Here is a 115,343-nt window from a genome sequence, read left to right as displayed (position 1 = left end):
CGGCATGAAGTTTCTTTATCCAACATTTTTGTTTGCACTACTGGCAGTTGCCATTCCAATTTTGATACACTTGTTTAGCTTCAAGCGCTACAAAACCGTGTATTTTAGCAACGTCAGTTTTTTAAAGGACATCAAAAAAGAATCGAAAAAAAAATCGAGACTAAAACAATTACTCCTTCTTGCCGCACGAATTCTTACCCTAATTTTCCTGGTTTTTGCGTTTGCCCAACCGTTTATTCCTACCAACAACGATGCCCAGAAACAAAGCAAACAGTTGGTAGCCGTTTACATCGACAATTCATTTTCGATGAATGCGCTCTCGGAACAGGGACAGCTACTGGAAGTGGCGCGCAACAAAGCCCTCGAAATTTGTATGGCCTACCCTCCCGGAACAAAATTCAGGTTATTTACCAACGATTTAAATCCGAAACACCAGCATATTTTTAATAAGGAACAGTTTATTCAGCAGGTTTCAGGAATTCAGGCCAGCCCGACCGTGGTGCCGCTCTCGATTATTTACAACCGCTTTGCCAGCGAAATGGACGAAAACGAAGCTGATAAAAACCTGTACTTTATTTCCGATTTTCAGCGCAGTATTACCGACATCGATAATTTCTCGGACAACGGAATTTTCAGCTATTACCTGCCGTTGGTTCCTAACGAAGTTGCCAATCTTTATATCGATTCGTGCTGGGTGGAATATCCGGCTCACCGTTTGGGACAGGAAGAAAATATGTTCGTGCGGATTAAAAACAGCTCAAACCAGAATTACCAAAATTTGCCTTTGAAGCTGTTTCTGAACGATTCGATAAAATCGATTACCAATTTCTCCGTTGTGGCGCAAAACGAAATTATTGCCAACCTGAAATACAACAATACAAGCAGTGGATCGCAATTGGGAAAAATTGAGATTACCGATTATCCGTTTACGCACGATAACAATTGGTACATCAGCTATTTTGTTGAGCCGAAATTAAAAGCACTGGCACTTTTCACCGATGCTGCCGATTCGCAGGAAGGCCTGAATTATTTACGCGCCTTATTCAATAATGACGATTACGTGGTGCTCGACGAAATGAACCGGCAAAACCTGCAAGCCAACCGATTGAGCGACTACAACACCATATTTTTGCTGAACATTGATAATTTCTCAAGCGGCCTGTTAAACGAGCTGGAATCTGTTGTAAGCGGCGGAACTTCAGTAGTTTTGTTTCCGAAATGGATAAATGACATGAGTGCCGCTAACCGATTGCTGGGAACTTTTGGAGCCAATCGGATGGCTCGTATCGATTCCACAAAACAAGATATTTCTGCAATTGATTACGAGAATAAGTTTTATGCCGATGTTTTTAAAAAGCGGGAAGAAAATCCGGTTTTGCCACAAGTTAATGGTCACTTCCGTTTTGCTCAAACCATGCAAACCGATGAACACACACTGCTGGCATTTCAAAATGGAGACAAAGCACTTTCGCAGCTTAATTACCAGGACGGCAAAGTGTGGGTATTTGCATTTCCGTTATCGCAAAAAAACGAGTCGTTTGCCCGCGATGTGTTGTTTGTACCAACGCTTTATAATATTGTTCTGAATAGTTTACCCAAGCAGGAAATGTCATTCATTGTTGGTAAAAACAGCTATATCAACCTTCCCAGAAACCTTACTGTTGATCTAAACTCGTCCATCGAAATCGAGCATGCCGGAACAGGCGATAAATTTATTCCTGTAAAAAATATAAACGGCAGAAATATACGCCTCGAGTTTGGCGAGCAAATAACTACCGACGGTCATTACCTGATTGAAAACGACGATAACACCATTGCATCAATGGCGTTTAATTACAATCGTTTAGAATCGGATTTGCGTTATTTCCAAACCAACGAAATCAACACCCGACTGCAAACCAATCAGCTAAGCAATGCAACGGTTATTGAAGAAGTTGACCGAAATTTTTCAGAAATATTCGACGACATTCAGAATGGTCGTCAACTATGGAAATGGTGTTTATTGCTGGCATTGTTCTTTATTCTTTGCGAGGTGCTCATCGCACGTTTCTGGAAATAGGAGAAACACTCATATCAGCCCAAATAGCTGATTTTTCTCACTGCTTTTTAACACCACCACTCCCGTTGCTTTTTCGGCGCAAAAATCGTATTTCTGCATTAAAATTAAACGACACACTATGACTAAATTAAGTTCTGCAGACTACATGGCCAAAGAGGATAAATTTGGCGCCCACAATTACCATCCGCTGCCGGTTGTGCTCTCGAAAGGCGAAGGCGTATTTGTATGGGATGTTGAGGGTAAAAGGTATTTCGATTTTCTTGCGGCGTATTCGGCTGTAAACCAGGGCCACTGTCACCCAAAAATTATTGATGCACTTACCGAACAAGCAAAAACGCTGGCATTAACATCGAGAGCATTTTATAACGACGTGCTGGGAGAATGGGAAGAGTATATGACCAAATTGTTTGGTTACGATAAAATGTTGCCGATGAACTCGGGTGCCGAAGCCGATGAAACAGCGTTAAAACTAATTCGCAAGTGGGCTTATAAAGTTAAAGGAATACCAAGCAACGAAGCCAAAATTGTGGTTTGCGACGGTAATTTCCACGGGCGCACCATCACCATCATTTCCATGTCGAGCGATCCGGATGCCTACAGTCACTACGGACCTTACACCCCGGGTTTTGTGAATATTCCGTACAACGATATTGATCGACTTGAAAAAGAGTTGCAGGATCCAAATGTGGCAGGGTTCCTTGTTGAGCCTATTCAAGCAGAAGCAGGCGTTTACGTTCCGGAAGACGGCTACCTGAAAAAAGCCAGTGAGTTGTGTAAAAAATATAATGTGTTGTTTGTGGCCGACGAAATCCAAACCGGGATTGCACGCACGGGAAAAATGCTGGCTTGCGATCATGAAGATGTTCGCCCCGATATTTTGGTGTTGGGGAAAGCTGTTTCGGGCGGAATTTACCCGGTATCGTGTGTACTGGCCGACGACGAAATTATGCTGACCATAAAACCCGGTGAGCATGGCAGCACTTACGGTGGAAACCCGATTGCAGGAAAAGTTGCCATGGCTGCGCTTGATGTAATTCAGGAAGAAGGACTGATAGAAAATGCAGAGCGACTGGGCAAAATATTCCGCGAAGAAATGCGTGCAATCGATTCTCCGTTGATTGAGATAGTACGCGGCAAAGGACTGTTAAATGCAGTCGCTATAAAACCAACCAACGGAAAAACAGCCTGGGATGTTTGTTTGGCGTTAAAAGAAAACGGACTGATTGCAAAGCCAACACACGAACATATCATTCGCTTTACACCTCCTTTGGTAATTACCGAAGAGCAATTAATGGAAGCGATTGAAATCATTAAAACTACTTTGAAAAAATTTGAAGTTTGATCCATAAAATAGTGATACTCTCACTCGGAGTGAGGGTATCACTATAACTATACTTTACAAACGAATCGCAAATTTCTTCAAACGCTCGTCAATCATTTCATCCGGGATAATTGTTTTAAACGCATCGCCAACGGCATTAATGATACGCTCTTTCACAAAGTTCTTATGAATAACTATCGACACCTCACGAATAGCCGGTGGATCTTTTATTTCACGTACATTTTTGCGTTGCTCATCGCTTAACAAAGGCAAATGCAATTCGGGTATTAAAGTATAGCCACCATTTAAATCAACAATTCGTACCAGCGTATCAATACTTCCGGCTTCAAAAATATGATTGTACGGCAGTTTGGTGGTACAGAAATTAAAAACCTGGTCGCGCAAACAGTGGCCTTCTTCCAGCACCCACAATTTCTCTTGTGGCATATTTGTAGGATTCAGCGGAACATCTTTCAGCGGATGATCGGCAGCGAAGTAGGCATAAAAGCGTTCGTAAAACAGAGGGATCTCCAAAAAGTCGGGTTCATCAAGCGGAGTAGCCGCAATAAACATATCTATCCGATCTTTTTTAAGCGTATCAATAAGCGTTGCCGTATTCATCTCCGATATGGTAAGTTGCACGGTTGGACAACTTTCGCCAAACGATTTAATAAACCGAGGCACCAAATAATTGGCCAAAGTTGGAATAACACCAACATGTAACGATCCACTTAAAGAATCGGTTTCATTCCATACCAATTCACCGATTTTCCGAATCTCTTTTATCGACCGTTCAGCCTGTTCTATAATCTTTTTGCCAAGTGCAGTTGGCTCTATCGGATGTTTCGACCGATCAAAAATATCAACTTCCAGCTCGGCTTCCAGCTTTTGTATCATCGTACTTAATGTGGGTTGCGTAACCCCGCATTGTTTCGATGCAGTTACAAAATGCCTGTATTTATTCACCGCCAGAATGTATTCCAATTGTTGCAATGTCATAATATTGATTTTATCAATACAAATATACATTTTATCTGTTTGATTAATACAATCACTCGCATTATGTTTGCAACAGAAATTTAAGAGAAACACAAATAAGTTAAATATTTAAAGAAAAAAACTATGTCACAAATTGGAAAACAAGTAGTAGATTTTGAAGTACAAGCATTTGCAAACAACGATTTCAAAACAGTAAAAAAAGAAGATGTATTGGGTAAATGGTCGATCTTTTTCTTCTACCCTGCCGACTTCACCTTCGTGTGTCCTACCGAATTGGAAGACCTGGCAAACAAGTACGCAGAATTTAAAGCTACCGGTGCCGAGATTTACTCGGTGTCAACTGATACACACTTTGTTCACAAAGCATGGCACGACACTTCAGAAACGATCAAAAAAATCAACTACCCGATGTTGGCCGATCCAACAGGCGTTTTGGCCCGCGGATTTGATGTAATGATTGAAGAAGCAGGTTTGGCCGAGCGCGGAACTTTTATTGTAAATCCACAAGGCGAGATTGTTGCTTACGAAGTTGTTGCCGGAAACGTTGGTAGAAATGCAGATGAGCTGCTTCGCCGTTTGAAAGCACTGCAGTTTGTTGCTGAGCACCCATCGGAAGTTTGTCCTGCAAAATGGGAAGAAGGACAGAAAACATTAGAGCCAAGCATCGACCTTGTTGGTGTGATCTAATAAACGTCTCAAAAAAAGAAACTTAAAAAATCAGGAGCAGCATTTTAGCTGCTCCTTCAACTTACCAAAGTCATGTTACAACAAGCCATAAAAGATAAATTACAAGAAGTTTTCAGCCCGCTAAAAAACAATTACACCTTTCAGGTTGCAGTTGCAAATTCTCATCCTGACAAAGCCCAGCTAATTGGCTTGTTGGATGACGTTTCATCAACATCCAAAAAAATTGATGTTACTGTAGAAAAAGGAACAGGGCTGGAATTTACCATCTTAAAAAACGATTTACCCACTAACATTATTTTTCGTGCAATACCAAACGGACACGAATTTCCATCGTTGCTAACCGCAATTTTAAACCTCGATGGCATTGGCAAAAACCTGCCAGACGAAGCGGTTGCCAACCAGATTAAAGGATTGAAAGGCGAGATTGTATTAAAAAGTTACATTTCGCTAACCTGTACCAACTGCCCTGAAGTGGTTCAGGCACTGAATGTTTTAACGCTGATAAATCCCAATATTCGTCACGAAATTGTTGACGGACAAATAAACAAGGAAGAAGTTGAAGCGTTAGGAATACAAGCTGTTCCAACGGTTTATGTCAATGGAGAACAATTACACGTTGGACGATCATCAATTGGAGAACTGCTGTCAAAACTGGAAGATAAAGTAGGATCAGAACCTCTTACAAGCGCACCCGTTGAAAAAGAATATGATGTTGTTGTCGTTGGCGGCGGACCTGCCGGTGTATCTGCTGCGGTTTATTCAGCACGAAAAGGATTTTCAGTGGCGCTGGTTGCCGAAAAAGTTGGCGGACAGCTAAACGAAACCGTTTCAATCGAAAATATGATTTCGATACCACAAACTACCGGTACAAAACTTTCGGCCGATTTAATGAGCCACTTAAAAGATTACCCGATCGATGTTCTTGAAAACCGTCGCGTTGAAAACGTCAGCGTAAAAGACGGACTGAAAGAAGTACAAACATCGCTGAACGAAACATTTAAAACTCCTGCCCTAATAATTGCCACAGGTGCCAGCTGGAGACGTTTGGGCGTTCCCGGTGAAAATGAATATATCGGTTCAGGAGTAGCTTTCTGCACACACTGCGACGGACCATTCTATAAAGGCAAAAAAGTAGTTGTCGTGGGTGGAGGAAACTCCGGGTTGGAAGCTGCCATCGACCTCTCCTCAATTGCATCGGAAGTTACCGTGCTTGAGTTTATGGATGAGCTAAAAGGCGACCAGGTTTTGCAAGACAAACTAAAGACATTACCGAATGTAAAAATTCAAACCAGTGCGCAAACTATGGCCATCAACGGCGATGGTAACAAAGTTATCGCATTGGAATACAAAAACAGAGAAACAGAAAAAACAGAAACAATTACTACTGATGGCGTATTTGTTCAGATCGGATTGCAAGCCAACAGTAAAGTATTCTCCGAAGTGGTTGATACCAACCGAATGGGAGAAATTGAGATCGACGCTCATTGCCGCACAAAACAAGCGGGAGTTTATGCTGCCGGAGATGTTTCGGTAGTTCCTTACAAACAAATCGTTATTGCCATGGGCGAAGGATCGAAAGCTGCCCTCTCAGCCTTTGAAGACAAGATTAAAAATAAATTGGTTCAGAATTAACAACTGATAATTAACAGTTATACATTTTCGTTTTTAATTTATCCCGGCATTTTGTCGGGATTTTTTTGTTTCGGGATGCCCCGACGCTTCCGGTCGGGATTTGGCTGCTGCCGATTTTCAATTCGCTTCGCTCAACTGGATATTGGATACTGGATTCTCGATGCTAGATACTCGCAACTGGCAACTCATATCAGGTAACTCCCAACTCAACACAGGAATCACTTTTGCCTTTTTACTTTTGCCTTGATATTGGATTCTCGAAGCTAGTGGCTCGTAACTCGTAACTCGTAGCTAGCAGTTAACCGCTCGCAGCTAAAAACTATCTCAATGGCGAATCGGGTTCGTTTTTGAAAACGGCATAAAGAATCTGGTCAACCACCCATGCCCAAAGTTTGGCCACAAGTACGATCACTTTTCCATCCCAGAACGAAACGATCATTTTTCGTCGGCGGTTTTTAATGGCACGATACATAATTGATGCACAACGCTCGGCCGACATCATTTTGTTTTCGTTGCGTGGTGTTTTTCCTTGCTGACTTCCATCGGCAACCAGCGCTGTTTCACGAATTTCTGAAGCTGTAAATCCGGGTGCCACAACCAATACGTGCAATCCTGCGCGCAGGTATTCAACCCGAAGTGTATCTAAAAATCCGCGTACAGCAAACTTTGATGAAGAGTAACCTGTACGACCGGGCAAGCCAATGTAACCACCCGTTGAGATCACACCAACAACAGAACCTTTTTGTTCCAACAAATACGGCAATGCATATTTGGTGCAGTAAACGGTTCCCCAATAGTTCACGTCCATCACCCTTCGTAAAACTTCGGTTTCAACGTCTTCGAGTACCGCCCGCATCGAAATTCCCGCATTATTAATAAGAATATTGATTTTTCCGAATCGCTCGATCGCTTTATCGATCAAATGCTTGCAATCCTCTTCATTCGAGACATCAGTTTGTACCGGCAAAACTTCAACATTGGAAAGTTTTTCTTTCAGCGCCTCCAAACGCTCAATTCTACGCGCAGCCAACACCAGGTTAAAACCCTCTGCTGCATACTTTTGGGCCAATGCTTTTCCAATTCCTGACGAAGCTCCGGTAATTACAACTACTTTGTCTGTCATTTAATAATTCAATTGATAATGCTGTCTGGTTACCCAGCAAATTTGCGTCGGCAAAATACGCATTTTTCTGTTTTTATTCGGAGGATTACCGAATATTATGCAACAAATCCCCCGGAATAAACAAAAGGTATTCGGATTATAAAGTTCCAACACCGGCTTTAAACCGGTTGGAGGCACCTATTATTTGAATAGTTTTTTAAGACCGTCGCCCAGTTTATTCAACGAATTTTTCAGATCGTCTTTTGTGGCATCGGTAACCGCTTTTTGCGTAGCACTTAAATCAAGATTTACTTTTGCATCGCCAACAGGTCCTTTCAAAACAACTCCGGCCGGCAACATGGTAATCTTCTCATTTCCCGGCAATACAGCCAGTATTTTTTGAATATCGGGACCAAACATTTCGCGCTGAACGTTAAAATCCAATCGCATATCGAGCAAACTTTCGGCATTCAAACTTCCACTGATAGTTGTCTCCTGACCAATCACTTTTGTGGTAAACGGACGAAGCAACAAACTGCCATCTTCAACTGTTAAGTTTGCTGTAAAATCACCGACAGTTACGTTCCGAAGTTTTTCCTTTTTCAGAATCCCGCTCAGTTGGTTAAACAATGGCGAATCTTTAATTTCAACATTATTGGTACTGAACGATCCTTTCCCGTTTGTCGTTGCAGTAATCAGCTTCAGTTGCGGACTCAGGCGGCCTTTCATCCCCAGACTTGTGCTCAATTTTCCGGTACTATTTCCCGCACCCGGAATCAATTTCCGGAAACCGGCAACCGTATGGTACATGGTTGGAATATCGAACCTGGAAATATCAAAACCAAAATCAAATAATGGTTGATTTTGAGCGGTATTTTCGTACGATCCGTTCATCGTCATTTTTCCATCCAGCATATTCATGTCCAGTCCGTCTAGGATCAGTTTTTTATCCTCCGCCCTCACTTCTCCTTTTATCGCAGTAATCGGAATCCGGTTAAAAACAGCGCGATTTATGGTTGAACGGAATGTAATATCTATATTTTCGGGTACATCAAAAGCCAGTGTTTCCAGTTCTTGTTCTGCATCGGCTGATTCTGAACTTTGCTCAGCTTCTTCTTCCATAACCTGCAAACGAAGCAACTCGTTTAAGTTTACGTAGTTTGAATTCAACTGCAGGTTTCCTTTTAACACGCCGTCTTTCATCACGTAATTCAGGTAATTACTTACTTTTCCCGATAAACGGAAATCGCTTTCACCAACTTTCAACGTGAAATTTCCGAGGTTAATATCCTGCGGCGAAAAGTCCAATTGTCCCGAAGGAATTACCACCTGCTGAGTAAGATTGGGCGAATCGTAAACAAAGTTGTTCAACAGCACTACACCATCCGATTTTATTTTATCGTAAGCTTCTGCTTCCACATCCGAGTAACGACCGTTGGCAAATAAATTCGCATCAATTATTCCGGAGATATTTACGCTGTCCATTGGCAGTGCATCTTTTAAATGGTCAAGATTTACTTTTCCAACAAATGCGCCATCGAATAATGGATCACTCACCGGATTCGAAATCTTCAATGTCAAATCAACCGGGTTGTTTCGTATTTCGGCATGTGCTTTATTGATGTTTATTTTCAACAAATCAAGATCACCCTGCGGTTTGCCGATCAGCATTTCGGCACTGATATTTTTGATTTCCTCGGGCATTTCGGCATACTTAAAATGGCCATTATCTACTTTAACCTGCAGGTCGATTTTCGGGTAATCCTCATCGATATAATACCCGGAAACTCCTCCCGAAATTGTTGCAGAACCGGTTGTTGTAATGTCTTTTAAATATTCCTCATAATCTTTGGGTACCAGCGCCAAAAAGTTCTCGAAATCCGAGGCTTTTGTTTTTAGCTGAAGATTCAGAAATGTAGTGTCGTTGGGCACGCTGAAATCGCCGCTCAACTCAAGTGGCAAACGATTTACCAGCAACTCACTTTCGACAATCGTAAACAGCATCGACTCGAAATCAACATCGAGTAAGGTTTTCAGATCCAGCGAAGTATTCGAAACATAGGTAACTCCTTCCATCGAATAAGTAAGGTTGCTAACCACTCCCGTAATGTTCAGTTGCGTGGTATTGCCAAACATTTCGCCCGAAATATCCAGGTTGATGTCTTCCAAATCAGCACGCATATTGGCCAGTTTATCGCTGTAGATCAGGCGCGCGCCGTTCATCTCAATATTTTCCAACGCCAGTTGAAATTCTTCGGCATCGGCTGTTGTTGTACTTTTCTTTTCTGACGAACCGGAGGCCGGTGCAACATCCCAGTTTACATTGCCTGATTCAGCAACAACCAGGTTCAGCGATGGTTTTTCAAGAATAATTTCCTCGATGCTGCGGTCGGAACTAAAAAGCGAAGACAAATTCATTGTGGCTGCAAAACGCGGAACATTCAGCAACGTATCCTGCGCAAACTCCCCTTTCCCTTTTATCATCACATCCTGCAAATCGACAGTAACTTTGGGGAAATTTTTAAACAGTGAAAGTTTAAGATCGGCAAATTCAACCTCAGCATTCATTTGTTTATTGAGCGTGGTTTTTGCCGTATTTAGAATGTTTTGTTTGAAGAACACCGGAATTGCCAAAACTGCACCAATCAGCACTACAATTACGATGAGTATAATTACGATTATTCGTTTCATATTTTTCTGTTTTCTGATTCAAAAATACATCATTAGAACGTTTAAGAACGTTAGAAGTTGTTAAAAAGTTGGAAGATTAAAGACGGAAGCCCGAAGTCGGAAATTATAGCTCGCCAAGTACCATTCTTCGCAGCAATTGCAGTGCCGTTTGTCCGGAGCGCACAATATTCCGGTCGCGCTGATCGCCAACAAAAGTGAACTTTTTCACGAAAGTTTTTTCAGGCCCTGAAACAGCGATCCACACTGTTCCAACAGGCTTTTCTTCAGTGCCTCCTGTTGGTCCGGCAATTCCTGTGGTTGCCACGGCATAATCGGCATTCATCACCCGTTTTACGCCTTCAACCATTTCGCGAGCCACCTGCTCACTAACGGCACCATATTTTTCCAGGTTCTCGCGACTGACTCCCAGCAAATGCTCTTTCATTTCGTTGGAATAAGATGTAACTGAACCATTATAGTATTCAGAACTTCCGGAAACCGAAGTTATAAGATGTGAAATATAACCACCGGTGCAACTTTCGGCAACAGCCATTTTTTTGTTCTGAAGAACTAATTGCCGGCCAATCACTTCCGACATAGTTTCGGTGTTATAGCCAAAAATGGCTTCAGGAATTATTTTTTTCAGCTTATCTATTTCACCCTCCACATCGCTTTTCAACACTTCAACATCGTCTCCAATTGCAGAAAGCCGCAATCGCACCGCCATTGGATTAGGTAAATAAGCCAATTTAATATTAGTAGGCAAAGCATCTTCCCAATCAGCTATTCGTTCTGCCAGCATCGATTCTGGAACTCCCTGCGTCAACACTGTTTTATGGTAAATTGCTTTTGTTCGCCCGGTATTGCGTAGTCGCGGCAGCAGCTCAAACTCCACCAGGTATTTCATTTCAAAAGGCACACCCGGCATCGACACAAAAATGGTATCGTTCTTTTCGAACCACATTCCCGGAGCGGTTCCCATTTTGTTGGGTAAAATGGTGCAGGATTCGGGCAACATCGCCTGATCGCGGTTCAATTTATTCATATCAATCCCGCGATGTTTAAATCGCTCAACGATGGTATCAAGCGTGGGCTGATGAAAAACAAGTTTGGTATTGAAATACTCGCAAAGGGTGTGTTTGGTAATATCGTCCTTTGTCGGACCAAGTCCACCGGTAATTACCACCAAATCGGCATGTTGTTCTGCGCTTTTAATAGCTCGCATTATATGATCGTGATCGTCGTGAACCGAAGTTATCTGGTAAATTTCAATACCGTTCAGGTTAAACTGTTCGCCCATCCAGGCCGAGTTGGTATCAACAATCTGCCCAATCAGTATTTCATCGCCAATGGTAATTATTTCTGCTTTCATTTTTTCAATCTATTTTTCCGAAAAGCAAAATTAACAATATAAAAGGCAAAAGGATAAAGTAGAAAGGAAAAGTCTCAGTCTCAGTCAGCAGTTTTACAATTGCACAATTTATCAGTTTTCTACATTCGAACATAATTTCAATTACTTTTGTGCAAACAATAAAAAACACAAATGAATTCATTCAAAAATACACTCATACAGATAACCCGCAACGGAATGGGATCGGGTAATGATGAACTCGGACAATTACTGGTAAAAAACTACCTGACTTTACTTTGCGAGGAAGAAGAACTACCAAAAGTAATCACGTTTTACAACGAAGGCGTAAAACTCATTTGCACCGGCTCTGAAGCCCTTGAACCACTTAGACAACTCGCCGAAAAAGGTGTAAAACTGGTGGCTTGCAAAACTTGCCTGAATCATTTCCAGTTGTTGGACAACGTAGAAGTTGGCATTCCCGGAACCATGGTCGACATTATGCATTTCCAGAAAGTTGCGGATAAGGTTGTGAACCTTTAAGGATTGAGGGAGATTGATTTAGAAAGATTGAGGCAAGATTGATTTGGGTTGAGCGTTGAGAAACGGAATGCTTTAATGCGTAAATGCTCTACTGCTTAAATTAATCTGCCAAGCTATTTCAACCTGAAATTTGAAACTTTCCCTTCGCGTCTTAGCGCCTTTGCGAGAACTTCTTTTATTTTTCAAATGACTTTAAAAACGCCAAACGCTGCAGTAAAGTTGGGTGCGAGTAATGAAAGAACACAAAGGTTTTATGTGGTGTTAAATTACTCAGGTTATTGATCGACAGCTTTTTTAATGCCGATGCCAGCGCCTCCGGTTTATAGTTTTCGGCAGCAAAACGGTCAGCCTGGTATTCGTTTTTCCGCGAGAGGATATTCATAAAAATACCGGTAAAAAACGAAATGGGCGAATATAACACACCAAAAGCCACCATACCGATATGAAAATTAGGTTCTTCAACTCCAAGAGCGGCACTTAAAACCGGACTGTCGATAAGCAAACCAAAAACAAACAAAACAATAGCCGTTTGTACCAAACCAATCAACAATCCCTGCACCACGTGTTTCTTTTTGTTGTGACCTATTTCGTGCGCCAAAACAGCTACCAGCTCTTCGGTATTCAGATCATTTATCAAAGTATCGTAAAGTACGATTCGTTTTTTTGCTCCCAAACCGGTAAAATATGCATTGGCTTTTGTAGATCGTTTTGATCCGTCGATTACAAAAATGTTATCCAGTTTAAATCCTACTTTCTGCGCAAAAGCACTTATTGCATCGCGCAATTCGCCCTCTTCAAGCGGTGTTTGTTTATTAAACAGCGGCACAATCAGGTTGGAATAAAACATGGCCATAAAAATGGAAAACGCCGAAACTACAAGCCAGGCATAAATCCAGAACATCTCACCGGTTAACTGATAGATAAAAATAATCAGTGCCAGCAAACCACCACCGATTAGTGCGCTAACCAGCCAGCCTTTCACCTTGTCAAGAACAAATATTTTGGGTGTGGTTTTGTTAAAACCGTATTTCTCCTCAATTTTAAAAGTGTCGTAAATTTCGAAAGGGATATTTATAATATCGGAAGCAAACATGATGATTCCGAAAAAAATAAGCGCTGCAAGAATGGCATTTCCGGTAAAACTCCACGCCCAGCCATTTACCAGTGCAAAACCATAAAACAGAAACATAGCTAAAGTAATTACCATGCTAAAGCTGCTGGTTAAAATTCCGAAACGATGATTTTCGCGCTGGTAGGCCTGCTGCTTTTTGTATTTTTCTTCGTCGTAAATACCTTTCACTTCCTCGGGAATAGTGTCGCTCATGGTCGTTGTATTCAGGTACGACAGGTATTTTTCGAAGATAAAATCAACAACAAGAATTCCGATAATGATCCAGAAAAGTATTTCGTGCATAACTGCTTTGTTTCAATTTGTGAGGCACAAATATAACATAAGATTAAGGTTTTCCGTGTATCAAAAAAGCCAGGGGCGAAGAATCATCCCCCAGGGGCACGTAATAATCCCCTGTCTGTACAAGCCTCGCCCCGAGGGGCACACGATGATCCCCCGTTTTCGAAGTGCAATCCCCTTGGGGCGCAAAGCGTGCCCCTGTTTTCTCAAAACAATCACACGGGGGCGTGAAACGTGCCCCTGTTTTCGAAAGCCGCGCCCCTGGGGGCACATCATGATCCCCTTGGGGCGCAAAGCAAAAATATGGGGGCACATCTTGAGCCCCTTAGGGCATTAGCGCAAAAAACGGGGGAAATAATCCACGTAACTGTTTCCGACTGTAAACCATAACTTTCTTAAATTGATAAAATGTTTCAACTACACACAAAGTCAGAATTTCTGTTTTTTTTCCCACTTTTGCAGCGTTGCAACAAGTAAACTATGGAGAAATACATCGAACTGTTAAAAACGCTGATCGCTACGCAGTCGTTTAGTAAAGAGGAAGAAAATGCAGCCGCTGTAATGCGTGCTTTTCTCGAGAAGGAAGGTATAACATATAAAACCAAGGACAATAACACCTGGGCGTATAATAAATATTATTCGGAAGAAAAGCCAACCATTCTGCTCGACTCGCATATCGATACAGTTCGTCCGGCGAAAGGCTACACCAAAGATCCGTTTTCGCCCATTGAAGAAGGCGATGTATTATTTGGGTTGGGGAGCAACGATGCCGGTGGTCCGCTGGTTTCGCTTCTGGCAACCTTTGTGCATTTTTACGAACGCGAAGACCTCCCTTACAACCTGGTTTATGCTGCAACTGCCGAAGAAGAAATTTCGGGACGACGCGGAATGGAAATCGTAATACCTGAGATATCACCTATCGATTTTGCCATAATCGGCGAGCCCACAAAGATGGAACTAGCCATAGCCGAAAAAGGCTTGCTGGTGTTGGATTGTTATGCCCACGGAAAATCTGGTCACGCGGCACGTGAAGAAGGCGAAAATGCATTGTACAAAGCGATGGATGACATCGAAAAGCTGCGCAACTTTGAGTTCGAAAAAGTTTCAGATGTTCTCGGAAAAGTAAAACTTTCGGTTACACAAATTGAGGCCGGCACACAGCACAACGTTGTTCCCGACCTTTGTCATTTTGTGGTTGATGTGCGTACAAACGAACATTACACCAACAAAGAAGCCGCTGAAATTATCGGTCAACACATCGAATCGGAAGTTAAACCACGATCTGTTCGATTAAACTCATCGGGTATTTCGTCACATCACCCGTTTGCAAAATTGGTAAAGGAAAAAGGAATAAATACATACGGTTCTCCAACCACTTCCGACCAGGCTATTATTCCTTTTCTATCTGTTAAAATGGGTCCTGGTGATTCGGCACGATCTCACACTGCCGACGAATACATTCACAAAAGTGAAATTATCGCGGGGATTGAACGCTACATTGAATTGCTGGAAGAACTAAAGCTGTAATTAGTCTTTGCAAGAAAACGCCAAATGCTGCGTTACTCTCGGTTTGAAAACGGTCGATTACGAAAGTAAACTCCCTGATTTCCAAACCGTCGAAAGCCTTGCCTTTGACGCGTTCTTATCAAAGACAAAGAAATAGCTGAGTTTTCTGGCAAGCTCTAATTAGCCACCAATTATTCTTCTGACACGGTCGTCTAGCGCAGCCTGATCGGCTGTAAAACTCGCCAACCCCGCCAGGTTTAGTAAAGTATCGATAGCCAGTTCGCCGCTGGCAATACGCTGCGCCCAACGCTGATGATTTGGAATTTTCCCATCGTCAGCAATCAGTTTATAATCTTTTTCGCTGAGGTAGGGAAACAAATCACCACAACCTGCTTCGTGCACCCGATCGATCAGCTCGTTTTCATTTTTTGGAAGATTGGCATCCAGGCTTTTGGCCAGTTCCAGTTCTTTTTCGCTCACTTCCCATAATTTTTCAGGGAAATAGTTGGCGGCATCGTCGGTTAAATCTACCGGATAAACTTCGTTCAGCTTTGATTGAAAATTGCCATCCATGTTGATTTTTCCGTCGGCAGCCACTTTTGTAGGCATGGTGTAAACATCGGTTCCGGCCAGAGAATCGAGCTGCGAATAATTGCGCAAACTGGCTGCAATTAATTTGGTTGGGGTTGTATTGTTTTTGGTTAATTCGGTAACAATATGTTGTGTTGAGATAACTGTTCGCTCGCCTGCTCCGCTGCCGCTTCCCAGTTCGTTATCTTTTATGTAGGCTCCAATTCTACCTAAAAATACGTTGCAATAATTGGGTTTTGTAATGGCTGCCACCATTGCATTCTGCCGGGCCGAGAATTCAAGTGTAAAGTTTATTTTCACTCCCAACTCCCGAAGTTTTCGTGCGCCCAATAAACCGGTTGCTGTGTATGGAACCTTCACGATAAACTGATCGGGGCAGATGGAAAAATAGCGCAATCCATAATCAACAATGGCTTCAAAATCATACGCAGTGTTGGTATGCAGTTCAACACTTACAAAGCCACCAAACTTTTTGGCCAGCCGAATACCGTGTCGTGCATTCAAAATAAATGCAATCTCAACAATTTGTTCTTCAATTGGCAGGTCTTTTACAATTTTAACCGCCTGCTCAACAAAATCGTCGTAAATTCCTTTCTGGATTTCTTTGTTCACCAAGGTGTTATTGGTGGTTAAAGCAGTCATTTCGGCTGACCAGTTTTTTTCGGCTTCTTCCATATCGCCGGTGTCGAGCCAAAGTTCGGTGCCCGTATTTTTTAATCCCTGCCAAAAGGAATCGGAAACGGCACTTACTTTCGTTTCATTTACATCTTGTAAAACAAATTGTTTGATCTTCTCTTTTAACGTTTCATTCATAACGGTTTAGCTTTGTAATTATACCACCATTACGTTAATTTAACTTTTGGGTTATACCCGCCAAATCAATACTTACTAACTACTTTTTAACATTATGCGCATTCTTTTCCCAAAATATTCGCCGAATAAATAACTTTGTCGTCATGTTACAGGAGATCAGTATTTCAGAATATATAGAACTGGCCGAATCGGTTTCGCTCGTTGATGTTCGCTCGCCGGGCGAGTACGAAAAAGGGCACATACCGGGAGCATTTAGCATTCCGTTATTCTCTAATGATGAGCGGGCAGCTGTGGGAACGGTGTATGTTCAGCAATCAAAAGAGAAAGCCATTGAGTTGGGTTACAAATACGTTACTCCAAAGTTGGAATGGTTTATTTCAGAATCGCGAAAGTTAGCTCCGGATGGAGTAATTGCGGTGCATTGCTGGCGCGGCGGAATGCGCTCGAAGTCGTTTGCCCAACACCTTTCCGACAACGGTTTTTCGAAAGTTTATGTGATAACGGGTGGCTACAAAGCTTTCCGAAACCATGCCTTGGAATCGTTTAAAACCGAAGCACAAATTTGTATTTTGGGTGGTTATACCGGCAGCGGAAAAACACATATTTTATATGCACTGAAAGAGCTGGGCGAACAAATTATTGATTTGGAAGGACTGGCCAACCACAAAGGTTCGGCTTTCGGGCGTATTGGTGACGGCAAACAACCCACCATCGAGCAGTTTGAGAACAACCTGTTTTGGGAATGGAAAGACCTGGATTACAGCAAAAATATTTGGATTGAAGACGAAAGTCATCGTATTGGTTTGGTTAATATTCCCATGAACTTTTTTGAGAACATGCGGAGTCATCCGGTGGTTTTCCTTGATATTGCGTTGGAAGAAAGAGCGGAGTTTTTAGTTCGTGATTATTCGGATGCAGATAAAGCCATGCTGCAAGATTCCATTCTTCGAATAAAAAAACGACTGGGAGGGTTAAATACCAAAAATGCACTGGAACATCTCGAAAGAAACGAACTATACGAAGTGGCAAAAATATGCCTTTTGTATTACGACAAATATTACCTGAGGGGGCTACGCAACAGGGATCACCAGGAGGTTTTCACCCTCATGTGGGACTCCATTTCTCCCGAAGTTATTAGTAAGGCAATTATTAAATTTTATGAATCCATCAGAAATAAAAAATATAAAGCTCACCCAGTATAGCCACGGAGCAGGGTGTGGCTGCAAGATTTCGCCTAAAGTTTTAAGTACCATTTTGGAGACTAAACTTGACATGGGACTTCAACCGAATCTTTTGGTTGGTAACGACAGTCGTGACGATGCTGCCGTTCTTGATTTAGGAAACGGCACCGCAATCATCAGCACCACCGACTTTTTTATGCCCATTGTTGACGATCCGTTTACTTTTGGACGAATTGCCGCCACCAACGCCATTAGCGATGTTTTTGCCATGGGCGGAAAACCCATTTTGGCCATTGCCATTTTGGGTTGGCCAATAAATAAACTGGCTCCTGAAATTGCACGCGAAGTTGTTGAAGGCGGTCGTCAGGTTTGTAAAGAAGTAGGAATAAGTTTGGCCGGCGGTCACAGTATCGACAGTCCGGAACCAATTTTCGGGTTGGCAGTTACCGGACAGGTTGATTTGAAAAACATCAAACAAAACGACACTGCCACTAAAGGTTGCCAGTTGCTTTTGACCAAACCATTGGGCGTTGGCATTTTAACCACTGCTCAGAAAAAAGGTGTTTTGGCAAGCGAGCACGAACAAACAGCACCCGATTTAATGTGTCAGTTAAATACTCCCGGTTTTGAACTGGCAAAAATAGCTGGCGTTAAAGCCATGACCGATGTAACCGGTTTTGGATTGCTGGGTCACCTCACCGAAATGTGCGAAGGCAGTAATTTGTCGGCTCACATTGAACATGATAAAATACCTACTTTGCCAATGCTGAAACCGTACCTGGAACAGGATTGTATTCCGGGCGGTACACTACGCAACTGGGACAGTTACGGGCATCATGTTTCAATGAAAAAAGACAGCTACAAAAATATACTATGCGATCCGCAAACCAGTGGTGGTCTGTTGTTGGCAGTTGAACCGGAAGCACTTGCCGAAGTGGAAGCTTGTCTGGCAAAATTCAACATTCAGGCAACTCCATTCGGACAATTAACTGAAAAACAGGAACAACTTATTACAGTAGTGTAAATTTCTTGTAGTTGCAGTTATCAGTCACAGTATCCAGAATCCAGCATCAAGCATCAGTTTCTCGTTCAACAATTCAACAAAAGTCTCAGTAATTATGGAAAAAAATGCACATAAAACACCGGAAAAGCAACCGAACAATCCGCTTCACGGGAAAACTCTTGAGGCTATTTTAGTGTACCTCGTTAGTTACTACGGCTGGGACGAACTGGGAGATATTATCCATATCAATTCCTTCAGGAATAATCCCAGCTTAAAGTCGAGCCTGAAGTTTTTACGCAAAACGCCTTGGGCGCGCGAGAAGGTGGAAAAACTTTATGTTGAAACAGTTAAAAAAGCATAATCGTATCCCTTTTTCAACCATCATTTCTCCCCTATTTCCCTTCCGTAATCCATTCTATTGAGGTCAACAGCATGTTAACGACCTTGTTTGTTTAAACCTATTAATAGTCGTTTTGTTATATTGCCGTTATTCTACAAAAAAGAAAGACAACTATTAACTAATTAATTCAGCAAAATGAGTAAGATCGTTCAATTCGGAGAAAACGTTCAGGGTTACACCATCCCGGTTTTAAATGAAAGAGAAATTCGCGCCGCAGCAGGTATGTTATTTATGTTGATGTTTATTTCCATTCAACAGGCTACGCAAGGTAATTTTACACCCTTAAAATATGCCATTGTTGTTTTCCTCACTGACATGCTAATCCGCGTGTTGATCAATCCAAAATATGCACCAACATTGATTCTCGGACGTTGGATCGTGCGTAACCAAACACCCGAATATGTTGGAGCACGCCAGAAGAAATTTGCGTGGAAGGTTGGTATTGGGCTGGCGACTACGATGCTAGTTTTGGCAGTTATCGTAAATTCATACAGCCCTATAACAGGTATAATTTGCATGATATGTCTTGTATTTTTATTCTTCGAAGCAGTGTTTGGTATTTGTCTCGGATGTAAAATCTATCCGTTACTTTTTAAAGAAAAGGTTCAGTATTGTCCGGGTGAAGTTTGCGATATAAAATCACGCCACGATATTCAGAAAACAAACTGGTCACATTTAATTATCGTTTTAGGATTTGCGGCTTTTATCGTTCTTACCTACTTTTTATTCAACGAGCAATTTATAAAACCACCATTCGATTTGTTTGGGATAAATTCATAAAAACGGGATTTCACTTTTCCGTTCGTGTATTTTTCAGCCAATTTTACTGAAACGCGGTAATACAAGACTCTTCAGCCTTTTTTAGAGCAGGCGGGCATCAAAATAGTTCAATAAATTAGAGAGTTATGTGAACTGTGCTACAGAAAAAGCTGTTATAGATCATAATAATAGACTATTTCGTGAACGCACACGGTCAATTATATTTTATAGATTTACAAAATAACTATCTAAATAAAAATTTATGATTCTTGGATTATTAAAGGAACACGGTAAAGAAACACGTGTCGCTTTACTTCCGGAAACCGTTAAAGCTTTTACCGACCTGAAAGTTGAGGTACTAGTTGAACAGGGAGCCGGAGAAACAGCATTTGCATCCGACGCCGACTACGAAGCCGTTGGAGCAAAAACAGTTTCGCGCGACGATGTGTTTGCCAAAGCCGAAGTTCTGCTGCAAATTCAGCCACCCGCTGAAGGAGACACTGGAAGAATTAAAGATTCTCAGGTTTGGATTAGCGCTTTCAACCCGCTTTGGGATACTGCGCTGGTAAAAACTTTCCTCGACAAGGGTATCACAACGTTTAGTCTCGATCTGATTCCGCGAACAACCCGTGCACAAGCGATGGACATTTTGTCGTCGATGGCAACGGTTTCGGGCTACATGGCTGTGTTGGAGGCGGCGGCAAAACTGCCTACATTTTTCCCTATGTTTATGACAGCCGCCGGTACCATTCGTCCGGCTAATGTGCTTATTCTGGGTGCCGGTGTTGCAGGATTACAAGCCATTGCAACCTCGCGAAAACTGGGTGCACAGGTACAGGTTTTCGATGTACGCTCGGCGGTAAAAGAAGAGGTAATGAGTCTTGGCGGTAAGTTTGTTGAAGTTGAAGGCGCAACCGAAGACAAAGCTGCCGGCGGGTATGCAGTGGAACAAACCGAAGAATATAAAAAGAAACAGCAGGATAAAATCAATGAGGTGGCAGCCAAATCGAATGTGGTGATCTGTACCGCACAGATTCCGGGACGCAAAGCACCGCTACTTATTCCAAAAGAAGCTGTTGATGCCATGAAACCGGGATCGGTAATTATCGACCTGGCTGCATCGACGGGCGGAAACTGCGAACTCACCAAAAACGACGAGATTGTTGAATACAAAGGTGTTTCGATAATCGGACAATCCAACTACCCGGCACAAAAACCGGTTGATGCAAGTCGCATGTTCGGGAAAAACGTATTGAATTTCATGAAGTTGATGATTGGAGAAGAAGGCGAACTCAACCTGAATTTTGAAGACGATATTGTAAAAGGAACCTGCATTACACATGCAAAAGAGATTTACAACGAACGTGTTAAATCAGTTATCGAAACCAAATAAATGAATCAATTATGGAAAGTATATTAACTTTTTTAACCGAAAATAAAGATGCGATATTCATTATAGTGTTATCGATATTTCTTGGATTCGAGGTAATTTCCAACGTTCCATCGGTATTGCACACTCCCCTTATGTCGGGAGCCAATGCAATTAGCGGTGTAATTATTATCGGAGGAATTATCCTTGTTGGTCACGCTTCATCTACTTTCGAGTGGATACTGGGCGCAATTGCCCTGTTTATGGCTACGCTTAACGTGGCCGGAGGATTTGTTGTTACAGACCGCATGCTCGAAATGTTTAAAAAGAAGAAAAAATAACGATGAACGCTATGATTTTACTAAATACATTAATGCCGGGACAAGTTGTTCTGGAATACAGTTATCTTCTTTCAGCCATTATGTTTGTTATCGGGCTGAAACTGGAAAGTAATCCTGCCACCGCCCGAAAAGGAAATTTCTGGGCTGCCTCGGGTATGATCCTTCCGATGATCACCACCTTGCTTTTAAATAAAGATGCTGCCGGCGAAGGAATTTCTTTGGCTAATGCAGCAGCGGTAATCCTGATTATTGCAGCCGGTGCAGTTGTTGGAACCGTAATGGCCCGAAAAGTAAAAATGACGGCCATGCCCCAAATGGTATCGTTCTTTAATGCTACCGGAGGTGCGGCATCAGCGGCTGTGGCTTTAATCGAGTTCACAAAAGCTCCGAATCAGGCGCTTTTGGTAACCTTGCTCGGTTTGGTTGTAGGTAGTATTGCCTTTAGTGGTAGTATGGTTGCCTATGGTAAACTGGATGGAAAAGTGGGTGATATTTTTGCCAAATTTATGACCTACCTGAACCTGTTTTTTATGCTGTTGATTGTTGTCATCATCCTGCTGGTATTATTTGGCGGATTCGATCAAACAACCGTTTCATGCCTTGTTTACGGACTACTGGTATTAAGCATCGTTTACGGTGTTAGTTTTGTGATGCCAATTGGTGGCGCCGATATGCCGGTGGTTATTTCATTACTGAACTCGCTGACAGGTATTGCAGCTGCGATGGCAGGTTTTATCTATCAGAACGAAGCTATGATTCTTGGTGGTATACTCGTTGGAGCCGCCGGAACCATTCTTACGCTGCAAATGTGTAAAGCAATGAACCGATCTCTGATCAACGTGATAATTGGAGCATTTGGTGGCGGTGGTGCAAGCCATGCTGATGTTCAGGGAAGTATTAAGGAAATTACATTGAGTGACGCGGCTGTTTTGTTGAGCTACTCACAAAAAGTAGTAATTATTCCGGGATATGGTTTGGCCGTAGCACAGGCGCAACACATTGCTCACGAGCTTGATTCGCTGCTGGAAAGTAAAGGCGTTGAAGTAAAATACGCCATTCATCCGGTTGCCGGTCGTATGCCCGGACACATGAATGTTTTACTGGCAGAAGCAGATGTGCCTTACGAACAACTGGTAGAAATGGACGACATTAATCCGGATATGCCAAATGTTGATGTGGCAATTGTGGTTGGTGCCAACGATGTGGTAAATCCCGCCGCTTATGACGATCCGGGAAGTCCGATCTACGGTATGCCGATCATTGATGCGCACCTGGCGAAAAATATCATTATCATGAAACGTGGTATGGGTAAAGGTTATGCAGGTATCGAAAACTTCCTGTTCTTTAACGACAAAACACGCATGTTGTTTGGCGACGCCAAGAAATCGATTACGAGCCTGGTAAATGAGATTAAGAGCATGTAAGATTTACAATACGATAATTTTAAATGCCATCTCTTTTTAAGGGGTGGCATTTTTTGCTTTTGCCCCTCTCGCTTCCCGTCGCTCTTAAATCAATAAAACATTAAACCGTTTATCTAAAATTAATGAAACGCCAGCTCTTCATACTGAAATCCTATTTTCGCAGGCTCAAAATTTCAACTATTTAAACATTTAAGAATGAGTACTCAAAAAATTGGAAATCCGGCAGTTGTAGGCTTGGCCGGTTTCGGATTAACTACCCTTTTACTGCAAATTCACAACATTGGACTTTTAGGCATTGGCCCGGTGTTGTCCATGGGTTTAATTTTTGGCGGGCTGGCACAAATGATCGCCGGATTTATGGAACAAAAAGTTGGCAATAATTTCGGATTCAGTGCCTTTGTTGCTTACGGTTCGTTTTGGATTGGCCTCGGAATTATTTGGTTACTGAACCACTTTAACATTTACGCAGCATCGCACACCGATGTAGGTTGGTACCTGGTAGCCTGGGCATTATATACTTGCATTTTAATGGCAGCATCGTTTTATGTACACAAAGCAATGGCCATTACTTTTATTTTGCTCGAGATCGGTTTTATTCTCCTGGTTATCGGCCACTTCGGTAACCCAAAAATGAATGTTGTTGCCGGTTACGAGCTTATCTTCTGTGCATTGTCGGCCTGGTATATGATGGCAGCCATCATTATCAACGACCTCGCCGGAAAAACAGTTCTTCCGTTGGGTACAGCATGGGCAAAAAAAGCAAACTAGCATTTTAGCATACAAAAAGGGCTGAATCGATAATTGATTCAGCCCTTTTATCTAATAAAACCAGACCATTGGCAGCTAAACCCCTAATATTCATTATATAAAATCACTATTAATTAACTAAATTTCAGGGCAAAACACTTGATTATCTACTAAAGGAATAGTATTTTTAGCACGCAAACCATTTATTGAAAGGACGTACACATGCTTGAAGAACAAACCTTAACAAGCTATGCTCCGGCAACACGTTATACAAACGGGCAGCTTGAAAGCCAATTCAAAACAATCCTTGAAAATAAACAACTGGTGAATTTTGTGGAATCGATTTCGCAAATGGTGATTATTTTAAACAAACACCGCCAGGTAGTTTATGCCAACAACAGTTACAAGGAGTTTTGTAAACAGCTGAATCATGACCCACTAATTGGAAAACGCCCGGGAGAAACATTTAATTGCGCCAATGCATTCAAATCGGTTACAGGATGCGGAACTACCGATGCCTGTAAATCGTGTGGAGCGGTGAATGCCATTCTGGAATCGCAAAAAGGAAAACGTTCAACAAAAGAATGCCAGATACTTACCCTCGAAAATGATGCACTGGATCTTGAGGTTACAGCAAACCCATTGGATCTCGACGGAGAAAAACTAACCATATTTTCAGTAAACGACATCAGCGCCGATAAAAGAAGAAAATCGCTGGAACGCATTTTTATTCACGATATTTTAAACAGTGCAGGAGCCATATCCGGACTATCTTCCATTCTTAAAGAGGTTGATGATCCTGAACAATTAAAAGATATCGCCGAAACGATTGCAGATGCTTCGCAAAACCTGATTGAAGAAATACAGGCGCAGCGCGAATTGAGTGCAGCAGAAAGAGGTGAACTTCAATTGCAACTAAGAGAAGTTAACAGCCGTGCACTTCTTACCGACCTGCAAAGAACCTATGCAAAACATGAACTGAATACGGGCAAACCTATTCATATCAGCATGGATTCTACCGACTGCACAATTACAACCGACCTTGTTTTAATCCGACGTATTCTTGGTAATATGATCAAGAATGCCATTGAAATGAATGTTCAGCACGATACAATAACTCTTTCGTGTAAGGAAAGTGAAAATTTCATCGAACTATCTGTTCATAATAACAGCCTTGTACCCGACAAAGTAAAAGATCAGCTGTTCAAACGTTTTTATTCAACCAAAGGACAAGGACGTGGTTTGGGTACCTATTGTATGAAATTATTTGGCGAAAAACACCTGAAAGGCCAAGTTGGCTTTACCAGTTCCGAAGATGCCGGAACAACTTTTTATATTCAACTTCCTAAATAGTTATATCCAACGCATAACATAACAGTTAAGCTTTTTATCTTTGGTTGTTTTTAACGAAATGACCAAAGAAAAGCTTTATACAAAAATTATGGCGCTGATCGATGAACGGATCGAAACGGCACAAATGGCTATTGCATCGGCTAAAGAGTCGCGCGACAGCGAAACAAAAAGTAGCGTTGGCGACAAGTATGAAACCGGCCGCACATTAATGCAACAGGAAGTGGAGAAAAACCGTGTTCAGTTGCACAAAGCCGAAATGCTAAAAACCGAGTTGGAAAATATCGACGTAAAGAAAAAGTTTGATAAAGTGGAATTTGGCAGCCTGGTTTCCGACGGCATAAATCTGTATTTCATTGCAACAGCCCTTGGCAAAATTGACGTGGATGGCAAAAGCTGTTTTTGTATTTCGCTGGCCTCCCCCATTGGCAAAGCGCTGCACAACAAAAGTGTCGGCGATAAAGTAACTTTTATGGGAAGAACTATTGAAGTCGTAGAAATCGAGTAACTTTAAGCTGCTGAAACCAACAAAATATACTACCATGCAATCATCAAAACTATACTTATTAAGATCTACTTTTCTGACAGTGCTTTTTTTAATTGTATTGTTCAGTTTCGATACAAAAGCACAGGAATATGCCGTTGGTGCCGACCTTTCGTTTTTAAAAGAAGCCGAAGACAATGGTTTTGAGTTTAAAGAAAATGGCAAAGCGAAAAAAGGTATTGAAATATTCAAAGATCACGGCTACAACTGGATTCGTTTGCGACTTTTCCACACGCCCACACAACTTCCCAACAATTTGGAATATACCATTGCCACGGCGCAAATGGCAAAAGAGCATGGATTTAAATTTTTGCTCGACTACCATTATTCCGACACCTGGGCCGATCCCGGAAAACAGTTTATCCCAAAAGCGTGGGAAGGGCTTTCGCACGAAATTTTGGTTGATTCGGTTTACGAATACACCCGACAAACCATGATCGCTTTTCGCGAAGCCGGCGTTTTCCCCGACATGGTGCAGGTGGGCAACGAAATTAGTAACGGCATGCTTTGGCCCGATGGCAAACTGCCCGAAAACTGGGATAACCTTGCGGAACTGATTCAAGCCGGAATTAATGGTGTTTATGCCAGTTGTGGCAATAATCCTTGTCCGCAGATTATGATCCACATTGATAAAGGCGGCGATAAAGAATTCACCAAATACTGGTTCGACAAGCTCCTTTCATACGGAGTGGATTTTGATGTAATGGGACAATCGTATTATCCGTGGTGGCATGGATCGATTCTCGATTTACGCGAAACGTTAAACTTTATGGCACATGCCTACCAAAAAGAAGTTATTGTGGTAGAAGCCGCCTACAACTTTGCACCGGCCGAATACATCGACAAACCCGCACCATTTGCAGAGTCGCCCGAAGGACAGCGCCAGTTTCTGGAGGAAGTGAACCGCGTGGTGCTGAATGTTCCCAATGGTCTGGGAACCGGCGTTTTCTGGTGGGAACCGGCAGTGGAAAACAAAGGTTTTGGTTACCGCACCTATTTTGATGCCGATGGAAACGTGCAGCCTGTAATTGAAGTTTTCGACCGCTTTACGCGCCACTAAAATGAATAAAATACGACAGGAACATGAATTGCCACAGGCAATTGTTGAGTGGGGCTGGAAATACCATCACCTGGGAATTCCAACCAACGAGAAAATGCCTGACGAAAAATACTTAGCTCAGTTTAAGTTTTTCCATTCAGGTTTTCCAACAAGTCCTTTTGGTGTGGAATGGATGCGTTTCGAAAAAGACAGTCCGATCCATCCGCTGATTCAAAAAGTGCCCCATCTGGCATTTGAAGTGGAAGATCTTGACCATGAACTGGGCACCCGCAACTTAAAGGTTATCACTCCTCCAAATCCACCCGCAGAAGGAATAAGGGTGGCAATGATAGAACATAATGGCGCGCCAATCGAATTAATAGAATTTGAAAAAAATAAATGAACTACATTACCGATAAAGATTTTAAAAACGAGGATTTCTCAGAAAAAGGGCTGGAACAAGCCGACTACGAAAACTGTAATTTTACCGATTGTATTTTTTCCTCTGCCGACCTGAGTAGTTACAGTTTCGAAGAGTGTAATTTTGAGAACTGTGATTTTAGCAACACAAAAATTACCAACACTGCTTTTAAGAATGTGTGTTTTAAAAACTGTAAACTCATCGGGCTGCAATTTGATGAATGTAATCCCTTTTTGCTCGAATTCAGTTTTGAAGGGTGTATGCTCAATTATTCATCGTTCTACCAACTAAAAATAAAAGGTACACGCTTTACCCGCTGTACTATGCACGAAGTAGATTTTAGCGAAACAGAGCTTACAAAAGCCATATTTTCGGAATGCGATCTGGCCGGATCGATATTCAACTTCACAAACTTACAAAAGGCCGATTTGCGTAATTCCATCAACCTTTACCTCAATCCGGAGCAAAACCAGCTGGCTGGTGCCCATTTTTCGCTCGACATGCTTCCCGGACTATTAAGTAAGTACAACATTAAGGTGGATTAATTATTTTTTGTTGTTTTGCAGCATGGATCTTTTACTCTGGTTTGATTATATCGGGACATTTGTTTTTGCGATAAGCGGCACGCTGACTGCCGCCGACAAGCGCCTCGACTTTTTTGGCGCTACCGTAATTGGTTTTGTCACTGCCATTGGTGGCGGTACCATTCGCGACCTGATGCTGGGCGACACACCCGTGGCATGGATGCAAAACAACAATTATTTCTGGATGATTATTGCCGCGGTTGTGGTAACCATAATTTTCCGCCGTCATGTACTGAAACTAAAACGCACCCTTTTTCTTTTCGATACCATTGGAATTGCCACGTTTACCTTGCTGGGATTAAAAAAGGCCTTGCTCTTTAATATCGATCCGTCGATGGCGGTATTGATGGGACTGTCGTCGGCAGTTGTGGGAGGTGTTATTCGCGATATTCTGTGTAACGAAGTACCACTGATCTTTCACCGCGAGATTTATGCCACAGCCTGTATTGCCGGAGCACTGGTTTACCTTTTACTCAGCAGATTGGGCGTATCCGAAGTGATTTGCGAAACAGCAACAGTATCTTCCATTATCGCAATACGTCTACTCGCCATCCGTTTTAACATTGCCTTGCCGCGGTTGACGCATAAGGAAGAGTAGAAAGATTGATGAACCAAATAAGTAAATACAGCAATTCTGAGATTTCCTATTGCTTATTTACCAACTTCCTATTTCAAACTTGGATTAGATTGATGCAGATTAAATAAGATTGATAAGAGATTGAGTTAGTAAGTGCTTGTAGCTCCAACCTTGAAACAGATCTCTCCTCGTACCTCGTCGAGATGACAGCTGTTCTCAACTTTTGCCTTTTACCTTTTTACTTTTGACTTGTTCTCCCCTACCATTCCACCAGCGAAAGTCCAAAACCAACAACCGTTTGCCGGTGGTTATAATCGATCATACTTTCGCCATAGCCCGAAAATACCTGTGCCCGAAATCGCAGATTATCAATAATTTTTATGGAATAAGCAAATCGGATACTTCCACGGTTATTATCGCCAAAACGAAGACTATGACGAGCGGTGCAATTAACCGCATGAATTCCCTTTCCCCAGGTGAGCAATAACTCACTGCGCCCCAGGTAATTCTCAATCCCGGGATTATCGTCCTTTTCATCTGATTCTGGTAAACGCCACCACGGTTTAAATACTACCGCTGTATGTTTCCCCTCCATGGCCACCTGTGCCACAATACGGTTCCAGCTGCGCGACAGTGGATTTGCACGGCCATTGCTCTGATGATTAAAACCTAGTCCCACAAAAACGCCATCCATTCCAAATAGCCTGTACCTTACCGGAAGAATAAACATCGCTTCAGGTTCGTAATTTGTTTCGCGAAAAGGGCGCGACAAATCGGTGTTAAACACCTGCCAAAACGATGCCTGCGTATACCCCACCCAAACATCGCCTCCTTGTTCGCCTCCAAAAACATCATTTAAAACTTTTGTTTTCAAGCTCAACTGAAACATCTGCTCCGTTCTATTCAGCGGAACAGGTTCATCAATATTTCGGTCGGGATTGGCGCTGTGTGGCATACGGTTTACATTGTTCGACACTTTGGCCGCCAATACATAAACCGGTTTATAGGTGCGGATTACAAACAAATCTTTGTCATCATTTTCATGACTACCAAGATCCCAGTGATCAGCCAAAGTGTTTTCAGCCTGCCCAAAAAGTTCCTGCGCAAAAGAGTTGTGGCCCGCAAGTAACAGGCCCACAAGCAGTAGCGTTAGTGATATTTTCATTATTTGGTGTTTACTCTACGAAGATAGGCAATAACAGCATGCTTTGCCTCATCTTCCCGCTGTTTGGATAACATCTTTTAACAGTTGGAGAGAAGGTCGGATTTAGTAAATGAGTTTTTGAGTGAATGGGTTTTTGCCAGTTTATTTCGGTCGTTCCTCCTTTGCCGGGAAACTTAACTATTGCAATGGGAACAATCCATTAGGGATTTGATTTTGGCAGAAGGTAATGATCAAAGGTTACCAGGCGCATCTGCAAAAACGGATCAGAAAGATGTAACTACCATGCGCCGCATTCTGATAAGTTTAAAGTTTTGAAGGTAATTAGGAACCAATTCCACCGACCAGCTGCAGCCTTTCTACCCAAACGTAAACCAGAGAATGGCAGCAAGCAAAATCAAAAAAGAATACAGATACAGCGATCGAAGGTTGAATTTTTTAATTATAGTCAGCACCAATGTGGTTATAAGCAGTCCGAACAATCCTGCCAGCATCGGCAGCCATAAAATTTCGAAAACCACGTCGAAATTTTTAATTCCCGACAGATTGAGCTGTGTAACTACCGTCCAGTAAACGACCACTACCATCGACAAGATAAAAATAATTTTGGGCGCGTTTGACTTCTTATTTACTGCCATTTAAAAATCAATTACGATTTACACTTCCGCGACATATGCTTTCACGTTTTTATCGCTTAAATGTTACAATTATTCATTGGTCACTCGGGCCATAAAAACAGCATTGCATAAATCTGTACCTTTCGAGATTGCTTCTCCGGCAACTCGTGGCTCGCAAATACTTTTGCCTTTTTACTTTTGCCTTTTGCCTTCACATTCTTCCCATAATCCTTTTATTCCAGCCAAACAATTCTTATTTTCAACAAGCCAATTGAATTAATAAGTCAGACAAATTATGAAAACAAAATACACTCTATTTATTGCCCTCATTATCCTCTCACTAATAAGTTGTAATAACCAGAAACAACAAAACCAAACCACTCCAGTGCCGGCTGAATCAGGCGAAACATTCAATTTCGTCTCTGCCGACAAAAGCTACAATTTTGAACTTCAATACACCGAAAGCGGAATTCGGTTAAAAGATGTAGCGCACAATAAAACATATACGATGGATCGTGTTCGGACAGCAAGTGGCGAACGTTATGTCGATGACGAGGGTAATGTTTTTTGGTCGAAAGGAAAAGCTTTTACCTTTTATAAAGGCGATGAAATCATCACACAAGGACTACTCGCAGAAAATCCGGAACAATCAATATTCGGCAATTACGTTGACGACACTTATGCCATACGCCACGAGGGATACGACTGGGTAGCGGTGAGCGTAAAAGAAGGCGCCAACAATTCCATTAACGTATCGGTACGTTCGCGGGCTGACAAGAAAAAGCCAACCTGCTCGTTTGATGCACAAGCTTTTAAAACCGACGATAACACGTACGAATCGGTGAATGACGGAAAGACCATCGTTTACACTTTTTCCAACGATTCCATCACCATTTCCACGAAAAACAAGGCCGACGAAAATATGCTGTACTTCTTCTGTTCAGGAGGAGCCACTTTTGCCGGTAGCTATAAAAAAATTGATGAGCCGCTCGATGCCAGCCAAATCGACCAAACATCGTTTATCCAGATTTTAAGCTTACAGGGCGTTGGTTTTACTGTTTCGTCTATTCGAAAAAACGACATAAATACTTTCACAGTAACAACTTTTGGTCTGCCAAACGATTACAACGAAACCTTTGAAATTATCGGTTCGCGGGTAACAGGTGCAGAAGTGGAAGACCTGAATGCCGACGGATCGCCCGAATTATTTGTGTACACACAATCGGATGGCAGCGGAAGTTACGGTAAGGTGCATGCTTTTTCGGTGAATAATTTAAAGTCGATGAGTATGGTAAACTTTCCACCGGTAGCAGAAAACGCCGAACTAAACAAAGGTTATATGGGCCACGACGAATTTGCAGTGGTGGAGAACCGACTGGTGCAACGTTTCCCGATGTATAACGATGGCGACAGCAATGCCAACCCAACCGGCGGCACACGACAAATAAGTTACAAACTTACGGAAGGCGAAGCTATGCGCCAACTGAAAGTTGACAAGGTTAGTGAGTATTGAGTTAGTGAATGATAGAATTAGTGAATGAGTGATTGGGTTATTGGGTAAATGAGTCCTCGAATCCCCTCTATCTCGCGGATAGTGGCTAATGACTTTGTACTTTCTCCTTATAACTTTTGCCTTAATATTTTTATTTTATGTAAACAAATGTTATTTTTAAAACTCCTTACCCGGTCACAGAAAAGATTCGTAGCGTTGGATAGACCCCAGGAAAACGAGAAAAAAGATTGATACACATACATTAACAATAAAAACCTTCTATTAATCTTTAAACTATAACCACCATGAAACTAATATCTCTCCTGAGTGCAGTCATTTTCCTTGGAAATCTGGTGAGCCTTAATGCTGTTGGGCAATCCGTAACATTCAGTATTGATTGCAGTGGATTATCGGCTACAGTCATTGAATGTGATGAGGAACTCCCCTCTTATAGCAACCTCGAAGAATTTATTGCTGCCGGTGGTGCTTACAGTTCCACTTACGACATTGATACTTTTGGTTTTTCCGACATCAGCGATGGGAATACCTGCCCTGAAACCATTACACGCAGTTACTTCATCATCAACACAAACGGCGATACGGCAAGCTGTTCGCTTCAATATGTAATTCAGGATATCACTGCTCCCTTGTTGATTCTTCCCGATAAATATTGTAGCTGTTGCAACACCTTCCCCGTTTATTCTAGCGTTTCTGACGTTTTGGAATACCAGGCAGAGGGAAACGCAATTACTGACAACTGCTCACTGGATTCCACCATCAAAATTGCTCTTCTCAGTCAGATCACAATTGATTCAGAAGATTTAATAATTTACGAAAGAACCTACCAACTCAGCGATCGCTGCGGAAATACAGCTACCGCGGTCGAATATATTTATGTGCATCACAACACTGCGCCTAACGTTCAAAATGACTCGGCTACGACTAACATAAATACGGCAATCGACATTGTGGTTACAGCTAACGATTACGATTTAAAATCCAATCTCAATCTTGAGTCCCTCAACGTACTTACCGGACCTAGTCACGGAAATGTTTTAATTAATACGCAAACCGGTACCATTACTTACACCCCTGATGAAGATTATGTTGGGCCGGATATTTTTCGATATACGATTTGTGATGATGGTATCCCTTGTATGCCGGAATGCGCAGAGGCTATTGTTTTTATAACTGTTCAGGGAGATGTTAATACCGCGGTAGCTCTAGAAGAAATCGCAACGGGTTCAGAATTTACCATTTATCCGAATCCAAACAACGGAAGATTTAAAATCAAACTGAAGGAAACACAATCCAAAGCACAATTAAGAATTGTCGACAGTATGGGTCAGCTTATCCGTAAAATGAGTATTGAACCGTCCGAAAGTAAAATTATCGACGTCGATTTATCAGATTGTACCGCTGGCACTTATACCGTAGTTCTGACACAAAATGATCAAAGAATTAGCAAACCAATAGTAATTAAATAACCTTTTAAAGACCCACAAAATGAAAACAAACATTTCAATTTACATTTTAAGCCTTATAGTCCTGGTTACGGGAATAGTTTTAACCGTAGAAAATCCCGATTCGGGAAGAATGCAATTAATAGCCGGCGGATTAACCTTTTTAGGATTTACGCTAAATATTTTGAGTTTTCTGAAAACTTACTTCCAACGAAAGGCTGAACTCAACAAACAGTTATAACTCAAACTTTATCAAATAATGGAAATTTTAATACCCGTACTTGTAATCGCTGTTAGCGCTTTAGTGTTACGTGCAATTGGCGCCTGGATGCTACGAATAACTGATATTATCGATCTTCAGAAAGAAATTTTGCAGGAGTTGAAAAAGATCAATAATTCCGACACAAAACAATAAAACCATGACCAGAGAGGAACGCCTGAAATTCTGCAAGATTTGTGAAAATAAACAAATGAGCTTGCAAGAGGGGCTTATTTGCAACATCAGCGGCAAGGCTGCCGATTTTGAAGAAAGCTGCCCGCATTTTAGAGAAGATCCACAGGCAAAACAGGAAATAGCCGCCCGCGATAAATTCAACGCATTGGAAAGAGGTTCGGCCGGCACAGGCAAACGTTTTGCTAACTACATTATCGACTGGATTTTTATCTACATCTTCATATTAGTACTATTCTTTACACTGGGAGTTGCGTTGGAGATTGCAGCTCCGGGAATTGTCGACAGCATTATCGGCAATACCTTTTTACTTTACTTCTGGATTCTCTTGAACTACTACATGTATTTTGTAATTCTGGAAGCCACTACAGGCCGCACAATTGCTAAATTTATTACCGGTACAAAAGTGGTTACAATGGATGGCGAACAACCGAATTTTTCAACCATTTTACTGCGTTCTATTTGCCGCTTTATTCCGTTCGAAGCTTTTTCATTCCTCTTTGAATCGCAACGCGGCTGGCACGACCGCCTATCAAAAACACGTGTAATTGTTGTTAAAAAAGAAAAGAAAAAATAGCTATGAAAAGACTAAGTTTTATAACTGCAATATTTGCTATACTTGCCTTTAACTTCGGCTGCCACGATGGCCATACCGGAGAGAACTGCATCGACGAGAATCCTTATTTTGAACCTGAGCCAGTCCCCGAAGTGGGGCGCCTTAACATGTCATTTTATACAAACTCGGAAATTAATACTTATGAAGAGGTGGATAACTATACCATTGCCTATATTCAGGAAGGTAGCAAAACTGTTTTCAGGTATCAACATTCCGGATATTGGGGAATACCAGATTCCATTGGAGATTACGACACGTTACCACCACCTCCTCTTGACGGCCAATTTGAAATAGCGGTGGTTTTTGAAGTGCCTTCCGACAAAGAAGAATTTCTGATCAGTGGTAACGACCTAAAAAGAGCACATGCCATGTACGGAAGTATTTCTATGGTTTCACCCGGTTATATACCAATCACTTCGGGATGTATTAAAGGTGAAAAAATAAGTGACTCCGAGTGGCAGATCGACATTAATATTCTAACAGAAAAAGATGATGTCGTTTTCAGTAAAATGATTTCTGATCGGTTTGTAAAACGATAGACATCAAATGCTTTACAGCTTCCGCGCGAACCCATTCGCATGGCTGCTTAGATTGATTTAGTAGCTCCCCCTAACTTACGGGCATAGCAACGTTATCTTTCCCCCATCACCACAAGTAGTAGTTCCATACACATAAAATCACCATTTTATGGGATTTCACACCTCATGTCTTCAAGGTAGTTTTGCAGAGTGAACGTTTAACTACTTTATCAAAGATCATGAAGAAACTATTACTATCATTATTATTGGTTAGCGCAGGCATTTTGGCTTTCGCACAAGACAACGACAATACCCTCAATCAATACAATAACTCGGCCGATAATCTTTTAACCCAAAACAGCAAATTGCTGATTGGCGGTTACGGCGAAGTACACTACAACCAACCTTTGTCGGGCGATACTTACAACAATGGCAAACTCGATGTGCACCGCGTGGTGATGTTACTGGGGTATAACTTTAACGAAAAAACACAGTTTATCACCGAAATTGAATACGAGCATGTGAAAGAGGTTTATGTAGAGCAGGCTTTTTTGCAATACAAACTGAACAACGCGATTAATTTCAGAGGCGGGTTAATGCTGGTTCCAATGGGGATTATTAACGAATACCACGAGCCCACAACGTTTAACGGTGTTGAACGCCCACTGGTTGACAACACGATTACGCCAACCACCTGGCGCGAAATTGGTTTTGGAGTTACCGGAACTATTCTGCCGGCATCGTTAAAATACCAGGCTTACGTGATGAACGGCTTTAACGGTTACGATGGTTCGGCCAAACTAAGTGGTGCAAAAGGAATGCGCAGCGGCCGCCAAAAAGGAGCTGAGTCGTATGTTAGTGCACCAAATTTTGCGGGTAAGATCGAATATTTCGGAATCAGGGGATTGAACCTGGGCTTATCGGGCTACTTCGGAAACACACAAAGTAAACTGTACGATGGTATCGACAAAGATGATGACGCCGCAGTTGCCATGGCCGATTCGTCGGTAGTTGGCATTTCAATGCTCGGACTGGATGCCCGTTATTCAATAAGCGGAATTCAGCTGCGTGGTCAGTTGTACTATGCCAGCTTATCGAATACCGATGAGTACAATGCCTTTACTGCCACCGACGGAAGCCTGAACGATGTGGGAAGCGCTATGATCGGGTATTACGCCGAGGCTGCTTACAATGTTTTCCGCACGGTTGACACCGAGTTGCAACTGACACCATTTGTGCGCTACGAGTTTTTGAATACACACAGTTCGGTAGAAAACAATATTGTTAAAAACGCATCGTACGAGAAAACTGCCATAACAACAGGACTTACGTTGGCATTAACAAAAGGAGCGGTGGTAAAAACCGATATCCAGTTTGTTAAAAATGCTGCCACCGATACCTACGCAAAAACGTTTAGTGCCGGAATTGGCGTAATGTTTTAAACCGCAGTCTTATGAGAATCAAAGCAGGAATATTATTATTTGTCACTTTATTGAGTGCGAGTTTGGCTTTTGCCCAAAGCGATGTGGATTTTCAGCCAAAAGCATTGGTAAAGACACTTGAGAAATCGGGAATCGAAGAACTGACGGGTGTTGAAGAACTTACCCTTCCCAAAGATGCTTGTACTTCAAACGGCAAATACTTCCTGGTTACTAAAAATAACGAGAACGAATACCGGTACATTTACATTGGTCGCGTGAACAGCTGCCGGGCCGGAGGATGCTCCGCAGAGCACGAATCACCAACAACACTCGATTCGGAATACTTTGATTATTACATTTTATTCGATGCGCACAAAACCGTGCAGGCCGTTAAAGTATTTAACTACCAGGCTACTCACGGTTACGAAATTACCGCCAAAGGCTGGCTAAAACAATTCATCGGTTTTAATGGCTCCGACTCGTTGAAAGTGGATAAAAACATCGATGCCATTTCAGGTGCCACCATCTCGGTATATGCCATTACCGCTGATGTGGAAAACAAAACAGCACTGCTGAAAAAGCTACAGCTATAAATAGCAAAAGTTATACATTATATACGTTTTAAGTCCCGGTTGACATTGGTTGTCGATCGGGACTTTTTTTTACGATGTCTGCTAATAGTAAATTGTATTTCCGCACCATGTTTTAAGATCTCAATCCTCCGTCCGTCTACCGACGGACACCTCCTTTTCAAAAAGGAGGACGAATACCCCTTGGCGAAGGGGGAATAAAAGGGAGATTGGCAAATATTGCTTCAGTCGTTCCTTCTTTGCAATCGCATTTTTTGTGGTTTTAAATCGGCAGCGGACAATTACTTATTTAATCCCGGCACGAATCTTTCCTGTCCGCTACGTTTGTCCTTCTGTATTACAAGTCATGGCGAGCGTAGCGAAGCAATCTCCCCCTGCAACCGCGTGATTCCATCGCGTGCTTGTTTATTTTACCGGAAACCACCCCGTCAGCGAAAGCAGATTTATCATCCAAATTAAAATCTTATATCGCTGACACCCCTCCTGCAAGGAGGGGAAATCTGTGAAGTAATGTTCTGTTACATTAAAAATAAAATGAATTTGCGGTGCAAGTTTAGATTCAAAGCTGTGTCTAATTCTGAAAACATTGGTTTTAATTATACAAAATTGCAATTCATGAATCTACTTTACAAGCGATCAGGAAAGATGATCGGCTACATTTTTCTTGCCTTATTTTCGTTGTCGTGTGCCAAACTTCCGGTTTACCATAGCCAGGATCTTTCAGGAAAACCCTCACCTGATTTTTCAACTATTCCAACTAATCATTTCGACGAGAAAAATAATATCCGTTATGGCGTGGCGGTGAACGATACCAACTTCTTTTTTACAGCTACTCTGAGCGACCGGAACAGTTACCCGCGAATTATGCGAGGCGGGCTAAACCTGTATTTCGACCCGCAAGGCAAGAAAAGTAAAAAGTATGCACTTAAAATTGAACGGTCTACCGATCAGTTGAACCGGCAAAATTTACAAGGCAGACCAACTCAGGAGCCGGGTATGAACGGGAATATGGCCGCAGCCATAAACAGTACACTGAAAAAAGTTACATGGGATGCCAACGGCGAGGAATTTACATTTTTCCGTAGTCCGCACCTGTATGCTATCGAAGTTAATTTTACAAGCAACGAATACAACGAGCTAGTTTTGGAGTTGCAAATGCCGCTAAAAGAAATACCCGTTGCGGGAGATCGTACTTTTTCGGCAGGACTGGAAACCGGAAGTTCTGTACCTACCGTGAAAGGAAGTGGATCGATGTCAAATTATTCCGGTTCGGGAAGAGGAAGAGGCTCGGGTGGCGGAATGGGAGGAATGTCTGGCGGTGTAGGTCGTGGAGGCGGTCGTGGAGGCCAGATGAAAGGCATGCAGCAACACCCAACCGGTGCGAGCTCATCAGCTGCAATTTCTTCGTGGTTTAAGGTTGCTTTGTGATTGGAAACTATTCTCGTTGCCCTTGTTGCCTCGCGAATCCTTTCGCGTGGTTATTCATTTTATCCGGCAACCACCCCGTCAGCGAAACCATATTAATCATCCAACTTAAAATCTCATATCGCTGACACCCCTCCTGGCAGGAGGGGAAATAAAAGCGGGATTGAAAAATTACCATACCATTAGGCAACAAAAAAGGCACGAAAAACTTCGTGCCTTATATATGAATTTGATTAAAATCTATTTTTTAACCGAGTGCAAACCGCATTCTTTTCCAGAGCCTTGCTCCCACCACCAGCGTCCGGCACGGAAATCTTCGCCCGGTTGGATAGCACGTGTACATGGCTGACAACCAATGCTAACAAAACCTTTGTCGTGCAGCACATTGTAAGGTACGTTGTATTTTTTTACCCAGTCGATAGTTTCTTCCAGGCTCCACTCCATTAGCGGATTGAATTTTACGATGTCGTTTCCAGCATCGTACTCAAAGAATTTCATGTCGCTGCGGTTATCACTTTGCGAAGCACGTAATCCGGTAATCCAAATCTCGTTTCCTTTCAAGGCACGTTTTAACGGAATTACCTTGCGAATGTAACAACACTCTTTGCGGTTTTCCAACGACTCGTAAAAACTGAAGGGTCCTTTTTCATCCAACAGTTTTTCCACTTCTTCGGTTGGCGGGAAGTAGGCTTTAATCGGCTTGTTGTATTTTTCGAGCGTACTGCGATATACTTTGTAGGTTTCCGGAAATAAACGGCCTGTATCTAAAGTAACTACTTTAATCGGCAGGTCGTTCTTAAAAATTATGTCGGTAATTACCTGGTCTTCGTAACCAAAACTGGTGGTAAAAACCACTTTATCAGGATGCTGTTCAACCAGAAATTGCAGTTTTTCTACAATCGTTTTTTCTTCCAGCTGGGTGTTATACTTGTTTGTTAGTTCTTGCATTTTCATGTAATTATATTTTAACACAAAGTTCTACCTCAATAACTCATTCTCTTACAATCCTTTTGCCTTTTAACTTTTTACTTTTGCCTTGCTCTTTCCTATTCCACATACAAAACCAGCCCTTTCAGGTATTCACTTTCAGGGTGGTAAATATTCACCGGGTGATCAACCGGTTGACTCATTTGATGCAGAATTCGAACGTTACGTCCGGCAATTGCTGCTGCTGAGAAAACGGCTTCCCTGAATTTCTCTTTCGACACCACTTGCGAGCAGGAGAAAGTAAACAGGATTCCGCCCTTACGAATCTGCTCGAAAGCGCGGGTATTTATTCGTTTGTAACCTTTTAATGCCTGAGGCAAGGTTTTGCGGTGTTTTGCAAATGCAGGCGGGTCAAGGATGATCAGATCATACTTATCCTGAATTTCTTTCAGGTATTCAAAACCATCAATCACTGTCGATTTATGGCGTTTATCTCCCGGAAAATTCAGTTCCACATTTTCATCAGTCAGGTCGATCGCTTTTGCCGACGCATCAACAGAGTGCACTGATTTGGCATCTCCCTGCATGGCATAAAACGAAAAACCACCGGTGTAACAAAACATGTTCAGCACATCGCGGCCTTTTGAGTAGTCTTGCACCAGTTTACGGTTTTCGCGCTGGTCGACAAAAAATCCGGTCTTTTGTCCTTTTTCCCAGTCAACTTTAAAACGCAGGCCGTATTCTTTAACTTCAGTTTCCGATTCTGATCCAAACAAGTAGCCGTCTTCCGATTTTACATCGGCTTTAAACGGCAGTGTTTTTTCGCTTTTATTGTAAATCGCTTTTAACTTGTCGCCCATCACTTCCTGCAGGGCTTTCACCAGCTCTTCGCGAATAAGGTACATGCCAATAGAGTGCATCTGCATCACCGCTGTTCCGTTGTAGAAATCAACGATCAGGCCCGGCATTCCGTCACCTTCGGCGTGGATCAAACGAAAAACATTGGTTTCCGGATTATTGTCGAAACCCGTCATTTTGCGCAGGTTCCAGGCACTTTCTATTTTGCTTTTCCAGAAATCGTAATCCGGTTCAATTTCCTCGAACGACACAATACGAATGGCAATCGATCCCACCTGATAGTGGCCAATTCCCAAAAACTGGTCTTTGTTGGAATACACTTTTACAAGGTCGCCTTCAGCAGGCGTACCATACATTTTTTTAATGGCTCCGGAGAATACCCATGGGTGAAAACGCAGTAATGACTGGTCTTTACCCGACTTTAATACAACTTTGACAAACTCTTTTGCCATCTCTAATTTTTTGAAAAGTTCTCGAAAATTTCCAATGCAGCCCACGCGTCGGTAGCTGCATAATATTGTTGTGCTTCTGTTAACTCGCTGGCTTCCCAATTGGTAAGCTGCTGTCCTTTTGAGATGCGGAAACCACAGGCAATGGCCGTCAGTTTTTTCAGACTGAAATTCTGAATTCCCATTTCTTTAGCCTCGTCCTGTAATTCTACAAAACCACCCGGTTTAAAAGGAACAAATTCCTGTAAACCTTTAATATCGTCGCGGATAGCAACACCCGGTTTAATTACCTTTTCATTGGCCAGTAATTCCACGATTTCGCGTGGCAAACCAATGCGGTTAATGCGGAATAAAAAAGCCTTGTTTTTGGTCGACAATTGCAGCAAAGCCACTTTGTTTACCACGCCTTTTTTAAACGATGGTTTTGTCTCGGTATCAAAGCCAATTATCGTTGCTCCGTTGAGCTCTTCAATGGCATATTTTACCTTTTGCAGCGAATCGACTAAAATGATCTGGCCTTCAAAACGTTTTAAAGGCAGCTCCGTCAATTCTTCGTTTGATATTTTTTCTTTAAACATTTATTCCTCTTCTTGATCGGTTCCCCAAAATTTATCCAGCCACTCGGGATTTCCTTTTCCGGGAACCACTTCTTCATTACTACTTTCTGCCGAAAAATCGACACCACTGTAAACCAGCATGTGTACCGCACGCATAACGTTCACCAGCTGCTGCCCCCAGAACTCCTCGAAATGATATATACACTCCGAAATTGCATCGTTCATTACTTCTTCGTTACCAATGCTGTAATTCGTGATACAATCCTTCAGATCCTGGTAAATATCGAGCAGATTTTCGGAAACACTTGCACGCACAGTTTCTTCTCCAAACTGAATATTGGGATCGAAAACCTCGTAAAAACCATCGTTCTCGCCCAACAGTTGCAACCATTTCTGATGCAGCATATTGTAGTCGAGCTCGTTTACAAACTTCTCCAGTTCCTCGTCCATTACCATTTCAATCTTCTCAACAACCGAAGCTTTCAAATAGAGCAATGGCAGCAACTTTTGCAGCTTTGCAAGATTTTCTTCTGCAGTAAGATGCGAAACATTTTCGATGGTAGAACAGTACTCATTAGCCACTGTTACAAATTCAACTACGTTTTTTGAATATACGATCTGATCCATACTCACACCTAATTTCCCCAATAATAAAACTGCTGCAAAAGTAGTAAAGATTTTTAAGACAGAACAAAAGAGTTGGAAGCTCGAAGATTGAAGTCAGAAGTTGGCCGCAGACTGCTGTTGGGAACTGAGCTTTTTCGGGAAAGATTGTAAAATTGAAAAATTGCTAAACTGTAAAACTGCCGACTGAGAACTGGGACTGGATACTGCAACTTTTGTTCCCGACGCTTCGGCCGGGATTTCGTCCGGTTAAACCGTCCTCAACTTTTGCCTTTTGCCTTTTGCCTTTTGCCTTGAAACTTTTGCCTTTAAACTTACGACTCCCTCCACTCCAGCAAGTTATCAACGCGGTAGATTATTTTTTTGTTATCGACCAGCCACTTTACTATTTCGCGCATTTTTTGTTGATCGCCCTGGAGTTTGAACAAGAGATTTTCATACGTGCAAGGATCAGCCAACAATTTTTGCACCCGTTTACTAACCGTGCCAAATTCGTAATCGCTGAGTGCAAATGCCTGTTTGGCTTTACAAATATCGCAGGTGCCACAAGGCGCTGCATCGCTTTCGCCAAAATATTGAAGTAGAATCTGGCTGCGGCAAGTAGCCGAATCGGTGGCATAATGAATTACCGACTCAATTTTTTCGGTGTAGTCCTTTTTCCGCAGATCGTAATTCTCTTTCGATATTTTCAGGCGATCGATGTGCACACGCTCTTTCGTGAAGTATATAAATGGTGTTTGACTTTTCGGCACATAATCAATCACTTTCGACTGGCGCAGGTGTTTTAGGTAATTGTACACCTGATCGCGATTGAGCCCTGAACGTTTCGAAAGCAGCTCTTCATCAACCGACACATAACCGCTAAACAGACCGGTGTACGAGCGCAAAAGCAACTTTATAAAATCGTCGAGCTTGGCGTTGGCCACCTGAAATTTGTACAATTCATCGCGCGAAATCGGGAAATAGATCCGCGACGGACTGTCAACCTGCTCTGTAAATTCAAGGTATTCCTGGCGCTGCAAAATCTTCAGACTATTATAAACCATCGCCTGCTGAAACTTGTAGGCCTGCGCAAATCCCTGTAAACTAAACTCGCGCACCTGTCCTTTTCCGTGGCCCACCGCAACCTGAAAATAGTTACACAACGAATCGTAAATACGCTTTATATTATCGGTTTCAGGAAACGATGTTGAGATGTGCTTTTTCAGCTTTGTGGTATCGGCATTATTATATAATAGTACCGCTGCCGACTTTTTCCCATCGCGGCCTGCCCTACCCGCTTCCTGGTAATAGGCTTCCAGCGAATCGGGCGCATCGATATGAATTACAAAACGAACGTTGGCTTTGTCGATTCCCATTCCAAAAGCATTGGTAGCAACAATCACACGTGTTCTTCCGGTCAGCCAGTCGTCTTGCCGCGAGCTTCGCACAATATTTCCCAAACCGGCGTGGTAATAATCGGCCGAAACTCCGTTTTGCTTCAATTCATCGGCAATTTCGCGGGTGGCTTTTCGGCTGCGAACATAAACTACTCCCGCGCCTTTACTTTTTTTCAGCGTATCGAGCAGGTACCCGGTTTTATTTTCGACATGCCGCACCAGGTAACTCAGGTTTTCGCGGTGAAAAGACATTTTTAACAAATTCTTCTCTTTGAAACCCAACTTGTCCTGAATATCATCGGCCACCTTTGGCGTAGCGGTTGCGGTTAAAGCCAAAATTTTTACTTTGGGCAGCAGTTCGCGCACTTTTATAATGCCTAAATAACTGGGGCGAAAATCGTAGCCCCACTGCGAGATACAGTGCGCTTCGTCAACGGTTAACAAGTTAACTTTCATTTGCTCCAGCCGCTCCACAAAACGCTGAGAATTCAAACGTTCCGGCGATACATACAAAAACTTGTAATTGCCCCAAACAGCGTTGTCGAGCGTTAGTTTTATCTCGCGTGCCGACATTCCGCTGTGTACAGCCAGTGCTTTTATCCCTTTCCGGTTAAGGTTTTCCACCTGGTCTTTCATTAAAGCGATCAGCGGTGTAACCACCACACAAATGCCTTCATGTGCCAGCGAATACACCTGAAAGGTTATGGATTTCCCGCCGCCGGTTGGCATTAATCCAAGCGTATCGTTACCCGCTGCAACAGACTCAATAATTTCGAGCTGCAGCGGCCGGAATTCGGGGTAGCCCCAATAGCGGGTAAGTATCTGCCTGAAGTCTTCCATTAATACAAATTAAGAAATCATTTTAACCTTTAACAATTTTTATTCTTCAAAAGTAGCTACAGCCGAAATAAATCGGTTCAGGTCCACTATTTTTTTGTAGTTTTGCGCTTTAATAAAAACATTAAAATAGTTAGGCATGTCGTTTCTAGAAGACAAAATACAGTTTGAAGGTTTAACCTTCGATGATGTTCTTTTAATTCCCTCATATTCAGAATTGTTACCACGCGAAGTTGATCTATCTTCGAAATTCACGCGTAACATTGTCATTAATACTCCGATTCTGTCGGCAGCAATGGATACGGTTACCGAGAGCAAAATGGCTATTGCCATTGCCCGCGAAGGTGGTATTGGTGTAATTCACAAAAATATGGGTATAGAGGAGCAGGCGCACCAGATAACAACTGTAAAACGTGCCGAAAATGGTATGATCTACGATCCGATTACCATTACCCCGGAGAAAAAAGTGAAGGATGCACTGGATTTTATGGCCAAGTATAAAATTGGTGGTATACCGGTTGTTGATGGTCACGGACATTTGGTAGGTATTGTTACCAACCGCGACCTTCGTTTCGAGTTGAACATGAGCCGCCCTATTTCGGAAGTTATGACCAGTCAAAACCTGGTTTCAACGCTAGAATCAACCGATTTGCACAAAGCAGCCGAAATTCTTCAGCGACACAAAATTGAAAAACTTCCGGTTGTTGATAAGGAAAATAAACTGATCGGACTGGTTACCTATAAAGATATTACCAAAGCAAAAGATAAACCGCTTGCCTGTAAAGATGAAAAAGGCCGTTTGCGCGTAGCAGCCGGTGTTGGTATTGCTGGCGACACCATGGATCGTGTAGATGCACTGGTAAAAGCACAGGTTGATGCATTGGTTTTGGATACTGCACACGGACATACCAAAGGTGTGGTTGAAATGCTGAAACGCATCAAATCAAAATATCCGGAGAAAGACGTTGTTGCCGGAAACATTGCCACTGCCGAAGCAGCAAAATTGCTGGTTTCAGCCGGTGCCGATGCAGTTAAAGTTGGAATTGGTCCGGGATCGATTTGTACCACCCGTGTTATTGCCGGTGTTGGTGTACCTCAGCTTTCTGCTATTTACAATGTTTCAAAAGCTATTAAAGATTCAGGCGTTCCTGTAATTGGCGATGGTGGCATCCGCTACTCGGGAGATATTGTTAAAGGATTGGCCGCCGGTGCCGACTCAATGATGGCCGGTGGATTGTTTGCCGGTGTTGAGGAATCTCCGGGCGAAACTATTCTTTACCAGGGAAGAAAATTTAAAGCATACCGTGGAATGGGATCGGTTGAGGCCATGCAAAAAGGCTCGAAAGACCGTTATTTCCAGGATATGGAAGAAGATATTAAGAAACTGGTTCCGGAAGGAATTGCTGCACGAGTACCTTTTAAAGGATCGCTGTACGAAGTACTTTATCAACTATTGGGTGGTTTACGTGCCGGAATGGGTTACTGTGGAGCACAAAACATCAAAATTTTGCAAGAGGCTAAATTCACCCGTATTTCAAATGCAGGTGTTCAGGAAAGCCATCCGCACGATGTAAGCATTACCCGTGAAGCACCGAACTACAGCAGCCGCCAGTAAGCGCGGGCTGCTTTTGCCCGAATGGGTGTAAAACAATCGCAATTTGCTCAAACAGAGTTGTTCAAATATAAACCGATGGTGTAAAATGAACAGAATTTTCTTTTCGTTGGTTCTTTTTCTTGTCATTACGTTACAGGCTGTGGCACAACCTTCCGAGGTGTTGTTAACGATTGAGCACCACGAGGTTACCAAAGATGAATTTGAATACATTTACAACAAGAACAACAACAATCTGTATTCCGATGCCGATAGAAAAACACCCAAAGAATACCTCGATCTGTTCATTAACTTTAAGCTAAAAGTTACTGAAGCTGAGAACTTAGGAATGGATACCAGCCAGGCTTTCATTAATGAACTGGCCGGTTACCGGAAAGAGATTGCAGCGCCTTATCTTACCGATATTGAATTTAACGAGCACCAGGTAGAGGAACTTTACCGCCGCATGAAACTGGAAGTTGACGCCAGTCATATTTTGTTGCGTGTAGATGAAAATGCGTCGGCGAAAGAAGAACAGCAGGTACTCGATAAAATAACGGACATTCGAAACCAGATAATTGCCGGGAAACCTTTTGAAGATGCGGCGGTGGAATACTCGGAAGATCCTTCGGCGCAAACAAACAAAGGCCACCTGAATTATTTTTCGGCGTTTACTATGGTGGCACCTTTTGAAGATGCTGCCTTTAACACGCCTGTTGGAGAAGTTTCCGATCCGGTGCGCACCGACTTTGGTTACCACCTGATTAAGGTGCTCGATACACGCCCCAACAAAGGAGAATTACAGGTTGCCCATATCATGAAAAACGTGGCCAGGAATGCCACTCCCGAGGAAAAGGCAAAAGCAAAAACTGCCATCGACTCCATCTACCATTTACTGCTCGATGGTGCTGATTTTGCTGAAATGGCTAAAAACGAATCGCAGGACCGGCGCTCTGCCGTTCGTGGTGGCGAAATGCCCTGGTTTTCGGCTGGCAGGATCGTAAAGGAATTTTCTGATCCGGCATTTGCACTGAAAAACGATGGCGATATTTCGAAACCTGTGGAAACGCCTTTTGGCTACCACATTATCAAACGACTAAGTGCACGCCCGGTTCCTCCTTTCGAAGAAGCCCGTGCATCGATTGAAAGTCAGATAAAAAAAGATGCTACACGACTGGCATCGGGGAAAAAAGTATTTGTTGAGAAACTGAAAAAAGAATACAACTTCACGGAAAACGAAACTGCCAAAGCAAAATTAGCAGAGCTAAACATTGCGGGCAATTCTTCTTTACCTGAAGATACATTCTTCACTATCGACAATAAAAGCTATGGCGCAGACGAACTTTCCGCGTTTGTTGCACGAAAAAATATTAAAGTTGGCTCCTATCGTTCGGTATACAACGATTGGGTAAGCGATGAGATCACCAATTTGGAAGACTCAAAACTGGAAGAGAAATACCCCGAGTTCCGCTACCTGATGAACGAATACCACGACGGCATTTTGCTGTTCAATATTTCGCAGGATAAAATATGGAACTATGCAGCACAAGACACTGCGGGTTTGGAAGAATTCTACCAAAAAGACAAGGACAAACACCTATGGGGCGACCGTTTTAAAGGTCATATAATTACCTGCAAAGATGTGTCGGTTCGCGAAGAAGCTGAAAACCTTTTTGGTGCCGGCATGAATGCCGAAGAAGTACTCGCACACATAAATGCCAATGGCGAAGAACTCATTACTATTGAAACCGGTGCCTGGGAAGAAGCCCAAAATCCGATTGTGGATTATTACGTTTGGAATGGCAAAGACCCGGAAGATTTTGACAGCGCCACCACTTTTGTTCGTGGCGACAAAATTGAACCGGAACCAAAAACGCTGGATGAAGCGCGCGGCCTTTTTATATCGGATTACCAGGACCACCTGGAAGAACAGTGGATAAAGGAATTGCGCCGCAAGTACAAGGTTAAAGTGGATAAAAAACTGCTAAATTCCATCGAAGGTGTTTAAACGGCAACTCACATATGGTTTTATCGTTGCATTGGCAATTGCTCTTGCCGCATGCTCGTCGGACATTAGCGATGAGCCGGTTGCCAGTGTTGGAGAAAAAGTGCTTTACAAATCTAAGGTGGAAGAAATTCTGCCCAAAGGAATCAGCAGAGAAGACAGTATCTCGATGAGCCAGAATTACATCGACAAATGGGTTAAGCAGGAGTTGCTGATTCAAAAGGCCGATGAAAACCTGAGCGACGAGCAAAAAGACCTTCGTAACGAAATTGAAGAATATCGCAACTCTCTGATTATTTACAAATACAAAAACGAGCTGATCAGGCAACGTATGGACACTGTTGTTACCGACCAGCAGATTGAAGAATTCTACAACAGTAATCCGGCAAATTTCAACCTGAACAACAGCATTGTAAAAGCAACGTTTGTAATGATTCCGGGCGATTTGGCCGATCCTGATCTGGTAAAATCGTTGATTGCCGACACTTCGCCCGAAGGGATTGACGAACTTCGCGATTATTGCGGGCAATACGCCAAGAAAGTAAACATATCGGCCGACGAATGGATAAGTTTCCAGGTGCTGGAAAAGAACTTTCCGGAAAAAGTGGACGATCCCGAGACCTTTCTGACGCGGAACAAGCTGTATGAAATGAATGATTCAAATTATTACTATATTGTCAGCATTCATGATTTCAAGCTAAGTAACGACCTGGCTCCGATTGAATTTGTTCGGGAGAACATCAAGAATCTGATCCTGAATCAGCGCAAGATCAAGTTCTTAAAAGAAATTGAGGAAAATATTTACACAGAAGGTGTGAGACAAAAGAAATTCAGAATATATGAATAGGAAACAAATTAATGAAAATAAGATGACTAGAATTTTTGTAACAATGATGCTAATGCTTGCGGTACTTACCGGAGCAAATGCTCAGGATAAGGTTATCGACCAAATTGTAGCCGTGGTTGGTGGTAACGTTATTTTGAAATCGGACATCGAAAACATGAACATTAACCAGCAAGCGCAGGGAATTACCTCTGAAGGAGATATGAAATGCGAGATTCTGGAAGATTTTTTGATTAACAAACTACTGGTTGCCGAAGCCGAACTCGATACCTTAATATCGGTAACACCCAGCCAGGTAAACCAGCAAATGGATGCGCAGTTGCAAATGTACCTGCAACACTTTGGTACCGAAAGCGCTGTTGAAACCTACTTCAACAAACCAATTGCAAGTATTAAAGCCGACATGCAGGAAGCCATTCGCGAGCAGTTGTTGAGCCAGCAAATGCGCTCGAAAATTGTTGAGAATGTAACGGTAACTCCATCGGAAGTGCGATACAACTACCGCAACTTAAGCAACGATGAAATTCCTACTATTCCTACGCAATACGAGTATGCACAAATTACTGTTCAGCCGCAAGTTGATTTGGAAGAGGAAAACCGCGTAAAAGCAAAATTGCGTGAGATTAAAAAACGTATTGAAAACGGTTCGAGCTTTGCAGCAATGGCCGTAATTTACTCTGAAGGTCCATCGGCAAAAGATGGTGGAGTTATTAACTATTCAGGCCGTGCACAACTTGATCCCGCCTACGCTTCAGCAGCTTTTAACCTGAAAGGTGATAAAGTATCGAACGTTGTAAAAAGTGCCTTTGGTTACCATATTATTCAATTGGTAGACAAACAAGGTGGTAAAATCCAAACCCGCCATATTTTGATGAAACCAAAAATTTCGGTTGATGCAAAAGAAGAAGCTTACGATCGCCTCGACAGTTTAGCCAACCTGATTCGCACCGATGAAATTTCGTTTGAACAGGCAGCTCAAATGTTCTCGTACGATAAAAACACCCGTAACAACGGTGGTATTGCCATTAACGCCAATACGATGTCGTCGAAATTTTCGATTGAAGAGGTGGATGCCGATGTAAGTAAGATCATCACCAAAATGAACCTTAACGAGATTTCAGATCCGTTTGAAACCATTGATATGGAAAACCAGCAAGAGGTTTATAAAGTTATTAAGCTGTTGAAGAAAATTGATTCGCACAAGGCCAACTTGCAAGACGATTACCAAACGCTTGCCGAATTGTACCTGGCGAAAAAGAAAGAACAGGTTTTGGAAGAATGGATTGCCGAGCGCCAGTCGCAAACCTATATCCGTATCGACAGAACTTATGCTAACTGCAACTTTAATTTCGATAACTGGATTAAATAATAACCCACGAATTTTTGTTTATGAATTTTAAAAACGACGTTGAAGCCTTAGATGCACTTCAGGCCAAATTTAAAGACCTGAAAAAAGAAATTACAACCGTAATCTATGGCCAGGATGAAATTATAGAACAGGTATTGATATCGTTGTTTAGCCGTGGTCATGTTTTGCTGATCGGTGTTCCCGGGCTGGCGAAAACACTGCTGGTTACTACCATTGCAAAAATATTGGGGCTAAACTACAACCGTATTCAGTTTACGCCCGATTTAATGCCATCGGATATTATCGGTACAGAAATTCTTGACAACGAACGTAATTTTAAATTCATTCGCGGGCCATTGTTTGCCAATATTATTCTGGCCGACGAAATTAACCGTACGCCACCAAAAACGCAATCGGCATTGCTGGAAGCCATGCAGGAACAATCGGTTACTGCTGCCGGACAGCACTTTGAGTTGGACAAACCATTTTTTGTTTTGGCAACGCAAAACCCGATCGAGCAGGAAGGAACCTATCCCCTGCCCGAGGCGCAGCTCGACCGTTTTATGTTTTCGGTGTGGCTCGATTATCCAAAACTGGAAGACGAAATTACCATCGTAAAAAATACAACTACCATACAAAACACCGAGTTAAAACCGGTTATTTCAGGTAAAGAGATTTTGTATTATCAGGATCTGATTCGTAAAATTCCGGTCAACGACAACGTGTTGCGTTATGCAGTTACACTGGCGGCAAAAACCCGTCCGGAGAATGAAAATGCGGCAGAAATTAGTAACCAGTACTTGAAATGGGGTGCCGGACCACGTGCATCGCAGTACCTCGTATTGGGAGCGAAAACACATGCTGCTTTGCGTGGAAAATATTCGCCCGACATTGAGGATGTAAAAGCCGTTGCTCCATCAATTCTGAGGCACCGGATTATTAAAAACTACAAAGCCGAAGCTGAAAATATTTCAATCGACGAAATCATCGACAAATTGCTTTAATGCCTTTTTACCGTTTTTATAGCAGCGCCACTTTGCGCAAATTTACCCCGGCAATTTTCTTCCTGTTCCTTCTGTTTGTAGCCACAAACGGATTTTCGCAGGAAAAAAAACGTGTGGAGATTTTGCAGGCGGAGACCTTGGAACAAAGTGAGAACGTTGCCAATGCTCAACGTCTGGTTAATGACGTAATCATCCGTCATGAAGATATTTTAATGTATTGCGACAGTGCCTACACCTACGAAGGATCGAACCGCGTAGATGCTTTTGGCAACGTACACATTAACCAGGGCGACACGCTGCACTTGTATGCACGAAAAGTTTATTACGATGGCGACCGCAGTTTTGCACAGGCCATAAACAATGTAAAGCTGGTGAATACCGAAGTTACGCTTTACACCGACACGCTGGATTACGACATGAACCTCAATGTTGGTTACTACGATTGTTTCGGGAAGATTGTTGACAGCACCAACACGCTTACCAGTAAAGTTGGGCAATATTACCTCGACAATAACGAAGCACATTTTACCGACAGCGTTGTTGGCTACTCCGATAAATACACGATTAACAGCGAAGACCTGCGCTATAATACGCAAACTGAGGTGATCTTTTTTAAAGGGCCAACTACCATTCGCGATTCGGTGAATACACTTTATGCCGAAGACGGTTGGTACAACACCCAAACCGGCGAAGCTGATCTGAAAGAAATGCCACGCGTGTATAACGAAACACAACTTTTAACGGCCAAACAAATCAGCTACAACAAAGAAAATGGCGATGGCTATGCCGAAGGAAACGTTCACATTGAAGATTATGAGAACCGCACCATTATTCAGGGAAACAAGGTAATCTACAACGAAGCAAAAGAAACAGCAACGGCCACCGATTCGGCAGTTTTTATTTCGTACAACGAAACCGACAGCCTGTTCATGCATGCCGACACCTTAAAAAGTATCCCTGACACTATTGACGGCGAAAATATTGTAATGGCTTACTATGGCGTACGCTTTTTCAGAACAGATATACAGGGACTTTGCGATTCATTGATGTATTTCACTAAAGATTCGCTGGTTCAATTGCACAGCAATCCGGTTATCTGGAGCGAACAGCACCAATTGAGTGCTGAGTATATTGAAATGATTCAGCATTCCACTGCTCCCAACGAAATGCATATGATGAAAAATAGTTTCATCATTTCGAAACAGGATTCAGGGCGCTACGACCAGATTAAAGGCAAGGACATGACCGGCTACATTGTTAACGGCAAACTACGAAATATTGATGTTGACGGTAACGGGCAAACACTGTATTATGCCCGCGACAAAGAGGCTATTATAGGATTAAACAGAGCCGAAAGCAGCAATATTGGTATTCGATTTAAAGACGGAAAGATTGATGCAATTGCTTTCCAAAAACAACCCGAAGGACAGTTAAAACCGATTCTGAAACTGGAAGATAGCGAAAAAACGCTGCCCGGTTTCGAATGGAAAATAAAACTTCGTCCGCTTTCGAAAAAAGATATTTTCTGGAGACCTGAGAAGAAAGAGGTGATTGAGGAAGAGGCAACAGAAGAAGTCACTGGTCAATAGTCGCTGGGTGCTGGATACTGGATACTAGATACTGGATGCAAGGATGCTGTCATTCTGCAGCGCAGTAAAGATTTTGTAACACCGGAACATCCCTTCCCACAAAATTGCGTAGATCGTTATTCGAACTAAAGTTTCCAAATACAGTTTTGCACGAACCTGCCCGACTCAAAAAGTTGCCAGTCGCAGAACTGCAAGAGCCAAGCTTTTGTAAAAGTTTCCTTCTCGCTGATTTGCAGGAGCATTTCTTACGGAAAAAGTAAGCTCTCGCTGAGTTGCAGGAGCAAAACCTACGCGAAAGGTTGGCTCTTGCAGAATTGCGGCTGGCAATTCTGAGGAAAAAGTTGTTAGCCGCAGATCTGCTAGAACTTATATTTCAGTGCTTTACGTGTTTTTGGCATTTTATTAATGCTTCAAGGTCTTTAAGACACTTGAAGGTTTTACTAAAAACAAAAGATTCCATCTTTTTTGCAGAGATGGAATCTTTTTTTTACTGGAAACTGATTACTGCAACTGCCTACTATACCGTGCGGTCGATCAGTTCTTTTATTTTCGGAAGCACTGTTCCAAGCGTTTCATTATTGGTCATTCGGTAGTAACCCGGAAGGATTTCAAGCAGGTCTTTTATGGCTTGTTCCAAATCACCGCGCACGGCTGTCATCGAACTAATTTGTTCCATTTCGGTATTATGGTCGAGCTGTTCCTGGCGCAAAACATCAAATTCGGTTTGCGAAGTATTTAGCAAATCAACATATTCAGTCATGCCCAACAGTGCCACACGTGCAGCTTGTTTACCAGTAAGCTCTTTTAACAGGGTTTTCATTAGTGCCGACTGTTCATCGTACCCCTCGCGGTTAAGGTGCCAGCCCACTTTGGCAATTACTTTTTCCACCTCAACAGCAGCTTCCTGTTTTTCCGCATCGGGGTGCAACAGGTAGGCCTGGGTTATGTATTTTACCCCACGAAAGAGGTTATCGCGTTTCAGGTCGGCAGCCCCCAGGGCTTCGGTTTGTTGCTGTGCCACCTGCTTGGCAATGGCACTGGCCGAAGTTTCGACACATACCACCAGAGCATGTTTAAACGGATCGTAAATAACAGAAATGGTTTCGCCCAGCGGTGCAAGCAGGGCATCGAGGCTTTGTGCAAACGACAGCAATTCGGCATTCGTTAGCCCCGAGAGATTGAAAGTTAAAATCATAATTTATTGGTTTTTATATGAGTATTTGTGGGCGTGCTTTGAACAGCCCGGTTAATGTTGTTTTGTGTTTTTCAGCTAATCCAGACCTTCAAGGTTTTAAAAACCTTGAAGGTCTGGAAACTGTTAACTGAGACTGTTAGCTGAATCTTATTTCTTCACGATCAGCTTACCTGTAAGTATTTCGTCGTTGTATTTTACACGAACCTATAATGTTTGCACTCCAACCAGCGCTTATTATAGAATCCTGCCAAAAGGCATCTCCAGCTACAATTTGAGGCACTGAATATTGCTCTCCATACTCAACAGATATTGACACTCCTGTTGGAGTCTTTCGTGTACCTTGAGCCGATGCCCATGCACAAATTATTGTAAATAATATAAAAAATAATATTGATTTCATTCTTCTTCTGTTGTTAGTTCATTCATAAATGCAGTTGTTAAATTAAATATGGAAGTCTGAGCATCTTTTCCTTCTTCAGAACTTATTGAGAAGCTACCAAGCTCAACCAACATTTTAATCTTAAAATTCTGTTCCATACTATCAAGTAGTGGCTCATAATTGTTAAAATACATTATGCGGCTCATTGTGAAAGATGGTCCTTCAATCCCATAGTCTCCTCTATTCCCATTTCTTACATTTTGTTTTATAAAAAGTTCATTTAATAGTTCCATGAGTTGAGAATTGGTAGCACGTGTTAAATAGGCTTCCTGCGCCATAAAAACTTCAAGGTTATAGGTATAAAATTTATACCCCGGCCATTCAAAAGGGTATAAATTCATGGCATAACTAACCGTATCAATCGATTTATATTTGGCAATCAGGTATTCCAGTGCATCCTCGCGGTTTTCGAGCTCAACAAACCAGTCATATTTATTTCTGCACAGGTCATAGCCACTTTGTAAACCACAACACCCTGCCATTAACATATACAAACTGGGAAAGTTGTACGAACCTGCCTCAACCAGCACTTCAGTGCTCATACAAGGCCAATACTTTTGTGGTATTTTTCCGGGCACGGTGTCGTTATAATATCCTGTTGCATAAAACTCACACGAATCGAGCTCGGGTTCGGGCTCTAGCTCAATTAGAGTAGAATTGTTGTCACATGCGATCATAGAGACTATTATAAACAGTAGAAATATATTGGCTTTCATGATGTTAGTTTTTTAACAGTGTTAGAGCTTCATTACAGATATGGTCAAGCAATTCTTTATTTACTGAATTGCCTTTTTTGTTATAACTTACTACTTCAGGAAGTTCGCTCCCTAGTATAATAAAATTATCATGTCTTTTCACTTCCAGAACTCTTGATAAGATTAAACAGCTACTTGCTATTCCGTAAAAAGAATACTTTTCGAATGCTTCTGACTTTGCATTATAAACTGAAGATGATTTTTTAATTAGTAAGCCTAGGTCTTTATCATTAATACTTTTAACAATATCTTTTTGTGCCAATAATAATTCAATATATGTAAACTTAAAACTAAACACCCCTTGCTTCACTAACGTATCAAATTTATAAATATCCTCAGGATTCATTTTCTCATACTCTTTAATAAGCTCCCTTCCTGCATCTTCACGCTTTTCCAACTCTCTAAATCCATTAAAAACAGATTTTAAGAAATCATAACCTTCCTGATTATAGTCACGACTTGTAATTAATATCCACCAGGGATATTCGAGACAAGTCTTGACAAGTTCTTCAGTTGTTATTTCCAGTAAAACATCGTCTGGAATATTAAAGGCATCCAACCTTTCTTTAAAAGAATTAAGTTGTTTCCATTCTTCGGTCCCGGGGCGTACAGGATAATTCCAAGTAACTTTTTTGCTGGGCAAACGAAATCATTGGATAGTCATCAAAAACAATAAGATTATTTTCCTCATGGTGCTTAATATTAAAATTTTAGGTTTCATATTTTTTTGGAATTTAGTAGTGAGTAATAAATACAGAGTATTAAAAAAGGTTCATGAGAATTAGGAACCATAAAAGAGCGCATTAAAAAGGTCGGTTTACTGTACAAACGGTTTGTTTTGTTTTAGTTGAGCATTACGAGGTATTCATGATTGGTTTTATTAATATGTTTCTGGAATTAAGATGTTTAAAGGTAAAAAAGGGTTGCGTTAAAACATAATTTTGGGCCTATGTTTAATAACAATTAAAAGAAGTTACTGTGCGCTAGGCATTAGACATTGTTTATTCGTCATTATATCTTAGGTTCTAAAATGTTGATCATAGATATAGGATACTCTATCTCTAAAACTATTTACTTAGACTGGTAACTAAATCCTGCTCCATAAGTATCTGCATCCAGTATCCAACATTTAGCATCCAGCATCCAGCTACAGATCTCTCACTGCGTTCGAGATGACAGCAACTTTTTCCTTTCTACTTTTGCCTTTTGCCTTTTGCCTTTCTACTTTTTCCTTTTGCCTTAAACAAAAGTTACTTCAATGTTAACGGATTACAGACATTTCGGTATTATTCTTCTTTTTTTAATAAAAAAGCCCCATTTCATTTTCATTTTAAAATAATATTTTCATATTTGCAGGAAATCATAAGCAAATGACAAAAAATATCAACATTTCTATTCTTAGCCTCATTATTGGTATTCTTCTTCTAACAAGAAAGAAATGAGAATGGTGTGTTGATTAACGATATTGGATTAAAGAAGCCATTCTCACATTGAGGATGGCTTTTTTCATGATAGATACGGACTTAGCTTAAAAGAAAAATAACATAAATAGACAATAAATCATGAGCGACAGACTTTACATTTTCGACACAACTTTGAGGGACGGAGAACAGGTCCCTGGTTGCCAGTTGAACACGGTAGAAAAGATTGAAGTTGCCAAAGCATTGCAAGAATTGGGAGTTGATGTAATTGAAGCAGGATTCCCGATTTCGAGCCCAGGCGATTTTGAATCGGTAGTAGAGATTTCGAAAGCGGTTACATGGCCAACAATTACAGCCTTAACCCGCGCAGTACAAAAAGATATTGATGTTGCAGCCGAATCACTCAAGTACGCCAAAAAAGGTCGTATCCACACCGGAATCGGAACATCTGACTTTCATATTTATCACAAACTCAACTCAAATCCCGATGCTATTATCGAGCGCGGTGTTGAGGCAGTGAAATACGCAAAAAAATACGTTGAAGATGTAGAGTTTTATGCCGAAGATGCAGGTCGTACCGAAAACGAATACCTGGCCCGCGTTGTTGAGGCAGTAATTAAAGCTGGTGCAACAGTTGTTAATATTCCTGATACTACAGGTTACACCTTGCCACACGAGTTTGGTGCAAAAATCAAATACCTGATGGACAACGTGCCAAACATTCATAAAGCGATTATTTCAACGCACTGTCATAACGATTTGGGAATGGCAACTGCCAACACGGTTTCAGGAATCCTTAACGGTGCCCGTCAGGCAGAGGTTACCATCAACGGAATTGGCGAACGTGCCGGTAACACTTCGTTAGAGGAAGTAGTAATGACATTGAAAACGCATTATAAAGCACTGGGAATTGAAACCGGTGTAAACACTAAGAAAATTTTCGGAACAAGCCGTTTGGTTTCAACTTTAATGAACATGCCTGTTCAGCCGAACAAAGCAGTTGTTGGACGTAATGCATTCGCACACTCATCGGGTATTCACCAGGATGGTGTATTGAAAAACCGCGAGAACTACGAGATTATGGATCCTGTTGAAGTGGGTATCAACGAATCGGCAATTTTACTGACTGCCCGTAGTGGACGCGCCGCATTGAAACACCGTTTGGAATTGTTGGGTTTCGAATTGGATAAAGAAAAATTAGACGAGGTTTACGAAGAATTCCTGAATCTGGCTGATAAGAAAAAAGACATCCGCGACGACGATATCGCGTTGTTGGTTGGCGATGCAACTCGCAAAGAGCACCGCATTAAGCTGGAATATCTGCAAGTGGTTACCGGCAAAAGCTTAAAACCAATGGCCACCGTTATTTTGAATATTTCGGGAGAAAAATTCGATGCCACTTCTGATGGAAACGGTCCGGTTGACGCAGCTATTAAAGCGGTTAAAAAGATCATTCATCGCCAGGTAATCATTGAAGAATTCCTTGTTCAGGCGATTACCCGCGGAAGCGACGATATTGGTAAAGTACATATGCAGGTAGAATATGATAATTCGATCTACCACGGATTTGGTGCACATACCGACATTATTACTGCTTCGGTAGAGGCCTTTTTGGATGCCATTAATAAATTGCCGGCGGCAGTGTAAGAATAAATATACCTGTCATTTCGACGAGGTAGGAGGAGAAATCTGTTTCCTGTTAGTTACAGATTTCTCAGTCGTCCCTCCTTCGAAATGACACGAAGAAAAAAATATATGACAGCAAAAACATTATTTGATAAGATTTGGGATGCACACGTGGTGAAACAGGTCGAAGGTGGCCCAAATGTATTGTATATCGACCGTCACTTTATTCACGAAGTAACGAGTCCGGTTGCCTTTTTAGGATTGAAAAACCGCGGATTGAAAGTTTATCGTCCGGATCAGACCACTGCTACTCCCGACCATAACGTTCCAACTATCAACCAGCACATGTCAATTAAAGACGAGCTTTCGCGCAACCAGGTTGACATGCTGAAAAAGAACTGCGATGAAAACGGTATCGTTTATCACGGTTTAGGAACTGAAGGCCACGGGGTGGTGCACATTATTGGCCCTGAAATGGGATTAACCCAACCGGGAATGACCATCGTTTGTGGCGACAGCCACACTTCTACACACGGAGCTTTTGGCGCCATTGCTTTCGGTATTGGTACCAGCGAAGTGGAAATGGTTTTGGCCAGCCAGTGTATTATGCAGCCGAAACCAAAGAAAATGCGCATCACCGTTAACGGAACTTTAGATAAAGGTGTAACTGCAAAAGATATCGCATTGTACATCATCTCTAAAATTTCTACCAGTGGTGGTACAGGTCACTTTATCGAGTATGCAGGTTCGGCAATCACCAGCCTGTCGATGGAAGGCCGTATGACACTTTGTAACCTAAGTATTGAAAGTGGTGCCCGCGGTGGAATGATCGCTCCGGATGAAACAACTTTCAACTACGTAAAAGGTCGTCAGTTTGCACCAAAAGGTGAAGACTGGGACAAAGCCATGGAAAAATGGGCAGAGTTAAAATCGGACGAAGATGCAGTTTTCGATACTGAATACACTTTCGATGCTGCTGACATTGAGCCGATGATCACCTACGGAACAAACCCGGGAATGGGAATTGGTGTTTCGCAGACGATTCCAACATCGGAAGGCTTGTCGGGAACTGATAAAACGACTTACCAAAAATCGTTGCAATACATGGGATACAACGAAGGTGATTCTATGAAAGGCAAGCCGGTTGATTTCGTATTCCTTGGCAGCTGTACTAACGGTAGAATTGAAGACTTCCGCGAATTTGCCGCTTTTGTGAAAGGCAAGAAAAAAGCCGACAACGTAACTGCATGGTTGGTACCCGGATCAAAACAGGTACAAAACCAAATTGAAGCAGAAGGACTTGTGCCGATTTTGGAAGAGGCAGGTTTTGAATTGCGTCAGCCGGGATGTTCAGCATGTTTGGCAATGAACGATGATAAAATTCCAACCGGTAAATATTCGGTTTCAACGTCGAACAGGAACTTTGAAGGCCGCCAGGGACCAGGTGCACGCACCTTGCTGGCCAGCCCGCTTACTGCAGCAGCTGCTGCTGTATCTGGAGTAATCGCAGATCCTAGAGAAATGATGTAGATGTATTCTACCACCTCCCTCCGATTTTATCGGAGTACTCCTCCTATAGGAGAGGTGACAACTTAAAAAGTTGGCGGGGTGGTTCATCAATAATTAGTAAAGAATAAAAAAATGGCATACGATAAATTTTCAGTAATAAATACTTCGGCAGTACCACTGCCATTCGAAAATGTAGATACCGACCAGATCATTCCGGCCCGTTTCCTTAAAGCAGTGGAACGTAAAGGATTTGGCGACAACCTTTTCCGCGACTGGCGGTATGAAAACGACGGAAGTCCGAAAGCTGATTTCCCGTTAAACAACGCAAAATATTCTGGTAAAATCCTTGTAGGTGGAAAAAACTTTGGTAGCGGATCGAGCCGCGAGCACGCCGCATGGGCCATCTACGATTATGGTTTCCGTGTAGTGGTTTCAAGCTTTTTCGCCGACATCTTTAAAGGAAATGCTTTGAACAACGGCCTGTTACCGGTTGTTGTTTCACCAGAGTTCCTTGAGAAAATCTTTGCTCAGATTGAAAAAGATGCAGATTCAACTTTCGAAGTCGATCTTCCAAATCAAAAATTCACGATAACAGCTACAGGTGAATCGTCTGATTTCGAAATCAATCCATACAAAAAACATTGTTTGCAAAACGGATTGGACGATATCGACTACCTCGTTGAGATGAAGGAGCAAATAGCAGAATTTGAGGCTTAAGATAGTTAGTGAGGCTCTCACTTAAGTGAGCGCCTCACTACATTATTAAAACAGACAGACACGTCAATAGTGAGGACTTCTCTTGAAGTGAAATCCTCACTTAAGAACTAAAAAAAATGACAGGCAAAGCAGTAGAAATTTCAGGTAAGCACCTGACCATTATGGATACCACCCTTCGCGATGGGGAACAAACTTCGGGAGTTTCATTCAGCGAAAAGGAAAAACTAAGTGTGGCCAAGGTATTGCTTGAGGATGTGAAGGTAGACCGCATCGAAATTGCCTCGGCACGGGTATCAGAAGGAGAATTCAAAGGTACCCAAAAGGTAATGGAGTGGGCGGCACAAAAAGGTCACCTCGACAAAGTTGAGGTGCTTGGATTTGTTGATGGAAAAATTTCGCTGGAATGGATTGCCAAAGCCGGAGGAAAAGTGATTAACCTGCTGTGCAAGGGATCGTATAAACACGTTACCGAGCAGTTACGAAAAACGCCGGAACAACACGTTGACGATATTAAGCAGGTATTAAACTATGCCGACGAAATGGGAATTAAGGTTAACATTTACCTTGAAGACTGGTCGAATGGTATGCGCAGTTCGAAAGACTACGTGCACTTTATGATATCGAGCCTGAAAGATGAAAAAGTGGAGCGCTTTATGCTTCCCGATACGCTGGGAATCCTTGATCCGGACGAGACTTACGATTTCTGTCACGAAATGATCGAAAGCTTTCCTGACGTTGAATTCGATTTTCATGCGCACAACGATTACGACCTGGCCATTGCCAATGTTTTTCATGCAATGAAAGCCGGAATCCGATGTGTACACACCACTGTAAACGGGCTTGGTGAACGCGCCGGAAACGCTCCCCTATCGAGCGTTATTGCTACCATAAAAGATCACCTGAAAATGAAAACCCGGGTGAACGAAGCCCAGCTAAATAAAGTTTCGAAACTGGTTGAGTCATTCTCAGGAATTCGCATACCAACCAACAAACCGTTGATTGGTGAATTTGTGTTTACACAATGTAGCGGAATTCATGCAGATGGCGACAGCAAAAACAACCTGTATTTTAACGACTTATTACCGGAACGTTTTGGCCGCACGCGCCAGTACGCCTTGGGAAAAACTTCGGGTAAAGCCAATATCAAAAAGAACCTGGAAGAACTAGGTATTGAGCTGGATAAGGATTCGCTGAAAAAAGTTACGGATAAGGTTATTGAACTGGCCGACCAGAAAGAGACCATCACTAGCGACGAACTTCCATATATTGTTGCCGATGTGCTGGAAAACGAACTTTTTGAGCAACGCGTAAAAGTGGTAAATTACTCGATAAGTTACACCATGGGATTACGTCCGATGGCGAATGTCTCGCTTGAAATTGACGGAAAAATTTACGAGGAATACAGCGATGGCGACGGTCAGTACGACGCATTTGTAAAGGCTTTGCACAAAATCTACAAGCGCCTCGACAAGGTATTCCCGATGCTGGTTGATTACGTAGTGACTATTCCTCCGGGCGGAAACACCAATGCCTTGGTTGAAACGGTTATCACATGGCGCAACGATCACGAATTTAAGACCAAAGGTCTGCATCCGGATCAAAATGCTGCTGCAATTCTGGCAACAACCCGAATGTTGAACGTGATTGAAAATGAGTTCAACCCAACAAAATTGGAAGAATTAAAAAACGAAAAATAATAACGACCTCGGGCCTGCAGTTTTGTGTGTCCGAAAATTTCTAAAAAAATGAAACTGAACATTGCATTATTGCCCGGCGACGGGATCGGACCTGAAATTGTGGATCAGGCGATGAAAGCAGTGAAAGCTGTTGCTAAAAAATTTAATCACGAATTAGAATACAAGCAGGCATTAACAGGTGCTTGTGCCATCGACGCTGTTGGAGATCCTTATCCGGAAGAAACACACGAATTGTGTATGCAGTCGGATGCTGTACTTTTTGGCGCTATTGGCGATCCAAAATTCGACAACAATCCAAAAGCACCGGTTCGTCCTGAGCAGGGATTGCTGACCATGCGTAAAAAGTTAGGATTGTATGCCAACATCCGCCCGGTAGAAACTTTCGAATCCTTGTTACACAAATCTCCACTTCGCCGAGAATTGGTTGAAGGCGCTGATTTTGTGTGTATCCGCGAATTGACAGGTGGAATGTACTTTGGTGACAAAGGCCGCAAAGACGATGGAAACACGGCTTATGACACTTGTATTTACACTCGTGAAGAAGTTGAGCGTATTTTGAAATTAGGATATGAATTTGCTGCCAAACGTAACAAAAAGCTTACTGTGGTTGACAAAGCCAACGTATTGGAAAGCTCGCGTTTGTGGCGTGAAGTTGCACAGGAAATGGCTCCAAATTATCCTGAAATTCAAACAGAATACATGTTTGTGGATAATGCTGCAATGCAAATTATTCAGTGGCCTAAGAATTTTGATGTAATGGTTACTGAAAATATGTTTGGCGATATTCTTACCGACGAAGCCAGTGTAATCACCGGCTCGCTTGGGTTATTGCCATCAGCGTCGGTTGGTATCCACACTTCGGTATTCGAGCCAATTCACGGTTCGTACCCACAGGCGGCAGGTAAAAACATTGCCAACCCAATTGCTACAATTCTTTCGGCTGCAATGATGTTCGAATATGCTTTCGACCTGAAAGAAGAAGGTAAATTGATTCGCGATGCTGTTGCGGCATCAATGGCTGAAGGATTTGTTACCGAAGACATTGCTGAAGGACAAGCACAAAGTACATCGGCAGTTGGTGACTGGATCGCTGACTGGATCGAAAAGAATTAGGGATATGCGGTTTCCAACCGCATTAAAATTGGCAGTTTTAAACCGCCAAACCCAAAAGAGGCGTTCTCATAATTTGAGAACGCCTCTTTTTTGTTTTACATTTCCGGTATCCGTCAGCTTAAGCTGACGGCAAAGGATATGCAAATAATTGAAATTTATTGAAACACATTTACCCTTTGCCGTTGGTTTTAACCAACGGAATAAAAGCATGTACAAATTCCCGGCTTTAGCCATTAACCTTCTAAAAATTATACCTTTTTAAAAACTGCTTAACCTCCTCTTCCCATGTCAATTTTCTGTGATGTTCATCCTGATTTTTTATATATTCTCTCACTCTCACCAATTGTGATTGACTTACAGAAACCGCGAAATAATCATCCTGCCAATAAAATTTTACCGGCATCACATTCATTTTATTTATCCAATACGAGCTCTCTCCTTTCAGTTGTTGCATCACATCTGCGATATTCTGTTTTCTGCCAAGATTTATTAGGGCATGCACATGATCTTTATGAAGATTGATGTAATCGAGAACAATACCTTTATCACTTGCCTTTTCCCTAATATGGTTAAGAAGAATAGGTCGAAAGGTATTAGAAATGATACATTCACGATTTTTTGTTGACCAAACACAATGAAGCCAAATTGTTGTGTATGACATGTGATTGAGATTTAATATTTAGTCAAATGTACAAAATTGTTTTGGGCTAAAGCCCTGTAGATCTTCATCATGTCATCCGTCAGCTAAAGCTGACGGCAAAGGGTAGCGATCAAAAGGATCTGATTATACTGACTCGGGTTCTATCTTCTTCCAAATAATTGAAAAATCCCAGTTTAATATCTGTTTTAAAACGACCAGCAAAACTATTGAAGAAAGAACTAAAACCAGCGATTCTTTAACCGGATCAATTTCTTGCTGAAAAAACAACGAAGGAACTTGTATCGCTGATTCTTTACTGGTTACCAAAAGTGCGCCCAGCGTATTATTAACGGCATGTATTCCAATGGCCAATTCAATACCGTCATCAAGTACGGCGGTTATTCCGAATGCCACACCAAAAACAAAGTACGATGGCATCATCATCCAGAAACCGTGTTCTTTCACTTCGGGATTCATTCCATGCATTAACGCAAACAAAACCGACGGAACAAGAATAGCCAACCACACTCGTTTTGTCCATCCGGCAACACCCTGTGCCAGGTAACCACGGAAGATAAATTCTTCGGTACCCGATTGAATTGGAATTAGCAGAACTGCGACAAAAACCAAAGGAATAAAAGAAACCGGATTAAAACGAAACTCGAGTTCTTCGGGACTTATGATTAACTGAACAAACAATAAAATCAACATGATTGCCCCCCACACTGCAACACCCAGCCAAAAACGGTTTTTACGGAAAGGGCGTCCTCCGTTTATAACATCTTTTAAAGACCGCTGATGGAATGACTTTATCATTACAATAGACAAAACCAACGTTACAATAAACGGTATTACCAATAGTGCTAAGCCAAGACTGGGATTTATTCCATACGCCGATAAATCCATCAGATTTTCCGGAGTCTCCATCTGACCACCATTCATGGATATCGCTACTACCATTACAACAATGAGAGGGAGAGCACCAACTGTTTGCCCTACTCCAAAGGCCACAAGAAGTACTACTAAATATTTCCACCATTGATTTTGGCCGTCGAAAGCGCGCGTTAAATGTTTCATTTCTTTCTAATTTTTTTTTGAAGGTTTAAAGTACTAGCGAAGTTAAAACATTTTGTTAAACGGTCAAGCATAAGTTGTCTTTCTGAAATATCCATTTCAGATGAGCGGTACTTCCCTGCCATGAACAGAAAAATAAATTAAAATGGCTCCAACTATTTTATTTCTGATAAATATTTTTTTACTTTGTATTTCAAAGTACTTTTAAAATGAATGACTCAGAAAAGCTGTTAAACGAATTAAAAGACATCCGCAACATTATGGAGCGCTCAAGCCGTTTCCTTTCACTTAGCGGACTTTCAGGTATTTTGGTGGGCATTTACGCCCTAATCGGTGCCTTTTTTGCCAACCGTATCGTACATCAGTTTCCCTACGCCATACCACAGGAAAACTTAAACGAAGTACTCACCTCCATTTTTGTTATCGGTATTACGGTATTAGTACTGTCGCTTTTCACCATTTATGTTTTAACGGTTAAACAGGCCAAAAAGGAGCAAAAACCCATTTGGGGGCCGGGCTCGAAACTGCTACTGATCAATCTGCTTATTCCATTGGCAACGGGTGGAATATTAACCTCAGTACTTGCTTTGCGCGGTTACTACGGTGTTATCAGTCCGTGTTTCCTTATTTTTTACGGACTTGCTTTGGTGAATGCTGCAAAATATACACGCCCCGAAATTTTAAGTCTCGGTCTGGTGGAGATCGTTTTAGGATTACTGGCGGCAATATTTCCGGGTTACGGCCTTTATTTTTGGGCTATCGGTTTTGGCATCGTTCACATAATTTACGGATTCATGTTCTTAAATCGTGAACACAAAAATTCAGAGGCGTGAAGAATCCGATTCAAAATCTGAATAAAGCCTTTGAAAACAAAGTGAGGCTGGGCGTTATGGCGGCTTTGATGGTGAATTCGCGCTTGAGTTTTAACGAACTGAAAGACTTGCTCGAATTAACCGATGGCAATCTGGCCAGCCACATTAAAGCGTTGGAAAAGGAAAAATTCATTTCGGTGAACAAAACCTTTGTTGGCAAAAAACCCAACACTACTTACGCCGTTACCACGAGTGGCAGCAAGGCTTTTGAGCAGCATTTAAAAGCATTGGAAGATTTAATAAACAATCAAAATATACTGAATAAATAATTTTTTTACCCATTTACTTTGTAACTCAAAGTACTTTTAAAACAATTAAATCATGGAAAAACAAGAAAACATTTTAGACCGACTGGGAATCAGCTTCCACCGGACATTGTCGTTCAAACTGTTAGTAATCGGGATGCTGATCCTAATTCTGCTCATACCAAAAGTTATGATACTCGACCTGATTGGCGAGCGCCAGCTTAACTCGGTACAGGTTGTGAACGAAGTGATGAGCAAATGGTCGAACGAACAGCTCATCAGCGGCCCCGTGCTCTTTGTCCCGTTTAAAAAGAAAATCTACAACGAGGAGGAAGGCACCTATAACGAAGTAACTCGCTACGCCACTTTCCTTCCGAAAGAGTTGTCGGTTAACGGAAAACTGCTGCCCAAACAATTAAAACGCAGCATTTACAATGTTGATGTTTACGAAGCCGAACTTTCAATAACCGGGAATTTTAAGGACATCGATCTCGGAAAACTGAATATCGAATCTTCGGATATAATTTGGGACGATGCCCAGTTACAATTATCGATTAGCGACCTGAGAGGCATAAACAAAGGACTGGAACTAAGTTGGAACGACAAATCCCATACATTTTCGCCCGGCAAAGTCTCATCCCCTATCGGGCACAGCGGCGTTTCAATTCCGCTGAAAGAGCTTTCGGCCAACGATCTGAACGGAGCATTCTCGATTAAGCTGCAGTTAAAAGGCAGCCAAAATCTGATGTTTACTCCGCTGGGCGAGCAAACTACTGTTCATCTGGAATCAACATGGAACGATCCGGGTTTTACAGGCAACTATCTGCCTGCCAACAGAAATGTGAACGATAAAGGTTTTCAGGCCGATTGGAGCGTCTTGCATTTTAACCGCAACTATCCGCAACAATGGATTAGCACCATTAACACGATCAACCAAAACGACATTGAAAACTCGAAATTCGGAGTTGAAATGGTGAGTCTTGCCGATCATTACCAAAAGAACATTCGCAGTGCCAAATACGCCATCCTCATTATTATCATCACTTTTGTGGTTTTCTTTATGTTCGAAGTGCTATCGAAACAGCGTATCCACCCTTTTCAGTACATTATGGTTGGTTCGGCAATCAGCATTTTTTATTTACTGTTGCTGTCTATTTCCGAACACCTTGGTTTTAATCTGGCTTACCTGGTTGCAGCTTTAGCGGTAATTATTCTGGTGTTCTTTTACACGCGAAGTTTTATGCCAAAACTTAAAAACCAGCTGGGAACAAGTTTAGGATTGGCCGGCTGTTACCTTTTCATTTTTATACTCTTACAGCTCGAGTCGTTTGCACTACTTACCGGTAGTATCGGATTATTCGTACTTCTGGCTGCTTTAATGTATTCAACCCGAAAAGTTAACTGGTATAAAGAATAGTTTGAATACCTCCTTCTGAATAGTTCGGGAGGAGGTATTTACAACAAATATCATAAAAAACTTCAGGATGAAATAGCCCGCCTTTGTCTACTTTTAGTTGCTTCCGGTTATCTTTGCAAAAAAATTGCACAATGAGCGACACGAAATATTTTCCTCAATTAAAAGATATAACCACCGCAAAGCACAACCTCTGCGAAATTGTATTGCACACACCGCTTCAGAAGAACCTGAATTTATCGGAAGAATTCGAAGCCAATGTATTTTTAAAACGCGAAGATTTGCAGATCGTTCGTTCCTACAAAATTCGTGGTGCCTACAATAAAATAGCACAACTTTCGGATGCCGAGCGCGAAAAAGGAGTGGTTTGTGCCAGTGCAGGAAACCACGCGCAGGGCGTTGCTTACTCGTGTCGCCTTTTGGGAATTGAAGGCAAAATTTACATGCCCACCACAACACCAAAGCAAAAAATCAAGCAGGTAAAAATGTTTGGAAAAACGCACGTTGAGGTTATTATTACCGGTGATACTTACGATGATGCTCACCGTGCTGCGTTGGAAGATTGTCAAAAAACCGGCATGTCTTTTATTCATCCGTTCGACGATCCGCAAATTATTGAAGGACAAGCAACGGTTGGTCTGGAGATTTTACAGGACTCGACCGAAACGATCGACTATTTGTTTGTGCCTATCGGAGGTGGTGGTTTGGCGGCCGGAGTTGGAGCCTGCATTAAACAGATAAGCCCGAACACAAAAATTGTTGGTGTAGAACCTGCGGGTGCGCCATCGATGCAAAAGTCGCTGGAAGCTGATCATGTAATTAAACTGGAGAAAATAGATAAATTTGTTGATGGCGCTGCTGTTCAACGTGTTGGCGATACTACTTTCGAGATTTGCAAAAAAGTGGTTGACGAATACCAATCGGTTCCTGAAGGAAAGATTTGTACTAAAATTCTGGAACTCTACAACCGCGATGCCATTGTTATTGAGCCGGCCGGAGCATTATCGATTGCGGCACTCGATTTTTACCGCGAAGAAATTAAAGGAAAAAATGTAGTTTGTATTGTTAGCGGAAGTAATAACGACATCACCCGCACTGAAGAAATAAAAGAGCGCTCGTTACTTTACGAAGGGCTGAAACATTACTTTATAGTTCGTTTCCCGCAACGTGCAGGTGCTTTGCGCACATTCGTTGATGTGGTGCTTGGCCCCACCGACGACGTTACGCATTTTGAATACTCGAAAAAAACGAATCGAGAAAAAGGTCCGGCTGTGATCGGAATCGAAGTTCAAAATCCGGAAGATTTTCATGGCCTTGTAAAACGCATGGACGAAAATGGGTTCATTTACGAGTACCTGAATGAGAAAGCCGATCTCTTTCAGTTTTTGATCTGATTACTGCTCAAACAAATCAATAGAATAAAAAAAGAGCTTGTCTCAAAAGTGGTAAAGAACGTCATTCTGAATTCATTTCAGAATCTGTTAAAATTGATTTTATCAACTCGAAGATCCTGAATCAAGTTCAGGATGACGTAACAAAAACTTTTTGGACAAACTCTTATCCTATATTACAGCCTGATTATTCTTCTTCAGGAGAAAGGTATTTGTAAACGATGCCGGCTAAAATTGCTCCAATTATCGGGGCTACCCAAAACAGCCACAACTGTCCGATCAACTCTCCGTTACCCGTAAAAAGTGCCTGACTGGTGCTACGCGCCGGATTTACCGAGGTATTGGTAACCGGAATACTTATAAGGTGAATCAACGTTAAACACAAACCAATGGCAACACCTGCCAGATATTTTGGAGCTTTTGAGTGTGTCGCTCCCAAAATAACGATCAAAAAGAAAAAAGTCATCACCACTTCGCAAACCAGGGCTGCTACCAATCCATAATCTCCGGGCGAGTAGGCACCATAACCGTTGGAAGCAAAAGTTCCGATATCGGCGCCGGGTTTACCTGTTGCAATAATGTACAGCACTGCGGCGCCAGCAATACCACCCAATACCTGCGCTACAATATAGGGAATAAGCTCTTTGGCATCGAAACGTCCACCAATCCATAATCCCACCGAAACTGCAGGATTTAAATGGCAACCGGAAATATGCCCGATTGCATAAACCATGGTTAAAACGGTTAAACCAAAGGCCAGGGCCACACCGGCAAAACCAATTCCCAACTCCGGGAAAGCGGCTGCAAGCACAGCACTTCCACAACCTCCGAGAACCAACCACATGGTTCCGAAAAATTCAGCAACTAATTTTTTCATACGTTAATTTTTAATTTGGAAATTCATTTAGATTTAAATGCCAAACAGTAAAAAACAAGATCTAACCATTTAGCTTAGAAAAGTTAGGGCAATTGAAAGAAAAAAGCAAATATTTAAAAGACAGCTCCCCAATAACCGACGGTGTCAAAAACCTGATCTTTTTCAGTTTTTGATTTGATCAATTTCTACAAAACAGCATAAATGCTGGCATTTTTACATTTCTGTCGAGGCTAGTCGTCAGTTTTGTTTGCTACATCGGGGAAAAAGAATAAATTAGCGACTCCTAATTTAAACCTGCATCAAAATAAAAAACCATCACGAAAAGCGAAATCGGTTCTTTGCAGAAAGATTTGGTTTTTCAATCCAATAAAAGGCAATAAAAAGGGTATGAAGATTCTGAAAATAAAATTACACTGGCAAATTCTAATCGCACTGGTACTGGCTGTTTTGTTTGGTTATTTTGCACCAAACGCAACCGATTATACCTCGTGGATGGGCGATATTTTTCTTCGCGCACTAAAAATGGTGATCATTCCGCTTATCCTGAGTTCCATCATCAGCGGAGTTACCAGCATGGGTGAAGGCAGCAACCTCGGAAGGCTGGGTTTTAAAACATTGCTTTATTACCTGGGAACAAGTACGCTGGCTATTTTAACCGGATTACTTATCGTTAACCTGGTAAAACCCGGTGTTGGTGTTGAGCTTGGTTTTACCCAATCGGTTGAGGGTCTGGCTGAAAAAGCAGGATCGGTGAAAGATATTCTTTATCGCCTTATTCCGGATAATATTGTTGATGCCATGGCACAGGGAACCATTTTGTCGGTGATCTTTTTTGCTATCATTTTCGGCTACTTTATTACCAAGGTTGACGAACCTTATAAAAACTCTTTAAAAACATTTTTCGACGCCATTTTTGAGGTGATGATGAAAGTAACCTTGTTTATCATCAAATTTACGCCGCTGGGAATTTTTGGTATCGTTGCCGGAGAAGTAGCGCGCAATTCAGAACAACTGGCCAACATTGCCGGAAGCCTTGCAATTTACAGCTTGTGTGTAATTGTTGGTCTTTTAATTCATGCACTCATTATTCTACCATTGATTGTACGTTTTGTCGGGAAAGCAAAACCATACGCACACTTAAAAAATATGGCCACTCCCCTGCTTACCGCATTTTCAACATCATCGTCGAGTGCAACGCTGCCATTAACCATGGAAGCGCTGGAGCACAACAGCGGTGTATCGAATAAAATTACAAGTTTTACCCTGCCTTTGGGAGCTACCATAAATATGGATGGAACTGCACTTTACGAATGTATGGCTGCTATGTTTATAGCTCAGGCGTATGGCGTTGATTTGTCGTTTACCCAGCAAGTATTTGTTGTGGTTACGGCATTGCTGGCATCAATTGGTGCTGCCGGAATACCAATGGCCGGACTGGTTATGATTACCGTTGTTCTGACTGCCGTAGGGTTGCCACTCGAAGGAATTGGGCTTATTCTAGCTGTTGACCGGATTCTGGACATGTTGCGCACCGCCGTAAATGTGTGGAGCGACAGTTGCGGAGCTGTTACAGTTGCCCGTTCGGAAAACGAAGCAACCAGTGTAGGCATTTAAGGCACTACATTCTATAGCTATAACTATTTGAACAATCAAACGCTTTTCTGAACAACTAAAGACAGGTGGTTTCTAAATTATAGAAAACACTATTAATTAGTTAGATTTCTGCCTGCCGGCGGCTTTCATCTTTGCCTTGAAGCAAAGACGAAACAGAAAATTCAAGACTGCTTTTGGTCTTCACCCTCCGTTTTCCTAAAACCCAAATTCGGACGGGTGATCTCCTCGATTCCTCGGAGCTTCCCGCTCTCATTAAGGTTTTATTTCAACTACGGGCAAAGACCAAAAGAGGCCGGTCCACTAATGCAACCTCAGCGACATCGAAGCTTGGCCTCGGCCAGTGAACCGGAAAACAAGCGGTGGCAGCGTAAAAAATTACTGATGTTTGAGGAGGTACGACAGCCTGTCCCGATCGTAGCATCGGGAAGTTTCAGGAATTTTAGCCGGTATCGCGTAGCTTTTCCGAGTGAAGTGGGCGCAGCCTTGGGTTTTCTGTCTACTGTTTGGGCTAAGCCAAAGAGTAGATTCCGCCTGAAAAGGCAAAAATTACGTTTCTTCTGCCAGATTACTGTACTCCTGCGTAATTTTCACAATAGCATGATATTCTTAATAGATCTGTGAACGACACAAGATCATCTGCAAAAAGCACCTTTCAATCTGCTAAATTCGGATTCTTTTCCAATAGCCAAGCTAGACGAATTTATTGGCTTATTGGCAGAAAATCAATGGATTATTCAAATAAATGGCTTACCATTGTAGTGTAAATGCATTTAACATTACAATGAAAATCTTTAAGTACCGGGTTCTAAACCACATACTATTTTGGATATTTATATTTACGTTTTACACCATTCCGTACCTGTTGTCGTATGGTTTTGTAATCGAAGCGTTTATAAATATCATCTACATTCCCATCGACATTATCGGCGTTTACATTGTTATCGAATACCTCATTCCGCGTTTTGTCTTTAAAAAGCGGCAATTTGGCATTTTCATTCTTGGCACCGCGGTAATAATTGCCCTGAATATTGCCATTTCAAACTACATAAAACTGAACATCCAACCCCTGCTGGGATTTTGGGTAGTACGCCGACCGTTTAGCGCCGAAATGTTTTCAGCCTTGCTGAATAACTTCATGATTATTGGTACAGCCACTGCCTTTAAGCTGTTTAGCTATTCTTACAATATTCAGTTAACACAATCGGAACTCGAGCGAAAGACTGTTCAGTCGGAACTGGGCATTCTTCGCTCGCAGGTAAATCCCCATTTTCTCTTTAATGTGTTGAATAATATCGATGCGCTAATTTATGAGGACAAAGAAAAGGCCTCGAATGCCATTGTGCTGTTGTCGAAAATTATGCGCTACATGCTGCAGGAATCAACGCACGAAATGGTAAAGCTGGATAAGGAACTCAGTTATATTCAAGACTACCTGGAATTGGCGAAACTGAGTTTTGCCGATCCCAAATTTCTTGAATTTGAACAAAAAGGAGCACCAAATTCGCAGTTTGTGCCACCACTTTTGTTTATTCCAATTATCGAAAACGCGGTAAAACATTGCAATAAACAATCGGAGTCGCCGGGTGTAAAAATCAACTTTTCTATTGATTCGGATTGTATTGAATTGCGCACATCGAACTTTGTAAAACGCAACAATTTTAAACTGCCCGACAGTGGCACCGGAACGGGACTTAAAAATGTTGAAAAGCGCCTAAAACTACTTTATGGCAGCAATTTTACTTTTGATATTAAAAAGGATATGGATAAATTTGATGTGCACGTAAGAGTGCCGGTTTAACGAATAAGAAAGCGGAATTATGAAAATGAATTGCATAGCTGTCGACGACGAACTTTTGGCCCTAAAAAAGATTGAACGTTTTGCCGAAAAAATTGATTACCTCAATCTTTTGGGTACTTTCGATAATGCTTTGTCCACCTTTTCATTTCTGCGCGAAAACAAAGTCGACCTCATTTTCCTCGATATCCAAATGGATGAATTTACCGGCATCCAGCTGCTGGAAACCTTAAAAGATCCGCCCTACGTAATTTTAACCACTGCTTTTGATGAATATGCACTGAAAGCTTACGAACTTGATGTGGTAGATTATGTTTTAAAACCCATTTCATTTGAGCGTTTTGTAAAGGCCACCGAAAAGGTTTACGCCCGCTTTTTAAAAGACCAGAATAACCAGTCTCCAGCGCCAACACAGCATGTGGTTGAAAATAACGATAACCCGGAATACACCTTCATAAAATCGGGGAATAAAACGGTAAAAGTTTATTTCGATAGGATATTATACATTGAAGGACAACGCGATTACCTTCAAATTCACACTGAAGACAGCCGGATTATGACGCTCCTTAATTTCAAAAAAATGCAGGAAATACTTGATGATCAGAAATTTATTCGCGTTCATAAATCGTACATTATTTCAATCGATAAGATCGACTACATTGAAAACAATACCATTAAAATAAAAGACAAACTTATTCCGGTTAGCAGCACCTACAAAATTGCTTTCCAAAACCTGCTTCAGAAAAAGAATTTTCTGTAATCAGCGCTACCAATTTCAGGTCTTTTTAACAAAATTTCACGCACAGGCTTTTCCTATTTTTATATTTTTGCACCTGTTTTTTAGAGTTTAAACCAGGTTAAAAACCCAGTAAAAATGAAGCGAGTAATCCAGATTTTTATTTTGTTTTTTGTTGTGACAACGCTAACAAACTGTAAAAAAGCAAACAACGACATTCTGTACGACAAAAAGTACATCGACGAGATTAAACAGGTTCGAGAAGAACTCTCATTTTACATGAGAACGAACTTTATTCCGGGGGCGCAAATCGCGATTTCCAAAAACGGTAAACTTATTTATTCCGAGGGCATTGGCCTTGCATCGAAAGATCTTAATGTAAAAACCACCCGCGATACAAAGTTCCGCATCGGGTCGTTATCCGAATTGTACACCACGCTTATTTACCTAAAAATGGTGGAAGACGGCACGCTCATCCCCGACTCAACAATTCAGCATTACCTGCCCGATTTTCCGGAGAAAAGACTTCCTGTAACAGTCGAAAATCTAAAAGATCACACTTCCGGCATTCGTGAATTAAGCAACCGCGAAAGAGAATGGGAGGCAATAAATATAACGCTTCAGAAAGGTTTGGAAACTTTTCAGGATGATGAATTGATGGCACCTCCGGGAGCCATGCAAAAAGAAAGTCGTTTAAATTTTAACCTGCTTGGTGCCGTTATGGAAAAAGCATCGGGGAAAAATTTCAGAGAACTGCTTGAAGAGTATGTAACCGACACGTTACATTTTGAAAATACCTGCCCAGATAATGTTTATGGAACGATTGAAGGACGCACTAATTTTTACGACCACAATATTATTTCGCAGGTGGTTAACGCCTTATCAATCGATTTGCGCTGGCGGGCTCCATCCGACGGGCTTTTATCAACTGCCGAAGATTTGGTAAAACTCACCGATATTTACATGAATTCGGATTACCTGAGCGACAGCACACGGGCACATATTTTTGATCCTGTTTTGCTGGCTAACGATTATAAGTCGCAAATTGCCAACGGATGGCTCATTATGCACGACCGCAGGGGAAATGAGTTCTATGGACGCGATGGTTTTGTGCGCGGAGGTAGTTCCTCGATACTTATTTATCCGGAAGAAGAGTTGGTTATTGCGCTTACATCGAACCTTACGCAGGATCGGCCCAACAATACGATCTTTAAACTGGCCGACATTTTCCTGCCAAAACCGGAGGAAAGCGAGGAATAGAATTTTCTTTTCGGAACCACGATACACGGGGTTTTTATAAAAAGTTTTATTTTAGATATTCAAAACAAGACTTTTTATGGAAACCCTTATTTTTTTGGGAGTAATTATTGGCCTTGCTGCCGGAATCGCCGGAACGATTTATTTTTACAAAAACCGGAGCGAAAAACACCTGCACGACCAATCGGTTATTTTGCTTGAACAAATCAAACAGGTTTGCAAACTAATTACCGTTGAAGGAGAATTCTCGGAACTGTATACGCATCGCGACGAAAAACAGCTGTTCTTCAAACTCTTTCAAACCGAAAAAAGAGCTTTACTGATTGTTAAAGCGAAAGTGATGATCGGTTTCGACCTCACCAAAATAAACATCGATATAAACCCACATAAAAAGCGTGTTGAATTGTCGCGATTTCCCGAACCGGAAATACTCAGTATCGACAGCGACCTGGAATATTACGACATTCAAAAGGGCATTATCAACAAATTAAAAGAATCGGATTTGACCAACATGAATAAACGATCGAAAGAATTTATTCGTGAAAAAGTGGAGCAAAGTCACCTGGTGCAAATTGCAAAAGACCAGGCTAACGATACCGTTGCGCTCGTCCAGCAATTAATTGAATCGGTGGGTTGGGAATTTGAAGCAGAGCACCGTAAAATAAGTGCTACCAAAGTGAAGCAACTATTGAAAGATTAATTGAAGTACTGCGCAAAATATTCCGGCAATTCATCGAGTTCCCTAATCTCAATCTCTTTATAAAAAACCTCAGCGGCTTCGCTTTGTATCTGTATTTTTCCTTTATCCAGTGGCAAAGTCTCACCATCTTTAATGTAGCGCGAGTTACGCAAAACCATTACCACCTCGCCATTTACCACGTGTATGCTGTTCCCATCATAACAAATTAGTTCCAACGTATTCCACTCGCCCGGCGCTTTTTCATAATTTCCACTTCGCAGGCAAAATCCCGGAATCTCCTCATCCTGCCCCATCGGTAAAAACGGCTGACTGGCATCGGCAACCGGATTCATAATATATTCGGGAAGATATGCCCGAATATCGATGGCCGATGTAATTTGGCTCCAGTAATCACCCAGGTGGCCTTCCATTACCTGAAATTCCTGCGACAACATCCACGTGCGCCAATATTCAGCTCCATATGGCCCGATGGAGTGATACAAAATACCCGAGTCTTTCAACAGGTTTTTACGCGGATCAAACTTTTTGTCGCCCCATTTCATTTTCAGCCGCAAGTGATAATTGGAATATTCTTTCTTTGATATCAGGCAACCATAAATCTCGCCGCTAATTTTTAAAACATCTTCGCTGTCATCATTAACAACCGTAAAAACATTATACCCCTCTTTATTTAATCCGATCGGTTCGATTAAATTGCCATTTGCGTCTTTCGGCTGATCGCCATTATAACCCAACTGGTGTTTATAACTCAAATAACGGTCCCACTTCGAGAGGTCTTTATCCATTAACGATTCCCACTCATTCGATGTCGTGCAAGCCGAAAAAATAGCAGTAACAAAAAGCAGCGTAAAAAAATATTTCATACTATTAAAATTGTTTGTTTTCAAGGTATAGTATAGAACTCACGATGAATTTTAATTTTGCTTTTGGGTGAATCTTAGCAAATTAAAATTCATGCTCGTTTCATGATCGTTGTTAGTATTTTTTTCAAAGCTAATTAAAAGTAAACATAAATCACTGATAAAAGTATGTTTTCCTCTCTTATTATCCGTTCACACATTGCCTTTACAACAATGAATTCCAACCTTTTAGCACCGTGTATTAACCCAGCTTTAACAAGTATCAAGTATTCATAAGAAGGGTGTTGCGGAACATAAAAAAGGCAGTACTTTTGCGGCGTCAAAAAAACAAAGGCAACATGGGCTACACAAGTAACACACTGATTATTAGAAGAAATTTGCTGAAACAAATGGTTAAACTATTTGCAGAAGGAAAACTGGTTGAAGAGATCGACCGAATTCCTATTCAAATGGTACCAAAACGTCAGGAAGCACAGAATCGCTGCTGTATTCATAAAGAGCGCGCGGTAATAAAGTACAAGCTGTTCCCGCTTCTTGGCTATACTGTTGACGACGAAAAAGATGAATTGACTCCCCTTAGTTCCTATGCCGCAAATGCCCAAAACCGCACACAGGTTAAAAAGGAAATTATGACCGTGGTTGACGAGGCCTGTACAAGTTGTGTAAAAGCGCAGTACGTGGTTAGTAACCTTTGCCGTGGCTGTGTGGCGCGTCCGTGTATGATGAACTGCCCGAAAGATGCCATTAGCATGGTAAATGGTCAGGCACAAATTAACACCGAAAAATGTATCAACTGCGGAATTTGCCAAAAGCAGTGTCAGTACCATGCCATTATCCACGTGCCAATCCCATGCGAGGCTGCCTGTCCGGTTGGAGCTATTTCGAAAGACGAATACGGTGTTGAACGTATCGACGACGATAAATGTATCTACTGCGGAAAATGTATGGTAGCTTGTCCGTTCGGTAGTATTTTCGAAGTTAGCCAGCTTGTCGATATTCTGATGTGTATCCGAAAAGAAGAGCACACTACAGCAATTTTTGCTCCGGCCATTCATGGTCAGTTTAACCTGTCGACCGGGCAAATTGAAAACCTGTTGAAAGAAATTGGTTTCAACGAAGTTGTAGAAGTTGCCGACGGAGCTCGCAAAACAGTGGAACATGAATCAGCAGAATTTCTTGAGCGCCTTGATGAAGGTGCACCATTTATGACCACCAGCTGTTGCCCAAGTTATGTTGAAACCGTTGAAAAACACGTAAAAGGATTAAAACCTTTTGTATCAGATACGCCATCGCCAATGATGTATGCTGCCGATATTGCCCGCGAGAAAAATCCGGGTACAAAAGTAGTTTTCATTGGGCCATGTATTGGTAAACGTAAAGAAGCCAGACGTAACGAGAAGGTTGATCATGTAATGTCATTCGAAGAATTGAATGCGCTGATTGTTGGTTTGGATATCGATTTAGGCGGAATTCCTGACAACGAAAACCGACACAATAAAAAGACCGTGGACCGTGCTTTTGCACTTTCAGGAGGTGTAACAGCAGCCGTAAAAGCCGAGCGCCCTGAGGCAAACATTAAAGAGCTGGTGATTAACGGTGTTGACAAAAAAGCGGTTGGAATGATGAAAGCTTATGCCCGCGGAAAAGCGCCGGCAAACTTTATCGAGTTTATGGTTTGCGAAGGTGGTTGTATTAACGGTCCTGCGTCGTTGGGAGAAATGGCCGGTAACCGCAAACTGTTTAATAGTAACCTAAAATAGCTGTCATTTCGATCCGAAGGTTGACAGAGAGAAATCTGCCGTCAATTGAAACAGATTTCTCAGTCGTTCCTCCTTCGAAATGACAAAAAATAGGAAAACATGGATCAACATTTTCAAGATATTATTTTACAATCAACCGGCGCTGAACGCCTCCACCAAATTGAAGTTATTCAGAGTTTGTGGAGCGGTTACGGCGAAATCGTACGTTTTGGGCTGGAAGGTTGCGAACTTGAAAGTGTGGTAGTAAAACATGTAAACCTGCCCGAAGGCGGATCACATCCCCGAGGTTGGAACACCGATCTCTCGCATCAGCGGAAACTAAAATCGTACAAGGTGGAAACGGAGTGGTACAAATCGTTCAATAAAAATTGTGACGATAATTGTAAAACACCACAATGTTACGCGCTCGAAACAAAGGGCAGCGAAGTTTTAATGGTTTTTGAAGACCTCGACAGCACCGGATTCGCCCAACGTTTAAGTTCTTCTGTTAACTGGGACAATATTAAAGCTTGTTTGCATTGGCTGGCCAATTTTCATGCAACATTTATGGGAACTAAACCACAAGGTTTATGGGAAACCGGAACCTACTGGCACCTTGAAACCCGCCCCGAAGAACTGGAAGCAATGGATGACCTACCATTAAAAAATGCGGCAAAAACAATTGACGAAAAACTGAGTGCAAGTCCTTTTCAAACGCTCGTGCATGGCGATGCCAAACTGGCCAACTTCTGCTTTTCAAACGATGGAAAAAGCGTTGCAGCTGTCGATTTCCAATACGTTGGCGGCGGTTGCGGAATGAAAGACCTGGCCTATTTTATTGGCAGTTGCATGAGCGAAAACGACTGCGAAAAATACGAGGGCAAGTTGCTCGATATGTATTTTTCTCATTTGCGGGAAGCGCTTAAAAAGAAAAACTCTTCTATTGATGGGGATGCGCTTGAAGCCGACTGGCGTAATTTGTACCATATTGCCTGGGCCGATTTTCATCGCTTTTTAAAAGGCTGGCATCCGGGGCACTGGAAAATCAACTCGTACAGCGAACGTGTTTCGCGCGAAGTCATTGAAAAACTTTCAAAGTAAGTTTTGTGTTTGCTTTGTGTAACTTTAGGGCACATTTTAAGAAGCAAACATTATTACAATCTATGCAATTAACAAGCACCGACTTAAAAACACTTTGTGAAACGGCCATTGAAGCTGCAAAAAAAGCAGGTTCTTTAATCAGCGAATTTTCTACAAAAGATGTAGCTGTAAACAATAAAGAAGCAGCCGACAGTCTGGCCTCGCAAGTGGTTACCGAAGTGGATGTAAAAGCGCAAAACACTATTCTGGAAGTACTTGCTTCCTCCATATCAAAATACGACCTGGCTTTGCTTACTGAAGAAAGCGTTGACGATAAAAGTCGTTTCGAGAAAGACTATTTCTGGTGTATCGACCCGATGGACGGAACACTGGCATTTACTGAAAAAACGCCTGGTTATGCCGTATCTATTGCGCTGGTTTCAAAATCGGGAGAGCCGGTTATTGGCGTTGTTTTCGATCCGCTTACCCAGAATTTGTATTATGCAGTAAAAGGTCAGGGAGCTTTTAAAAACCACAAAAGCTGGCAACCTGATCTGGAACTGAAAGGCAAAAGAACCTTTACGCTGCACATGGACCGCACTTTTCTGAGATATGAACCTTTCGATGAATTTATTTTCGCACTCGAAGAGAAGTTACAGGAGCTAAATTTCAAGGAATTGAAAATTCAAAAAAAAGCCGGTGCAGTTTTAAATGCCATCTGGACACTCGATCAGGCGCCGGGTTGTTATTTTAAACTTCCGAAACCAACACCCGGCGGAGGAAGCCTTTGGGATTTTGCCGCAACCGCATGTATTTTTAACGAAATTGGCGCCCCGGCAACAAGTTTCGAAGGTACTCCCCTCGACCTAAACCGAAGTGATTCGACCTTTATGAATCACCGTGGAGTTTTGTATGCCGGCAACAAAGAAATTGCAGATACAATCCGTTCTATTGTTAAAGCAATAAATTAGTCAGCAACTCTCAAAGTCTACTGTATTCAGCAATTTTGGCAAAGAAAAAGGCAACCAAAAAATTGACTGCCTTTCTCCTTTTATAAGTTATTTTCTATCGAGAATCAACTTCTTCACCACCGTCCGGTCGTTACTTTTTATAATTACCAGGTACATGCCGCTCACGTGTTCATCTAAACTAAAGTTTACACGATCGGTGGACAGGTATTGTTCTCTGAAGATTTCCTGCCCGTTAATGGTGTGTACCCTAATTTCCACATCGCCCAAATTTGGAGATTCAATATCCACTGTAACTTCCCCTTTCGTTGGATTTGGATACATGTTAATATTAAAATCAGCCAATTCCGTTTCGTTGGCTCCAACACCAAGTTCGCTGCATATCATAAACGTATCGGTTGCTGTGCCGAATGAATTCGTCAATGCCACCACAATATCTACACATCCGGTGTCGGCCGCTGTTGGATTACACTGAATAATATAAGAGGTGTCGTTTGGAGTAACGGTTAGCCATAATGGGTATTCATTACCATCAGCCTGGTAGATGTAGAAAGCTTCAAAGTATCCATCAATACAAGCATCAAAAATAGCTCCGTTCTCCAGGCTGAGTTCAACGCTTTGGTCAGTGAATGAAACATAGAAAGTCGTATCAGCTATCGGATTTACCGGAGTTGGTGAGCATCCAGGATCGGTTACGCAAATATTAAAGGTATCGGAACCAATACCATAAGCATTTCCAACCTGAACAACAACGCTAATGCAACCGGTGTCCTGAACCGAAGCGATTCCATTCAGAATGTAGGCTGTGTCGGTCTTGGTAAGTGTGATCCATTCCGGAAGTATTCGCCCATCCTCAAGCAGAACAGTCATACAAGAGAAATTTTGATGCTCACACGAAGCAAACAGATAATCGTCGAACAGGCTTAACTCAATATTCAGCGTATCAAATTCTGCTTCTATCTCGTAATTCGGAACCGGGCGAGCAAGGTAAGGTGGGCAATGAGGATTGTATCCGTCAACGCAGATTGCAAAAGTATCTGACACCGTGCCAAGCTGATTAATCGCCTCAACAATAAAATTGTGGCAGCCGAGGTCCCTAAGCGTTGGATTTAATTCAAGTTCTATTGTTCTCTCGTTTTCAGTTTTAGTAATCCAGGTAGGCAGGCTTTCACTTCCCGCAACATATATGTTCAAATCATCAATCTCACCATTTTCGCAAACGTCAAACATTTCCTTAGGATTTATAAGCAGGGTGTCTGTTGTGTCGTTTGCATAAATCACGGTGTCGGCAATCGGACTAATCAGGGTCGGAGCACAGTAGCCATTTGGTACGATCACCAGTTCCAGTATATCTACCGAATCGCAGCCCGCGGCATTGGTGAGTAACTGGCTATAAGTTCCCGATTCGGTATAGGTATTGCCATCGGTCCATGTGTAACTTTCCACAGCCGCAACTTCAGTGGTATTTTGTGTTGCTTTCAGTATAGTTAAATCAAGTATGATCACTGAATCGCAACCGCCAGCACTCATTAATGTAAAGCTGTATACCCCTGATTCGTCGTAAGTTTCGCCATTGATCCAATCCAGACTTTCGCAGGCTGTCATTTGAATAACTTCCTCTGAAGTACTACTTACTACCACATTGTAAAGAACAGTTCCCGTGCAGTTCGCATCTGTTTGGATGCTTTCGTAATAACTGCCACTTTGTGTTATTGTTTGTCCGTTAATGGTAACTAGTTCATCGCAAACAGTGGTGTCAATTACTGTTGTATCCTGTTCTAACATTACCAGGTCGATAGTTATTATGCTGTCGCAACCGGCATTGTTAAAAATCGTTACGGTGTAATTGCCTGTTTCCGTCAACTCACTTCCGTCTGGTGCCAAATAGCTGTCGCAAGCCGCAACAAACAGTCCTGAATAAGTTGCTTTGTTGATGATTAAGTCAAGCATTACAATCGAGTCGCAACCCATCGCACTAATCAAGGTATCGCTGTAAATTCCGGTTTCAGTGTAGGTCATTCCATTTGTCCAGGTGTAACTTTCACAAGCTTCTTCAGATAGATGCGTATAAACCGGATGTAATACCGTTACATTGTACTGAATTCTGCAGTCGCATAGCGATGTTTCGCTGTAACCTTCTTCGTATGTACCCGATTCGTAGATCAGGCGTCCTAAACCGGTAATAAAACTATCACAGACTGTGGTGTCGATTGCGGTCATTCCTTCATTCAGTACTGTTAGGTGAAGCGTGGTTACTTTGTCGCAACCTCCGACGCCCGTTTGGGTAATCACATAGGTGCCACTCTGCGTATAGGTGTTGCCGTCCGGTCCCCTGTAGGCTCCACATGAAGTACGGTATTCAGTAACATTGTAGGCTTCTTCGATGATCAAATTCAATATGCAGATCGAATCGCAACCCGATGCTGTTGCCTGCCTAAAAGAATAGGTTCCGCTCTGTGTGTAAGTATTACCGTCAATCCAGGTATAACTGTTGCAAGCTGTTACGTTTTCTGTAGTCGTAACCTCATCAGTAATAACAAGGTTAAGAACGTCTAAGTGGTCGCAGCCGGCAGCATTGGTACTGCGTTGCGTGTAAATACCTGTTTTGTCGTAGGTATTTCCATCCGTCCAGGTATAACTGCCACAAGTTGTAATTTCCAGTAAAGAGTTGGTACTTTTGTTGATTGTCAGTTCAAGTGTTGCAATTGAATCACAGCCTATTGTATTGGTCAGTGTTTCAACGTAGGTACCACTCAGATATATACGTTTTCCGAGCCAATCGTAATAATCGCAGCTGGTAACTGTTTCGGTTGTCCGGTCTAAATGAACCGGAGTTGATATTGTTGCACTGGCAGTTACAACATCTCCTTGTGGAGACAGGCTGTTAACCGTTGCAGTGTTGGTAACAAGCCCCGCGTCGAAATCTGTCATTGTTACCTGGTATTGAACTCGAATTGTATCACTTTCATTAGGTGCTAAATCATTCATTGCCTGTGTTAATCCGATTAGTGGATCATCCAGGCTTAAGTTGCTAAGTGTTAAATTTCCGGAGTTCGTGACAATTAATTGATAGTTTATAACATCGCAATCTACCACAGCTGTTTTCGCCAGGAATATTTCTGGATTCAGCACTGCCGGTGTCATCAGCGAATCAGAATCTGTAATTGTTTTATTCTGAGGATCAGAGCCAATAGCTGTTGCAACATTAAGCAATTCTCCATAATCTAGATCATTCTGAACGATGGTGTAGCTCGTACTGAATTGTAATGTTTGAGCAACTCTTAATGTATCAATAAATTCACTCAAGCCTGTCAATGGGTCGTTCAGCTGAATGTTGTTCAATGTTTCGTTACCCGTATTCTTGACAGAGATATTATAAGTGATTACATCACCAGCTGCATTAAAATCGGTCTTGTCTGCAGTTTTGGTAACATCAATAAACGGTTTTAGAACAGCTGACAGCCTTACCGTATCTGCATCGTTCACCTGCAAGCCGTCAGGGCTTGAAGCCTGAGTAGACGCAATGTTGGTCAGCGAACCATTATCAATATCCGACTGCTTAATAAAATAAGCCGTATTGGTAACATTTTGAGCTCCAGGGGCGAGGACAGGTAGTAGTTTGTTTGTTCCGGTAAGCGGATCATTTATCTGTACCGTATTTAAACTCACATTACCTGTGTTACGAACCGTCAGCGAATAATTTATAAGGTCGCCGGCAGTATCGTAATTAGTTCTGTTGGCCACTTTTTCTATTTCAATGGCCGGCTGACTAATTGCAGTAAGTGTAACGCGTGCCAGATCGCTTAAGCCCAGTTTTCGTGGAGAAATACATAGAACCAGAGCTGTATTCACCAAAGTTCCGGCGTCAAGATCTTTTTGAACTATGGAATAAGAAGTGGTGTATTGTGTAGATTCGCCTGCAGCTAATGTGTCAATTGTATGCACAAAACCTGTCAACGGATCACTTACTCGTACGTTGGTTAATCTTACATTCCCTGTATTTTGCAAACCTATCGTAAAGTTAACTACATCGCCAACCATTGAATAATCCGTATGATCAGCTGTTTTTGTAAGCTCTATCGCAGGTTGCTGATCGGCGAGAATAACACAGCTTGCAGAATTAGGAATTGACGCTCCGATTGGATTTTCAGCAGTTACTTCGGCTTCATTCATAATCGACCCGTTGTCAAGATCAGCCTGGGTAATTGTGTAGTTTGCAATAATAGTTTCAATACCACCCGGAGCGATTGTGGCAAAGGTTTGTGTTGTTCCGGTAAGCGTGTCAGTTATCACAACGTTGTTCAACGTTACATTACCTGCATTTTCTATTTCAATGGTATAGGTGATTATTTCTCCTACTGAAGAATACGTTGATGTTCCGGCGGTTTTGGATATGCTAACACCTGCAGCACGCACGGCTGTTGAAATTGCCTCGTCGCGGCTTTCCAATGTTCTGCCAGAAGGAACTGTTGCTGAAACTACTGCCGAATTAATCACCTGACCGCTATCGATATCAGCTTGTGTTACGTTGTAGCTAGAGGTAAATGTTGTTACCTCATTCGGAGCCATTGTACCCAAATCCCAGTTCTGACCGGTTAATGAATCAGTAAGTTCAACATTCGAAAGCGTCAGGTTGCCAATGTTAGTAACCTGTATTTCGTAATTCAAAACATCGCCGGGTTGACTATACAATGGATCGCTGGTGGTTTTTATTACTTCAATACCACCTTTACCATAAATAGCTACCAACGCCTGATCTTCTTCTCTGATTGTGAGTCCAATCGGTGTTAATGCCGAAACCTCGGCAACATTCCGGATTATAAGACCGTCAATATCCTGCTGGGTAGTGGTGTACACAACTGTCTCTGTCCAGGTTTCACCAGGAATCAGATTGACTCTCAGTTTGCCAAACGGAACTTTTGAATCATTTAGCTTAAGATCAGTTAGTGTTGTATTTCCGGTATTTGTAACCGTGAAGGTGTAGGTAATCGGATCTCCTGCCTGAACAATGAGCGTTGGGCTGGCTGTTTTTTCAAAATCAAGTGCCGGTGCTTGCAAAGCGATCACCGTATTTATATCATTTGCCCTAACATTTTTCCCTTTAGGATCGATTCCTGTTACCGAAGCAGTATTTTGAATCAACCCGGCATCCAAATCAGATTGGGTAGCAGTATAAGTTGCCGTCTCTGTTTTTGTCTGGCGAGGAAGAAGACTTCCAATATTTATGTTTGTTCCGGTAAGCGGATCAACAATGGTTACATCATTTAAAGTTACATTACCGGCATTGCTCACTTCAATCGTGTAGGTAATAACGTCACCAACTGCATCAAAACTTGATACATCAGAAGTTTTATTCAGCGAAATTGCTGCGAACTGGTTTGCTGAAAGAGTCAGTGAATCCAGATCATTTACACTCGCATTCTGAGGTGTAAGTGCCGTTACAGCAGCCTCGTTATACAATGATCCGGCATCCATATCCAATTGCTTGATTGAATACAGCCCGTGATAAGTTTGAATATCACCTGGAGCCATTATCCCGATGTTTTGAACTGTCCCGGTTAGTGTATCTGTCAGCACAACATCGTGGAGTGTTACATTTCCTGTGTTGCTGACTTCAAGCGTATAATCAATCACTTCGCCATCGGTATTGTAAGTTGATTTATCAGCTGTTTTAACAACTTCGATACCCGGATTTTGAACAGCATAAACAGTGTATGAATCGTTATCTGACAATGTTCCTGATGGATTATATATTTCGTTGCCATCGATTGTTGCTGTGTTAATCACAGAATCATTGTCAATGTCGGCCTGAGTGATGGCATAATTAGCAGAAACACTCTGGCTTGTGCCCGGCGCTAAAGTTGCTATTGTCTGGTTTGTTCCGGTCAGAGGATCTGTTACCGTAATATTTTCCAGTGTAACATTACCTGTATTTTTAACTTCCAGATTGTAGCGAATTACTTCACCTACTTTTGAATACGTATTGGCAGTTGCAGTTTTATTCAATTCGAATGCAGCATTTCGCGCGGCAGTTGAAGTGGCTTCATCTACCGACTCTACATATCTTCCCAATGGAGTTGCCTCATTAGCTGTCGCTTTCCCTTGATTTAATACGGTGCCTCTGTCGATGTCATCCTGAACCACATTGTAAACCGACAGGAATTGCTGCGATGCGCCCGGTGCCAGCGTATCAATTGTCCAGGTCTCGTTGGTTAATGAATCACTAACAAGTACATCTGCGAGGGTGATATTTCCGATGTTGGTAACTTCAACCGTATACCGCAAACGGTCTCCCGGTGCCGAATAAATTGTATCGCTTGTAGTTTTTACTACCTCTATTGCTCCTTTGTCTTTTACGGCTACCAGCGCATGATCTTTATCCGTAATCGTTGAATTGGGGCCTTCTGCAGAAACATAAGCCGTATTCGCAATTAGTAATCCATCTAAGTCTTCCTGAGTAACGTCGTAATCCAGAGAAGTGGTCCAGACTCCTCCTGGCGTAATCACAGGGAAGTCAAGATCAACCGGAATTCTCGGATCAGTTAAATTCACGTCTCTTAAAGTAACATTACCAGAATTGCTAATTACAAAAGTATATTTAATAATGTCACCAACATTTTCAACCAGTTGAGGTGAGGCGGTTTTATCTATTTTTATTGATGGGGCCTGCAACGCAATCACCGTTAAAGAATCAGTTGATTGCAATGTGCTCAAATCCGGTGCTGTTGCTTGCGCATTGGCAACATTTGTTACGGAGCCTGAATCGAGGTCGGCCTGAGTAATAAAATAAGACGCATCAATTGTTTTTATTTCTGCCGGAGCAACACTGGCGAAAGTCTGGTTTACTCCGGTTAGCGGATCACTCACCTGAACATTCGAAAGCGTAACATTACCTGTATTTTCAAGAGCCAATTTATAGTCAATTTTGTTGCCAATGGTAGTGTAATTACTCTGAACGGCAGATTTGGTCAGCTTCATTAACGGTTTTTGGATGGCGTTAATGGTCAGCTGATCTTTTGTTTCCACTTTATTCAATCCTGGAACGGAACCATAAACAGTTGCTTCATTCTCGATGTATCCATTATCCAAATCCGACTGTTTTACGGTATAGGAAACCAGAATATCCTGAACATCCAGCGGAGCCAAAGCCCCCAGGTTTACAGAAGTTGCAGTTAACGGATCTTCAACCTGAACAGCGGTTAAAGTCACGTTTCCGGTATTTTGAACACGCAGATTGTAGTTGATTATCTCACCAACCACAGAGAAACTGCTTTTGTCGGCAGTTTTAGCTATACTAAGTGATGGATTTTGTTCTGCAACAACAGTTTCTTCTGCTATATCATAAACGTTAACTTTCTTTGGCGAAACTCCCGTTGCTATGGCTGCATTGATAACTTCCCCGGCATCAATATCCGTTTGAGTTATGGCATAATCCCCCGTGAAAACGCTTGAATCTCCCGGCGCCAGGCTTACAAGTGTCTGATCCAATGCAATTAAAGCATCTACAACTTCAACATCGGTTAAGGTTACGTTTCCGGTATTTTTTACGGTTATGGAATAAGTTATAACATCGGCAACAGAGTTGTAAGTGGTATCGCTCGCCGTTTTTGTGATACTTACCGATGGAGATTGTAAAGCCGTGACTTTTTCGGTATCCTGATTTTCGATACTCGAACTTTTCGGATTAGTGGCATCTATTATAGCAGTATTGTAAAGTACTCCACCGTCAATATCAGCCTGGGTGATGGTATAGCTGGTGTTTATCGTCTGAATGTCGCCCGGAGCCATCGTTCCGATTGGCTGTATCAGGCCGGTTAATGTATCTGTCACCACAACATTACTTAAGGTAACATTTCCGACATTACTAACGGTAATCGTGTAATTTATGACATCGCCAACAGACTCGTATGTTTTTGTTTTTGCTTTTTTGCTGATTTCAATTGCACTGCTAGTAACAGCTTTCGAAATGGCTTCATCCATAGCTGTAACCGGATCTCCCAAAGTGGTATTTCCGGTGGCGGAAGCCACATTCCGGATTGTTCCATTATCAATGTCGGCCTGCGTTGCCTCGTAAGCCACTTCGTATATGATATAAGAAAATGGATCCATATTACCGATGTTCCAGGTCTCTGAAGTCAGCGAATCAGTAAGGACTACATTTTCTAATGTTACATTCCCAATATTGAAAATACCCAGTGCGAATTTCACGGAATCGCCCGGCGCGCTATATTGTTTGGTATCCGTAACTTTTATTACTTCTAATGCGCCAACACCATCAATAGTAATATAGGCATCGTCGCTATCACTTACTGTAGTTCCTTCAGGTGTATTTGCCGATACAGTGGCGGTATTCTTTATAACCTTGCTATCGACATCGGACTGGGTAAGTGCGTATTGCACCGAGTCAGCCCAAACCTCTCCCGGAAGTAATTGTGCGATATTTTCCGAATACGGAATCCGAGGATCATCCAACTGGATATTTGTGAGCGTAACGTTTCCGGTGTTATTTACTTCAAATTTATACTCGGCAATATCGCCGGCCAAAAAGAATACGGTTGAATCAACCGATTTGGACAGTTCAATACCCGGAGCCTGAAGTGCAAACACTTTAACCTGATCGCCGGCCTCAACACTTGTTCCGCTGGCGTCGCCGATAACCAAAGCAGTATTCAAAACATAAGCTGTATCGATATCTGCCTGGGTTATGGTGTGTGTGGTAGTAAAATTCTCAATAGCACCCGGCCCAAGTGTTGTTATTGTTGTCGTGAATCCGGTAAGCGGATCATTAACAACAGCATCGGTAATTGTTACATTACCTGTATTCTCAACTTCAATAAAATAAGTAATTAAGTCGTCTACTGCCGAATAGCTTAAAGTGTCTGCTGTTTTGGTTAGTTCGATTGATGGGTGTTGATCTGCATTAACTGTAACCGTAGCGTTATCCGACCATGTTGTAACGTTTGGATCAGTAGCGGTTACAGTTGCCACGTTGGTTATATACCCGGCATCAATGTCTGATTGATTAACGGTGTAGCTTCCACTCAAGAATGCATGGCCACCCGGAATTATTGGAGTACTCAACACCGTATCAATTGCTGCAAGAGGATCCGAAACATGAACATTCGTCATTGTCACATTTCCCGGATTCTTTAATTCCAGCAAATAATTTATTACATCTCCCGGCGCATCAAAGTTTTGCTCAATGGCCGCTTTTTCTAGAACAATTTCAGGGGCCTGATTAGCATAAATTGTTAGCGTATCGTTTGCAGAAACGACAGTTGATGCAGGATCTGTGCCACTAAGCATTGCAATATTCGTTAATGATCCGGCATCTATATCAACCTGGGTGATAGTATAATCTGCCGTAAATTTTGCTGATTTCCCCGGAGCGATCGACCCAAGATCTTTTGCAGTTGTTCCTGTTAGCGGATCATCAAGCGTTACATTCGAAAGCGTAACGTTCCCTGTGTTATTTGCAGTAAAGGTGTAGGTAATGGTATGTCCCAACTGCTCGTAACTGCTAACATCGGCGGTTTTTATCAATTCCAGTTCCGGTCTGGGAATACCGTCAATTACAACTCTGTCGGTATCTGTTACTTCCAGACCGTTATTGCCCATTCGTCCGTATATAGTGGCAACATTGATAACCTCCCGGGCATCCAGATCGGCCTGCGTCAACGAATACGTTATGGTGTCGGTATGTATATCTCCGGGCGCCATATCCGGTAGCGGTTTTACCAGGTTAACAAGTGAGTCAATCAATGCCACCTGCCCGATAGTAACGTTTCCGGTATTGGTTGAAACAATCTCAAACTGTATATCTCCCAACGATCTGAAATCAGGAGCCAGACCTGTTTTAACGATACTGAACGAGGGACGCTGATTAGCGTTTAAAAAGATCTCATCGTAATAAGAAACCCGAACTCCGCTTGGGCTGGTTCCATATATGGTTGTTCCATAGGCAATATATCCCCGATCCAGGTCTTCTTGCTTTATCAAATATGTAAACTCAATACTGTCGACTGAACCAGGAGCCATGGAACCAACTCCCCAGCTTCTGGTTTCAAGGACTAAATCAAGCGATACACTATCCAATGTTACATTACCGGTGTTACTTGCTTTTAGCTTGAAAGCGATCGGTTCTCCAACGGCACCATACACCAGTGTATCGGCTGATATTTCGAGTAAGATTTGTGGTGTTTGAATCGCATCTACCGTAACCGTATCCGACAATGTTGGTGGCGGACCGGCTGCCGAAGAACCTGAAGCCGTTGCAATGTTTGTATAACTTCCGGCATCCAGGTCGGCCTGTGTTACCGGGTGAGGATAAACAGCTGTCCAGATTTCTCCGGGATTTAATAAACCATCACTGTTGGCGTCTTCGTTTGCATTTGGAAATATTATCGGATTAAGCGATCCGGGATCGTCAAGCTGAATATTTGAAATATCAACATTCCCGGTGTTGGATAAAGTCAATTTGTAAATAAGTGCTTCATTAACCTGGGAATAACTGGTCGATGTAGTTTCTTTAGTGAATGTCCAGTCAGGATTGCCAGGGCCAGTGACAAGGGTAAATACAGAACCGTCAGGTAGATCCAGCGCCAGGAAAGTCAAAGTGTTATTAACGTATATCCCACTGTATTCAGTCACGGTTCCGGTGGTAAAATCACCGTCGCCATCTACATCAACAATAAGTTTAAAGTCGGATGAAGCGCTTCCGCCAAGTGATAAGCCGTTAAGGTCAAAAATAAAATTATTGGTAAGATCGCCGGTGCGTTTTACTTTCCACTGCCGGCCCAATCTTAGATATCCGCTTAAACTCGTTGGAAGTCCGGTAGTCTGTTCGCTTAATGCGCCGCCATCGTTCCCGATCATTAAAAAATCACCATCGTCTAAAGAGGCTGCGCCCGCAATCTGGATATTGCATTTTCCTGACTGCCCTGTTCCGTTTCCGTTTCCGGTATTAATACTGTTCGATGAACCTTGGTTCAGGCCACTGCCGTCATCTTTACCAATACCGAAAACATCATTGTGATATGTGGCATTAATGGTAGCATCCCAGATCGGTGTGCCTCCGCTGTTAACGTAATTTCCAGCCAAATGAATACCATACTTAATGGCAAGATAAGATTCTACTTTCAGCTTTTCCGTTGCAGAGAGGCCGGAGGGGTAAAGCACGATTTCTGTCACTTCTCCAACGGCATGAGGCCAACCTGAACTACCTGCACTTCCTGCGTTGTTGGTACCACCTATCATTGGGGTAAACACGATGTTGGCATAATCGGAACCTGGTGAACTTAAAGTTTGGGCAATTCCATTAACTCTGCCTGAAGCGAACGGATTTGTGGTTGGAGACACATCCATATTCACCACATTGTAACTATTTGTTAAGCCCGGGGATGTGAAATTGGAATAAAAAGTTCCTGTCCCATTGCTTACATAACTGCTGTTTGCACCAAAACTCGCAAAGATTGCTGCGCCATAAGCCAATCCGGGAGCTGTACTTCCTAAAAAGTTTGAGTTGTTACTGGTATGCTTGTATACGGCAAAACCATCGACATAAGTAATATCTGTATTACCCGAAAGCCGATCAGAAGGCAAAGACGTCACCGGATCGGTGTTATTGAATGTAACAGCTGGGTTAAAATTGATGGCATCCGCCTGAAAACCAGGAGTACCAGTAACGGTAAACGTATTTGTTCCGGTCTGGTCTGTCCAACCGGTAAGATTGGCGCCACTGTTTGTCGCACCGTTATCTGCTTTTAGCCAAAGATTAGGACCGTTTACACCCGGTCCAGAGGTCGCTCCCACCACAATTGTAAAAACAGCATTATCAGGAAGGGTTACTGCATTAAATTCAACCTTATTGCTTGCAAAAGCTGTTGCATCTATGGTCTGAACGGTTCCGGTTTGGAAATTTCCATCGCCATCGGTATCAATAACTAATTTAAAATCTGATGCCTGTGTTCCAATTCCGGCTATTCCACTTAAGTCGAACTCCATATCTACCGTTCCGACATCGCCATCGCGGTCGGCTTTCCACGATTTTGCCAATCGGGTTCTTCCTGAAAGAGTAGCCGGTAAATTTGCTCCTGTTGCTGTCAGCGTTCCTGCGTCGTGTGCCAGCGTCAGGAATTCGCCCTGAGTATCGTTCGAGCTTGGATTATCGATGGTAAGTATACTGGAGGTTGCGGTATTGATTTGCTTGATTCCCGAACATGCTGAACCGAAAGCTCCTACTCCGGTAACATCGTTGGGAAATGCAGTTGCATGATCGAAATTTGCAGCAATATCGTAATAATCGCGGCCGTATTTTGCCCCAAGATAATCGTTTACCTGTTCCAGTTCACAATCAGTAAGTGCACGCGCGTAAACGATTACTTCCGCAATTTTTGAATCATAGAATTGTTTACTATTCCTGTTTGCACCTATCCTGTATGCGTTGAAGCCCAATGCTGTTCCAAGATCCTGCTGGTTTTGTTCCACGCCATCAGACAATGTTTTTAATGTTGTTCCCGATTGCCTGACGGTAAACAGATCCAGTTCCTGGTTGAAAGGTCCGAATGCTAAGTTACCGTGATTGGTTCGCACCTGGAAATTTTGGGAACTTGCAAGGTAATCAATCTGAAAACTATTCGTCTGTGAAGGATTATTCCAGGAAGAGAAAAAGGCATCATAATCAGCAGGACTTGCGGTTTGCCCCTGCAAAACGATAAAGAGCGTAAAATCGCCAATATAATCCGAGGCCAGGACTTTTCCCAGCGCTTCATTGTTGCCTTTATCAAAACGCAGCGCAGCCTGACCGTTAAACTGATTATTCAAATACGATGGTGGGTTGATACCACTTCCTGCAATACCTGCAGTGGTAACATCGTTTCCGTTTCCTGATTTATCTGTCCATGTAGTAACATCCGTATTATCAGCCGGGTTGTTTCCTGGATTGCCATCGGCATCGGGATCGGAAGCATCGAGCCAAAGTTCGGCTTTTGGAACATCGCCGGGTGATGGATCGTCGTCAATAACATGTATGGTCAATGTTTGCTTTAAACCATCGCCATTGGCATCTCTAACGTCCAGATCGCCACTTGCTGAACTCAGGTTGATCTGAATCGTGCGGTCGCCTCTTCCTTTCGTATCGTTAATCAACGAAAATCCTAATGAAAGAGAGTCTGCAATTCCATAATCTCCAATAGGAACGTTGAGTGTTTTTGTTGGGAAAGTATAATCGATACCTTCATCAGCATCTACTGAAATAACCGTAAAAGTTATGGTGGAAGCACTTTGTACCTCACCGTTCACCACAATATGTGGATCAAATCCTGCAGCTTCCGATTCGTTTATTGTAATTGAACTCTGTCTGAATTCGGTTAATCCTTTCAGTCCAATGTTTACGTTATCCAGAAAATTCCCTGAGCCGCCACCAGTGGTTGATTCAAAGCCAATTTGGTAGACACCGGTTGAACCGGTAAACGTATAACTCCCGGTACGGTGATCCCACGCGCTTGTGCTACTTGCTGTGTGGGTGTCGATGGTGTATAATTTCGAGCTTCCATCCTCGCTGTATATCGAATACTGAACAGTTTCAGTAGCAGTTGCAACGCGTTGCCTGTGGTAGTATTCCCAATCGATGGTTTCGCCATTTACCAGGAAAACGATTTGATACAACCTGGACGACTGAGACACGTTAAGTTCGACATGATAATCACCATTCTGCGAGGGTGTGCTCAGAAATCCTGTCCTCCAGTGTTCAATTGCACCTTCTGCTCCGTTATAAGTTATATGTGTTGAGTACCAGCCATCAATCTGTGGATTATCGCCAACCTGCGATTCAAGATAAGCAACGTCGTTGTGTGGAATCCCCGAACCCGTTTCAAAGGAAGGATTCACGATTATCCGGTTTTGGGCATTTAAATTTTGGCCAAACCCTGTAATAAAAAGGAGTAAAACAAAAAGTCCGGAAATTCGGAATACTTTCAAAGTGTTGGTTTTGCAGGTAAAGTTTTGCATGCTATTTGGTGTTTTTTGTTTTTAAATTGAGTAGTTCGTCTAATGGTATCGAATGGTAAAATTACATTCGATCAATACGATCTTTAGTTACGTTTGTTAATTAAGCTTGTTTAAAATACAAAATATGAAACAAATACAACTAAAAGTGGTTTTGGAAAGTTGCTTTAAATCTTAACTAAATTGCAAATTTAACATATTACATTGCTAGCTAACTTCAGTAAGCTGCAGAAATGTTAACATGCGGGGGTAACAAAAAGTGTACAATGCCAATCTTGCTGATCAGCTTTGGGAAGTTCACCTGATGACTTGGAGGCATCTGGTGAATAAGCAAGGGCTGCCATTTTACTGATCAGGTGATTAGGAGTCACCAGATCAGCTTTGGGTAAGGAAGGTATTCAAAATTTCGTTAAAAAGTGGATGAGGTTAACTTCCCGCGAAAGTCCCAGTTTTTTTCGTAAACGATAACGGGCCGTTTTTAAGCTTTCCACGTTCTGATAGGTAATGGCGGCTATTTCTTTGTTCGACATATTTAGCCGCAGGAATCCGCATAAACGCAAATCGCCCGCCGTTAATTTAGGATAGGCTTTACTCAGGCGCTCGTAAAAATCGGTATGTACTTCCTTAAAGCGTTTTTCAAATTCTTCCCAGGAGTTATCGTGGGCTTTGCTTCCTAGTTCTTCAATTATTTCTTTAATTTTCCCTGCATCCTTTTGTGGCAGGTCATTCTGGATTTCTGTTAATTTTTTTGAGACAAGTAGAATTAGATTGTTTTTCTGGGCGAGGTACATTCCGTTGGTGGCCATTTCTTTTTTCTTGTGATCCAGTTCTTCTGATACCTTTTCTTTTTCCATACGGTGCAAGGCTTCCTCGGTTTGCAGTTGCTTGTGGCGATTGCGCTGTTGCAGGAACAGTAGTAAAATCACAAGTGCTGCTGAAACCGACAACAACAGAATGATAATAAAGACCATATCCTTTTTATCTTTTCTGAATTTTATAACCGCAAGCTCATTTTTTGCCTCGGTCAATTCTTTATCCAGCTCATGCTTTGCCCTTAATTTTATTATCTCTTCACCCGAATTACGTTCGTTAAGGATATTACTGCTCTCGGCATAACTCTTGTAATAAAATGCTGCCTTTTGCATATTTCCACTTTCCTCGTTACTTGAGGCAAGTAGTTGTAACACCTGGGTTTTAATGTCGTATTCATCCAGTTTTTCGCTGTAGTCAAGTGCTTTTTCTAAAGCGAGCAGAGCCGGTTTGTATTGTTTGTTGTTGTAGTAGTTTTCGCCCAGCTGCCGGTAGTAAGTGGCGTATTGAAAATTAATTGAACCCGGGAAAGAGGACTCAAGTATTTCGAGATCGGCTTTTTGAATGTTTAAGTATTTTGATACACTATCGGGTTGTTGTGTTTCCAGAAAAATATCGACAAAATTTACCGACATTATTTGTTCGCCGTAAGCATCATTGCGCGCACCCGGATAATTCCACGCCTGTCTGAGATAAAGCATTGCACTATCGGTTTTTTGTTCCTCAAGGTAAATTGAGGCCATATTGCTGTAGGCGCTGGCGGGCGAAAAATGCAGCTCCTCTTCCTTAAGCGTTTTGGATATTGCAATGGTTTTGTGGAACATTTTTTTGCTGGCCTCCAAATCTCCAATGCTTTTCAGGTGCGATCCGAAATTATTGTAAATGGAATAGAGCCAGGTAATGTCGTTAAGTTCTTCTGCTAATTCCAGACCTTTGGAATAAAGCTGAAATGCTTTTACGTATTTGTTTTGCAAATCATACAGGTAACCCAAATTGATAACAACACTAAATGCCTCTGTTTTATTATCGAGATTATCTAACAGCTGAATTGCCTGTTCGTAACTGGCAATTGCAGCCTCTTCGTTTTGTTGCATCAGTTCAATTCGGCCTAAAATATTATAGAATCGGAATAGGCCACTATAATTTTTACTCGCTTCTGACAGTTTTAGGCCATCATTTGCATAATACCGGGCAGAATCGGGCTGGGTATTGAGATACGATTTTGCAATTTCTGTTACTAATAAAACTTTATTTTCGATGCTAACTTCCGCAGTGTATTTGGTCTTTAGGCTATCTACATCTGGCTGAGCAACAACATGTGCAGCCATCAGAAAAGTAATAATGAAAAAATAGATCGATTTAAGGTTCATAGAGTATAACTTCGGTGAAGCAATAAAGATAAACAATTGGTGAAAAAAAATCCATGCCGGTTAAAACATGGATTTCTCGTTTTCTGAAAGTCTCTAGAAATCAATAGCAAAATTTGGTTCAATATATTTTAACTCACCCTGATTGTGCCTTCGACACAATCGTCCCTCTCTTTGCAAAGAGAGGGAGTGAGGGAGAGTTCGCTAAAAATAATTTTTCGTTCATCGCTAACGGTGATTCCGGAAAAGCATGATTGTTTTGTTCGATGGCAACTATTATTTCCTGTATAATGGCGATCGTTTAATTAACCATTGTAAAGTTACAGTGTAAGCATCTTCTGTCATCCAGAATGAAGTGTGCGCATTGGCATAAATATTCTGTCCCTGGTCGGAATACATTTTCATATCAACCTGGGTTTGAAAATTATCTGTTGAGCTGGATGATGTTGAGGTATACGTGCGTTTTTTGTCATTCTTTTGCTCGCTGGTTTTACTTGAGCCCGAATAATTGGTTGTGCTGGTATAACGAACATTTACGGTTCCCATTACAACATATTCAACTCCTAGAATATTACACAATTCAGCCGGTGTAAACCCGTCGATATTCGACGAATTTATACTGTGTTTGATCAAGGTTGCGTTTGTGGTAGTAGGATCTTGCAGATTGAACTCGCTGGCAAACTTTGTCATCAGTGTGTAACAGTCGGATTGCACCTTTTTCTCCATTTGATCATCATGCGCTCCATCGCTGCTCATGTAGGTAAAAGGCAAAACCGCCACCTTGTTGTGATGATCCTGCAAAGAAACATCAGCTCCGGAAGCTGAAGCGGTCTGCGCTTTATTAAGTATTTCTATCCGTCCGCTTGCAAATTGAATTTTGTTAATATCGGCTTTCGAATACGAGTATTTCAAGCTTTCATTTTTATGGACAAACTCAATACTTTGGTCGTTCATGGCAACAACCTGTCCAATGTGTTCTTCGCCATTTAGCATAGTCACTTTGTCGAAACTTTCCTGTGCCTGTGCCGTAACATTCGCCAGCATCAAAGTGGCCACGAAAAATATCAATGATATAACTATCGGTTTCTTCATTATTTTAAATTTTAGAATTTAAAGGACAGCCCCTGCGAATTATTCCACAGGGGCTGTCAGAATATTTGGAGTATGTATTAAAAATCAATATGTACTCCTGCGTTTATAATAAAAGCGCCGTGTTTGCCATTGTCGCCATTAAAAGCATCCGAGAAATAATCGTTTAACGAATATTCGTAGTTTGCTTCAACAAACAGAAAAAGAATATCTAAACCAATACCTCCGTCGATGGCCCAAATGGCACTGTTGATATTGTCTTTATCGAAAAACTCGTCGCCATCTTTTATCGACCCCGGAATAGAAACTGAAGGGCCGGCGAAAAGACGTAATGCAAACATGTCGCTTTCGTGCCCCAATACATGGTAGCCTGCATACACCGGAATTTTAACCAGGTTCTGGCTAAAATCAACTTCGCCAATGGTGCTGCCTTCGCTAACCAAAATGCTGCGTGAGTTCCGAACGAACTGAATGCCCGGCTCCACATAAAATTTGTCGCCGATTAAAACACCACCACCAAATTGGTAACCGGCCTTTGCCGATATATCGGCGTCGGTACCATGGAAAGTGGCAAAGTTCATCCCTACAAGGCCTTTAATTTCAACCTGTGCTTTTGCACTTGTAAATCCAATGATGGCAAGTGCCAGTATAAGAGTTAATTTTTTCATTTGTTTACTTTTAGTTTTTGTTATGAGTATTGCGATAAGTTACAATCAAACAGTCTTTTAAGTTTAAATAATTAAGTAGACAAAAAGTGAACAAGAGTGGCAATGTGCATTTTTGAGGTGCATTTCGCAGGCTGAACAGTGTAAGGCCACTGGGCAAGGGATTAATGTTCTGTAGTTCTTGTAATTTATTGATTTCTGGGTTCTTGCAGCCGTGTAATTGCCCAGCAAACTTTGTGGATGGCTTGGTGCAGCGCTGCAAATGGCAAAAAATTTTTCTTAGACCCCTCCTGCAGCCGTGTAACAAAACGATCCTAACCCACCGCTGCTGCTGCCCAATCAGGAAATACAGTAACATCAATATCAAATACCAAAACGCCCCAGAAATACATAACCAGCGTGGCAACAATAATTCCGGCCAGGTTGAGTAGTATTCCGGTTTTTACCATGTCTTTTACGCGAATGCGGTTGGTACCAAAAATAATAGCGTTGGGAGGTGTGGCAACCGGTAACATAAAAGCCAGCGAAGCCGCCAGCGTTGCCGGAATCATCAACAGCAAAGGATTTACCTTGATAGTAGTAGAAAGCCCCGAAAGAATAGGCAAAATCATTTCTGTAGTTGCGGTGTTTGATGTTAGCTCGGTTAAAAACGACATCATGGTTACGTTGGCAAAAGTGAGTACAATTGGCTCTACATCGGCAAGGCCGGCCATTTGCTCGCCAAACCAAACCGAAAGTCCCGATTCTACAAATCCTTGTGCCAGTGCGAAACCTCCACCAAATAAAAGCACAATATTCCAGGGGATTTTTCGCGCTGTTTGCCAGTTCATAATCCGCTCCCCTTTTTCTGATTTCGATGGCAGTATAAAAAGCAACAGGGCAATAAATATGGCCACTGTACCATCGTTGATGTACGACGGATTTTTAAACAGTTTCGACCAGCCGGGAATCTCAAACGACTGGATAGTAAATCCTGATCGGAATATCCATAAAAATGCCAAAATTACGAACAATATCAGTACGATCTTCTCCTCCGGTTTTGCTTTGCCCAACGCTTTGTATTCTTCGCGAAACTGGTTGATGTGAATCTTTTTCCAGCTTTTTTGAGGTTTATACATTATATATAATAACAGCCATGCCAGCACAAACAACAGAACGGTAACCGGAAGCGCAAAAATAAACCAGTCGGCAAACGATATTTCAGTCATCTCGGGGAAGATAATGCTGACAATTCGTGCAAACGATAAATTCGGAGGTGTGCCCACCAGCGTTGCAACACCACCAATCGATGCAGAATAGGCGATTCCCAAAAGCAAACCGATCGCATACTTTCCCATTTTCTTTTCGCCCAGACTTTCCTCCAGTTTTATGATTATTGAAAGCGCTATAGGAACCATCATCATTGCCGTTGCCGTGTTCGACATCCACATCGACAAGAAGGATGTAGCGAGCATAAAGCCCAGTAAAATTCGTCCGGGACTTATCCCAACCACCAGCAAAATACGCAAGGCTATTCTCCGGTGCAAATTCCACCGTTCCATGGCAAAAGCCATTAAAAATCCGCCTATAAAAAGAAATATCAGGTGGTTAAAATACATGGCAGAAATCGTCTTCCCGTCAACCACACCAAACAACGGAAACAGTGCAACAGGAAGCAATGCTGTCACGGCCAGCGGAATGGCTTCTGTAATCCACCAAATCGCCATAAGCAAGGCAATTGCAAAACAGTAAGTCACATTTTTGTTCTGCGGGTCGAGATCGGCGAAAAGTATAACCAACAAACTAATCAACGGAGCAAGGATTAAAGCCCACTGCCGCACGCCATGCGGTTTCGATTGTATTAATTTAGGCATATTAGTTTAATTCGTTTTTCCGAATTTAGTACAACCCAACGACTTATACAAAAAGAAGCTATGGAAACTAAGCGACTGAATGCGAGTAAAATCAAGCCCGATGTGCGATTTCCAATTCTAAAATTCTACTGAATAAACTACTTTATTAAACTTCAAATCCGTATCTTGAATGGAACAAAATTAAAGACATGTACACATACAAAGCAACAGTTGATCGCGTGGTTGACGGCGACACCATCGACCTGGTTATCGACCTCGGATTTAAAATCACCACTTTTCAGCGTATTCGTCTTCGCGGCATAAACACCCCCGAAACCTATAATGTAAAAAAGGATTCGGAAGAGTACAAAAATGGCATGAAAGCAAAAGCATTTGTACTTGAACGAATAGCGAACAATGACAACGAAGTGATTGTTGAAACCAGCAAAGAGGTGGGTAAATTTGGCCGCTACATCGGTGTAATTCGCCTTGCCGACAACGAGCAACCCCTTAACGACGAATTGGTGGAGAAAGGTTTTGCAGTTTATGCAGAATATTGATTTCGGTTTGCTTAATTAACAAAAAAACATTCTATCTTTTATCGCAGATTTGTAAAGTACATTTATGACTACACACAGCAACAAATTTGGAACAGCTCCGGTATTTCTCACCGCTATTTCAACAATTTTAGGCGCAATTTTATTTCTTCGTTTTGGTTACGCAGTGGGCACACTGGGCTTTTGGGGTGTTATCCTCATCATTTTTCTGGGGCACCTGGTAACCATTCCTACGGCGCTTGCCATTTCCGAAATTGCAACCAATAAACGTGTTGAAGGAGGCGGCGAATATTTTATTATTTCACGTTCGTTTGGGTTGAATATTGGAGCCACAATTGGTATTGCGCTTTTCTTTTCGCAGGCCATTAGTGTAGCGTTTTATGTGATTGCATTTACCGAGGCATTCGAATTCTTTTTCAACCTGCTGGCCGATAAATACGACTTTTTTCTGCCGCGACAGGCAATTAGTTTGCCGGTTATGGCAGGATTGGCTTTTCTGATCATAAAAAAAGGGGCCAACCTGGGCGTGAAAGCACTTTATTTTGTGGTAGCCATTTTGTTTGTTTCCATCATTATGTTCTTTCTCGGATCGACAGAATTTTCGGAGTCAGCACGCCTGCCTTTTTCAGGTGATCAGTTTCGGAATTTCGAGAATTTCTTTGTTGTTTTTGCCATTATATTCCCTGCTTTTACCGGAATGACGGCCGGTGTTGGACTGTCGGGCGATTTAAAAAACCCATCGAAATCCATTCCACTCGGCACCGTGCTCGCAACCGTTTCCGGCATGATAATTTATGTTTTTATCGTCTATAAACTCACCATGTCGGCATCTATCGAAGATTTGACAGAGCACCAGTTAATAATGGGAAAAATTGCCATCGCCGGTTCGGTAATTGTACCGCTTGGTCTGGCCGCATCAACTATTTCGTCAGCTCTCGGTTCGGTAATGGTAGCTCCACGTACCTTGCAGGCCTTGGCACTCGATCATGCTTTTCCTTCGAAACGAATTAACCGCTGGCTATCGAAAGCAAATCCGGCCGATAACGAGCCGCAAAATGCATCGATTGTTACCGTGGCCATTGCCTTTGTTTTTGTAGCATTGGGAGATGTAAATGCCGTTGCTTCTATCATCTCCATGTTTTTTATGGTTACATACGGAGCGTTGTGCCTCATCTCCTTTCTGAATCATTTTGGAGCTTCGCCATCGTACCGCCCCACTTTCCGCTCGCGCTGGTACCTTTCGCTGGTTGGATTTTTGGTGTCTATCTGGGTGATGTTTAAAATCAGCACCTCCTACGCTTTGCTGGCTGCCGGGGCAATGACATTGATTTACCTCTACATTAACCACTACCACAAACACCGCAAAGACTTTGCATCGTTGTTTGCCAACTCGCTTTTCCAGCTAAACAGGAAATTGCAGGTGCATTTACAGAAACGCAAAAAGATGGTGAAGCAAAACGAGTGGCGCCCAAGTGCTATTTGCATTTCAGATAAAACCACCCACAATAACCGCGCTTTTCAATTGTTAAGCTGGATTTCACACAAATATGGATTTGGAACTTTCCTGTACCTCATTGAAGGCTATTATTCCTCAAAAACGGTTGAAAAAGCCGATGACATGCTCAACCTGATGCTTGAAGAAGCCGATGAAGAAAACTATGTGTACATCGATACGATTATTTCGCCATCGTACACTTCGGCAATTGCACAGGCCATACAAATTCCGGGTGTTGCGGGTATGGAGAATAACATGGTTATTTTCGAATACAACAAAGAAAATCCTGATAACCTGGGCCGAATTATCGAGAATTTCTCGCTGGTAAACAGTGGCGATTTTGATATTTGTGTACTGGCATCGTCGCCTAAAAAAATGAAAATTCAGAATGGTATTCACGTTTGGATCAATTCGTTCGATACCGAGAATGCTAACCTGATGATTCTGCTGAGTTTTATTATTCTTGGTCACCCCGATTTGAAAAAGGCGAGCATCGAAATTTTTGTGGTTTGTCACGAAAACGAAGTCCAACAATCAAAACAGGAAATGAAAAAGCTGGTATTGTCGGGCAGGATGCCGATTACTGAAAAAAATATCAAGATCATTCAGCGTACCGATGAAATTTCTACGCGGGCAATCATCAATAAAACATCGAAAGATGCCGGTTTAATTTTGGTCGGGCTGCGCGAAGAAATGATAAAACACGAAAAAGAAAACACCTTTGCCGGGTACGACGACCTGGGTACTATTTTGTTTGTTCATTCTAAAGAGCAGAAGGCTATAGAATAATGCATTTGGGCAGTATTGCTGAACAAAACAAAATATTTCGTAACTTCCGCTAAACGCTAATCCGGATCTTAATGAGGGAGATAAATGAATTTATTACCAATCAAACAGGATTGAGTGCTACCACCCAGCACAAAATAATTATCTCGATCATCATCCTGATCTTTCTTTCAATCATCCGCCTGCTGATTTTACGCATTGTTTGGCGGCAAACGCAAAACGTAAAAATACGCTACTCGTGGAAACGCACCCTTTCGTTTATCATTCCTTTTGCCGGACTAATTTTGATCAGCGCGGTTTGGATTCATGCCTTTGAAGAATTTGGAACTTTTCTGGGGTTATTTACTGCCGGTATTGCCATTGCCCTAAAAGATCCGCTGACCAACCTGGCCGGGTGGTTTTTTATTTTGGTACGGAAACCTTTTCATGTTGGCGACCGCGTGCAGATTGGCCAGCACACCGGCGATGTTATCGATATCCGGTCATTTCAGTTTACCATTTTAGAGATAGGAAACTGGGTAGATGCCGACCAAAGTACAGGCCGCATTATTCACCTGCCCAACGGAAAGGTTTTTCTTGAACCGCAGGCCAATTTCAGCACCGGTTTTGAGTATATATGGAACGAACTAAAAGTGAATGTCACCTTTGAAAGTAACTGGCAAAAAGCCAAAGACATTCTGGATAACATCATTCACGATTATTCAAAAGACATCCATGTAAAAGCACAAAAAGAGATTCAGGAGGCCAGTAAAAATTACATGATCTATTACAAGCACCTCACGCCAATTGTGTATACCAAAGTGATGGATTTTGGTGTGTGTTTAACCATTCGCTACCTGTGCAATCCGCGGCAACGGCGAGGATCGGAAAATATAATCTGGCAAGACATTCTTACCGCTTTTAATAAAGAATCCGATATTCAGTTCGCTTATCCTACAACACGTTTTTACAAAGCCGGCGAAGGATCAGAAGCACAGCAACGCAACCTTTAATCCTGTAAAACCGTCTTAATCCAAACTGCTGTTATGAAGCGTATTATCTTTTTTCTTTCGCTACTTCTGGTTGTTATTGCTGCCTGCAACGATGAAAAAGGCATTGAAATGGATATTGTTGAAACAGGTTGTATGAATGGCTGGGACGATTTTTACGAAGGCACCGGCGATTACAAACACGCTGTAATAGCCTATCTCGAGGACAATAACATTGCAGTTTATTCTATAAACAAAGTTACTTACGACACAGGACCGTTTTGTTTGGCTTGCTTTTGTTCTACGGGTAATTTAATCGTCATTCGAATTAACGAAAAAGATGTTGACAAGGCAGAGCAGCTGGGTTTCCATCTGGTTGTGAACGACCAAAATAACATCCCTTTAGAGGACTAGTGTCCGTCAATAGTGCTTAACCTTTGCGTCATGCTGAATTTATTTCAGCATCTCTATTTATGAAACAGATTCCGAAATGAATTCGGAATGACGAAGCGATGTTTTATACATAACACAACACGAAAATACTGGTCTTCTACCATTAAATTCTGTTAAATTTACAATATGCCAAAACAATTTGAACGCTATTAAGTTATACATATCGAAAAATCTATATGATTCGATAATCTTAATAATATAGAACAATGAGCAAAAAAACCGTTTTCAAAACTGCCTCATTGACTTTTCTACTTACCCTGATTTTTTCGGGTATCGCGTTTGGTCAAAACTGGCAAACCGATTTTCAGCAATCATTACAAACTGCAAAAGCAGAAGACAAACCCATCATCCTGGTATTTTCCGGGTCGGATTGGTGTGCGCCGTGTATGAAACTGGAGAACGAGATCTGGAGTTCAGATGAATTTATAAACTACTCGGCCGAGCATTTTGTGCTTTACAAAGCCGACTTTCCGCGTAAGAAAAAGAACCAGCCCGACACCGAGCAGGTAAAAGCCAACAAACAACTGGCCGAAAAGTACAACCAAAAAGGTTTCTTTCCGCTGGTGGTAGTGTTGGATGAGAACGGCAAAGTGCTGGGCGAAACGGGCTACAAAAAACTCTCGCCCGACGAATACATCAAACATCTTGAAACTTTCGTGAACTAATGGTTCGCCAAATAGCAATACTATTGGTTTTAGTAACATTGGGGCTGCAGGTTTTTGCCCAGCAACCTTATAAACGAACGCTAAAACTTATGGGAAGCCGTTTCGACATAACCGTTGTTGCCAACAACGAGCAGGAAGCAAACGGCTATATTGATCTGGCGGTTGCAGAAATTCAGCGTATCGAGAAGCTGATCTCATCATGGGATCCTAATTCGGAGACTTCGGCAATAAATAAAAATGCTGGAATACAACCAGTAAAAGTGTCGCCCGAACTTTTTGCGTTGATCGAACGGGCCATTCAGATTTCGAAGTTAACCGACGGTGCTTTTGATATCAGCTACGCATCGATGGACCGCATCTGGCATTTTGATGGAAGTATGACAGCCATGCCTTCGGAAGAAACCATTGCTGCCTCGGTGGCAAAAGTCGGATATCAGAACATTGTGTTGGACAAAGCGGCTTCAACCGTTTTTCTGAAAAAAGAGGGAATGAAGATCGGTTTTGGTGCCATTGGCAAAGGTTACGCCGCTGATAAAGCTAAAGCACTGCTAATGGACAAAGGCGTGAGCGCGGGCATCATCAACGCATCGGGCGATATGAATACCTGGGGCAAACAACCCGACGGCTCGTACTGGAAAGTGGCCATTACCAACCCGATGAACAAAGACAAAGCTTTTGCGCTACTACCTATTAAAAACGGGGCGGTGGTAACATCGGGCGACTACGAAAAATATGTACAATTCAATGGAATACGCTACGCACATATTATCGATCCGCGAACCGGTTATCCGGCGCACGGCATTATCAGTGCCACCGTATTTGCGCCAAAGGCCGAACTGGCCGATGCATTGGCAACATCAGTTTTTGTAATGGGTATCGATGTGGGGCTCGACCGCATTAACCAGTTGCCACAAATAGAATGTATAATCGTTGACGATAAAGGAAATATTCATCAATCGGATAATATTGAAATTAAAACAGACTAACACAAATGAAGAAAAAAATCATTTTACTGGCCGGACTGGGCATTATGCTTTTCAGTTCGTGCACAGTGCTTAAGGAGTACGAAAAGGTAAATATAAACGATCCGGATATGGCACTGGCCGACCGCAAGATCGACAAATTCCAAACTACTTTTCAATCGTACAGAGAGGCTGCTTCGGGAGCAAACGGAGGTAAAACCGGTGGCGGATGCGGCTGCAATTAAATCCAATTTAAAACATGAAGTACTTATTTAGTTTATTATTGATTGCTTCAGTTCTTGTGGCAAGTGCCCAGGACAACAACACCGCGGGCGAATACAAAAAACGTGTACTGGAGCATACCGAGATAGATTTTCTGGTAAATTACTACCAGCAGGATGGAGAGAATGCCGCTGTTACCGGCGGCTACGGAACCGAGGAATTGCAAGATCTTTCGCCAACAATTGTTGTGGCAATGCCGCTGAACGATGACGATGTGCTGACGATTAACGCCAATATTTCGGCTTACACTTCGGCCTCATCGAGTAACATTGATCCTTTTGATGGCAAGCAGCCGGCCGATCCTTTTGTGGCCAGCAGCGGGGCATCAAAATCGGATGTTTGGGGAAATGTGGTTGGAAGTTACAGCCATAGTTCCGATGACCGGAACCGACTTTGGAATGCCAACTTATCGGTTTCGGCTGAATTTGATTACACCTCATTTGGTTTTGGAGCAGGACGCACCTGGCTATTCAACGAGAAAAACACCGAGTTATCGTTGAATGGTAATATTTACCTCGACACCTGGAAACTTCTCTACCCTATCGAACTAAGGCCTGAAGGAGGTTCGTTCCAGCAGGTAGTTCCCGGTTACGATCCATCGTTTAACGAGCATACCAGCAAAGGACGAAATTCCTACTCGGCCGGTATTGGTTTGTCGCAAATACTGTCGAGCAGAATGACGGGATACGTTTCAGCTGATTTTATTTTGCAGGATGGTTTGCTGGCTACTCCGTTTCATCGTATTTATTTTGCCGACAAGGAAGATTACTTCTACGAGAACTTCCAGCTGGCCGATGACATTGAGCAGCTGCCCGACTCGCGTTTTAAAATTGCGCTGGGTGCCCGCCTTAACTATTTTGTAAACCACCGGGTAACGCTGCGAACCTTTTACCGGTATTACACCGACGACTGGGGGATTTCTTCGCACACTGCAAGCCTCGAAATTCCGGTGAAGATTACCGATAAGTTTACGCTGTACCCGTCGTACCGGTTTTACAACCAAACGGCAGCCGACTATTTTGCGCCGGCCAACGAGCATTTGTCTACCGAAGAATATTACACCTCGGACTACGACCTCTCGAAATTTACAGCCAACAATTACGGATTTGGTGTTAGCTACACCGATGTGTTTACGAAAGGGCACATCTGGAAACTGGGCTTAAAAAGTATCGACGCCAAATTCCACAAATATGACCGCGATTCAGCGTTCTCCGCATCGATGTTTTCGTTTGGAGTGAAGTTTGTTGTTGATTAAGCACTATCGTCTAGTAAATATAGAGTCCGGGGCTGTATTGATTTTTACAAATACAGCCCCGGACTTTATTGTTTAAAAAACAAAATAACTGTTAAATCCCCTACCCCTCATCCGTCAGCCGATGGAAGCTCCCCTCTCAAGGGGAGCCGGTTTCAAGCAACATTCTAACTTTACATCAGTGCCTTTTTCCCTTAAAAGGGAAAATGTTGATAGTTGAGCTTGCGAAATCCCGTACTTTACGTCGGGGATAAAAGGGTAACAAATCAGTGAAAAAATTTCCTTACCCCTCACCCTGTCGGGAGCTCCCCTCATCAGGGGAGCCGGTTACAGGCAACTTCACTTCAGCGCTGTTTTCCCTTTTTAAGGGAAAATGTCGACAGACAAAAGGGTAAAGCATTTATTCCACAAACTCAGCAATAATCTTCAATAAAACAGAATTTATATCTTCGAGGTCTTCATTTTTAAAACGCAATATTTTTATTCCCATATTCTTCAATATTTCATCACGTCGTTCATCTCTCCTTTTATTGAACTTGTGAATTTCTCCATCTAATTCAATCGCTATATTTTCTTTGAAACAGTAAAAGTCCGGTACATAAAAGAAATGTTCATCACCAATCGATTCATAAACGATTGCATGTTGTCGCAAAAATTTTCTTCCGTTCAGTTGTTTTCTGCGTAAGTATCTCCATAACTTTTTTTCTGCAGAAGTTGTATTCCATCTTAAATTTCGGGTTGTTTGTTTAATATGTTCGTAGAGCATGTGTTTTGATTTTGGGTTTCAATTCATTGTTAAAGTTACTAATTTATGAGTTAAATTCTTTACCCCTCACCCTGTCGGGAGCTCCCCTCAAAAGGGGAGCCGGTTACAAGCAACATTCTAACTTTACATCAGTGCCTTTTTCCCTTTTAAGGGAAAATGTCGACAGACAAAAGGGTAAAGGATTCAGTACAAAAATACCTGACTCCTCATCCGTCAGCCGATGGGAGCTCACCTCAACCTTGGCTGTATTCATTTCATCTACACAGCCCCGGGCTTTTTCATTTCCTTTCTATGATTATGTTTCGCAAAACACACAGATAACTGTGCATCATTTGCTTACCCCATTATATGCAGCCAGGTTAACTTCGTGCTAAAATTCAAATTTTTCTTTCACAAAGTAGCTTTACCAATCGTTTTTTTCTGTATGTTGTTAGCACTTAGGAGAATCAGTAATAGTTACTATGTTTCTACCCCGGTTCAAAAAAACATGAAAACATGAAAAAATTATTTCTCATTGCTTTGTGTTATGCATTTTTCTCCATTGCTTTTGTAGCCAAAGGAGAAAACAGCGGTAAGCCAAACGCTGTTAACAATAACACCACAACAGACTCACTTCAGCAAACAAAAGTTCTTCACGAACTGGACTCATTAATCCTGTTGGCAGAAGAAAAAAATGATCTTGAACAAGTAGCTTCTCTGTATCATAAAAAAGGGGAAATACTTTTAAAATCGGCACAATACAACGAAGCACTTGAGGCCATGCAAAAAGCTTATGCATTAATCGATGATGTGAACGATTTAGGTTTAAAGTACGCCATTAACCTTCATTTAGGAATGAGTTACTCTTTCCTTACGATGTTACCCCAATCGTTTCAGTATTTCGATGATGCCTACACTTTGGCCGACTCCATTGGCGATCCCTTGTTTATTGCCCGCGCCCGACATTTTGCAGCGACAAAAGATTTGGTTAGCGGCGAATTTGTGGAGGCTGCAAGAAAACTGTACAATTCGTACCAGGTATTACTGGAATACAACGATACCACCCACCTGTTATACATATGCAACGATATTGGTGCATTTTTTTCCATATTCGCGGAAAATGATCTCGCCCTTGAATTTTTTAATTATGCATTGCATTACGATAGTCTGGCCAATACCCCTGAACAATCGTTCAGACCGTTAATTTTAGCCAATATTGGTGCGCTTTATTCCGAAAATTTAAATGACTACACCACCGCCGAAAAATATTTTAAAGAATCGTTGGCTGCCTCCAAACCTAACGCAACCTGGAGAGATCGACTTTATGCCCAGTCATATCTGGCAGCTGCTCAAATTCAGAATGAGGACTACAACTCAGCTCTCCAATTTTTTGAAAAGGCGTATTACGATGAACGGATCAAGAGTCTTTCCAGCTATTATCCGTTTATAGTAACTCACTACGGATTAATTCTTTATAAGTTAGGAAATTACAACAAGGCTAAACGGATAAGTACCGAAGCTTACCAGCTTTCATCGGCAATTAATAGTTGGCAAGAAACTCAATTGAATTTAGAAACGCTTTATCAAATCGATAGTATTGCCGGGAACTACCAGTCTGCACTAACTCATTATCAGAAAATGATTGAAGCGAAGCAATCCAGATTGGCTGAAGAAGGGAAAATGGAATATATTCGGCTTGAAGTGGAACAGGAGATTGAAAAAATGTCGGCTCAACGCGAAGAATTATTGGCAGCCAACGAAGAATATATTGGCACTATAAAAAAGCTAACCAGGTTAACCGGCCGGCAAAAACTGGTGATCCTTGTATTTGTGCTGCTTGTTATTGCTCTTATCATAGAGCTACTCCGCAATAAACAGCTAAACGTGCGCTGTAAACGAAGCGAAGGTGCACTGCGGCTTTTTAATCAGAAACTGGAAAAAAAGGTAAAAGAACGTACAAAAGATTTGGAAAAAGCCAACCTCGAGTTGCATCAGTTAGATGATGCAAAAACGGAATTTCTAAATATTATCAGTCACGAAATACGTACACCGTTAAACGGGATTGTAGGCATGCTTGGCTTACTTGAGGCAAGCGATTTACCCAACAACCTGAAAGAGTTTCTGAAGATCATCCAGATATCATCCGACCGTTTAGAAAGCTTCTCCTACAAAGCCCTCGATATATCGATGCTAGCCACAAAAGCTAAAGAAGCACTTCACCTTTACAAAGGGAACTTAAAAGACACAATACAGATTTGTATACTGGAGAAGCAAGCACAATTCGCTGAAAAGAAACTGGAAGTAGTAACCGAGTTAACTGCTGATGATGCGATTGTCTCATACGATGAATCGCTGCTGAAGAAAGCCTTCTGTATGATTATGGATAATGCCATTAAATTTGCGCACACCGAAACTAAAATCACGGTAGGATTATCGAAAAATGACAATGCCTACGAAATTTCAATTACCGATATCGGAGAACTTTTCCCCGAAAGTAATGACGAGATTCAGATCAGGCCTTTTAAAACAGGATTTAAACATGTGGACATGAATCCCGGGCTTTCGCTTTATTTGAGCAAATTAATTTTAGAAGCGCACGACGGCGGTGTTAATTTAAAAAATAACGAGAATGGTGTTACTGTTCGCCTGGTTTTATCGGCAGAGTTGTAAAGCATTGGGTTAAAAATCCCTCCCCCTCTTCCATGAGCTTTCGGAAGTTCCGCTAAAAAGAGTGAGTTAATTCAAAAATCAATTCGGTACTTGAAAAAGCACAATTCGGAAACAAAAAATCAGGCAGCTAATCAAGGATGTTTAGATTTGAGCCAACAAAAAAGCAAATAAATGAACCAACTTTTCAGAGTGTTTAAAAAGATAATTTTATATACATTTTCCATTCTTTTACTTCTTTCGGTTGCAGGTTACGTTTACCTCTATGTTCTTCCAAAAGGACCTGAAATTACTGCAACCGGTAAAATCAATGTAGGAACAGACTCTTTTGTTATCCACGCTTATAAAGACAGCGAGAGGAAATCGATTAAGGTATGGACTTATAAACCCGAAAATTGGAACGACAAAGACAAAATCGTTTTCGTTATGCACGGTGGCGGACGAAATGCAGATGACTATCTAAACGCCTGGGTTGAATTAGCCAATAAAAATAACCTGCTAATAATTGCGCCTGAATTCGAGAATAAGTTTTCAAAATATACAACAAACGACTATCAAGAGGGGAATTTATTTACCTTTTTTGGAACCAAAAACCCGAAAACGGAATGGGCATATACAGTCGTTGAAAACATATTCGACTACATTAAATCGGTTAATCAGATTACAAACGAACAGTACGATATTTTTGGTCATTCGGCAGGCGGACAATTTGTACATAGAATGGTGCTGTTGATGCCCGAATCGAGAATTGGTACAGCCATCGCAGCAAATTCCGGATTTTACAGTTTCCCAAACCCGAAACTTAAATTTCCGTACGGAATCAAAAACACAGCCACAGATTTGCAAAAATCTTACAAAAAAAGATTGATTATTCTTTTGGGAGAATTGGATAACGACCCAAATTTAGGGACTTTTAGAACTACGGATTTGGCAATGGAACAAGGAGCACATAGGTTGGAACGCGGAACAAATTTTTATAATGCAAATAAGGAATTAGGAAATAAAAACAATTGGGAATTTAACTGGACAATAGACACCGTAAAAAATGTAGGTCACAACTATAAAAAAATGTCGGAAAGTGCAATTAAGTGGCTAAAAACTAACCCAAATCGAATAGCCCGCCCATAAAGGTACCCGCTAGCGAACAGCCTTATCCAACAGCAACTCCATAAAAAAGAAAACAACATTATGCAGCCAGACCATTTTGAAATAAAACCATATACCGACCTATACCGGCAACAGATTTTAACAGTTTGGGAGAAATCAGTTCTTGCCACGCACCACTTTTTAACTTCAACTGATTTTGAAGAAATTAAGGAACTGGTAAGCAACATAAATTTTCATGATTTTCAAGTCTTTTGCCTGACAAATGAGAACATGGTTTTAGGTTTTATTGGTGTTGCCGACAAAAAAATTGAAATGCTGTTTTTAGACCCGGAATATTTTGGACAAGGACTCGGACGAAAATTGTTAGAATTTGCAGTTAAAGAACTTCATGCGAACAAACTTGATGTAAATGAGCAGAATGTAAACGCACTGAAATTCTATCACAAATTCGGATTTGAAACGTTTGAGAGAACCGACAAAGATGAGCAAGGTAGAAACTATCCACTATTAAGAATGAAATTAATTGGCAGAAAGATTAAGGGATAAGTTAAACACACTAAATTCTCGAAAAAATAGTTATTCAAACATGAATCACAAACTTTTAAACTACCTGGTATTTATCCTATTTATTGGTTTTTTTCAGTCGTGCACAAATGACGACGGTGAATATAGCGTTGAAGAAAAAGCCACTTTTGAAGCGGAGATAAATGATGTGCCAATAACACTGATTGAAAGTGATATTATTAGCGACACCGCTATATTTTGGATGCCTTCGAGACAAATAAGAAATGTTGAGCCCGACTATACAATTGATATATGGAGTTTGGGATTAGGTAAGAGTTTTAGTCCTAACTTATCGCTTTCATCCAGGCTGACGGTTGATTTTGTAAATCATTTTGTGAGTTCGCAATATCTTGCAGACGCAAAGATTTCAAGAGCGCTTTTCGAAGAGGTTTTGTCTGAGGGCGAAAAAGAATATACACCAAACAATAACGATTTTCCTGGAATTAGCATTCAATGGATTGATGCCGATGGAGAACTATGGGCATCGGGCAGTCCTTATCCGCGCGAAGATTCAAGTATTGATACGGACAAAGATTCGGAGAACTATTTTATCATCAACTATTCAGAACCAAAAGATGCCCAGGCAATCATTGGCACGTATTCTCAGTACCTCGATATTTCTTTTCAATGCAGGCTTTACAATTGGAAGGGAGAAAGTATAGTAATGAAAAATGCTCGCCTGAAATATATTTGCAGCATTTTTTAGAGAAATCAGACAGCACGGGTCATTCATAAAAGTTTGCAAACCCGAAAAGGAAAATAAAGTGAGCTATATAGCGACTTTCAAAAAATCATATCACAAGAACCAAAAAAAGAAATATGAAACAATCAGAAAAGATTTCGGAAAACAAAGATTACTCTGCCATAAATATTGGGCGTTTAGATGAAATAAAAAACTATTCCTTAATTCACCCAAAATCAGGCAAAGAAGTGAAGGGAAAAGTATTCTTAAAAGAATTAATTAATGCAACCGGAACAGAAATATCTTTTACTGCCCTACCACCAAAAACCGAGTTAGGTTATTTTCATATTCACAACAAAGACGAAGAAACATATATCATCATTAAAGGAGCCGGTTATTACCAGGTGAATGATGATTGTTTTCCGGTTAAGGAAGGCAGTGTAATACGTGTTGCCCCTGAAGGCGTGCGGAGCCTGAGTAATACTTCGGATGAAGAGATGATTTATATTTGCGTTCAGTCGAAAGTTAATTCGTTAGAAGAACATACTACTGATGATGGAACTCGCGTTGAATATGAATCGAAACTGAAAGGCCGTTAACACCTTAATTATGCAGGTTCGCCACATATAAGTGACCGCCAATACAAACAAAAACCAAACAGATGAAACTCAACTTAACCGGGCACAAATGCCCAACATGCAAAACAGCCATCAGCTTAAAATTATTCCGAAACAGGGAGAAAATTATCGAATGTAAACAATGCAAAAGCTTACTCGTTGAAACACCTAAAAGCAGACTAATTTCGAGTGCGGCACTGGTAATTGGCTTTTTTGCTGCAGTTGGCGTTTCACTGGTGGCAGATAATTTTTGGGTTGGATTTTTATTGATACTGGGAACCTTCTCGCTATCGCAGGCGCTTATAAAATTAAGTGTGGCCAAACGCGATTTAAAAATCAGGGACAAAATCACCAAGCGGATTTCGTACATCCAAAAATCGGACTAGGAATAAATTGTACAGAACGCCAAAAATGGAAAGATCAATTATGAAATTATTGAATACCTGGAACATTAACCGGCATGTTATCTCTGGTTTAACTTCTTAAAAATCACCCCTCCACAATTTTCATTCGCTAATGATTTGTATAGTTTCGCGGCCCAAAAGGAAAATAAAATTAGCGAAGTATGATCTGCGAGCTGGCGACGAAAGACATTGAAGAACTACAGACCACAAACGTATTACCGCAAACCACTTTTTGGGGCCGCATAAAACGGAACCAGGGTTTTATTCCGAAAGGTTTTGAGCTCACCATTTCGCGTGATTTATTGGTTACAAGCGCCAATTCGCTCGAGAAAAAAGGGGAAGACTTGCTGGTACTCATCAAGTATGTAAATGCGAACGCGTGTTTTGCCTATGTTCCTTACGGCCCAAAAATGGAGCCCACTTTCGAAAACCAGGGGCTGCTTTTAGAGCAGTTATCCGAATCGATACGGCCGCATCTGCCGGCTAATTGTATTTTTATTCGTTACGACCTGACCTGGGAAAACCAGTGGGCCGCCGAGGATGATTATTTCGATGAGCAGGGAAACTGGATTGGCCCACCACCCGACCATACGCAGGAATACCGTGTAAACTTTAACACCGTTAAGGGGAATGTAAAAAAGAGTATTGAGGACAACCTGCCCAAAAATACCTTCTTTCTCGACCTTACTTTAGAGGAGCAGGAATTGATGTACAACATGCGCTACAATACGCGCTACAACGTTCGCAAGGCCAACAAAAAAGGTATACGGGTGCGCGAATACGGGCTGGAGCAAATTGGCGACTGGTATAAATTGTACTATGATACGGCAACACGCCATAACATGGCTTTGCAAAGTCAGGAGTACTTTTCGTCTATTCTGCAAAACCAGGACAACAGCAAAAACGGAGTGACGGTAAAAATGTTAATGGCCGATATTGACGGACGTTTTCTATCGTCGATGTTTTTGGTACTATCGCGAAAACGCGGCACCTATTTGTATGGCGCTTCCACCTCGTGTAAAGACAATTTAATGGCAAGCTATGCGCTTCAATGGGAATCGATACGCATTTCGAAAGAATGGGGTTGCACCGAATACGACATGTTTGGCTCGGCACCTAACTTAGACCGCAGTCACCCTTTGCACGGTGTGCATATTTACAAAAAAGGATTTGGCGGCGATCTTTACCACCGAATGGGATGCTGGGATTATCCTTACGACCAGAAACAATACGATATTTTTCGTTTGCAGGAAGCGCAGAAATAGTTTCAACAAATCAAAAAGGCCCTTAAAAAATAAATAGCAATACGGAATTCAAATTTATAGACTCACCCTGATTGTGCCTTCGACACAATCGTCCCTCTCTACTGGTACCTTAGATTTGCGAAGATATTTTTTGATGGAATGGAAAGGATTAATTTTGAGTATAAACCAAGATATTAAAAAGAA

Annotated in this window: 93 protein-coding genes; 67 read left to right on the top strand and 26 right to left on the bottom strand. The window is 42.0% G+C overall.

Annotation, left to right across the window (positions count from 1 at the left end):
• Nucleotides 1-4: 4 nt before the first annotated feature.
• On the top strand, nt 5-2,059 hold the full coding sequence (locus QZ576_RS00465) for a BatA domain-containing protein (RefSeq protein WP_297093283.1): 2,055 nt from the start codon (nt 5-7) through the stop codon (nt 2,057-2,059).
• Nucleotides 2,060-2,177: 118 nt separating this feature from the next.
• Complete coding sequence (gene rocD / locus QZ576_RS00460; protein WP_297093280.1) at nt 2,178-3,401, top strand: ornithine--oxo-acid transaminase; 1,224 nt, start codon at nt 2,178-2,180, stop codon at nt 3,399-3,401.
• A gap of 54 nt (nt 3,402-3,455) precedes the next feature.
• On the opposite strand, the gene QZ576_RS00455 is transcribed toward rocD, so the two are convergent.
• Nucleotides 3,456-4,379 (bottom strand): hydrogen peroxide-inducible genes activator, encoded by a 924-nt coding sequence (locus QZ576_RS00455; protein WP_297093279.1) that lies wholly within the window; start codon nt 4,377-4,379, stop codon nt 3,456-3,458.
• 123 nt (nt 4,380-4,502) lie between these two features.
• On the opposite strand from QZ576_RS00455, the gene ahpC reads away from it, so the two are divergent.
• Together ahpC and ahpF are read left to right on the top strand one after the other, a co-directional pair.
• Complete coding sequence (gene ahpC / locus QZ576_RS00450; protein WP_297093277.1) at nt 4,503-5,066, top strand: alkyl hydroperoxide reductase subunit C; 564 nt, start codon at nt 4,503-4,505, stop codon at nt 5,064-5,066.
• A 72-nt stretch (nt 5,067-5,138) separates the two neighbouring features.
• Nucleotides 5,139-6,698: an alkyl hydroperoxide reductase subunit F gene (gene ahpF, locus QZ576_RS00445; protein ID WP_297093275.1), complete on the top strand. Its 1,560-nt coding sequence runs from the start codon at nt 5,139-5,141 to the stop codon at nt 6,696-6,698.
• 319 nt (nt 6,699-7,017) lie between these two features.
• Here ahpF and QZ576_RS00440 read toward each other — a convergent pair whose 3' ends face one another.
• The 3 genes from QZ576_RS00440 to QZ576_RS00430 all read right to left on the bottom strand — a co-directional run bounded on the left by QZ576_RS00440 (nt 7,018) and on the right by QZ576_RS00430 (nt 11,842).
• Nucleotides 7,018-7,821 (bottom strand): SDR family oxidoreductase, encoded by an 804-nt coding sequence (locus QZ576_RS00440; RefSeq protein WP_297093274.1) that lies wholly within the window; start codon nt 7,819-7,821, stop codon nt 7,018-7,020.
• 180 nt (nt 7,822-8,001) lie between these two features.
• Nucleotides 8,002-10,491 carry an AsmA family protein gene (locus tag QZ576_RS00435; protein WP_297093273.1) on the bottom strand — a complete coding sequence of 830 codons (2,490 nt, stop codon included), beginning with the start codon at nt 10,489-10,491 and terminating at the stop codon, nt 8,002-8,004.
• A 103-nt stretch (nt 10,492-10,594) separates the two neighbouring features.
• Nucleotides 10,595-11,842, bottom strand: coding sequence for a competence/damage-inducible protein A (locus tag QZ576_RS00430; protein WP_297093272.1), 1,248 nt, complete (start codon nt 11,840-11,842; stop codon nt 10,595-10,597).
• A gap of 171 nt (nt 11,843-12,013) precedes the next feature.
• Here QZ576_RS00430 and QZ576_RS00425 point away from each other — a divergent pair, with 171 nt between their 5' ends.
• On the top strand, nt 12,014-12,361 hold the full coding sequence (locus tag QZ576_RS00425; RefSeq protein ID WP_297093270.1) for a DsrE family protein: 348 nt from the start codon (nt 12,014-12,016) through the stop codon (nt 12,359-12,361).
• Nucleotides 12,362-12,536: 175 nt separating this feature from the next.
• On the opposite strand, the gene QZ576_RS00420 is transcribed toward QZ576_RS00425, so the two are convergent.
• Complete coding sequence (locus QZ576_RS00420; RefSeq protein WP_297093268.1) at nt 12,537-13,775, bottom strand: M48 family metallopeptidase; 1,239 nt, start codon at nt 13,773-13,775, stop codon at nt 12,537-12,539.
• Between the two features lie 477 nt (nt 13,776-14,252).
• Between QZ576_RS00420 and QZ576_RS00415 the strand changes: the two genes are divergently transcribed.
• Nucleotides 14,253-15,299 carry a M20 family metallo-hydrolase gene (locus QZ576_RS00415; RefSeq protein ID WP_297093266.1) on the top strand — a complete coding sequence of 349 codons (1,047 nt, stop codon included), beginning with the start codon at nt 14,253-14,255 and terminating at the stop codon, nt 15,297-15,299.
• Between the two features lie 159 nt (nt 15,300-15,458).
• On the opposite strand, the gene QZ576_RS00410 is transcribed toward QZ576_RS00415, so the two are convergent.
• On the bottom strand, nt 15,459-16,682 hold the full coding sequence (locus QZ576_RS00410; protein ID WP_297093264.1) for a transaldolase family protein: 1,224 nt from the start codon (nt 16,680-16,682) through the stop codon (nt 15,459-15,461).
• Nucleotides 16,683-16,825: 143 nt separating this feature from the next.
• Here QZ576_RS00410 and mnmH point away from each other — a divergent pair, with 143 nt between their 5' ends.
• The 14 genes from mnmH (at nt 16,826) to QZ576_RS00340 (ending at nt 28,442) form a co-directional block, all read left to right on the top strand.
• Nucleotides 16,826-17,884: a tRNA 2-selenouridine(34) synthase MnmH gene (gene mnmH, locus QZ576_RS00405; protein WP_297093262.1), complete on the top strand. Its 1,059-nt coding sequence runs from the start codon at nt 16,826-16,828 to the stop codon at nt 17,882-17,884.
• Nucleotides 17,841-18,887: a selenide, water dikinase SelD gene (gene selD / locus QZ576_RS00400; protein ID WP_297093260.1), complete on the top strand. Its 1,047-nt coding sequence runs from the start codon at nt 17,841-17,843 to the stop codon at nt 18,885-18,887. The genes mnmH and selD overlap by 44 nt, the downstream gene beginning before the upstream one ends.
• 94 nt (nt 18,888-18,981) lie before the next feature.
• On the top strand, nt 18,982-19,227 hold the full coding sequence (locus QZ576_RS00395; RefSeq protein WP_297093258.1) for a VF530 family protein: 246 nt from the start codon (nt 18,982-18,984) through the stop codon (nt 19,225-19,227).
• Between the two features lie 174 nt (nt 19,228-19,401).
• Complete coding sequence (locus QZ576_RS00390; RefSeq protein WP_297093256.1) at nt 19,402-20,046, top strand: DUF4395 domain-containing protein; 645 nt, start codon at nt 19,402-19,404, stop codon at nt 20,044-20,046.
• 241 nt (nt 20,047-20,287) lie between these two features.
• The gene (locus QZ576_RS00385) at nt 20,288-21,418 is read left to right on the top strand and encodes an NAD(P) transhydrogenase subunit alpha (protein WP_297093254.1); all 1,131 of its coding nucleotides are present in this window, start codon (nt 20,288-20,290) and stop codon (nt 21,416-21,418) included.
• Between the two features lie 11 nt (nt 21,419-21,429).
• On the top strand, nt 21,430-21,735 hold the full coding sequence (locus tag QZ576_RS00380; protein WP_038554110.1) for an NAD(P) transhydrogenase subunit alpha: 306 nt from the start codon (nt 21,430-21,432) through the stop codon (nt 21,733-21,735).
• Between the two features lie 11 nt (nt 21,736-21,746).
• Complete coding sequence (locus QZ576_RS00375; RefSeq protein WP_297093250.1) at nt 21,747-23,159, top strand: NAD(P)(+) transhydrogenase (Re/Si-specific) subunit beta; 1,413 nt, start codon at nt 21,747-21,749, stop codon at nt 23,157-23,159.
• Between the two features lie 195 nt (nt 23,160-23,354).
• Complete coding sequence (locus QZ576_RS00370) at nt 23,355-23,927, top strand: acetate uptake transporter (protein WP_297093248.1); 573 nt, start codon at nt 23,355-23,357, stop codon at nt 23,925-23,927.
• Between the two features lie 201 nt (nt 23,928-24,128).
• On the top strand, nt 24,129-25,259 hold the full coding sequence (locus tag QZ576_RS00365) for a HAMP domain-containing sensor histidine kinase (RefSeq protein ID WP_297093246.1): 1,131 nt from the start codon (nt 24,129-24,131) through the stop codon (nt 25,257-25,259).
• Between the two features lie 58 nt (nt 25,260-25,317).
• The gene (locus QZ576_RS00360; RefSeq protein ID WP_297093243.1) at nt 25,318-25,764 is read left to right on the top strand and encodes a GreA/GreB family elongation factor; all 447 of its coding nucleotides are present in this window, start codon (nt 25,318-25,320) and stop codon (nt 25,762-25,764) included.
• 34 nt (nt 25,765-25,798) lie between these two features.
• Entirely contained in the window at nt 25,799-26,860 is a 1,062-nt protein-coding gene (locus QZ576_RS00355; RefSeq protein WP_297093241.1) for a glycosyl hydrolase 53 family protein, read from the top strand.
• Between the two features lies 1 nt (nt 26,861).
• Complete coding sequence (locus QZ576_RS00350) at nt 26,862-27,242, top strand: hypothetical protein (RefSeq protein WP_297093239.1); 381 nt, start codon at nt 26,862-26,864, stop codon at nt 27,240-27,242.
• Nucleotides 27,239-27,805 carry a pentapeptide repeat-containing protein gene (locus QZ576_RS00345; RefSeq protein ID WP_297093237.1) on the top strand — a complete coding sequence of 189 codons (567 nt, stop codon included), beginning with the start codon at nt 27,239-27,241 and terminating at the stop codon, nt 27,803-27,805. Before QZ576_RS00350 ends, QZ576_RS00345 begins: the two co-directional genes overlap by 4 nt.
• Before the next feature lie 22 nt (nt 27,806-27,827).
• Nucleotides 27,828-28,442 (top strand): trimeric intracellular cation channel family protein, encoded by a 615-nt coding sequence (locus QZ576_RS00340; RefSeq protein WP_297093235.1) that lies wholly within the window; start codon nt 27,828-27,830, stop codon nt 28,440-28,442.
• 238 nt (nt 28,443-28,680) lie between these two features.
• On the opposite strand, the gene QZ576_RS00335 is transcribed toward QZ576_RS00340, so the two are convergent.
• Entirely contained in the window at nt 28,681-29,586 is a 906-nt protein-coding gene (locus QZ576_RS00335; RefSeq protein WP_297093233.1) for a phospholipase A, read from the bottom strand.
• Nucleotides 29,587-29,942: 356 nt separating this feature from the next.
• On the bottom strand, nt 29,943-30,221 hold the full coding sequence (locus tag QZ576_RS00330) for a hypothetical protein (protein ID WP_297093232.1): 279 nt from the start codon (nt 30,219-30,221) through the stop codon (nt 29,943-29,945).
• A 274-nt stretch (nt 30,222-30,495) separates the two neighbouring features.
• On the opposite strand from QZ576_RS00330, the gene QZ576_RS00325 reads away from it, so the two are divergent.
• The 9 genes from QZ576_RS00325 (at nt 30,496) to QZ576_RS00285 (ending at nt 38,179) form a co-directional block, all read left to right on the top strand.
• On the top strand, nt 30,496-31,713 hold the full coding sequence (locus QZ576_RS00325; RefSeq protein ID WP_297093230.1) for a PliI family lysozyme inhibitor of I-type lysozyme: 1,218 nt from the start codon (nt 30,496-30,498) through the stop codon (nt 31,711-31,713).
• Nucleotides 31,714-31,997: 284 nt separating this feature from the next.
• Entirely contained in the window at nt 31,998-33,179 is a 1,182-nt protein-coding gene (locus QZ576_RS00320) for an Ig-like domain-containing protein (protein ID WP_297093228.1), read from the top strand.
• Between the two features lie 19 nt (nt 33,180-33,198).
• Complete coding sequence (locus QZ576_RS00315) at nt 33,199-33,396, top strand: hypothetical protein (protein ID WP_297093226.1); 198 nt, start codon at nt 33,199-33,201, stop codon at nt 33,394-33,396.
• Nucleotides 33,397-33,414: 18 nt separating this feature from the next.
• Nucleotides 33,415-33,570, top strand: coding sequence for a hypothetical protein (locus tag QZ576_RS00310; RefSeq protein ID WP_297093224.1), 156 nt, complete (start codon nt 33,415-33,417; stop codon nt 33,568-33,570).
• Nucleotides 33,571-33,574: 4 nt separating this feature from the next.
• Nucleotides 33,575-34,183, top strand: a complete 609-nt coding sequence (locus QZ576_RS00305; protein ID WP_297093222.1) for an RDD family protein — start codon at nt 33,575-33,577, stop codon at nt 34,181-34,183.
• Nucleotides 34,184-34,185: 2 nt separating this feature from the next.
• Complete coding sequence (locus QZ576_RS00300; protein ID WP_297093220.1) at nt 34,186-34,761, top strand: hypothetical protein; 576 nt, start codon at nt 34,186-34,188, stop codon at nt 34,759-34,761.
• Nucleotides 34,762-34,979: 218 nt separating this feature from the next.
• Complete coding sequence (locus QZ576_RS00295; protein ID WP_297093218.1) at nt 34,980-36,182, top strand: hypothetical protein; 1,203 nt, start codon at nt 34,980-34,982, stop codon at nt 36,180-36,182.
• A gap of 11 nt (nt 36,183-36,193) precedes the next feature.
• Nucleotides 36,194-36,754 carry an FMN-binding protein gene (locus tag QZ576_RS00290; protein WP_297093216.1) on the top strand — a complete coding sequence of 187 codons (561 nt, stop codon included), beginning with the start codon at nt 36,194-36,196 and terminating at the stop codon, nt 36,752-36,754.
• Nucleotides 36,755-37,366: 612 nt separating this feature from the next.
• Nucleotides 37,367-38,179 (top strand): hypothetical protein, encoded by an 813-nt coding sequence (locus tag QZ576_RS00285; RefSeq protein ID WP_297093215.1) that lies wholly within the window; start codon nt 37,367-37,369, stop codon nt 38,177-38,179.
• 237 nt (nt 38,180-38,416) lie between these two features.
• Here QZ576_RS00285 and QZ576_RS00280 read toward each other — a convergent pair whose 3' ends face one another.
• From QZ576_RS00280 to QZ576_RS00260, 5 genes are all read right to left on the bottom strand, one after another.
• Nucleotides 38,417-39,124, bottom strand: coding sequence for a phosphoadenylyl-sulfate reductase (locus QZ576_RS00280; protein WP_297093213.1), 708 nt, complete (start codon nt 39,122-39,124; stop codon nt 38,417-38,419).
• A 98-nt stretch (nt 39,125-39,222) separates the two neighbouring features.
• A complete protein-coding gene (locus QZ576_RS00275; RefSeq protein WP_297093211.1) occupies nt 39,223-40,413 on the bottom strand; it encodes a class I SAM-dependent rRNA methyltransferase in 1,191 nt (396 codons plus the stop codon).
• 2 nt (nt 40,414-40,415) lie between these two features.
• A complete protein-coding gene (locus QZ576_RS00270; protein WP_297093209.1) occupies nt 40,416-40,988 on the bottom strand; it encodes a 3'-5' exonuclease in 573 nt (190 codons plus the stop codon).
• Nucleotides 40,989-41,594, bottom strand: a complete 606-nt coding sequence (locus QZ576_RS00265) for a DUF5063 domain-containing protein (protein ID WP_297093206.1) — start codon at nt 41,592-41,594, stop codon at nt 40,989-40,991.
• A gap of 311 nt (nt 41,595-41,905) precedes the next feature.
• Nucleotides 41,906-43,810, bottom strand: coding sequence for an ATP-dependent DNA helicase RecQ (locus QZ576_RS00260; RefSeq protein ID WP_297093204.1), 1,905 nt, complete (start codon nt 43,808-43,810; stop codon nt 41,906-41,908).
• A 136-nt stretch (nt 43,811-43,946) separates the two neighbouring features.
• Between QZ576_RS00260 and guaB the strand changes: the two genes are divergently transcribed.
• From guaB to QZ576_RS00230, 6 genes are all read left to right on the top strand, one after another.
• Nucleotides 43,947-45,422: an IMP dehydrogenase gene (gene guaB / locus QZ576_RS00255; protein WP_297093202.1), complete on the top strand. Its 1,476-nt coding sequence runs from the start codon at nt 43,947-43,949 to the stop codon at nt 45,420-45,422.
• An 85-nt stretch (nt 45,423-45,507) separates the two neighbouring features.
• Nucleotides 45,508-47,406 carry a peptidylprolyl isomerase gene (locus tag QZ576_RS00250; protein WP_297093200.1) on the top strand — a complete coding sequence of 633 codons (1,899 nt, stop codon included), beginning with the start codon at nt 45,508-45,510 and terminating at the stop codon, nt 47,404-47,406.
• A complete protein-coding gene (locus QZ576_RS00245; RefSeq protein ID WP_297093198.1) occupies nt 47,399-48,250 on the top strand; it encodes a hypothetical protein in 852 nt (283 codons plus the stop codon). Before QZ576_RS00250 ends, QZ576_RS00245 begins: the two co-directional genes overlap by 8 nt.
• Before the next feature lie 22 nt (nt 48,251-48,272).
• Nucleotides 48,273-49,616 carry a peptidylprolyl isomerase gene (locus QZ576_RS00240; RefSeq protein WP_297093196.1) on the top strand — a complete coding sequence of 448 codons (1,344 nt, stop codon included), beginning with the start codon at nt 48,273-48,275 and terminating at the stop codon, nt 49,614-49,616.
• Nucleotides 49,617-49,636: 20 nt separating this feature from the next.
• Nucleotides 49,637-50,599 (top strand): AAA family ATPase, encoded by a 963-nt coding sequence (locus QZ576_RS00235; protein ID WP_297093194.1) that lies wholly within the window; start codon nt 49,637-49,639, stop codon nt 50,597-50,599.
• Nucleotides 50,599-52,188, top strand: a complete 1,590-nt coding sequence (locus tag QZ576_RS00230) for an OstA-like protein (RefSeq protein WP_297093192.1) — start codon at nt 50,599-50,601, stop codon at nt 52,186-52,188. The genes QZ576_RS00235 and QZ576_RS00230 overlap by 1 nt, the downstream gene beginning before the upstream one ends.
• A gap of 517 nt (nt 52,189-52,705) precedes the next feature.
• On the opposite strand, the gene QZ576_RS00225 is transcribed toward QZ576_RS00230, so the two are convergent.
• The 3 genes from QZ576_RS00225 to QZ576_RS00215 all read right to left on the bottom strand — a co-directional run bounded on the left by QZ576_RS00225 (nt 52,706) and on the right by QZ576_RS00215 (nt 55,220).
• Nucleotides 52,706-53,383 (bottom strand): DUF6261 family protein, encoded by a 678-nt coding sequence (locus tag QZ576_RS00225; RefSeq protein WP_297093190.1) that lies wholly within the window; start codon nt 53,381-53,383, stop codon nt 52,706-52,708.
• 396 nt (nt 53,384-53,779) lie between these two features.
• Nucleotides 53,780-54,538: a hypothetical protein gene (locus tag QZ576_RS00220; protein ID WP_297093188.1), complete on the bottom strand. Its 759-nt coding sequence runs from the start codon at nt 54,536-54,538 to the stop codon at nt 53,780-53,782.
• Between the two features lie 4 nt (nt 54,539-54,542).
• Entirely contained in the window at nt 54,543-55,220 is a 678-nt protein-coding gene (locus QZ576_RS00215) for a hypothetical protein (protein WP_297093186.1), read from the bottom strand.
• Nucleotides 55,221-56,139: 919 nt separating this feature from the next.
• On the opposite strand from QZ576_RS00215, the gene QZ576_RS00210 reads away from it, so the two are divergent.
• From QZ576_RS00210 to leuB, 5 genes are all read left to right on the top strand, one after another.
• The gene (locus QZ576_RS00210) at nt 56,140-57,645 is read left to right on the top strand and encodes a 2-isopropylmalate synthase (RefSeq protein ID WP_297093184.1); all 1,506 of its coding nucleotides are present in this window, start codon (nt 56,140-56,142) and stop codon (nt 57,643-57,645) included.
• Nucleotides 57,646-57,753: 108 nt separating this feature from the next.
• Complete coding sequence (leuC, locus tag QZ576_RS00205) at nt 57,754-59,154, top strand: 3-isopropylmalate dehydratase large subunit (protein ID WP_297093182.1); 1,401 nt, start codon at nt 57,754-57,756, stop codon at nt 59,152-59,154.
• Between the two features lie 111 nt (nt 59,155-59,265).
• A complete protein-coding gene (gene leuD, locus QZ576_RS00200; protein WP_297093180.1) occupies nt 59,266-59,850 on the top strand; it encodes a 3-isopropylmalate dehydratase small subunit in 585 nt (194 codons plus the stop codon).
• Between the two features lie 116 nt (nt 59,851-59,966).
• Nucleotides 59,967-61,547 (top strand): alpha-isopropylmalate synthase regulatory domain-containing protein, encoded by a 1,581-nt coding sequence (locus QZ576_RS00195; RefSeq protein WP_297093178.1) that lies wholly within the window; start codon nt 59,967-59,969, stop codon nt 61,545-61,547.
• Between the two features lie 48 nt (nt 61,548-61,595).
• Entirely contained in the window at nt 61,596-62,660 is a 1,065-nt protein-coding gene (gene leuB / locus QZ576_RS00190; protein WP_297093176.1) for a 3-isopropylmalate dehydrogenase, read from the top strand.
• 241 nt (nt 62,661-62,901) lie between these two features.
• Here leuB and tnpA read toward each other — a convergent pair whose 3' ends face one another.
• Complete coding sequence (gene tnpA, locus QZ576_RS00185) at nt 62,902-63,321, bottom strand: IS200/IS605 family transposase (RefSeq protein ID WP_297093174.1); 420 nt, start codon at nt 63,319-63,321, stop codon at nt 62,902-62,904.
• Between the two features lie 123 nt (nt 63,322-63,444).
• A complete protein-coding gene (locus tag QZ576_RS00180) occupies nt 63,445-64,377 on the bottom strand; it encodes a CPBP family intramembrane glutamic endopeptidase (RefSeq protein WP_297093172.1) in 933 nt (310 codons plus the stop codon).
• A gap of 206 nt (nt 64,378-64,583) precedes the next feature.
• Between QZ576_RS00180 and QZ576_RS00175 the strand changes: the two genes are divergently transcribed.
• The 4 genes from QZ576_RS00175 (at nt 64,584) to ilvA (ending at nt 68,299) form a co-directional block, all read left to right on the top strand.
• Nucleotides 64,584-65,207, top strand: a complete 624-nt coding sequence (locus QZ576_RS00175) for a hypothetical protein (RefSeq protein WP_297093170.1) — start codon at nt 64,584-64,586, stop codon at nt 65,205-65,207.
• Nucleotides 65,204-65,515, top strand: coding sequence for a transcriptional regulator (locus QZ576_RS00170; protein WP_297093168.1), 312 nt, complete (start codon nt 65,204-65,206; stop codon nt 65,513-65,515). The genes QZ576_RS00175 and QZ576_RS00170 overlap by 4 nt, the downstream gene beginning before the upstream one ends.
• Before the next feature lie 52 nt (nt 65,516-65,567).
• Nucleotides 65,568-66,908: a cell envelope integrity protein CreD gene (gene creD / locus QZ576_RS00165; protein ID WP_297093166.1), complete on the top strand. Its 1,341-nt coding sequence runs from the start codon at nt 65,568-65,570 to the stop codon at nt 66,906-66,908.
• A gap of 131 nt (nt 66,909-67,039) precedes the next feature.
• Nucleotides 67,040-68,299, top strand: coding sequence for a threonine ammonia-lyase (gene ilvA, locus QZ576_RS00160; protein ID WP_297093164.1), 1,260 nt, complete (start codon nt 67,040-67,042; stop codon nt 68,297-68,299).
• 184 nt (nt 68,300-68,483) lie between these two features.
• Here ilvA and aqpZ read toward each other — a convergent pair whose 3' ends face one another.
• A complete protein-coding gene (aqpZ, locus tag QZ576_RS00155) occupies nt 68,484-69,173 on the bottom strand; it encodes an aquaporin Z (protein WP_297093163.1) in 690 nt (229 codons plus the stop codon).
• Between the two features lie 387 nt (nt 69,174-69,560).
• On the opposite strand from aqpZ, the gene QZ576_RS00150 reads away from it, so the two are divergent.
• From QZ576_RS00150 to QZ576_RS00130, 5 genes are all read left to right on the top strand, one after another.
• Complete coding sequence (locus QZ576_RS00150; protein WP_297093162.1) at nt 69,561-70,787, top strand: dicarboxylate/amino acid:cation symporter; 1,227 nt, start codon at nt 69,561-69,563, stop codon at nt 70,785-70,787.
• A gap of 742 nt (nt 70,788-71,529) precedes the next feature.
• Nucleotides 71,530-72,585, top strand: coding sequence for a sensor histidine kinase (locus tag QZ576_RS00145; RefSeq protein WP_297093161.1), 1,056 nt, complete (start codon nt 71,530-71,532; stop codon nt 72,583-72,585).
• Between the two features lie 19 nt (nt 72,586-72,604).
• Nucleotides 72,605-73,342 carry a LytTR family DNA-binding domain-containing protein gene (locus QZ576_RS00140; RefSeq protein ID WP_297093159.1) on the top strand — a complete coding sequence of 246 codons (738 nt, stop codon included), beginning with the start codon at nt 72,605-72,607 and terminating at the stop codon, nt 73,340-73,342.
• A 114-nt stretch (nt 73,343-73,456) separates the two neighbouring features.
• Nucleotides 73,457-74,578 carry a serine hydrolase gene (locus QZ576_RS00135; protein WP_297093157.1) on the top strand — a complete coding sequence of 374 codons (1,122 nt, stop codon included), beginning with the start codon at nt 73,457-73,459 and terminating at the stop codon, nt 74,576-74,578.
• Between the two features lie 76 nt (nt 74,579-74,654).
• Complete coding sequence (locus QZ576_RS00130; RefSeq protein ID WP_297093155.1) at nt 74,655-75,275, top strand: DUF4230 domain-containing protein; 621 nt, start codon at nt 74,655-74,657, stop codon at nt 75,273-75,275.
• On the opposite strand, the gene QZ576_RS00125 is transcribed toward QZ576_RS00130, so the two are convergent.
• Nucleotides 75,272-76,138 (bottom strand): DUF1080 domain-containing protein, encoded by an 867-nt coding sequence (locus QZ576_RS00125; RefSeq protein WP_297093153.1) that lies wholly within the window; start codon nt 76,136-76,138, stop codon nt 75,272-75,274. The two genes, QZ576_RS00130 and QZ576_RS00125, sit on opposite strands and share 4 nt — an antisense overlap.
• Nucleotides 76,139-76,473: 335 nt before the next feature.
• Here QZ576_RS00125 and QZ576_RS00120 point away from each other — a divergent pair, with 335 nt between their 5' ends.
• The 3 genes from QZ576_RS00120 (at nt 76,474) to QZ576_RS00110 (ending at nt 79,925) form a co-directional block, all read left to right on the top strand.
• Nucleotides 76,474-77,895 (top strand): monomeric [FeFe] hydrogenase, encoded by a 1,422-nt coding sequence (locus QZ576_RS00120; protein WP_297093152.1) that lies wholly within the window; start codon nt 76,474-76,476, stop codon nt 77,893-77,895.
• A gap of 99 nt (nt 77,896-77,994) precedes the next feature.
• Nucleotides 77,995-78,975, top strand: a complete 981-nt coding sequence (locus QZ576_RS00115; RefSeq protein WP_297093148.1) for an oxidoreductase family protein — start codon at nt 77,995-77,997, stop codon at nt 78,973-78,975.
• A gap of 62 nt (nt 78,976-79,037) precedes the next feature.
• Complete coding sequence (locus QZ576_RS00110; protein WP_297093146.1) at nt 79,038-79,925, top strand: inositol monophosphatase family protein; 888 nt, start codon at nt 79,038-79,040, stop codon at nt 79,923-79,925.
• 87 nt (nt 79,926-80,012) lie between these two features.
• Here the strand turns inward: QZ576_RS00110 and QZ576_RS00105 are convergent, their stop codons facing one another.
• The 5 genes from QZ576_RS00105 to QZ576_RS00085 form a co-directional block, all read right to left on the bottom strand.
• Complete coding sequence (locus QZ576_RS00105; protein ID WP_297093144.1) at nt 80,013-93,809, bottom strand: T9SS type A sorting domain-containing protein; 13,797 nt, start codon at nt 93,807-93,809, stop codon at nt 80,013-80,015.
• 515 nt (nt 93,810-94,324) lie between these two features.
• The gene (locus tag QZ576_RS00100; protein WP_297093141.1) at nt 94,325-96,106 is read right to left on the bottom strand and encodes a tetratricopeptide repeat protein; all 1,782 of its coding nucleotides are present in this window, start codon (nt 96,104-96,106) and stop codon (nt 94,325-94,327) included.
• A 273-nt stretch (nt 96,107-96,379) separates the two neighbouring features.
• Complete coding sequence (locus tag QZ576_RS00095) at nt 96,380-97,195, bottom strand: hypothetical protein (RefSeq protein WP_297093139.1); 816 nt, start codon at nt 97,193-97,195, stop codon at nt 96,380-96,382.
• A gap of 77 nt (nt 97,196-97,272) precedes the next feature.
• A complete protein-coding gene (locus tag QZ576_RS00090; RefSeq protein ID WP_297093137.1) occupies nt 97,273-97,860 on the bottom strand; it encodes an outer membrane beta-barrel protein in 588 nt (195 codons plus the stop codon).
• Between the two features lie 311 nt (nt 97,861-98,171).
• A complete protein-coding gene (locus QZ576_RS00085) occupies nt 98,172-99,710 on the bottom strand; it encodes a DASS family sodium-coupled anion symporter (protein ID WP_297093135.1) in 1,539 nt (512 codons plus the stop codon).
• A gap of 188 nt (nt 99,711-99,898) precedes the next feature.
• On the opposite strand from QZ576_RS00085, the gene QZ576_RS00080 reads away from it, so the two are divergent.
• The 8 genes from QZ576_RS00080 to QZ576_RS00045 all read left to right on the top strand — a co-directional run bounded on the left by QZ576_RS00080 (nt 99,899) and on the right by QZ576_RS00045 (nt 107,112).
• On the top strand, nt 99,899-100,249 hold the full coding sequence (locus QZ576_RS00080; RefSeq protein WP_297093133.1) for a thermonuclease family protein: 351 nt from the start codon (nt 99,899-99,901) through the stop codon (nt 100,247-100,249).
• A gap of 64 nt (nt 100,250-100,313) precedes the next feature.
• Nucleotides 100,314-102,530 (top strand): amino acid permease, encoded by a 2,217-nt coding sequence (locus tag QZ576_RS00075; protein WP_297093131.1) that lies wholly within the window; start codon nt 100,314-100,316, stop codon nt 102,528-102,530.
• 71 nt (nt 102,531-102,601) lie between these two features.
• A complete protein-coding gene (locus QZ576_RS00070) occupies nt 102,602-103,519 on the top strand; it encodes a mechanosensitive ion channel family protein (protein ID WP_297093129.1) in 918 nt (305 codons plus the stop codon).
• 33 nt (nt 103,520-103,552) lie between these two features.
• Nucleotides 103,553-103,909 (top strand): hypothetical protein, encoded by a 357-nt coding sequence (locus tag QZ576_RS00065; RefSeq protein WP_297093126.1) that lies wholly within the window; start codon nt 103,553-103,555, stop codon nt 103,907-103,909.
• Nucleotides 103,910-104,154: 245 nt separating this feature from the next.
• Nucleotides 104,155-104,613 carry a thioredoxin family protein gene (locus QZ576_RS00060; protein WP_297093124.1) on the top strand — a complete coding sequence of 153 codons (459 nt, stop codon included), beginning with the start codon at nt 104,155-104,157 and terminating at the stop codon, nt 104,611-104,613.
• A complete protein-coding gene (locus QZ576_RS00055) occupies nt 104,613-105,599 on the top strand; it encodes an FAD:protein FMN transferase (protein ID WP_297093123.1) in 987 nt (328 codons plus the stop codon). The genes QZ576_RS00060 and QZ576_RS00055 overlap by 1 nt, the downstream gene beginning before the upstream one ends.
• A 5-nt stretch (nt 105,600-105,604) precedes the next feature.
• On the top strand, nt 105,605-105,820 hold the full coding sequence (locus QZ576_RS00050) for a DUF4266 domain-containing protein (protein WP_163326218.1): 216 nt from the start codon (nt 105,605-105,607) through the stop codon (nt 105,818-105,820).
• A gap of 14 nt (nt 105,821-105,834) precedes the next feature.
• On the top strand, nt 105,835-107,112 hold the full coding sequence (locus tag QZ576_RS00045; protein WP_297093119.1) for a DUF3570 domain-containing protein: 1,278 nt from the start codon (nt 105,835-105,837) through the stop codon (nt 107,110-107,112).
• A gap of 397 nt (nt 107,113-107,509) precedes the next feature.
• Here QZ576_RS00045 and QZ576_RS00040 read toward each other — a convergent pair whose 3' ends face one another.
• The gene (locus QZ576_RS00040) at nt 107,510-107,875 is read right to left on the bottom strand and encodes an endonuclease domain-containing protein (RefSeq protein WP_297093117.1); all 366 of its coding nucleotides are present in this window, start codon (nt 107,873-107,875) and stop codon (nt 107,510-107,512) included.
• A gap of 495 nt (nt 107,876-108,370) precedes the next feature.
• Between QZ576_RS00040 and QZ576_RS00035 the strand changes: the two genes are divergently transcribed.
• The 7 genes from QZ576_RS00035 to QZ576_RS00005 all read left to right on the top strand — a co-directional run bounded on the left by QZ576_RS00035 (nt 108,371) and on the right by QZ576_RS00005 (nt 115,160).
• A complete protein-coding gene (locus QZ576_RS00035) occupies nt 108,371-110,524 on the top strand; it encodes a HAMP domain-containing sensor histidine kinase (RefSeq protein ID WP_297093115.1) in 2,154 nt (717 codons plus the stop codon).
• Between the two features lie 171 nt (nt 110,525-110,695).
• Complete coding sequence (locus QZ576_RS00030) at nt 110,696-111,649, top strand: hypothetical protein (protein WP_297093113.1); 954 nt, start codon at nt 110,696-110,698, stop codon at nt 111,647-111,649.
• A gap of 60 nt (nt 111,650-111,709) precedes the next feature.
• A complete protein-coding gene (locus QZ576_RS00025) occupies nt 111,710-112,174 on the top strand; it encodes a GNAT family N-acetyltransferase (RefSeq protein ID WP_297093112.1) in 465 nt (154 codons plus the stop codon).
• A gap of 40 nt (nt 112,175-112,214) precedes the next feature.
• Complete coding sequence (locus QZ576_RS00020; RefSeq protein ID WP_297093111.1) at nt 112,215-112,898, top strand: hypothetical protein; 684 nt, start codon at nt 112,215-112,217, stop codon at nt 112,896-112,898.
• Nucleotides 112,899-113,011: 113 nt separating this feature from the next.
• On the top strand, nt 113,012-113,473 hold the full coding sequence (locus tag QZ576_RS00015) for a cupin domain-containing protein (RefSeq protein ID WP_297093110.1): 462 nt from the start codon (nt 113,012-113,014) through the stop codon (nt 113,471-113,473).
• Nucleotides 113,474-113,535: 62 nt separating this feature from the next.
• A complete protein-coding gene (locus QZ576_RS00010; protein WP_297093109.1) occupies nt 113,536-113,877 on the top strand; it encodes a hypothetical protein in 342 nt (113 codons plus the stop codon).
• A gap of 179 nt (nt 113,878-114,056) precedes the next feature.
• Nucleotides 114,057-115,160, top strand: coding sequence for a peptidoglycan bridge formation glycyltransferase FemA/FemB family protein (locus tag QZ576_RS00005; protein WP_297093106.1), 1,104 nt, complete (start codon nt 114,057-114,059; stop codon nt 115,158-115,160).
• Nucleotides 115,161-115,343 lie beyond the last annotated feature (183 nt).

This window comes from uncultured Draconibacterium sp. (genome assembly GCF_913060805.1).
GTDB lineage: Bacteria > Bacteroidota > Bacteroidia > Bacteroidales > Prolixibacteraceae > Draconibacterium.
This window is presented reverse-complemented; position numbering and strand designations above follow the sequence as displayed.

Excerpts from the sequence above, each read along its gene's own strand:
- QZ576_RS00465 (WP_297093283.1), top strand. The coding sequence starts at position 5 with ATGAAGTTTCTTTATCCAACATTTTTGTTTGCACTACTGGCAGTTGCC.
- rocD (WP_297093280.1), top strand. The coding sequence starts at position 2,178 with ATGACTAAATTAAGTTCTGCAGACTACATGGCCAAAGAGGATAAATTT.
- QZ576_RS00455 (WP_297093279.1), bottom strand. The coding sequence starts at position 4,379 with ATGACATTGCAACAATTGGAATACATTCTGGCGGTGAATAAATACAGG.
- ahpC (WP_297093277.1), top strand. The coding sequence starts at position 4,503 with ATGTCACAAATTGGAAAACAAGTAGTAGATTTTGAAGTACAAGCATTT.
- ahpF (WP_297093275.1), top strand. The coding sequence starts at position 5,139 with ATGTTACAACAAGCCATAAAAGATAAATTACAAGAAGTTTTCAGCCCG.
- QZ576_RS00440 (WP_297093274.1), bottom strand. The coding sequence starts at position 7,821 with ATGACAGACAAAGTAGTTGTAATTACCGGAGCTTCGTCAGGAATTGGA.
- QZ576_RS00435 (WP_297093273.1), bottom strand. The coding sequence starts at position 10,491 with ATGAAACGAATAATCGTAATTATACTCATCGTAATTGTAGTGCTGATT.
- QZ576_RS00430 (WP_297093272.1), bottom strand. The coding sequence starts at position 11,842 with ATGAAAGCAGAAATAATTACCATTGGCGATGAAATACTGATTGGGCAG.
- QZ576_RS00425 (WP_297093270.1), top strand. The coding sequence starts at position 12,014 with ATGAATTCATTCAAAAATACACTCATACAGATAACCCGCAACGGAATG.
- QZ576_RS00420 (WP_297093268.1), bottom strand. The coding sequence starts at position 13,775 with ATGCACGAAATACTTTTCTGGATCATTATCGGAATTCTTGTTGTTGAT.
- QZ576_RS00415 (WP_297093266.1), top strand. The coding sequence starts at position 14,253 with ATGGAGAAATACATCGAACTGTTAAAAACGCTGATCGCTACGCAGTCG.
- QZ576_RS00410 (WP_297093264.1), bottom strand. The coding sequence starts at position 16,682 with ATGAATGAAACGTTAAAAGAGAAGATCAAACAATTTGTTTTACAAGAT.
- mnmH (WP_297093262.1), top strand. The coding sequence starts at position 16,826 with ATGTTACAGGAGATCAGTATTTCAGAATATATAGAACTGGCCGAATCG.
- selD (WP_297093260.1), top strand. The coding sequence starts at position 17,841 with ATGAATCCATCAGAAATAAAAAATATAAAGCTCACCCAGTATAGCCAC.
- QZ576_RS00395 (WP_297093258.1), top strand. The coding sequence starts at position 18,982 with ATGGAAAAAAATGCACATAAAACACCGGAAAAGCAACCGAACAATCCG.
- QZ576_RS00390 (WP_297093256.1), top strand. The coding sequence starts at position 19,402 with ATGAGTAAGATCGTTCAATTCGGAGAAAACGTTCAGGGTTACACCATC.
- QZ576_RS00385 (WP_297093254.1), top strand. The coding sequence starts at position 20,288 with ATGATTCTTGGATTATTAAAGGAACACGGTAAAGAAACACGTGTCGCT.
- QZ576_RS00380 (WP_038554110.1), top strand. The coding sequence starts at position 21,430 with ATGGAAAGTATATTAACTTTTTTAACCGAAAATAAAGATGCGATATTC.
- QZ576_RS00375 (WP_297093250.1), top strand. The coding sequence starts at position 21,747 with ATGATTTTACTAAATACATTAATGCCGGGACAAGTTGTTCTGGAATAC.
- QZ576_RS00370 (WP_297093248.1), top strand. The coding sequence starts at position 23,355 with ATGAGTACTCAAAAAATTGGAAATCCGGCAGTTGTAGGCTTGGCCGGT.
- QZ576_RS00365 (WP_297093246.1), top strand. The coding sequence starts at position 24,129 with ATGCTTGAAGAACAAACCTTAACAAGCTATGCTCCGGCAACACGTTAT.
- QZ576_RS00360 (WP_297093243.1), top strand. The coding sequence starts at position 25,318 with ATGACCAAAGAAAAGCTTTATACAAAAATTATGGCGCTGATCGATGAA.
- QZ576_RS00355 (WP_297093241.1), top strand. The coding sequence starts at position 25,799 with ATGCAATCATCAAAACTATACTTATTAAGATCTACTTTTCTGACAGTG.
- QZ576_RS00350 (WP_297093239.1), top strand. The coding sequence starts at position 26,862 with ATGAATAAAATACGACAGGAACATGAATTGCCACAGGCAATTGTTGAG.
- QZ576_RS00345 (WP_297093237.1), top strand. The coding sequence starts at position 27,239 with ATGAACTACATTACCGATAAAGATTTTAAAAACGAGGATTTCTCAGAA.
- QZ576_RS00340 (WP_297093235.1), top strand. The coding sequence starts at position 27,828 with ATGGATCTTTTACTCTGGTTTGATTATATCGGGACATTTGTTTTTGCG.
- QZ576_RS00335 (WP_297093233.1), bottom strand. The coding sequence starts at position 29,586 with ATGAAAATATCACTAACGCTACTGCTTGTGGGCCTGTTACTTGCGGGC.
- QZ576_RS00330 (WP_297093232.1), bottom strand. The coding sequence starts at position 30,221 with ATGGCAGTAAATAAGAAGTCAAACGCGCCCAAAATTATTTTTATCTTG.
- QZ576_RS00325 (WP_297093230.1), top strand. The coding sequence starts at position 30,496 with ATGAAAACAAAATACACTCTATTTATTGCCCTCATTATCCTCTCACTA.
- QZ576_RS00320 (WP_297093228.1), top strand. The coding sequence starts at position 31,998 with ATGAAACTAATATCTCTCCTGAGTGCAGTCATTTTCCTTGGAAATCTG.
- QZ576_RS00315 (WP_297093226.1), top strand. The coding sequence starts at position 33,199 with ATGAAAACAAACATTTCAATTTACATTTTAAGCCTTATAGTCCTGGTT.
- QZ576_RS00310 (WP_297093224.1), top strand. The coding sequence starts at position 33,415 with ATGGAAATTTTAATACCCGTACTTGTAATCGCTGTTAGCGCTTTAGTG.
- QZ576_RS00305 (WP_297093222.1), top strand. The coding sequence starts at position 33,575 with ATGACCAGAGAGGAACGCCTGAAATTCTGCAAGATTTGTGAAAATAAA.
- QZ576_RS00300 (WP_297093220.1), top strand. The coding sequence starts at position 34,186 with ATGAAAAGACTAAGTTTTATAACTGCAATATTTGCTATACTTGCCTTT.
- QZ576_RS00295 (WP_297093218.1), top strand. The coding sequence starts at position 34,980 with ATGAAGAAACTATTACTATCATTATTATTGGTTAGCGCAGGCATTTTG.
- QZ576_RS00290 (WP_297093216.1), top strand. The coding sequence starts at position 36,194 with ATGAGAATCAAAGCAGGAATATTATTATTTGTCACTTTATTGAGTGCG.
- QZ576_RS00285 (WP_297093215.1), top strand. The coding sequence starts at position 37,367 with ATGAATCTACTTTACAAGCGATCAGGAAAGATGATCGGCTACATTTTT.
- QZ576_RS00280 (WP_297093213.1), bottom strand. The coding sequence starts at position 39,124 with ATGCAAGAACTAACAAACAAGTATAACACCCAGCTGGAAGAAAAAACG.
- QZ576_RS00275 (WP_297093211.1), bottom strand. The coding sequence starts at position 40,413 with ATGGCAAAAGAGTTTGTCAAAGTTGTATTAAAGTCGGGTAAAGACCAG.
- QZ576_RS00270 (WP_297093209.1), bottom strand. The coding sequence starts at position 40,988 with ATGTTTAAAGAAAAAATATCAAACGAAGAATTGACGGAGCTGCCTTTA.
- QZ576_RS00265 (WP_297093206.1), bottom strand. The coding sequence starts at position 41,594 with ATGGATCAGATCGTATATTCAAAAAACGTAGTTGAATTTGTAACAGTG.
- QZ576_RS00260 (WP_297093204.1), bottom strand. The coding sequence starts at position 43,810 with ATGGAAGACTTCAGGCAGATACTTACCCGCTATTGGGGCTACCCCGAA.
- guaB (WP_297093202.1), top strand. The coding sequence starts at position 43,947 with ATGTCGTTTCTAGAAGACAAAATACAGTTTGAAGGTTTAACCTTCGAT.
- QZ576_RS00250 (WP_297093200.1), top strand. The coding sequence starts at position 45,508 with ATGAACAGAATTTTCTTTTCGTTGGTTCTTTTTCTTGTCATTACGTTA.
- QZ576_RS00240 (WP_297093196.1), top strand. The coding sequence starts at position 48,273 with ATGACTAGAATTTTTGTAACAATGATGCTAATGCTTGCGGTACTTACC.
- QZ576_RS00235 (WP_297093194.1), top strand. The coding sequence starts at position 49,637 with ATGAATTTTAAAAACGACGTTGAAGCCTTAGATGCACTTCAGGCCAAA.
- QZ576_RS00230 (WP_297093192.1), top strand. The coding sequence starts at position 50,599 with ATGCCTTTTTACCGTTTTTATAGCAGCGCCACTTTGCGCAAATTTACC.
- QZ576_RS00225 (WP_297093190.1), bottom strand. The coding sequence starts at position 53,383 with ATGATTTTAACTTTCAATCTCTCGGGGCTAACGAATGCCGAATTGCTG.
- QZ576_RS00220 (WP_297093188.1), bottom strand. The coding sequence starts at position 54,538 with ATGAAAGCCAATATATTTCTACTGTTTATAATAGTCTCTATGATCGCA.
- QZ576_RS00210 (WP_297093184.1), top strand. The coding sequence starts at position 56,140 with ATGAGCGACAGACTTTACATTTTCGACACAACTTTGAGGGACGGAGAA.
- leuC (WP_297093182.1), top strand. The coding sequence starts at position 57,754 with ATGACAGCAAAAACATTATTTGATAAGATTTGGGATGCACACGTGGTG.
- leuD (WP_297093180.1), top strand. The coding sequence starts at position 59,266 with ATGGCATACGATAAATTTTCAGTAATAAATACTTCGGCAGTACCACTG.
- QZ576_RS00195 (WP_297093178.1), top strand. The coding sequence starts at position 59,967 with ATGACAGGCAAAGCAGTAGAAATTTCAGGTAAGCACCTGACCATTATG.
- leuB (WP_297093176.1), top strand. The coding sequence starts at position 61,596 with ATGAAACTGAACATTGCATTATTGCCCGGCGACGGGATCGGACCTGAA.
- tnpA (WP_297093174.1), bottom strand. The coding sequence starts at position 63,321 with ATGTCATACACAACAATTTGGCTTCATTGTGTTTGGTCAACAAAAAAT.
- QZ576_RS00180 (WP_297093172.1), bottom strand. The coding sequence starts at position 64,377 with ATGAAACATTTAACGCGCGCTTTCGACGGCCAAAATCAATGGTGGAAA.
- QZ576_RS00175 (WP_297093170.1), top strand. The coding sequence starts at position 64,584 with ATGAATGACTCAGAAAAGCTGTTAAACGAATTAAAAGACATCCGCAAC.
- creD (WP_297093166.1), top strand. The coding sequence starts at position 65,568 with ATGGAAAAACAAGAAAACATTTTAGACCGACTGGGAATCAGCTTCCAC.
- ilvA (WP_297093164.1), top strand. The coding sequence starts at position 67,040 with ATGAGCGACACGAAATATTTTCCTCAATTAAAAGATATAACCACCGCA.
- aqpZ (WP_297093163.1), bottom strand. The coding sequence starts at position 69,173 with ATGAAAAAATTAGTTGCTGAATTTTTCGGAACCATGTGGTTGGTTCTC.
- QZ576_RS00150 (WP_297093162.1), top strand. The coding sequence starts at position 69,561 with ATGAAGATTCTGAAAATAAAATTACACTGGCAAATTCTAATCGCACTG.
- QZ576_RS00145 (WP_297093161.1), top strand. The coding sequence starts at position 71,530 with ATGGCTTACCATTGTAGTGTAAATGCATTTAACATTACAATGAAAATC.
- QZ576_RS00140 (WP_297093159.1), top strand. The coding sequence starts at position 72,605 with ATGAAAATGAATTGCATAGCTGTCGACGACGAACTTTTGGCCCTAAAA.
- QZ576_RS00135 (WP_297093157.1), top strand. The coding sequence starts at position 73,457 with ATGAAGCGAGTAATCCAGATTTTTATTTTGTTTTTTGTTGTGACAACG.
- QZ576_RS00130 (WP_297093155.1), top strand. The coding sequence starts at position 74,655 with ATGGAAACCCTTATTTTTTTGGGAGTAATTATTGGCCTTGCTGCCGGA.
- QZ576_RS00125 (WP_297093153.1), bottom strand. The coding sequence starts at position 76,138 with ATGAAATATTTTTTTACGCTGCTTTTTGTTACTGCTATTTTTTCGGCT.
- QZ576_RS00120 (WP_297093152.1), top strand. The coding sequence starts at position 76,474 with ATGGGCTACACAAGTAACACACTGATTATTAGAAGAAATTTGCTGAAA.
- QZ576_RS00115 (WP_297093148.1), top strand. The coding sequence starts at position 77,995 with ATGGATCAACATTTTCAAGATATTATTTTACAATCAACCGGCGCTGAA.
- QZ576_RS00110 (WP_297093146.1), top strand. The coding sequence starts at position 79,038 with ATGCAATTAACAAGCACCGACTTAAAAACACTTTGTGAAACGGCCATT.
- QZ576_RS00100 (WP_297093141.1), bottom strand. The coding sequence starts at position 96,106 with ATGAACCTTAAATCGATCTATTTTTTCATTATTACTTTTCTGATGGCT.
- QZ576_RS00095 (WP_297093139.1), bottom strand. The coding sequence starts at position 97,195 with ATGAAGAAACCGATAGTTATATCATTGATATTTTTCGTGGCCACTTTG.
- QZ576_RS00090 (WP_297093137.1), bottom strand. The coding sequence starts at position 97,860 with ATGAAAAAATTAACTCTTATACTGGCACTTGCCATCATTGGATTTACA.
- QZ576_RS00085 (WP_297093135.1), bottom strand. The coding sequence starts at position 99,710 with ATGCCTAAATTAATACAATCGAAACCGCATGGCGTGCGGCAGTGGGCT.
- QZ576_RS00080 (WP_297093133.1), top strand. The coding sequence starts at position 99,899 with ATGTACACATACAAAGCAACAGTTGATCGCGTGGTTGACGGCGACACC.
- QZ576_RS00075 (WP_297093131.1), top strand. The coding sequence starts at position 100,314 with ATGACTACACACAGCAACAAATTTGGAACAGCTCCGGTATTTCTCACC.
- QZ576_RS00070 (WP_297093129.1), top strand. The coding sequence starts at position 102,602 with ATGAGGGAGATAAATGAATTTATTACCAATCAAACAGGATTGAGTGCT.
- QZ576_RS00065 (WP_297093126.1), top strand. The coding sequence starts at position 103,553 with ATGAAGCGTATTATCTTTTTTCTTTCGCTACTTCTGGTTGTTATTGCT.
- QZ576_RS00060 (WP_297093124.1), top strand. The coding sequence starts at position 104,155 with ATGAGCAAAAAAACCGTTTTCAAAACTGCCTCATTGACTTTTCTACTT.
- QZ576_RS00055 (WP_297093123.1), top strand. The coding sequence starts at position 104,613 with ATGGTTCGCCAAATAGCAATACTATTGGTTTTAGTAACATTGGGGCTG.
- QZ576_RS00050 (WP_163326218.1), top strand. The coding sequence starts at position 105,605 with ATGAAGAAAAAAATCATTTTACTGGCCGGACTGGGCATTATGCTTTTC.
- QZ576_RS00045 (WP_297093119.1), top strand. The coding sequence starts at position 105,835 with ATGAAGTACTTATTTAGTTTATTATTGATTGCTTCAGTTCTTGTGGCA.
- QZ576_RS00040 (WP_297093117.1), bottom strand. The coding sequence starts at position 107,875 with ATGCTCTACGAACATATTAAACAAACAACCCGAAATTTAAGATGGAAT.
- QZ576_RS00035 (WP_297093115.1), top strand. The coding sequence starts at position 108,371 with ATGAAAAAATTATTTCTCATTGCTTTGTGTTATGCATTTTTCTCCATT.
- QZ576_RS00030 (WP_297093113.1), top strand. The coding sequence starts at position 110,696 with ATGAACCAACTTTTCAGAGTGTTTAAAAAGATAATTTTATATACATTT.
- QZ576_RS00025 (WP_297093112.1), top strand. The coding sequence starts at position 111,710 with ATGCAGCCAGACCATTTTGAAATAAAACCATATACCGACCTATACCGG.
- QZ576_RS00020 (WP_297093111.1), top strand. The coding sequence starts at position 112,215 with ATGAATCACAAACTTTTAAACTACCTGGTATTTATCCTATTTATTGGT.
- QZ576_RS00015 (WP_297093110.1), top strand. The coding sequence starts at position 113,012 with ATGAAACAATCAGAAAAGATTTCGGAAAACAAAGATTACTCTGCCATA.
- QZ576_RS00010 (WP_297093109.1), top strand. The coding sequence starts at position 113,536 with ATGAAACTCAACTTAACCGGGCACAAATGCCCAACATGCAAAACAGCC.
- QZ576_RS00005 (WP_297093106.1), top strand. The coding sequence starts at position 114,057 with ATGATCTGCGAGCTGGCGACGAAAGACATTGAAGAACTACAGACCACA.